94 protein-coding genes, 4 tRNA genes, 1 other RNA gene and 3 pseudogenes (2 of these 102 cut by a window edge) are annotated in these 115,343 nt (G+C 61.7%); 45 read left to right on the top strand and 57 right to left on the bottom strand.

Annotated features, from left to right (window positions below):
- The 3 genes from rplS to ACZ41G_RS01355 all read right to left on the bottom strand — a co-directional run.
- Positions 1-218: the 5' portion of a 50S ribosomal protein L19 gene (rplS, locus tag ACZ41G_RS01365; protein ID WP_015449855.1), read on the bottom strand. It extends 148 nt beyond the left edge of the window; 218 of the gene's 366 nt are visible here — the first part of the coding sequence; the start codon lies at positions 216-218; its stop codon lies off the left edge, out of view.
- A 634-nt stretch (positions 219-852) separates the two neighbouring features.
- A complete protein-coding gene (gene pgi / locus ACZ41G_RS01360; protein ID WP_015449853.1) occupies positions 853-2,550 on the bottom strand; it encodes a glucose-6-phosphate isomerase in 1,698 nt (565 codons plus the stop codon).
- A 149-nt stretch (positions 2,551-2,699) separates the two neighbouring features.
- Entirely contained in the window at positions 2,700-3,941 is a 1,242-nt protein-coding gene (locus tag ACZ41G_RS01355) for a mannose-1-phosphate guanylyltransferase (RefSeq protein ID WP_464145488.1), read from the bottom strand.
- Positions 3,942-4,323: 382 nt separating this feature from the next.
- Here ACZ41G_RS01355 and ACZ41G_RS01350 point away from each other — a divergent pair, with 382 nt between their 5' ends.
- From ACZ41G_RS01350 to ACZ41G_RS01335, 4 genes are all read left to right on the top strand, one after another.
- On the top strand, positions 4,324-4,758 hold the full coding sequence (locus ACZ41G_RS01350; RefSeq protein WP_464145487.1) for a hypothetical protein: 435 nt from the start codon (positions 4,324-4,326) through the stop codon (positions 4,756-4,758).
- An 859-nt stretch (positions 4,759-5,617) separates the two neighbouring features.
- A tRNA-Leu gene (locus ACZ41G_RS01345) sits at positions 5,618-5,698 on the top strand.
- Positions 5,699-5,859: 161 nt separating this feature from the next.
- A tRNA-Thr gene (locus ACZ41G_RS01340) sits at positions 5,860-5,932 on the top strand.
- 596 nt (positions 5,933-6,528) lie between these two features.
- The gene (locus ACZ41G_RS01335; RefSeq protein WP_464145485.1) at positions 6,529-7,530 is read left to right on the top strand and encodes an AEC family transporter; all 1,002 of its coding nucleotides are present in this window, start codon (positions 6,529-6,531) and stop codon (positions 7,528-7,530) included.
- Positions 7,531-7,560: 30 nt separating this feature from the next.
- Here the strand turns inward: ACZ41G_RS01335 and rdgB are convergent, their stop codons facing one another.
- From rdgB to ACZ41G_RS01320, 3 genes are all read right to left on the bottom strand, one after another.
- Entirely contained in the window at positions 7,561-8,244 is a 684-nt protein-coding gene (gene rdgB, locus ACZ41G_RS01330; RefSeq protein WP_464145483.1) for an RdgB/HAM1 family non-canonical purine NTP pyrophosphatase, read from the bottom strand.
- A 98-nt stretch (positions 8,245-8,342) separates the two neighbouring features.
- The gene (gene rph / locus ACZ41G_RS01325) at positions 8,343-9,077 is read right to left on the bottom strand and encodes a ribonuclease PH (RefSeq protein ID WP_464146157.1); all 735 of its coding nucleotides are present in this window, start codon (positions 9,075-9,077) and stop codon (positions 8,343-8,345) included.
- A gap of 212 nt (positions 9,078-9,289) precedes the next feature.
- Positions 9,290-9,922 (bottom strand): Pr6Pr family membrane protein, encoded by a 633-nt coding sequence (locus ACZ41G_RS01320; RefSeq protein WP_464145481.1) that lies wholly within the window; start codon positions 9,920-9,922, stop codon positions 9,290-9,292.
- 309 nt (positions 9,923-10,231) lie between these two features.
- Here ACZ41G_RS01320 and ACZ41G_RS01315 point away from each other — a divergent pair, with 309 nt between their 5' ends.
- A complete protein-coding gene (locus tag ACZ41G_RS01315; RefSeq protein ID WP_318249932.1) occupies positions 10,232-11,584 on the top strand; it encodes a nicotinate phosphoribosyltransferase in 1,353 nt (450 codons plus the stop codon).
- 232 nt (positions 11,585-11,816) lie between these two features.
- Here ACZ41G_RS01315 and ACZ41G_RS01310 read toward each other — a convergent pair whose 3' ends face one another.
- Positions 11,817-12,137 (bottom strand): DUF3039 domain-containing protein, encoded by a 321-nt coding sequence (locus ACZ41G_RS01310; protein WP_026650547.1) that lies wholly within the window; start codon positions 12,135-12,137, stop codon positions 11,817-11,819.
- A 405-nt stretch (positions 12,138-12,542) separates the two neighbouring features.
- On the opposite strand from ACZ41G_RS01310, the gene coaD reads away from it, so the two are divergent.
- The 7 genes from coaD to ilvN all read left to right on the top strand — a co-directional run bounded on the left by coaD (position 12,543) and on the right by ilvN (position 19,425).
- Positions 12,543-13,049, top strand: a complete 507-nt coding sequence (gene coaD / locus ACZ41G_RS01305; RefSeq protein ID WP_033493832.1) for a pantetheine-phosphate adenylyltransferase — start codon at positions 12,543-12,545, stop codon at positions 13,047-13,049.
- A gap of 283 nt (positions 13,050-13,332) precedes the next feature.
- Entirely contained in the window at positions 13,333-14,274 is a 942-nt protein-coding gene (locus tag ACZ41G_RS01300) for a cell division protein (RefSeq protein ID WP_464146155.1), read from the top strand.
- Between the two features lies 1 nt (position 14,275).
- Positions 14,276-14,869, top strand: a complete 594-nt coding sequence (locus tag ACZ41G_RS01295) for a YceD family protein (protein ID WP_464145479.1) — start codon at positions 14,276-14,278, stop codon at positions 14,867-14,869.
- Positions 14,870-14,965: 96 nt separating this feature from the next.
- Positions 14,966-15,160, top strand: coding sequence for a 50S ribosomal protein L32 (gene rpmF / locus ACZ41G_RS01290; RefSeq protein WP_015449839.1), 195 nt, complete (start codon positions 14,966-14,968; stop codon positions 15,158-15,160).
- A gap of 485 nt (positions 15,161-15,645) precedes the next feature.
- Positions 15,646-16,599 carry a ribonuclease III gene (rnc, locus tag ACZ41G_RS01285; protein WP_464146153.1) on the top strand — a complete coding sequence of 318 codons (954 nt, stop codon included), beginning with the start codon at positions 15,646-15,648 and terminating at the stop codon, positions 16,597-16,599.
- Positions 16,600-16,909: 310 nt separating this feature from the next.
- Positions 16,910-18,832 (top strand): acetolactate synthase large subunit, encoded by a 1,923-nt coding sequence (locus tag ACZ41G_RS01280; protein WP_033506760.1) that lies wholly within the window; start codon positions 16,910-16,912, stop codon positions 18,830-18,832.
- A gap of 38 nt (positions 18,833-18,870) precedes the next feature.
- Positions 18,871-19,425 carry an acetolactate synthase small subunit gene (ilvN, locus tag ACZ41G_RS01275; protein WP_015449836.1) on the top strand — a complete coding sequence of 185 codons (555 nt, stop codon included), beginning with the start codon at positions 18,871-18,873 and terminating at the stop codon, positions 19,423-19,425.
- A gap of 236 nt (positions 19,426-19,661) precedes the next feature.
- Here ilvN and ACZ41G_RS01270 read toward each other — a convergent pair whose 3' ends face one another.
- Both ACZ41G_RS01270 and ACZ41G_RS01265 read right to left on the bottom strand, forming a co-directional pair.
- Positions 19,662-21,779, bottom strand: a complete 2,118-nt coding sequence (locus ACZ41G_RS01270) for an ABC-F family ATP-binding cassette domain-containing protein (protein ID WP_033506758.1) — start codon at positions 21,777-21,779, stop codon at positions 19,662-19,664.
- Positions 21,780-21,854: 75 nt separating this feature from the next.
- Positions 21,855-22,580, bottom strand: coding sequence for a type 1 glutamine amidotransferase (locus ACZ41G_RS01265; RefSeq protein WP_321046972.1), 726 nt, complete (start codon positions 22,578-22,580; stop codon positions 21,855-21,857).
- Positions 22,581-22,660: 80 nt separating this feature from the next.
- On the opposite strand from ACZ41G_RS01265, the gene cysS reads away from it, so the two are divergent.
- From cysS to trmD, 7 genes are all read left to right on the top strand, one after another.
- On the top strand, positions 22,661-24,271 hold the full coding sequence (gene cysS / locus ACZ41G_RS01260; protein ID WP_464145475.1) for a cysteine--tRNA ligase: 1,611 nt from the start codon (positions 22,661-22,663) through the stop codon (positions 24,269-24,271).
- Between the two features lie 368 nt (positions 24,272-24,639).
- Positions 24,640-26,283: a signal recognition particle protein gene (ffh, locus tag ACZ41G_RS01255; RefSeq protein ID WP_464145473.1), complete on the top strand. Its 1,644-nt coding sequence runs from the start codon at positions 24,640-24,642 to the stop codon at positions 26,281-26,283.
- A gap of 186 nt (positions 26,284-26,469) precedes the next feature.
- Positions 26,470-27,501 (top strand): endonuclease/exonuclease/phosphatase family protein, encoded by a 1,032-nt coding sequence (locus tag ACZ41G_RS01250; protein ID WP_464145471.1) that lies wholly within the window; start codon positions 26,470-26,472, stop codon positions 27,499-27,501.
- 237 nt (positions 27,502-27,738) lie between these two features.
- Complete coding sequence (rpsP, locus tag ACZ41G_RS01245) at positions 27,739-28,200, top strand: 30S ribosomal protein S16 (protein WP_033493826.1); 462 nt, start codon at positions 27,739-27,741, stop codon at positions 28,198-28,200.
- Position 28,201: 1 nt separating this feature from the next.
- A complete protein-coding gene (locus ACZ41G_RS01240; protein WP_015449829.1) occupies positions 28,202-28,435 on the top strand; it encodes an RNA-binding protein in 234 nt (77 codons plus the stop codon).
- Positions 28,436-28,443: 8 nt separating this feature from the next.
- Positions 28,444-29,025, top strand: coding sequence for a ribosome maturation factor RimM (rimM, locus tag ACZ41G_RS01235; RefSeq protein ID WP_033506859.1), 582 nt, complete (start codon positions 28,444-28,446; stop codon positions 29,023-29,025).
- Between the two features lie 255 nt (positions 29,026-29,280).
- Positions 29,281-30,282, top strand: a complete 1,002-nt coding sequence (gene trmD / locus ACZ41G_RS01230; protein ID WP_464146151.1) for a tRNA (guanosine(37)-N1)-methyltransferase TrmD — start codon at positions 29,281-29,283, stop codon at positions 30,280-30,282.
- 203 nt (positions 30,283-30,485) lie between these two features.
- On the opposite strand, the gene ACZ41G_RS01225 is transcribed toward trmD, so the two are convergent.
- On the bottom strand, positions 30,486-31,088 hold the full coding sequence (locus ACZ41G_RS01225; protein WP_464145469.1) for a nitroreductase family protein: 603 nt from the start codon (positions 31,086-31,088) through the stop codon (positions 30,486-30,488).
- 255 nt (positions 31,089-31,343) lie between these two features.
- On the opposite strand from ACZ41G_RS01225, the gene rsmD reads away from it, so the two are divergent.
- Positions 31,344-31,931 carry a 16S rRNA (guanine(966)-N(2))-methyltransferase RsmD gene (gene rsmD, locus ACZ41G_RS01220; RefSeq protein ID WP_464145467.1) on the top strand — a complete coding sequence of 196 codons (588 nt, stop codon included), beginning with the start codon at positions 31,344-31,346 and terminating at the stop codon, positions 31,929-31,931.
- A gap of 100 nt (positions 31,932-32,031) precedes the next feature.
- Here the strand turns inward: rsmD and ACZ41G_RS01215 are convergent, their stop codons facing one another.
- Positions 32,032-34,542, bottom strand: coding sequence for an ATP-dependent DNA helicase RecG (locus ACZ41G_RS01215; RefSeq protein ID WP_464145465.1), 2,511 nt, complete (start codon positions 34,540-34,542; stop codon positions 32,032-32,034).
- A gap of 590 nt (positions 34,543-35,132) precedes the next feature.
- Positions 35,133-35,327 carry a 50S ribosomal protein L28 gene (gene rpmB, locus ACZ41G_RS01210; RefSeq protein WP_015449820.1) on the bottom strand — a complete coding sequence of 65 codons (195 nt, stop codon included), beginning with the start codon at positions 35,325-35,327 and terminating at the stop codon, positions 35,133-35,135.
- A 303-nt stretch (positions 35,328-35,630) separates the two neighbouring features.
- On the opposite strand from rpmB, the gene ACZ41G_RS01205 reads away from it, so the two are divergent.
- The 4 genes and pseudogenes from ACZ41G_RS01205 (at position 35,631) to ACZ41G_RS01190 (ending at position 38,214) form a co-directional block, all read left to right on the top strand.
- Positions 35,631-36,677 carry a PfkB family carbohydrate kinase gene (locus tag ACZ41G_RS01205; protein WP_464146149.1) on the top strand — a complete coding sequence of 349 codons (1,047 nt, stop codon included), beginning with the start codon at positions 35,631-35,633 and terminating at the stop codon, positions 36,675-36,677.
- A gap of 213 nt (positions 36,678-36,890) precedes the next feature.
- Positions 36,891-37,430: pseudogene (locus tag ACZ41G_RS01200) on the top strand (MFS transporter); the annotation flags it as partial.
- Positions 37,428-37,682: pseudogene (locus ACZ41G_RS01195) on the top strand (transporter associated domain-containing protein); the annotation flags it as partial. The pseudogenes ACZ41G_RS01200 and ACZ41G_RS01195, both read left to right, overlap by 3 nt.
- A 52-nt stretch (positions 37,683-37,734) precedes the next feature.
- Positions 37,735-38,214, top strand: coding sequence for a Dps family protein (locus tag ACZ41G_RS01190; RefSeq protein ID WP_029576124.1), 480 nt, complete (start codon positions 37,735-37,737; stop codon positions 38,212-38,214).
- A gap of 136 nt (positions 38,215-38,350) precedes the next feature.
- Here ACZ41G_RS01190 and ACZ41G_RS01185 read toward each other — a convergent pair whose 3' ends face one another.
- Positions 38,351-38,830 (bottom strand): SDR family NAD(P)-dependent oxidoreductase, encoded by a 480-nt coding sequence (locus tag ACZ41G_RS01185; protein ID WP_239646919.1) that lies wholly within the window; start codon positions 38,828-38,830, stop codon positions 38,351-38,353.
- A gap of 93 nt (positions 38,831-38,923) precedes the next feature.
- Between ACZ41G_RS01185 and ACZ41G_RS01180 the strand changes: the two genes are divergently transcribed.
- The 3 genes from ACZ41G_RS01180 to ACZ41G_RS01170 all read left to right on the top strand — a co-directional run bounded on the left by ACZ41G_RS01180 (position 38,924) and on the right by ACZ41G_RS01170 (position 41,932).
- On the top strand, positions 38,924-39,712 hold the full coding sequence (locus tag ACZ41G_RS01180) for a transposase (protein WP_464145462.1): 789 nt from the start codon (positions 38,924-38,926) through the stop codon (positions 39,710-39,712).
- Entirely contained in the window at positions 39,616-40,215 is a 600-nt protein-coding gene (locus ACZ41G_RS01175) for an IS30 family transposase (RefSeq protein WP_464146147.1), read from the top strand. Before ACZ41G_RS01180 ends, ACZ41G_RS01175 begins: the two co-directional genes overlap by 97 nt.
- 271 nt (positions 40,216-40,486) lie before the next feature.
- Complete coding sequence (locus tag ACZ41G_RS01170) at positions 40,487-41,932, top strand: aspartate ammonia-lyase (protein ID WP_464146145.1); 1,446 nt, start codon at positions 40,487-40,489, stop codon at positions 41,930-41,932.
- Between the two features lie 65 nt (positions 41,933-41,997).
- Here the strand turns inward: ACZ41G_RS01170 and ACZ41G_RS01165 are convergent, their stop codons facing one another.
- Positions 41,998-42,819 (bottom strand): putative ABC transporter permease, encoded by an 822-nt coding sequence (locus ACZ41G_RS01165; RefSeq protein ID WP_464146143.1) that lies wholly within the window; start codon positions 42,817-42,819, stop codon positions 41,998-42,000.
- Positions 42,820-43,301: 482 nt separating this feature from the next.
- Between ACZ41G_RS01165 and ACZ41G_RS01160 the strand changes: the two genes are divergently transcribed.
- A complete protein-coding gene (locus ACZ41G_RS01160; RefSeq protein WP_464145460.1) occupies positions 43,302-43,943 on the top strand; it encodes a TetR/AcrR family transcriptional regulator in 642 nt (213 codons plus the stop codon).
- A 108-nt stretch (positions 43,944-44,051) separates the two neighbouring features.
- Here the strand turns inward: ACZ41G_RS01160 and ACZ41G_RS01155 are convergent, their stop codons facing one another.
- Positions 44,052-45,449, bottom strand: a complete 1,398-nt coding sequence (locus ACZ41G_RS01155; RefSeq protein ID WP_464145458.1) for an Mbeg1-like protein — start codon at positions 45,447-45,449, stop codon at positions 44,052-44,054.
- A gap of 296 nt (positions 45,450-45,745) precedes the next feature.
- Between ACZ41G_RS01155 and ACZ41G_RS01150 the strand changes: the two genes are divergently transcribed.
- Positions 45,746-46,528 (top strand): mechanosensitive ion channel family protein, encoded by a 783-nt coding sequence (locus tag ACZ41G_RS01150; protein WP_033506738.1) that lies wholly within the window; start codon positions 45,746-45,748, stop codon positions 46,526-46,528.
- Positions 46,529-46,769: 241 nt separating this feature from the next.
- Here the strand turns inward: ACZ41G_RS01150 and ACZ41G_RS01145 are convergent, their stop codons facing one another.
- The 3 genes from ACZ41G_RS01145 to ACZ41G_RS01135 all read right to left on the bottom strand — a co-directional run bounded on the left by ACZ41G_RS01145 (position 46,770) and on the right by ACZ41G_RS01135 (position 51,094).
- Positions 46,770-48,548 (bottom strand): CPBP family intramembrane glutamic endopeptidase, encoded by a 1,779-nt coding sequence (locus ACZ41G_RS01145; RefSeq protein WP_441482064.1) that lies wholly within the window; start codon positions 48,546-48,548, stop codon positions 46,770-46,772.
- A 146-nt stretch (positions 48,549-48,694) separates the two neighbouring features.
- A complete protein-coding gene (locus ACZ41G_RS01140) occupies positions 48,695-49,837 on the bottom strand; it encodes a D-alanine--D-alanine ligase family protein (RefSeq protein ID WP_321046985.1) in 1,143 nt (380 codons plus the stop codon).
- 258 nt (positions 49,838-50,095) lie between these two features.
- Positions 50,096-51,094 carry an NAD(P)H-dependent glycerol-3-phosphate dehydrogenase gene (locus tag ACZ41G_RS01135; protein WP_464145455.1) on the bottom strand — a complete coding sequence of 333 codons (999 nt, stop codon included), beginning with the start codon at positions 51,092-51,094 and terminating at the stop codon, positions 50,096-50,098.
- An 18-nt stretch (positions 51,095-51,112) separates the two neighbouring features.
- Between ACZ41G_RS01135 and ACZ41G_RS01130 the strand changes: the two genes are divergently transcribed.
- Positions 51,113-51,244, top strand: coding sequence for a hypothetical protein (locus ACZ41G_RS01130; protein WP_321046987.1), 132 nt, complete (start codon positions 51,113-51,115; stop codon positions 51,242-51,244).
- Positions 51,245-51,279: 35 nt separating this feature from the next.
- Here ACZ41G_RS01130 and ACZ41G_RS01125 read toward each other — a convergent pair whose 3' ends face one another.
- Positions 51,280-52,245: a lysophospholipid acyltransferase family protein gene (locus tag ACZ41G_RS01125; protein WP_464145453.1), complete on the bottom strand. Its 966-nt coding sequence runs from the start codon at positions 52,243-52,245 to the stop codon at positions 51,280-51,282.
- 199 nt (positions 52,246-52,444) lie between these two features.
- Between ACZ41G_RS01125 and ACZ41G_RS01120 the strand changes: the two genes are divergently transcribed.
- Positions 52,445-53,464, top strand: a complete 1,020-nt coding sequence (locus ACZ41G_RS01120) for an HAD family hydrolase (protein WP_464145451.1) — start codon at positions 52,445-52,447, stop codon at positions 53,462-53,464.
- Positions 53,465-54,016: 552 nt separating this feature from the next.
- On the opposite strand, the gene ACZ41G_RS01115 is transcribed toward ACZ41G_RS01120, so the two are convergent.
- The 3 genes and pseudogenes from ACZ41G_RS01115 to murA form a co-directional block, all read right to left on the bottom strand.
- Complete coding sequence (locus tag ACZ41G_RS01115) at positions 54,017-56,137, bottom strand: PASTA domain-containing protein (protein WP_464146141.1); 2,121 nt, start codon at positions 56,135-56,137, stop codon at positions 54,017-54,019.
- Positions 56,138-56,305: 168 nt separating this feature from the next.
- Positions 56,306-56,371 (bottom strand): annotated as a pseudogene (locus ACZ41G_RS01110) (zinc-ribbon domain-containing protein); the annotation flags it as partial.
- A gap of 338 nt (positions 56,372-56,709) precedes the next feature.
- Complete coding sequence (gene murA / locus ACZ41G_RS01105; protein ID WP_015449799.1) at positions 56,710-58,035, bottom strand: UDP-N-acetylglucosamine 1-carboxyvinyltransferase; 1,326 nt, start codon at positions 58,033-58,035, stop codon at positions 56,710-56,712.
- Between the two features lie 306 nt (positions 58,036-58,341).
- On the opposite strand from murA, the gene ACZ41G_RS01100 reads away from it, so the two are divergent.
- Positions 58,342-59,490: a GmrSD restriction endonuclease domain-containing protein gene (locus ACZ41G_RS01100; RefSeq protein ID WP_464145449.1), complete on the top strand. Its 1,149-nt coding sequence runs from the start codon at positions 58,342-58,344 to the stop codon at positions 59,488-59,490.
- Between the two features lie 175 nt (positions 59,491-59,665).
- On the top strand, positions 59,666-60,874 hold the full coding sequence (locus ACZ41G_RS01095) for a diguanylate cyclase (RefSeq protein WP_464145447.1): 1,209 nt from the start codon (positions 59,666-59,668) through the stop codon (positions 60,872-60,874).
- Positions 60,875-61,129: 255 nt separating this feature from the next.
- On the opposite strand, the gene ACZ41G_RS01090 is transcribed toward ACZ41G_RS01095, so the two are convergent.
- The 3 genes from ACZ41G_RS01090 to leuC all read right to left on the bottom strand — a co-directional run bounded on the left by ACZ41G_RS01090 (position 61,130) and on the right by leuC (position 64,056).
- Complete coding sequence (locus ACZ41G_RS01090) at positions 61,130-61,525, bottom strand: iron chaperone (protein ID WP_321046992.1); 396 nt, start codon at positions 61,523-61,525, stop codon at positions 61,130-61,132.
- A gap of 315 nt (positions 61,526-61,840) precedes the next feature.
- The gene (leuD, locus tag ACZ41G_RS01085) at positions 61,841-62,527 is read right to left on the bottom strand and encodes a 3-isopropylmalate dehydratase small subunit (protein WP_464145445.1); all 687 of its coding nucleotides are present in this window, start codon (positions 62,525-62,527) and stop codon (positions 61,841-61,843) included.
- 125 nt (positions 62,528-62,652) lie between these two features.
- Entirely contained in the window at positions 62,653-64,056 is a 1,404-nt protein-coding gene (leuC, locus tag ACZ41G_RS01080) for a 3-isopropylmalate dehydratase large subunit (protein ID WP_015449793.1), read from the bottom strand.
- A 207-nt stretch (positions 64,057-64,263) separates the two neighbouring features.
- Here leuC and ACZ41G_RS01075 point away from each other — a divergent pair, with 207 nt between their 5' ends.
- Together ACZ41G_RS01075 and ACZ41G_RS01070 are read left to right on the top strand one after the other, a co-directional pair.
- Positions 64,264-65,031 (top strand): IclR family transcriptional regulator, encoded by a 768-nt coding sequence (locus ACZ41G_RS01075; protein ID WP_321047006.1) that lies wholly within the window; start codon positions 64,264-64,266, stop codon positions 65,029-65,031.
- Between the two features lie 742 nt (positions 65,032-65,773).
- Positions 65,774-67,081 carry a metallophosphoesterase gene (locus tag ACZ41G_RS01070; protein WP_033506695.1) on the top strand — a complete coding sequence of 436 codons (1,308 nt, stop codon included), beginning with the start codon at positions 65,774-65,776 and terminating at the stop codon, positions 67,079-67,081.
- A gap of 408 nt (positions 67,082-67,489) precedes the next feature.
- On the opposite strand, the gene ACZ41G_RS01065 is transcribed toward ACZ41G_RS01070, so the two are convergent.
- The 5 genes from ACZ41G_RS01065 to ACZ41G_RS01045 form a co-directional block, all read right to left on the bottom strand.
- Positions 67,490-67,564, bottom strand: a tRNA-Gln gene (locus ACZ41G_RS01065).
- A 41-nt stretch (positions 67,565-67,605) separates the two neighbouring features.
- A tRNA-Glu gene (locus ACZ41G_RS01060) sits at positions 67,606-67,678 on the bottom strand.
- 227 nt (positions 67,679-67,905) lie between these two features.
- Complete coding sequence (gene gltX, locus ACZ41G_RS01055; protein ID WP_033506693.1) at positions 67,906-69,441, bottom strand: glutamate--tRNA ligase; 1,536 nt, start codon at positions 69,439-69,441, stop codon at positions 67,906-67,908.
- 70 nt (positions 69,442-69,511) lie between these two features.
- On the bottom strand, positions 69,512-70,390 hold the full coding sequence (locus ACZ41G_RS01050; RefSeq protein WP_464145442.1) for a hypothetical protein: 879 nt from the start codon (positions 70,388-70,390) through the stop codon (positions 69,512-69,514).
- 30 nt (positions 70,391-70,420) lie between these two features.
- Positions 70,421-71,080, bottom strand: coding sequence for a histidine phosphatase family protein (locus ACZ41G_RS01045; protein WP_033506691.1), 660 nt, complete (start codon positions 71,078-71,080; stop codon positions 70,421-70,423).
- A 313-nt stretch (positions 71,081-71,393) separates the two neighbouring features.
- On the opposite strand from ACZ41G_RS01045, the gene ACZ41G_RS01040 reads away from it, so the two are divergent.
- On the top strand, positions 71,394-72,749 hold the full coding sequence (locus ACZ41G_RS01040; protein WP_464145441.1) for an MFS transporter: 1,356 nt from the start codon (positions 71,394-71,396) through the stop codon (positions 72,747-72,749).
- Positions 72,750-72,824: 75 nt separating this feature from the next.
- Here the strand turns inward: ACZ41G_RS01040 and ACZ41G_RS01035 are convergent, their stop codons facing one another.
- Positions 72,825-73,361, bottom strand: a complete 537-nt coding sequence (locus tag ACZ41G_RS01035; protein WP_321047007.1) for a GtrA family protein — start codon at positions 73,359-73,361, stop codon at positions 72,825-72,827.
- Positions 73,362-73,514: 153 nt separating this feature from the next.
- Here ACZ41G_RS01035 and ACZ41G_RS01030 point away from each other — a divergent pair, with 153 nt between their 5' ends.
- Positions 73,515-73,862, top strand: coding sequence for a phenylpyruvate tautomerase MIF-related protein (locus ACZ41G_RS01030; protein ID WP_033506687.1), 348 nt, complete (start codon positions 73,515-73,517; stop codon positions 73,860-73,862).
- Between the two features lie 101 nt (positions 73,863-73,963).
- Here the strand turns inward: ACZ41G_RS01030 and ACZ41G_RS01025 are convergent, their stop codons facing one another.
- The 4 genes from ACZ41G_RS01025 to ptsP all read right to left on the bottom strand — a co-directional run bounded on the left by ACZ41G_RS01025 (position 73,964) and on the right by ptsP (position 80,184).
- On the bottom strand, positions 73,964-75,487 hold the full coding sequence (locus ACZ41G_RS01025) for a formate--tetrahydrofolate ligase (protein WP_033506685.1): 1,524 nt from the start codon (positions 75,485-75,487) through the stop codon (positions 73,964-73,966).
- 467 nt (positions 75,488-75,954) lie between these two features.
- Complete coding sequence (locus ACZ41G_RS01020) at positions 75,955-77,568, bottom strand: C69 family dipeptidase (RefSeq protein WP_464145439.1); 1,614 nt, start codon at positions 77,566-77,568, stop codon at positions 75,955-75,957.
- Positions 77,569-77,789: 221 nt separating this feature from the next.
- On the bottom strand, positions 77,790-78,341 hold the full coding sequence (locus ACZ41G_RS01015; protein ID WP_464145437.1) for a YbhB/YbcL family Raf kinase inhibitor-like protein: 552 nt from the start codon (positions 78,339-78,341) through the stop codon (positions 77,790-77,792).
- A gap of 193 nt (positions 78,342-78,534) precedes the next feature.
- Entirely contained in the window at positions 78,535-80,184 is a 1,650-nt protein-coding gene (ptsP, locus tag ACZ41G_RS01010) for a phosphoenolpyruvate--protein phosphotransferase (protein ID WP_033506679.1), read from the bottom strand.
- A gap of 265 nt (positions 80,185-80,449) precedes the next feature.
- Between ptsP and ACZ41G_RS01005 the strand changes: the two genes are divergently transcribed.
- Positions 80,450-80,713 carry an HPr family phosphocarrier protein gene (locus ACZ41G_RS01005; RefSeq protein WP_033506677.1) on the top strand — a complete coding sequence of 88 codons (264 nt, stop codon included), beginning with the start codon at positions 80,450-80,452 and terminating at the stop codon, positions 80,711-80,713.
- A 317-nt stretch (positions 80,714-81,030) separates the two neighbouring features.
- Positions 81,031-82,089, top strand: a complete 1,059-nt coding sequence (locus tag ACZ41G_RS01000) for a LacI family DNA-binding transcriptional regulator (RefSeq protein WP_464145434.1) — start codon at positions 81,031-81,033, stop codon at positions 82,087-82,089.
- Positions 82,090-82,353: 264 nt separating this feature from the next.
- Here ACZ41G_RS01000 and ACZ41G_RS00995 read toward each other — a convergent pair whose 3' ends face one another.
- The 10 genes from ACZ41G_RS00995 to rpsF form a co-directional block, all read right to left on the bottom strand.
- Entirely contained in the window at positions 82,354-83,505 is a 1,152-nt protein-coding gene (locus ACZ41G_RS00995) for a DNA polymerase III subunit delta' (RefSeq protein ID WP_101451737.1), read from the bottom strand.
- Entirely contained in the window at positions 83,502-84,221 is a 720-nt protein-coding gene (tmk, locus tag ACZ41G_RS00990; protein ID WP_464145432.1) for a dTMP kinase, read from the bottom strand. The genes ACZ41G_RS00995 and tmk overlap by 4 nt, the downstream gene beginning before the upstream one ends.
- A complete protein-coding gene (gene topA / locus ACZ41G_RS00985; protein ID WP_464145431.1) occupies positions 84,221-87,205 on the bottom strand; it encodes a type I DNA topoisomerase in 2,985 nt (994 codons plus the stop codon). The genes tmk and topA overlap by 1 nt, the downstream gene beginning before the upstream one ends.
- Before the next feature lie 77 nt (positions 87,206-87,282).
- Entirely contained in the window at positions 87,283-88,809 is a 1,527-nt protein-coding gene (locus ACZ41G_RS00980) for a phosphatase PAP2 family protein (RefSeq protein WP_464145429.1), read from the bottom strand.
- Between the two features lie 555 nt (positions 88,810-89,364).
- An RNA gene (gene ffs, locus ACZ41G_RS00975) (signal recognition particle sRNA small type) lies at positions 89,365-89,461 on the bottom strand.
- Between the two features lie 62 nt (positions 89,462-89,523).
- Positions 89,524-90,861 (bottom strand): polysaccharide deacetylase family protein, encoded by a 1,338-nt coding sequence (locus ACZ41G_RS00970; RefSeq protein ID WP_464145427.1) that lies wholly within the window; start codon positions 90,859-90,861, stop codon positions 89,524-89,526.
- A 775-nt stretch (positions 90,862-91,636) separates the two neighbouring features.
- Positions 91,637-92,083: a 50S ribosomal protein L9 gene (gene rplI / locus ACZ41G_RS00965; RefSeq protein ID WP_026650709.1), complete on the bottom strand. Its 447-nt coding sequence runs from the start codon at positions 92,081-92,083 to the stop codon at positions 91,637-91,639.
- A 16-nt stretch (positions 92,084-92,099) separates the two neighbouring features.
- Positions 92,100-92,348 carry a 30S ribosomal protein S18 gene (gene rpsR, locus ACZ41G_RS00960; RefSeq protein WP_015449763.1) on the bottom strand — a complete coding sequence of 83 codons (249 nt, stop codon included), beginning with the start codon at positions 92,346-92,348 and terminating at the stop codon, positions 92,100-92,102.
- Between the two features lie 53 nt (positions 92,349-92,401).
- Positions 92,402-93,046: a single-stranded DNA-binding protein gene (locus ACZ41G_RS00955; protein ID WP_015449762.1), complete on the bottom strand. Its 645-nt coding sequence runs from the start codon at positions 93,044-93,046 to the stop codon at positions 92,402-92,404.
- A 106-nt stretch (positions 93,047-93,152) separates the two neighbouring features.
- Positions 93,153-93,446: a 30S ribosomal protein S6 gene (rpsF, locus tag ACZ41G_RS00950; RefSeq protein ID WP_015449761.1), complete on the bottom strand. Its 294-nt coding sequence runs from the start codon at positions 93,444-93,446 to the stop codon at positions 93,153-93,155.
- Between the two features lie 263 nt (positions 93,447-93,709).
- Here rpsF and ACZ41G_RS00945 point away from each other — a divergent pair, with 263 nt between their 5' ends.
- A complete protein-coding gene (locus ACZ41G_RS00945) occupies positions 93,710-94,723 on the top strand; it encodes a ribose-phosphate diphosphokinase (protein ID WP_033494052.1) in 1,014 nt (337 codons plus the stop codon).
- A 304-nt stretch (positions 94,724-95,027) separates the two neighbouring features.
- Positions 95,028-96,122, top strand: coding sequence for an aspartate-semialdehyde dehydrogenase (gene asd / locus ACZ41G_RS00940; RefSeq protein WP_321046628.1), 1,095 nt, complete (start codon positions 95,028-95,030; stop codon positions 96,120-96,122).
- A 652-nt stretch (positions 96,123-96,774) separates the two neighbouring features.
- Here asd and ACZ41G_RS00935 read toward each other — a convergent pair.
- The 11 genes from ACZ41G_RS00935 to ACZ41G_RS00885 form a co-directional block, all read right to left on the bottom strand.
- Positions 96,775-97,341: an ACT domain-containing protein gene (locus ACZ41G_RS00935; protein ID WP_029576046.1), complete on the bottom strand. Its 567-nt coding sequence runs from the start codon at positions 97,339-97,341 to the stop codon at positions 96,775-96,777.
- 108 nt (positions 97,342-97,449) lie between these two features.
- The gene (locus tag ACZ41G_RS00930) at positions 97,450-98,220 is read right to left on the bottom strand and encodes an aspartate kinase (protein WP_081966540.1); all 771 of its coding nucleotides are present in this window, start codon (positions 98,218-98,220) and stop codon (positions 97,450-97,452) included.
- A gap of 135 nt (positions 98,221-98,355) precedes the next feature.
- Positions 98,356-98,958, bottom strand: coding sequence for a recombination mediator RecR (recR, locus tag ACZ41G_RS00925; protein ID WP_033506663.1), 603 nt, complete (start codon positions 98,956-98,958; stop codon positions 98,356-98,358).
- A gap of 108 nt (positions 98,959-99,066) precedes the next feature.
- On the bottom strand, positions 99,067-101,982 hold the full coding sequence (gene dnaX / locus ACZ41G_RS00920) for a DNA polymerase III subunit gamma/tau (RefSeq protein WP_464145423.1): 2,916 nt from the start codon (positions 101,980-101,982) through the stop codon (positions 99,067-99,069).
- A 121-nt stretch (positions 101,983-102,103) separates the two neighbouring features.
- Positions 102,104-102,514: an Rv3654c family TadE-like protein gene (locus ACZ41G_RS00915; RefSeq protein WP_275039741.1), complete on the bottom strand. Its 411-nt coding sequence runs from the start codon at positions 102,512-102,514 to the stop codon at positions 102,104-102,106.
- Complete coding sequence (locus ACZ41G_RS00910) at positions 102,511-102,954, bottom strand: TadE family protein (RefSeq protein ID WP_412171309.1); 444 nt, start codon at positions 102,952-102,954, stop codon at positions 102,511-102,513. The genes ACZ41G_RS00915 and ACZ41G_RS00910 overlap by 4 nt, the downstream gene beginning before the upstream one ends.
- A 112-nt stretch (positions 102,955-103,066) precedes the next feature.
- A complete protein-coding gene (locus ACZ41G_RS00905) occupies positions 103,067-103,360 on the bottom strand; it encodes a DUF4244 domain-containing protein (RefSeq protein ID WP_029576051.1) in 294 nt (97 codons plus the stop codon).
- A 280-nt stretch (positions 103,361-103,640) separates the two neighbouring features.
- On the bottom strand, positions 103,641-104,117 hold the full coding sequence (locus ACZ41G_RS00900) for a type II secretion system F family protein (protein WP_464145420.1): 477 nt from the start codon (positions 104,115-104,117) through the stop codon (positions 103,641-103,643).
- 118 nt (positions 104,118-104,235) lie between these two features.
- On the bottom strand, positions 104,236-104,949 hold the full coding sequence (locus ACZ41G_RS00895; protein WP_052401014.1) for a type II secretion system F family protein: 714 nt from the start codon (positions 104,947-104,949) through the stop codon (positions 104,236-104,238).
- Positions 104,949-105,998 (bottom strand): CpaF family protein, encoded by a 1,050-nt coding sequence (locus ACZ41G_RS00890; protein ID WP_412171308.1) that lies wholly within the window; start codon positions 105,996-105,998, stop codon positions 104,949-104,951. Before ACZ41G_RS00890 ends, ACZ41G_RS00895 begins: the two co-directional genes overlap by 1 nt.
- A gap of 570 nt (positions 105,999-106,568) precedes the next feature.
- On the bottom strand, positions 106,569-107,537 hold the full coding sequence (locus ACZ41G_RS00885; protein WP_464145418.1) for an ATPase: 969 nt from the start codon (positions 107,535-107,537) through the stop codon (positions 106,569-106,571).
- Between the two features lie 1,954 nt (positions 107,538-109,491).
- Here ACZ41G_RS00885 and ACZ41G_RS00880 point away from each other — a divergent pair.
- The 4 genes from ACZ41G_RS00880 (at position 109,492) to upp (ending at position 114,855) form a co-directional block, all read left to right on the top strand.
- Positions 109,492-111,738, top strand: coding sequence for an RNA degradosome polyphosphate kinase (locus ACZ41G_RS00880; protein WP_033506620.1), 2,247 nt, complete (start codon positions 109,492-109,494; stop codon positions 111,736-111,738).
- Positions 111,739-112,060: 322 nt separating this feature from the next.
- Positions 112,061-113,149 (top strand): NUDIX hydrolase, encoded by a 1,089-nt coding sequence (locus tag ACZ41G_RS00875; protein WP_033506618.1) that lies wholly within the window; start codon positions 112,061-112,063, stop codon positions 113,147-113,149.
- 19 nt (positions 113,150-113,168) lie between these two features.
- Complete coding sequence (locus ACZ41G_RS00870; protein ID WP_193350185.1) at positions 113,169-113,891, top strand: hypothetical protein; 723 nt, start codon at positions 113,169-113,171, stop codon at positions 113,889-113,891.
- A gap of 322 nt (positions 113,892-114,213) precedes the next feature.
- Positions 114,214-114,855, top strand: coding sequence for a uracil phosphoribosyltransferase (gene upp / locus ACZ41G_RS00865; RefSeq protein ID WP_015449741.1), 642 nt, complete (start codon positions 114,214-114,216; stop codon positions 114,853-114,855).
- 170 nt (positions 114,856-115,025) lie between these two features.
- Here the strand turns inward: upp and ACZ41G_RS00860 are convergent, their stop codons facing one another.
- Positions 115,026-115,343: the end of a glycerophosphodiester phosphodiesterase family protein gene (locus ACZ41G_RS00860; protein ID WP_464145415.1), read on the bottom strand. It continues 738 nt past the right edge of the window; 318 of the gene's 1,056 nt are visible here — the last part of the coding sequence; the start codon falls outside the window, past its right edge; it ends in the stop codon at positions 115,026-115,028.

Raw genomic sequence — 115,343 nt, 5'->3', positions numbered from 1 at the left:
TCGACACCCACGCCGAAGCTGATCTTGCGCACCACGAAGGTCTCGCGCACACCAGCACCCTGACGAGCGATCACCACGCCGGTGAACGCCTGCAGACGGGAGTTGTTGCCTTCCTTGATCTTGACGTTGACCTCGACGGTGTCGCCAGGACGGAACGCAGGGATTTCCTCCGCCGGCTTAAGATGCTTGGCATCGAATGCTTCGATGGCATTAACCATGATGTTCCTCCATCGCCGCCGCATACCGACGATTGGTCGGGGCTGCACGGTCCCCTTCGGGATTCCGTTCAGCTGAAATGTCTTCGCAGGTTCGCCTGCGAAGGGTGCCAATCCGCCGGAATCATGGCGTTGCCACCACGTAAGTGTTCCGGCTGGACCCAAAGAAAGACGGGATTATGCGGCGTCCCGTTTTTCGGCATATCAGAGGTTCATTTTACTGTGACGTGCGGACTGGGGACGTGCGGATTGTGACACATGCAGACTGGGGCGTACAGACTGTGGCTGCGCGGACATGACGACGGCTCGGTCATCGGGCGTGCCTGGGACATCAGGCGTGTCAGTGGCATCAGGGGTCGACTGACTCGTCGCGGTAGCTGGTATCCGCTTGCCATGCGACCTGCCAGTCGCACCGCAGGCGGATACTCCCACCGACCAATCCGGATGCAGCCGATACCCCGCCGCCGCGCAACCCGGCAGTCACACCACGAGCAGATACGCACACAGACCCCCACCGAACAGACCCCACCAACACAAAAATCCCGCCATCCGTAACGGTAACGGATGGCGGGATCCTGTTGGCTTGATCTACCGGCAGGTCAGGCTACGTCCTGGCCGCCGTACACCGCGCAGCGAATCAGAACTCGCGGTTGGCGCGGTAGAACTTGATCAGGCCCTGGGTGGAAGCGTCCTGGGCGGCGAGCGCGTCGTCGTCCTTGGAAATCGCCGGGGTGATCTGCTTGGCCAGCTGCTTGCCGAGCTCGACGCCCCACTGATCGTAGGAGTCCAAGCCCCACACCGTGCCTTCGACGAAGGTGATGTGCTCGTACAGGGCGATCAGCTCGCCGAGCGAGAACGGGGTCAGTGCCACGCCGAAGATCGACGTGGTCGGGCGGTTGCCGGTGAACACGCGGGCCGGGACGATGTCCTCAGGCGTGCCCTCAGCGCGCACCTCGTCAGCGGTCTTGCCGAACGCGAGCGCCTTGGTCTGCGCGAGGAAGTTGCCCAGGAACAGCTCGTGCACGTCCTGGTCGCCGTCCTTGGTCGGGTTCGGGGTGTTGACGAACGCGATGAAGTCGGCAGGAATCAGCTGCGTGCCCTGGTGGATCAGCTGGTAGAAGGCGTGCTGGCCGTTGGTGCCCGGCTCGCCCCAGAAGATCTCGCCGGTGTCGGAGGTGACCGGGGTGCCATCCCAACGCACGGACTTGCCGTTGGATTCCATGGTCAGCTGCTGCAGGTACGCCGGGAAGCGGTGCAGATACTGGTCGTACGGGAGCACCGCGTGCGATGCGGCATGGAAGAAGTTGCGGTACCACACGTTGAGCATGCCGAGCAGCACGACCACGTTCTTGTCGAACGGAGTGTTGGCAAAGTACTCGTCGATCTCATGGAAGCCGTGCAGGAACTCCTCGAAGCGGGCCGGGCCGAAGACCACGGCGAGGGAGGTGCCGACAGCGGAATCCACGGAGTAACGGCCGCCGACCCAGTTCCAGAAGCCGAATGCGTTGGACGGGTCGATGCCGAACTCCTCGACCTTCTCCAGGTTGGTGGAGACGGCGACGAAGTGCTTCTTGATGGCGTCGGCGTTCTGCGCGTCGGAGCCGTCGATGGCGCCCTTGGCCTTGAGCTCTTCGAGCAGCCAGGTGCGGGCTTCACGGGCGTTGGTCAAGGTCTCAAGCGTGGTGAAGGTCTTGGAGACGATGATGAACAGGGTGGTCTCCGGGTCGAGGCCCTTGGTCTTCTCGGCCAGATCGTTCGGGTCGATGTTGGAGATGTAGCGTGCGGAGATGCCGGCGTCAGCGTACGGCTTGAGCGCTTCGTACACCATGACGGGACCCAGGTCGGAACCGCCGATGCCGATGTTGACCACGGTTTCAATCTTCTTGCCGGTGACGCCCTTCCACTCACCGGAACGGACCTTGTCAGCGAAGGCGTAGATGCGATCGAGTGTGTCGCGCACGTCCTTGACGACATCCTGGCCGTCGACGATGTACTTGCCTTCATCTTCGACCGGGCGACGCAGCGCGGTGTGCAGCACGGCGCGATCTTCGGTGTTGTTGATGTGCACGCCGGTGTACATGGCCTTGGTGCGCTCATCAAGCTTGACGGCCTTGGCGAGGTCTGCGAACAGCTTCAGGGTTTCCGGCTTGATCAGGTTCTTGGACAGATCGAAGTGCAGGTCGCCGGCATCGAAGCTCAGCTGGTCCACACGGCTCGGATCCTCGGCGAACCACTTCTTGAGGCTGATGCCTTCGTTCTGCAGCTCGTCATAGTGCTTCTGCAGGGCAGCCCACTCAGGAGTCTTGGTGGCGTCAACTGGCGGATTGATGGCCATATTGGTCCTTTCTTCATAATCGAAGCGATATCTTCCCGCATGCGTGGCAGGCACGCGACGCGGAATGACATCGTTTGCTTCCATGTGACAAGATACTCACAAAATAGGACAGAACTGGACAGTCCTCGGTGCCGTCCCGGCGAAGCCGGTCACAGCAGCTCGTCACGGCCTTCCTGTCGCAGATGCGCCACCATATTCTTGACTTCCTGGCTGCGTGCACGCGGCGCAACGAGCAAAGCATCCGGCGTGTCGACCACGACCATGTCGTTCACGCCGAGCAATGCAATCGTTCGCCCTGCGGCGGGCACCACCACATCGCCGGCGGAATCGATATAGGACACGTTTTCGCGATCTCCGAGAATCTTGATGTTCTGCTGGTTCGCGCTCGGCAGCAACGCGGCAACGGAATTGAAATCGCCGATATCATCCCAACCGAAATCACCCGGGATCATCGCCACGCCGCCCTGCACGCTCAGCGGTTCGGCGACCGCGTAATCGAATGCGATTTTCTCGATGCCCGACCAGTGAGTCGCCATTGCCTCGTCGACCGCATCGCCGCCGGCAAGGTACGCGTCCGCGATAGCTGAAATCGCGTCGTACATACGCGGCTTGTATTCACGCAAGTGGCCGAGCAACACATCCGCGCGCATCACGAACATGCCGGCGTTCCAACGGTATTCGCCGGTGGACAAGTAGGCCTGGGCGGTCGCGGCATCAGGTTTCTCGACAAACCGCTCGACCAGCCGTGCGCTCGGGGCTTCGGGCACGTCCGCGGCCAGGGAACGGCCCTGATGGATGTAGCCGAACGCCGTGGACGGGCGGGAGGCGGCGATGCCGATGGTCGTCACATAGCCGGCGCGCGCCGTGGCGACGGCCTCACGGACTGCGCGGGCGAAGGAGGCCGCGCCACGAATCACATGGTCCGCGGCGAACGACCCCACCACGACACGCTCCCCGTGACGGCGAGCCAACACGGCGGCGGCGAGGCAGATCGCGGCGGTGGAATCACGCGGCACCGGTTCGGCGAAGATGTCGTTGTCGTCAAGTTGCGGCAGCTGCTCGCGGATGGCCGCGACATGCCGCCAACCCGTACTCACCGTGACATGGCCCCGCCCCGCAACACGTTCCAGCCGGTCGTAGGTGGATTGGATCAGTGTGCGACCCTGGCCGAGCAGGTCGTAGAGGAATTTCGGTTTGGCCTCGCGGCTCAGCGGCCACAGGCGGGTTCCCGTGCCGCCGGCGGGAATCACCGCGTAGAAATCCTGGTTTTCATTCGCTTCCGCGCGCCCACTCAGCGACTGCGGCTCCTGCCGTTCCGTCGCCACGCCCGGAGTATCTTGCGGTTCACCGTGCTGTGCATTCTGTGCATTCGCGTCGATCATGCTGCTCATGGCTCCATTGTGGCACAAGCGTATGGCACAGGAATGCGGTATAGAAATACTGCGATGCTGATGACGTGTGCTTCCAATCACGAACTTCTGGCATGTTGTGAGGCCGGGGGCGCGATATCCGAAGGAGGAATGTTCGAGGGGACGAAATCCGAGAAGATGGAATGTCGCAGAACGGAATGCACACAGAACGGAGCGCGCACAGAACGGAAAAATCTCAATATCTCGGCGATTTGCACCATGTCATCGAGATTTTCAGAACAAAGTCTCAATATCTCCTCGCGAATCCAGATTTTCCCGATTTATTGAGATTCCGCACTCGGCATCACAGACGGCGAGCAGTCAAGAATCGTTGAAATTCCAGGCTTTTTCACGACTGACCATCATGCTCGACGCATCGAGAAATCTCAATATCTCGTCTAAATTGCCGTTTGCGCGACTTGTTGAGACTTTTTCGAACAATCTCTCAACATCGCGGCTCGAACGGGAGATATTGAGACTTTGGTATGCGGTCCAGGCAATCGGCGTCGGGCGCTCAAGGCGGAATGGATACGGAAACGAATGGTATGAGTCGAAGCACGTCGAGACATCGGAAGTGTATCCCGTGTCCTTGCCGGCCGCAGGGGATGCAACCGAGTTTGCCGTGTGGTCCGGGGAGTTGTCAATCGCGCGTATGCCCGTGAAAGACGAATTGATGATGCGGTTTGATGCGCGGCTTCAGACGCGGTTGACCATGCCGTTGCCGGATGCGGTTTACGGTTCCGGCGTCGGACCGACCGTTGTGTCGCCGCAGATGAGGGGTATTCGACAAAAAGCCTGAAGCAATGACTGAAACGGCTGGAAAGGCCAAAAGACGGGAAAGCTGAAAGTGCAGGGATCTGAAAGCGCAGGGATCTGAAAGCGCTGGAAAGACCAGAAAGACTGGATAAAAAATGAGGAGGCTCTCAGGCCTCCTCATGATCGTCGTCGCTGTCGCTGTCTTCCGACATAAGTCGGTCGAGCGCGGCGAGCGTCGAATCCATTCTGAGTATTTGCTCAGTCATGGTCTGTCCTTCCTTTCTTGATTGATGATGGTTGGATGCGTCGGGATTATCCGGCGATGCGCATGAATCGCGCAATCATGAATATACCCGCCCGGCGCTTTAGCTGCGTGAATGGAAGGCTGATTTCACGGTAATTTTACGAAATGATTGCGTAACCAACCGGTTGATGACAACGTTTCTATCCTTGTGAATGCCGGCATCCTGTCGGTATGCGAGGATGCGGGTAGAAGCGCAACCGCCATCGTTTGCAGTGGTGATTGGTGAGTGTGTTTCGCTGTGCGCGCAGAGGGATTCGTGGAGTGCGTCGTGTTGAGTGCGTGTGATGCGCTGCAGCAAGCGGGTTGCAAGACTGGATGGGTTGCGCGTCCACGACCCCGGAATCGGGGCGCGACTCGTGCCGTCTGACCGAAATCGTGGGCAAACTGTGGGCACAACGTGGGCAACACATTGCGTCATGGCGTGCAGTTTCCGTTATCGGCATGATTTTGATTGTGCTTTCGGAGCTTTCGGATGTTGTGCGGTTTGGGGGCTCCACCAATCGCCGTGCCGTTGTGCGTCAGCGTGTTTCGCTTGGAATTCTGCGGTTGCCTGCGGTCTGATACGGCTGGCTTGGCCCGGTGGTACATTGGACAGGTCGCGCGCGTGGCGGAATTGGTAGACGCGCAGGATTTAGGTTCCTGTGACTTTGTCGTGAGGGTTCAAGTCCCTTCGCGCGCACTGGTGTATGTGCCCCGGCATCGGCAGAATGATTGTGATGATTGTCTTGGGGCTCATACCAAGGGAAATTGGTGCGACAACGCCGTCGATTTTGCAATATCTGGAGGTTCCGGTATAGTAAAGGACTTGTGCGCGAGGAGCGTATGCTTCTCGGGCAACACGCCACTTTAGCTCAGTCGGTAGAGCGGCTCACTCGTAATGAGCAGGTCGACAGTTCGATTCTGTCAAGTGGCTCCGGTACGGCACGTCGTTGGGCGTGCCGTTCTTGTTTTATCCCGTTTTCGCATGCAATGGTATCCGCCAAGCCGTGGGAAATGGGTTGCATAACAAAATGTGTGTCTGGCGCGGCGGCACGGTAATGAGTGTGCCAATCATTGTTTTTTCACGAACTGGTTACGCTAGCACCTCTCCCAGCGTAACCAGTTTGTGGAGTGATTAGCTGAACCGAGGCATCGGGCTGAGGGACAACGGATGTGTCCGGTGACGAGCATGCGACGGCGTCGGGTGGTGCTGCACCGCCGGTATGCCGGGATGAATAAGCGCGCGATTAATCACCTCACGACACGCTTACTGTCGTCAGGACTCAGTCACATCATGAGCACCACTTTTTCCTATACGACTGAAAACGCAGCCTACAGCAACGCCTCAGTCACTTATTCCACCACGCCCGCACGCACGCCGCAGCATGCACCCCACCGCACGCCACATCCGAAACAAATCAGCGTCTCCCCACCGCACGACGGACACATCCCGCGCGCCGACGCAGCCGAATCCTATGATGAACAACGTCACCGTCCGTCAGGCATCGCAACATCGCAGGGAGGAAAGACGTGCACACACTCATCCAACCGGTCACCCTGCTGCTCATCATCATGGTGGGCTACGCATTCAAACGCTTCGGACTGTTCGGACCGCGCGATTACCGGGTGTTGCAGACCGCGGAATTCGATCTCATCCTGCCCGGCGCCATCATCTACTCGTTCGCCACGCAGCCGCATGACATCCGCCTGCTGTGGATTTCGCTCTTCGGGTTCGCCGCAGCCGCGGTACCACCCATGCTGATTTTCCTGTTCACCCGTCACCGCCCGGTTTCCCAGCGCGCTTTTATCATGCTCAACGGCGCCGGATTCAATGTCGGCTGCTTCTGTTTCCCAGTATTGCAGGCATTTTACGGGTCTGCGGCGTTGGTGCCTGGCGCGATGTTCGACGTCGGCAACTGCATCATGGTTGCCGCGGGGACGAATGTGCTCACCCAGACGCTGCTACATATCGCGCCGGGAATGACGCTCGCCGAGCAGCACGCGGGCGACGCGCCGACGCTGCCCTACCGACGCCCGTCAGACCGGGACGCCAAACGACTCGCCCGGCGCACGTTGGGGCGCCGTATCGTGCGCGGATTCGTCTCATCGGTATCGTTCGACGTGTATATGGTGATGATCGTCCTGATGATCGCGGGCGTCCGCATTCCGTCCGGTATCGCCGATATCGCGCAACCTTTCGCCAACGCGAACTCACTGTGCGCGATGCTCATGGTCGGCATGCTCATGGACGTGCCGGCCGGCCGTGCGGATGTCCGAGCCGTAGCTGAGGTGTTGTTGTGGCGGCTGCCGTGCGGCATCGCGTTCGCCGCAGCCGCTTGGTTCCTGCTGCCGTTCGGTGCCGAGGTCCGGCAGGCGGTCGCGCTGTGCTGTCTCGCCCCGATTGCGGTGTTCTCCACAATGTTCACCGACAAGGTGCTGGGCAATGCGCGGCTTGCCGGGTTCTCGCTCGCGTTGACCGCAGTGGTGTCGTTGACATTGATGACCGTTGCACGGATGGCGCTGCTCGGCTGAGTCGCTTATGAGCCCCGGAGCGTAATCCCCCTACCGTGTCACCAGTTGCGCGATGGCCGGAACCAAAGCCTTCAATGCCTTGCCGCGGTGCGATATCGCGTTCTTCTCATCCGCGCTCATCTCGGCGGATGTCAGCTCGGGGCCGCCCGACGCCCGGACGGGCTGATCATCCGGCACGAACAGCGGATCGTAGCCGAAACCATGCTCCCCGCGTGGCTCGCGGATAATGCGGCCGGGCATCTCGCCGATTTCCACGTGATCGGAGACGATCGGATGCAGTCCGTCGGCGTCCGCACCCGGCCCGGGCACCGCGAGCGCCGCCGCACAACGGAACCGGGCCGTACGCTTGTCGTCGGGGATATCAGCGATCTGCTTGAGCAACAGCTCGTTGTTCGCCGCATCATTGCCGTGTTCGCCGGCCCAGCGGGCGGACAGGATGCCGGGGGCCGCGCCCATCACGTCAACAATCAGCCCGGAATCGTCGGCAATCGCGGGCATGCCAGAACGTTGTGCGACGAACCGCGCCTTGAGCAGCGCGTTCTCTTGGAAGGTGACGCCGGTCTCAACCGGGTCGGGCAGACCAAGCGAGCCCGCGGAGACGAGTTCGATCGGCGCGCCAGCGAGGTCCTCTGCGAGAATTCGGCGGATTTCCGCGAGTTTTCCTTCGTTATGCGAGGCGACGACGATGGTGAGTGCCAACGTAATTCCTTTCATCGATTTGGGTTGGGTTGCGCGCGGCGGCGGCCGGATTGGTCGGTCCAGAACCAATCACCCAGAACCAATCGGCTCGAAACCGACCAGTCCGGAACCAATCAGTCCTGGGCGAGCGCCGCAGCCTGGGCGGCTTGCAATTCGCGGTTGCCCTTTTCGGCAAGGTCAAGCAGGATCCCGAGCTCCGCACGCGTGAACGGGCGATGCTCCGCAGTGCCTTGAATCTCAATGAACGCACCGGAACCGGTCATGGCAACGTTCATGTCGGTCATCGCCTTGCTGTCCTCCACATACGGCAGGTCCAGCATCGGCTTGCCGTCGATCACGCCGACAGACACCGCGGACACCGCATCCTTAATCACCCTGTCAGCGGATTTGATGTGCCCGTTCTTCTCTGCCCAGCGCAACGCGTCAACGAGCGCGACGTATGCACCGGTAATCGATGCGGTACGCGTGCCGCCGTCCGCCTGCAGAACATCGCAATCCAACTGGATCTGGTTCTCCCCCAGCGCTTTCATATCGATGACACCGCGCAGGCAACGCCCGATCAGACGGCTGATTTCATGGGTGCGGCCACCAATCTTGCCTTTGACGGATTCACGATCGGTGCGCTCCGAGGTGGCGCGCGGCAGCATCGCGTATTCCGCGGTCACCCAGCCCAGCCCACTGTCCTTGCGCCAACGCGGCACGGACGGCGTGAAGGTCGCCGTGCACATGACGCGCGTATGCCCGCATTCGATGAGCACCGAGCCCTCCGGCGGTTCGGTGAAATGCCGGGTGATGTGCACCGGGCGAAGTTCGTTGACTTTCCGCCCGTCCGCGCGGGTGAGGTTCATATCGATCTCCAAAGCGAGCCGCGATTGCGCGTCGTCCTTGGTATCCGTCTCGTTCTCGTTCGCCAAATCCGTCTGTGTCATGTCTGCCTCGCGTTCTTTCATCTGCAATTATCGGCAATGTGCCGGGCCTACCGGCGTATCATCCTTCGTACGCTCTCAACCTAGCACAGCGCAACGCCCGCATGTCCGAGACAGTCACCGAGCGGCACCGCTCACTGCGAGCGCAACAGCGACTTCTCAGGCAGGAGCCGGTCAATGAGGAACACGGCGAGCGCGACCAGCAGGAATCCGACGGCGAGTCCCACGATATTGACGATGAACTGGCTCCACCCCAGCTGCCCCAAATCGATGAAAGTGTACGGGTACGGGTTGCCGCCAACCGACGGGCCCGAATGCGGCCACAACTGCGCGCGAATCACCACAAAGGCGAGATAGATCGGAAAGTAGCCCATCCAGCTGAGCACATAGCTTGGTTTGAACCGCCGGTGCGGGTCGAACAACAGAAAATCAACCACGGCCATGACCGGCGCAATACGATGCAACATCGTGTTGGTCATGATGCCGAGCACTTGGGGCACGTAATGCGGGTCATCCGGCGGCATGAGCAGGAACGCAACCAGCGCGGTGATGATCGCGTACACCGTCAGGCAGCCTTTGAGCCATGCGGGCGGTTGGATGCCTTTGAGCAGGCTCGCGGCGCCGGACCACAGCATGACGATGCCGAGCATGAACCCGGTTTGGAACGTGAAATACACCCATCGATTGGGAATCGTCCACGCCTCGTATGTGCCGACGAAGCACAGCGCGGCGATTGCCAGACGCCAGACACCCGCAATGAATCTCATACCGTCAGCTTACGCCCGCCCCGCCTCACCGTCGGCACAACCCTCTGCCGACACTCACAACCCCCTCAGCGTCGGCAGAAGCAGAAGCGCAACCCACTACCGACACGGGGAATAAGGTGTGCCGCATCCGGACGCTTCTCTCTACAAACTAGCTACGCTGGCGGCCCGCTTTCCGTAACCAGTTTGTAGAGGGACGGCGTCGGGGGCAGGCACAGGCAGCATCGTCTGGGCCTGGCAGTACCCCTCCTCCCACCCGATGACGCTTGCACGGCGAGTGCCGTCGGACTACGCTAACCGGCAACGGACCCAATCACGAGAACATCACGAGAAGGACAAATCATGGTTGATTACTCACCGGCACTGATGACCGACATGTACGAATACACCATGCTGGACGCCGCGCTCAAGGACGGGACCGCAAACCGCCCATGCGTCTTCGAAATCTTCACCCGGCATCTGCCCGCAGGCCGCCGCTACGGTGTGCTCGCCGGCACCGGGCGCATCCTCGACGCGCTTGAACACTTCCATCTTGATGATGACGATCTCGCGTTCCTCGCCGACCGCAAGATCGTGAGCAAGGAGACGCTCGACTGGCTCAAGGACTTCCGCTTCACCGGCTCAATCAAGGGGTATCGCGAAGGCGAGATGTTCTTCCCGAATTCGCCGGTCCTGCAGGTCGAGGGCACATTCGGCGAGTGCACGCTGCTCGAAACCTTGCTGCTGTCCATTCTCAACTATGATTCCGCCGTCGCCTCCGCCGCCTCCCGCATGGTCAGCGCCGCCAAGGATCGCCCCTGCATGGATATGGGCGGCAGGCGCACAAACGAATGGGCCGCGGTCGCCGCAGCGCGCGCAGCGGTCGTCGGCGGCTTCCAAGGCACCGCGAATCTGCTGGCCGCCCAGCTGTACGGTCTCAAAGCCATCGGCACGGCGGCCCACTGCTTCACCCTCGTACATGACAGCGAGCGCGAGGCCTTCGAATCGCAAATCAACGCGCTCGGCAAGAGCACCACACTGCTGGTTGACACATACAACATTGAGGAAGCCGTGAAAACCGCCGTCGAAGTCGCCGGCCCCGACCTCGGCGGTGTGCGCATCGATTCGGGCGACCTGGCCGCGATGGCGCAACGCGTGCGCAACGAACTGGATGCCCTGGGCGCAACTTCCACGACCATCACCGTCACCAACGATCTCGACGAATACGCACTCGCCGCGCTGCAGACCGCACCGGTCGACTCCTATGGCGTGGGTACGATGCTCGTCACCGGGTCCGGCGCCCCGACCTGCGCGATGGTCTACAAGCTGACCGAGCGCGAGAACGCGGACGGCATCATGGAGCCGGTCGCCAAGAAATCCAAGGACAAAGCGACCGTGCCCGGGCGTAAACTCGCCTACCGCTCCTATGAGTACAATCTCGCGGATTGCGAACACGTCATTTCCGGTTCCGAAAGCAAGCTGGCCGATTTCCAGGCGCCCGAGGATTGGAAGGATCTGCTCGTGCAGTACGTGGATCATGGCGAAATCAACCATGATTACCAGGGGCATGACGCGATTGTCAACGCACACAACTACCGCGCGAAGGCGTTGGCCGAGCTGCCGATCACCGCGCAAAGCCTGATGAAGGGCGATCCGGCGATTCCAACCGAGACGACGGTGCTGTGACTGTGATTGATGGTTGACCGACGTCATCAGCGCTGCGATGGTGCTGGTAGCGCAATGATTGTCGCCGTTGCTGCGATGCGGTGAACAGGTGACGTCAATCAGCGCATGGTTTTGCATCCATATGCACGATGGGCCGGCTGCGAGGATGTTTCAACGCCCCACAGCCGGCCCATCGCATTCGTCATATTGATATCATTCGCACGCGGGAAGGCATGTCGGCAGGGAACGGGGCTCACTCGCCCCCGTTGCCGGCGCCGCCCATCATCTGCTCATAGATGCGCTTGCATTCCGGGCATACCGGATACTGCGACGGATCATGCTTCGGCACCCAGATCTTGCCGCACAACGCGACCACCGGACGACCGGTCAGGCGCGACTGCTCCATGCGGCGCTTGGAGACATAATGTGCGAAACGGTCCGCGTCGCCGTCATCAGTGCCTTTGAGCTTCTCTTCCGCCTGCGGGCGCTCCAACACCGCCGTGCCGGTCGCGGAATCCGGATTCGACAGCGGGGAGACTGCCTCATCCGCATCGCGTGCGATCAGCCCCGCCACGGAACCCGCAGCGAATCCGGCTGTGGCGCCCGCAGCTCGGCCCGTTGCTATGCCCGCCGCTGAGCCCGATGCCTTGAGCGTATCGAAGGATTCTTCCACGAGCATATTCTTGTTGTCGCTGATGCTTTCTCCGTACCTGTTCATGAGTTTCCGCCTTCCACCGGATTGTCGTCGATGCCACCATCATAGTCACGCGAGATATCCGACGGCGGCGGCACATCGCCGGAAGCGCCCACGGCCCGTCGCCCCCGCCACCTTCTACCGACATTCACGACCCACTCAGCGTCGGCAGAAACAGAAGCGCGACCTTCTACCGACGCTCACCAGCCACTCAGCGTCGGCACAACCTTCTACCGACGTTGAGACAGCTGACGCTCCCGGCGGGAAACGCGGTACGCTTGTGCTATGACTATCGCAGTATGCCCCGGCTCGTTCGACCCGGTAACCGCCGGACATCTTGACGTTATCCGACGCTGCTCGCGTTTCTTCACGCAAGTGCATGTGGTCGTAGCCGTCAATGCAGCGAAAACACCGATGTTTTCCGAACACACCCGGGTTGATATCATCCGTCAGGCCCTCGGAGGGACCTGCGACAACGTGACCGTCGCATCCACCGACGGCCTTATCACCGATTATTGCAAGAAAGTGGGCGCAACCGTCATCGTCAAAGGCCTGCGGCAGAACGGCGATTACGAGGCGGAACTCGGCATGGCGCTCGTCAACCGCAAACTCGCCGGCGTGGAAACCCTGTTCCTGCCCGCCGACCCGGTGCTTGAGCACATTTCCAGCTCCGTCGTCAAAGATGTCGCCCGCCATGGTGGCGATGTGACCGGCATGGTCCCCGATTGCGTCATTCCCCTGCTCGAACGGGCGTTGCACGAGGAAGAACAGGGTCAACAAGCCGGGAAATAACCGGTAACACACCGCAGAAAACGATCCCGACACCGCCGGCGTATCGCCTACGATAGAGGAAGACGCAACGATGTGGCAGCAGGACATTGCGGATGCGGCGAGCGCGACCGACCGCACACCGACACTGACAGCCACAGGACACCACAGGTAGCAAGGAGACAGCATGACAGGCGAGGAAGCCAACAACGCCAACGATCCTCAGCACGCGACCGATACCGGCGACGGTCAAACGGGCGCTCCGGCGAGCAATCCGGCAAGCGAACCAGTCAGCGCGTCAGCCAGCATGTCAGCAAACGCCCAGACTCCCCCACAACACCAGACCACGCCGCTTTCTGCATCAGCACCATCCGCCGACGCCAGGCAAGACGCACCCGCCGCGGGGGACGACCCGAGCGCCGTCCCCCATGACGGCAACACTCGTACCGCACAAGTCGCAGAACACCCCGAAAACACGAGACCGACGGCGAAACCGGTGTTCTCCCCGTTCGATATGTCTTCCCTGCCGGATTTGCGCGACCCGTCGAGCCGCGGCGGCGCCAACGCGGACACACCCGCGGACGACGACCGCGCAGACGCTTCCACCGGTCGCAATGATGTGCGTGCCAACTCGCGACGCGACCCGCATGCCGCCGATCCGCACGTTCTTGACCCGCACGCCGATCCGGAGGACCAGAGCCGTGCGGAATTCACCACCGTCTACGACATCATCGACTCTCTTGAACAGCAGCTTGACGAGGCAAAAAGCAGCATCTTCACCCCTTCCCAAGTCAGAATCGACCGCGACGCATTCGCAAGCCAACTCGACGAATTGAAAGCCATGCTGCCCGTCCAGCTGGAACGCGCCTCGGCGCTGATGCGCGAAGCGGAACGCCGTCTCGAAAACGCGCAAACCCAAGCGAACGTCGTCGTTTCGTCCGCCCAAAGCCGCGCCGCGGACATCGTGCGGGATGCCCAGGAGCAGGCGCAGTTCCTCGCCGGGCAGGACAACATCACCAATATCGCGAAGCAGAAAGCGCGTGCTATCCTCGACCAGGCACAAACACAAGCCGACAAACTCACCAGCGGCGCCAACCAGTACTGCACCGATGTCATGCAAGGTCTGCAAAACCAGCTCGACAAGCTCAGCCAAGATGTGCGTGGCGGCCTGACAGTACTCGACCAGCGCGAACGCGAAGCGAGCGCACGGCTTGACCACATCCAATCAGACGACTATCCGGAGGCTTGATATGGCACGTCCAGAAGATTCAGCATGGGCAGTATCCGTGGCGCAAGTCGCCTCACGACCGGGGCAAAGCTCCCCCGTGGACGCGGACTTCCCCGCCCCGAGCGGAATCGGCGACGCCATTGTCGGCGTGACCGAAGGTGAACCGATTCATGTGAACGGAGCGTTCGATTCCATCGTGGACGGCCTGGTATTCCACGCCCACATCACCGCCCCTGTCCACGCGGAATGCACCCGCTGCCTCAAATCTCTGCAACACGACTGGGGCACCGACGTCACCGCGTTCTTCCCCTACTCCTACAAGGAAGACGAAACGGACGACGACACCGACATCATCGCCGGAGAAGAGGAATCCGAAGACACCTACCCGCTTAGCCCCGACGGTTGCTTCGCCGATCTCGAGGCCCTGCTGCGCGACACCTTCGCCGAAAGCCTGCCGCTGCAACCGCTGTGCCAGCCCGACTGCAAAGGCTTGTGCCCGCAATGCGGCATCAACCTCAACGAGCACCCCGAACACAAGCACGACACCACGGACATCCGATTCGCGGCACTCGCCGGGCTCAAGGAACAGCTTGAGCGGGAGACGAAGGATCGCTGACCGGCGCCATGCCGCCCTGATGGACGTTGTACGAGCTATGCGGTACAATTCTGAACGCTTAAGCTCAATCGTTCGAACGAAATAGAGGATTACACCATGGCACTGCCTAAGTACAAGACCTCGCGCGCCAATACGCATTCGCGTCGCGCGAACTGGAAAGCGTCTGCCGCGCAGACCGTCACCTGCCCGAACTGCGGCGCCCCGACGCTGCCGCACGTGGCTTGCCCGAGCTGCGGCTCCTTCCGCGGCCGCGTCTATCGTGACGCCATCCAGTCCGCCCACACCAAGTGAGCGCTCCGGAGCAGCTGAGGTAATTCAGTAGATCAGAACCCTGCCATCGACGGGTGGCAGGGTTCTGTCGTATCTGCGACGATTCCGTCCGCAGTGCGACCGAGACGTCGCACACCGAGCAGATACCCCCACCCGTCCCCCTTGGTGTGCTGTGCCGAAAACCGGCAATATCACGGCCGCCGGTATGATAGTGGTCAGGTCTTGCACAGAAGGAATGCCCGCCAACCGACGAGCAATCCCTGAGGCGCAAGCTATCAAGACATGGACTTCAGGCATCCTGCCGGCTACCACAACGGGGACATCCCCTAATTCGGCCGTCAGCAGAACACCGGAAGCCGCCGAGCCGTCACGCACCACGCATGACGACAGAACAGGACACAGACAGGGAACCCAGCATGGCTATCAACCGCGACGGCACACCAGAACATCAGCGCCACCACAAGCGCCACCCATCCGGCGCATCGCCCGCAAACCATACCGACGAGATGTTCCAGCAACGACATCATGTCGGCGTTTCCGGACAGGAAGCGGCGAATCAGGCGCCGACCAAGGAACTACTCGACGCACTCGGCACCACTATCAGCCCCGAGCTCCTCGTCCAGGCGTTGACGCACCGCTCGTTCTCCCATGAGCATCCCGGCGCCCCCAACTATGAGCGGCTCGAGTTCCTCGGCGATGCAGTGCTGGAACTGGTCTCCACAGAGACCCTGTTCAAGGCGCATCCCGACATGACGGAAGGGCAGCTGGCGAAGATGCGGGCCAAGGCGGTGTCCGAGGAATCGTTGTCGGCCATTGCGCGCGACAAACTCCATGTCGGACGATTCATTCTGCTCGGCCACGGCGAATCCGAATCCGGCGGAGCTGATAAAAGTTCCATTCTGTGCGACATCGTTGAATCCCTGATCGGCGCCACTTTCGTCGAACACGGCATCGACGGGGCACGCGAAGTGGTTCACCGGCTGGTGGACGATACGCTCCGGGAAGTCGCCACAGAAGGCCCGGCTTTGGATTGGAAGACCTCGCTGACCGTGCTCGCCCATCACATGGATTTGACCGAGCCGGTGTACCGCATGTCGGTCAGCGGTCCGGAATACGCACAACAGTTCACCGCCCGGGCCATTCTTCCCGGCGGATATGGCAAGCGCTGGACACTGCCGATTCGTGACGAACATGGCTCAATCGCGCAGGAAGGCGAGGACCCGCTGCTGGGGACCGGTTCGGGGACCAGCAAGCGCAAGGCGCAACTTGCCGCGGCGGAACAGGCGTGGCATACGCTCAAACAACGCGAACGTGACTGCAATCGTATGCGCGCCCATGCAGGCTCCGGCGATACCGCAGATGTTAATGGCAACAACGACGGTAAGGACATCAGCGGCAACGGCAACGCTGACGACAGCACCGCAACCACAGGTACCGACCACGCAACTGACGCCGCCTGACGGCCCATACACGCCACCGTTGCAGGCAGGCGCACAGGTCTCCGCAGGCAACGTGCTGGCCAGCCCCGCAGACAGCCGCAACGCCCTCACCCAGCCGCAACGCCTCTACAGAGATAATCGCCGAACCGTTACCATCATGTGGTCGGTCCGGCGATTATCTCTCCACAGGCGATTACGATAAGACCAATACAACTATCTTGCCTGCCAGACCGCCACAAGCGGGACAGGCGGTACAGGAGCCTCACCGGGTTGCGCCTCACCAGGGGCGACGCCGCAGCGGAGCACCACCAATACACACATGAGAGGGATCATGGCTACACCAACGCCACTTCAGGCATTCAGCGGCGTGCCTAAGGCAACCGCAACGGAGAAACAGTCCATCGTCGACGGTGAGAAAATGACCGGCGCACAGGCGCTGGTCCGTGCACTGGAGGATCTGGGCGTCAAGGACGTATTCGGCATCCCCGGCGGAGCCATCCTGCCTGTTTACAACGCCATCAACCAGCACACCAAGTTCCGCTTCGTGCTGACCCGTCATGAGCAGGCTGCAGGCCATGCGGCAGAAGGATACGCCGTCGCTACCGGCAAGGTCGGCGTGTGCATCGTCACCTCCGGCCCGGGCGCCACGAACGTGGTCACCGCCATCGCGGACGCCAATATGGATTCCATCCCGATGGTCGTCATCACCGGCCAGGTGGGCGTGGGCGCCATCGGTACCGATGCCTTCCAGGAGGCCGATATCGTCGGCATCACCTACCCGGTCGCCAAGCATTCATATCTGGTCACGAATGCGCAGGATGTTCCGCGTGTGCTCGCCGAAGCCTACTACATCGCCGGTTCCGGCCGCCCCGGCCCGGTGGTCGTCGATTTGACGAAGACCGCGCAAAACGGCCAGATGTATTACTCCTGGCCGCAGCGGATGATTCTTCCCGGCTACAACCCCACCACCAAGGCGCATGGCCATGTGCTGTCGGATGCCGCGAAGCTGTTCTCGCAGTCCTACCGCCCGGTGCTGTATGTGGGTGGCGGCGCGGTCCGCTCCAACGCCGGCAAGCAGGTCAAGGAACTCGCCGATCTGACGGGCGCACCAATCGTCACCACGCTTCCCGCACGCGGCATCGTCCCGGATTCCGATCCGAAGGTGCTCGGCATGCTCGGTATGCACGGCACCATCGCCGCGACCGGCGCGGTCCAGCGTTGCGATTTGCTGGTCGCCATCGGTTCGCGATTCTCCGATCGAGTGACCGGCCGGCTCGATTCCTTCGCTCCCGCCGCCCGCGTCATCCACATCGACATCGACCCGGCAGAAATCGGCAAGAACCGTCAGCCCGACGTGCCAATCGTCGGCGACGTGGCCGAAGTGCTTGACGACCTAATCCCCGAAATCAAGCGTCAGCAGGCTATCCACAGCAAGCCGAACCTCAAGCCGTGGTGGGCACAGATCAACGAATGGCGCGAAAAGTATCCGACCACGTACGACGAACCGCAGGACGCCCCCGTGGACGGATCGCTCTCCCCGCAGTGGGTCGTCGAGCAGCTGTCCAAGAACGCCGATCCCGAGACCATCTGGGTCGCAGGCGTCGGCCAGCACCAGATGTGGGCGTCGCAGCTTATCGACTTCGAGCATCCGCATTCGTGGATCTCCTCCGGCGGCCTAGGCACAATGGGCTTCGGCCTGCCCGCCGCGATCGGCGCGAAAGTCGGCTCGCAGCGCGAATTCAACGGCCGCAAACCGGTGTGGCTTATCGACGGCGACGGCAGCTTCCAGATGACCTCAGAGGAGCTGGCGACCGCCCTGCTCGACCACACGCCGGTCAAAATCGCGATCATCAACAATTCCGTGTACGGCATGGTCCGCCAGTGGCAGACCCTGTTCTTCGACCATCATTATTCGGCGACAAGCCTGAACGACGGCGAGAACCGCGACGATATCGTCGATGTGCCTGATTTCGTGAAGCTGGCGGAGGCTTACGACTGCGTCGGCATGCGCGCATTCACCAAGGATGAGGCGCTTGAGGCGATCAAGAAAGCCAATGCGATCAACGACCGCCCGGTGCTCATCGACTTCCGCGTCTGGAAGGACGCGATGGTGTGGCCGATGGTTCCGGCCGGTGCCTCGAACGACGAGGTCGCCTACCGTCCGGGTGTCCGACCGTTGCTCAGCCCCGCCGCACAGGCGAAGGCCGCAGCCGGCAGCACTGGCAATTCCGTCGCAGCCGCGGACGCGGCGTGAGTCCAGCAAGGAAGGCATCGAGGTTTAGAGGAGTCATTATGGCAAACTATCCCGCATCACAGCCCGGTTCCGAGCGTCACACCCTGTCCGTGCTGGTCGAAAACCGTCCTGGCGTGCTCGCGCGCGTGGCCGGCCTGTTCGCCCGTCGTGCGTTCAACATCAACTCGCTGTCCGTTTCGCCTACGGAACGCCCGGATATCTCCCGCATCACGGTGACGGCCGATGTCGAGGCAGTACCGCTGGAGCAGATTATCAAGCAGCTCAACAAACTGCTGCATGTGCTGAAGATCGTCGAGCTGGATCCGAATAACACGGTCGAACGCGAACTTGTGCTCATCAAGGTCAGCGCCGACGAATCCAACCGTTCCGACGTGCTCGAGATTGTGCGTCTGTTCCGTGTGCGCGTGGTCGACGTGAACCCGGAGTCGCTGACCATCGAAGCGACCGGCGCGGAAGGTAAGATTGACGCGCTGCTCGGTCTGCTTGAGCATTACGGCGTGATTGAGCTGGTCCGTTCCGGCGCGGTCGCGGTAACCCGCGGTCCGAAGGCGCTGAGCGAGAAGGTCATCGGTTCGGAGATTACCGGCCGCTGATTATCAGCGATTTGTGCGAAGTGTACGATTCGTGCGAGCCGTACGCTTGCCCATGAAACAGCCCCGTGAAGCCTTGAGTTTCACGGGGCTGTTTCATAGGCAAGCGAGATTGGCTGCTTCAAAGGTCGCCCGTCTGGCAGATGTCCGTCTGGCAGGCGGTCGCCTGTCCACCAAACGATTGGCGTGCAGCATCTAAACTGGATGACTGTCCAGCTCAGATGTCATTTGCCCGCCGGTCAGCCTTCCAACTCTTCGGATAGTTCCAGCCATTCGGCTTCAAGCGAGTCCTTCTCGTCCGTCACTGCGTTGAGCTGCGTGTTGAGCTCGTTGAGTCCGGCGAAATCACTGGGATCATGCGCGGCCATCTTCGCCTCGATATCAGCGCGGTTTTCCTCGAGTTTCGCCAGTTTGCGCTCGATGGCGGACACCCGCTTGGACACCTGGTGGAATTCCTTGCCGCCCAGCTTATGCGTCTGGGGCTTGGCTTGGTCGGTGTCCGGCTGCTTGCCGTCATCCGAGGCGGCGGAGCCACCCTTGGTACCAGTGCCGCCCTTCCGGTCATCGCCGGTGCCGAGAATAGCCGACCAATCCCCGTCTTTCCTGGCCTGTTCGACCATATCAAGGTAGTCGCCAACGCCGCCGGGCAGATGCCTGACTTTGCCGCCAATCAACGCGAACTGCTCGTCGGTGACGCGTTCCAGCAAGTACCGATCGTGCGATACGACGATCAGCGTGCCCGGCCAGGTGTCAAGCAAATCCTCCATCACCGCGAGCATGTCGGTATCCAGGTCGTTGCCCGGCTCGTCGAGGATGAGAACATTGGGCTCGTCAAGCAGGATTAGCAACAGCTGCATCCGGCGTTTCTGGCCGCCTGACAGGTCCCTGATCGGTGTCATGAGCTGGGCTGACGAAAAGCCGAGCCGTTCCATAAGCTGGGCAGGAGTGACTTCCTTGCCGTCGACGATATAGCTTGGCTTGTATCGGCTGAGCACTTCCTTGATCTTGTATTTGCCGAGTTTCTCCAGCTCGTCGAGCCGCTGCGAAAGTACCGCGAATTTCACGGTTTTGCCGATATTCACGTGCCCGCACGTCGGGGTGAGGGTGCCGTCGATGATCCTGAGCAGCGTGGATTTGCCGGCGCCATTGGCACCGACGATGCCGAATCGGTCGCCTGGGCCGATCAGCCAGGTCACATCATCAAGGATTTTGCGCCCGGATACGGTCACCGTGCGTGCGGCGGCGGTATCAGCGGCCGGCATCCCGTCCGCATCGCTTGCCTCGGACACATGAGCGGAAGCCTCGCGCTCCCCTGTGCCGGGAATCGGCGCATCCGGGTCGACGGACAGCTGGACCGAACCGGTGACAATCGGCTCGGCATACAGCGGCGGAACCACGTCCACACGCCCGGATGCCGCGGTGACGGCGGCAGCATCGGCATCAAGTCGACGCTCGTCATCCTGCGAATAAATCTGCGTCACATCAATCAGATCGACGACCTGTTTGCCCAGCCGGGATGTCGCCATCTGTTTCAATTCCAACGTGTTGCGCATCGGCGGCACATCGGCGATCAGTTCGCGTGCCTGTTTCACGTGAAACTTCTGTTTGGTCGAACGCGCCCTCGCGCCACGGGACAACCATGCGAGCTCCTTGCGGGCGAGATTGCGTCGGCGTTCCTCACGCACATCGGCCTGACGGTCACGTTCCACGCGTTGTAGCATGTACGCGCTGTACCCGCCTTCGAAGGGGTCGATCAGCCCGTCGTGCACTTCCCACATCGATTCGCACACCTCGTCAAGGAACCACCGGTCGTGGGTGACCAGCAGCAGCGCACCCTGACCGGACGCCCAACGGTTCTTCAGGTGTTCGGCAAGCCAGTGAATCGTCACGACGTCAAGATGGTTGGTCGGCTCGTCCAACGCGAGGATATCCCAGTCCTTGAGCAGCAGACGGGCCAGATCGGCGCGACGGCGCTGGCCGCCGGACAGCGAGCCGACTTTGGCGTCAAGGCTCATGCCTCCGAGCAGCGCCTCAACGATTTCGCGCGATGACGTGTCGGACGCCCATTCGTAGTCTTCGCGCCCCTCGAGCGCCGCCTCGCGCAGCGTCGCGTTGTCGTCCAGCGGATCACGTTGCCTGAGCATGCCGAAGGTCAGCCCGTTGCGTGTGATTACACGGCCGGAATCGGGCTGCTGCTCCCCGGAAAATAGACGCAACAACGTGGATTTGCCGTCGCCGTTGCGTCCAACGATACCGATGCGGTCGCCCTCAAACACCCCTTGCGTGACATCGGTGAAGATGGTTTTCGTGGCGAACGAAAGCGAAACGTGTTCCAGTCCAAGATCATAAGTCGGCATAATGCCCCCATGGTATCGCCCGGCATAGGCACGCCCGGACAGACGAGTCCGACCGCCGAGGGCACGGCAGCGGCATCAGCGTCCGCGCAACGTGCGGATATACGTGTCGCAACGCGCCGCGAACCCGGAGAAGACCTGGTCGGCCAAAGGCTGCAGCTGCGGGTCGTATTCGGCGAAATCATCGCGGATCTTGGCGATCTGCGACTTCTTCATCCCCTCGACCATGGCCGGTTCGGCGAGCCATTCGTCAAGCAGCGTGGCCGTGACCTCCAGATGGAACTGCAAGCCCAAGGCCGAGCCCGCCCGGAACGCCTGGTTTTTCGTATTCGCCGACCGGGCGAGCAGCTGGGCGCCCTCCGGCAGACCGACCACGTCGTTGTGCCAGTGCAGAACGTTGAGTTCCTTGCTCCACATGGAGAAGTAATCATGCTTGTCAACGCGCTTGATCGGAGCGAAACCGATTTCCGGCTCCTTGCCGTGGCTGAGCTTCGCGCCCAGCGCCCCGGCGATGATCTGATGGCCTAGGCAGATGCCGAGCACCGGCTTGCCGACGCTGATCGCGGCTCGCGCGAGCTTCTCCTCCGCCTTCAGACCCGGGTATTTGTCATAGTCCTGGGCGCCCATGGGCCCACCCATGATCACCACGCCTGCGAGCTCCTTGAAATCCGGCAGGTCGGGCTTCTTTTCCTTGACGATGTTGACGATCTGCGTCGGGATTTGCAAGTCCTCAAGGCTATCCAAAATACGCCCTGGCTTCTCCCACGGGACATGCTGCACGATAAGCACTTCTGGTTGCGTCATACACACCATTGTGGCATTGCCTATGTAAACATGCGGACACCCGGCCGATTTTGTCTGGCAAATCGAATACGCTCATGGGTATGGGAAACGTCGAAGAACCGCAGAATTCCAACATTTCCGGCGCACATGAGCTCGCTGGAGCCGCCGCCGGGCTGAATCTGTACGACACCGCCTCGCATGCCGTGTCGTCGTTCAGGCCGATCCGTCCCGGCCATGTGGGGATCTACGTGTGTGGTGCGACGGTGCAAAGCTCCCCGCATATCGGGCATATCCGCGCCGCCGTCGCCTTCGACATCGTCCGCCGCTGGATGTTGCGTCTGGGCTATGACGTGACTTTCGTGCGCAACGTGACCGACATCGACGACAAGATCCTTGATAAGGCCGCCGCCGCAGGACAACAGTGGTGGGCGCGCGCGTATTACTACGAGCGTGAGTTCACCCGCGCCTACGATATGCTCGGCGTGCTGCCGCCTACAGTCGAGCCGCGTGCGACCGGGCATATCCCCGACATGGTCGAGCTCATCGAGCGGATTATCCGCAACGGGCACGCCTACGTGGTGAAGGACGCCGACGGCAACCCGACCGGCAACGTGTATTTCGATGTGGCAAGCTGGCCGCACTACGGCGAATTGACGCATCAGAAGCAGGGCGCCGTCGAGGCGGATGAGGCCGCGGAGGTCGCCGACCGCATGGGTCCGAGCGTGGATGCAGCGGGCAACGACAAATACAACCCCATTGACCCGGCCGATGCCTCCCCCGACAAGCATGATCCCCGTGATTTCGCACTGTGGAAGGCGCCGAAGGCCACCGATCCGCAGGATGCGCGCTGGGCGACCCCATTCGGCGTGGGGCGTCCCGGCTGGCATATCGAGTGCTCCGCGATGAGCCACCGGTATCTGGGCGAGGCGTTTGACATCCATGGCGGCGGACTCGATCTGCGCTTCCCACACCATGAGAACGAGATGGCACAGACCCGCGCGGCCGGCTGGAATTCCGCGGCCCGCTGGATGCATTCGGCGTGGGTGACCGCCAAGGGCGAGAAAATGTCCAAATCATTGGGCAACGGACTGTCCGTGCCGGCTGTGCTCGCCGAGCACAGCGCGTGGGTGGTGCGCTACGCGCTCGGATCCGTGCAATACCGGTCAATGCTTGAATGGTCCGACCAGACGCTCACCGAAGCGCAGGCCGCATTTGAGCGCGTGAGCAACTTCATCGAACGCGCCGGCGCCGCCATCGGCGGTCAGCCGTCCCGTGAGGGAATCACCGCGGTGGGCGCTGATCAGCTGCCTGCTGATTTTGTCAACGCGATGAACGACGACATCAATGTGTCCGGTGCCATCGCAGCTGTCTTCAACACGATTCGCTCCGGCAACACGCTGTTGTCGCAGGTTGAGGACCATGCCGATGACGTGGTGCAGGCACGGGTGCGCGAGGCGTTGGTGTCCGTACGCGCGATGCTCGATACGCTCGGGCTCGATCCGCTGGCTGAACCGTGGGCCGGTGCCGAAGACGGCGGGGATTCCAAGGCCACTGACGCGCTCGACGCTTTGGTTTCCGAGCAGCTTCAGGCCCGTCAGGCCGCGCGCGCCGCGAAGGATTTCGCGAAGGCCGACGCGATTCGCGACGAGCTTGCGGCGGTCGGTATCGCCATCGAGGACACGCCGTCCGGCTCGACCTGGTCGCTCAAGTGACGCAAATGGCGTAAGCGGCACAGTGATGCAACGATGCGAACGGCGCAGGATTCCGAACGACTCGGTTCCTGCGCCGTTTGCATTCTCGCGGCGTTAGGGTTCCTACGAGGTTTGAGGTCCTATGAGGTTAGGAATCCCAATCGCGCAAAGTCATGACTGTCCATCTCCCCAAACTGTCTACGCTAACGAGAGCCCACGCGTAACCAGTTTGTGTATGCAAGCTTCTACCAACGCTCAGCTACCCGTCAGCGTCGGTAGAAGCAGAACCACAACCCATTACCGACGCTCACACCAGTCCCAGCATCGGCAGAAACAGGAGGTGCGCGGGTGGCGGTTTTTCCCGCATCACGGCTAGACTGGAATGCATTATGGCAGCATTTAGTTCTTTGACAGACCGGCTCTCGAATGCCTTCAAGCATTTGAAGAGCAAGGGCAAGCTTTCCGAAGCGGATATCGACGGCACCATCCGCGAAATCCGCCATGCGCTTCTCGACGCCGACGTGTCGCTTGAAGTCGTGCGTTCCTTCACCGGCCGCGTGCGTGAACGCGCGCTCGGCGAGGAAGTCTCGCAGGCGCTGAATCCGGCACAGCAGGTCGTGAAAATCGTCAACGAGGAGTTGACCGCGATTCTCGGTGCCGGCGTCGACCGTCCGCTGAATTTCGCGAAGAACCCGCCAACGATCATCATGCTCGCCGGCCTTCAGGGCGCCGGTAAGACCACGCTCGCCGGCAAGCTCGGTTACTGGCTGAAAGACGCCGGCCACACCCCGCTGCTGGTCGCCGCTGATTTGCAGCGTCCGAACGCGGTCACCCAGTTGCAGGTCGTCGGCGAACGCGCCGGCGTACCGGTGTACGCTCCCGAGAAGGGTGTGCAGTCCGACGGCGGCGAGGCGGTCGCAGCCCCCGGCCAAACCACAGGCGACCCGGTGAAGGTTGCGCGCGATTCCATCGAATTCGCCAAGCACAAGCTGTACGACGTCGTCATCATCGATACCGCCGGCCGTTTGGGCGTTGACGAAGAGCTCATGAAGCAGGCGCGCGACATCCGCGACGCCGTACATCCCAATGAAATCCTGTTCGTCATCGACGCGATGATTGGCCAGGATGCGGTCAAGACCGCGAAGGCCTTCGACGAAGGCGTGGACTTCACCGGCGTGGTCCTGTCCAAGCTCGATGGCGACGCCCGCGGTGGTGCCGCCTTGTCGGTCGCAAGCGTGACCGGCAAGCCGATCCTGTTTGCCTCAACCGGCGAGGGACTCAAGGATTTCGAGGTCTTCCACCCCGATCGCATGGCATCCCGCATCCTCGATATGGGCGATATCCTCACGCTTATCGAACAGGCGCAGAAGCAGTTCGACGAGGAGCAGGCCCGCGAGGCGGCATCCAAGATGTCCGAAGGCACCTTCGGGCTTGACGACTTCTTAGAGCAGTTGCAGCAGGTGCGCAAACTCGGCCCGATGAAGAACCTGCTCGGCATGATTCCGGGCATGGCAGCCCATCGTCAGGCGCTGGAGCAGCTCGACGAGCATGAAATCGACCGCACCGAGGCGATTATCCGCTCGATGACGCCTGAGGAGCGTCGCAACCCGAAAATCATCGACGGCTCTCGCCGCGCCCGCATCGCCTATGGTTCCGGCAATACCGTGTCTGCGGTCAATGGTCTGCTGGAGCGCTTCGAGCAGGCATCCAAGATGATGCGCCGCATGACCAATCGTGCCGGTATGGGTGGTATCCCCGGATTCGGCGGCCCCGGCGGCGGCAAGAAGAACAAGAAGGGCGGCAAGAAGAAGAAGAAAGGCTCGAAGTCCGGCAATCCGATGAAGCGCGAAGCCGAAGAGAAGGCATTGCGCCAGCGGCTCGCTGGCGGCGGCAAGAGCTCCGGCGGTTCCGCATTCGCCAAGAAGCCACAGAACCCCGCACTTCCTGCCGGATTGCAGGAAATGATGGGCGAGAACGGCATGCCTGATCTGCCGCCGAATCTCGGCAATGGATTGGGCGATCTGCTCGGCTGAAGCCACGCCGATTCAGGTTCATGGCCGTCCGGCGGCGGCGTCAATGATTGAATCAGTCAGTTGAATCAGCAAATCTCATGAGGCCCGCAAGCGTTCGCGATGTTTGCGGGCCTCATCACACCATCTCCCCTATAATGCCCATCACAGGTTAGGTGGACTGTACAGACGTGAATGGAGCGAACGCGAATGGCCGTGGTATTGACGATAATCGCCGTCCTGTTGCTGATATGGTGGTTGCTGCGCTTTGTGCCTGCGGGCGTGGAAGCGCATATGCCAATGCCGTACAGCACCGCGCTTGACCGGCATCTGTGGGTGCCCGCGGTCATCGGCGCGGTCTGGTCGGCGGCGCTCGGCTGCTGGTGGGGTGCGGCGCTGTATGCGTTGCTGCTCGTTCTGGTGATTGCGGGCGAATCCCCGTATTATCGGCATCTGTTCGGCAGAACTGCCAACACGTCGCAGGCAACGGCGAACACCGCGACCGATGGAACCGACCGTCCGGGAGCCTCTGCCGACGGTGTCATCCGCGCGATGACGCTCAACTGCCGCTATGGACGTGCCGATGCCGAGAACATCGTGCGGCTGGTCCGGGAGCGGCACATCGATGTGCTTGCGCTTGAAGAACTCACTGACGAGCTCGTCGAACGACTCTCGCACGCGGGCTTGAACACGCTGCTGCCCTACTGCCAGCAGGGCGCGCAGCATGCCGGAGACAACGGCGGGTTCAACGCGATCTGGTCACGCGCCGAACCGGTCGGGCGGATTGCGACGTTCCTGAATATCCATGCGGCGGATGTTCCCGCCATCACCATCGATGCGGACGCCGGCGACACACCGGGCGCTCCAAGCAATCCGGGACGCCAAGTCACATTCGCCGCCGCACACACGAAATCGCCGATGCGCGGGTGCCGGGAATGGTCGTACGGCGTGCGGGCGCTGGATGCCATCGCGACCAGTCCGGAGCCTGTGGTCATACTCGGGGATCTGAACGCCTGCCTTGACCACCGGTGCCTGCGTGATGTACTTGCCGCCGGAGTGCATGACGCGAGCCTTGATGTTGCGCATGGCCCGACCCTGACGTTCCCCTCTTGGACGCCGTGGCCACGTATCGAACTCGACCATGCGTTGGCGAACAGCGGCGTGGTCTTCCATTCGGCGCAAGCCATCACCGTGCGCGATACCGATCATCGGGCGCTGCTCGTCACCTTGAGTGTGCGGTAACCTCCCTCCCCTCCACAAACTGTCTACGCAAACAGGAGCCTTAGCGTAGATAGTTTGTGGGAGAGGAGATGGCACTGCGCACGACACGCCGAAACATCGTGGGGTTTGCGCTATACTTGTTCAGTTATTCATGGGTGCGGAGCCCTCTCTTTCCGCAGTCATGAGGAACACGTGGGTTCGGTTTCCGTGCCCCACACAGAAGCTGTAACCCGCATTATCAATACAAGGAGAGCCATTTTGGCAACCAAGATTCGTCTGAAGCGCATGGGCAAGAAGTTCTACGCGTTCTACCGCGTAGTAATCATGGATTCGCGCAATAAGCGCGACGGCCGCTCCATCGAGGAGATCGGCATCTATGATCCGAACAAGCAGCCTTCGCTTATCCAGATTGACTCCGAGCGCGCTCAGTACTGGCTGGGTGTCGGCGCGCAGCCGTCCGAGCCTGTGCTCAAGCTGCTGAAGATCACCGGTGACTGGCAGAAGTTCAAGGGCATTGAGGGCGCCGAAGGCACCCTGAAGACCCCGGAAGCCGGTCCGGACGCCGCCGCTCGTGTCGAGGCCGCTGAAGCCCAGGCACAGAAGCTGAAGGCCGCCAAGTCCGAAGCTGAGGCCAAGGCCAAGGCTGAGGCCGAAGCCGCCGCCGAGGCTGAGAAGGCCGAGGAGACCGCTGAAGCACCGGCCGAGGAAAAGGCTGAGTGACATGCTCGCCCAAGCTGTTGAACACCTCATCAAGAACATCGTGGATTTCCCGGACGACGTTTCGGTCAAATCCCACGAGAACGCGCGCGGCGAACTGCTGCGCGTGCGCGTGAACCCTGAGGACATCGGCCGTGTCATCGGTCGCAAGGGCCGTACGGCCAATGCGATTCGCACGGTCGTGCAGGCCATCGCCGACCACAAAGTGCGTGTCGACATCATGGACGTACGCAGGTGAGCGAGAGCGTGGTGCATCAGCAACACTCCGATGACCCTCAGCAGCGCGAACTGCTGAGGGTCTGTCGTATCGGCCGCGCTCAAGGGCTCAAAGGCGAAGTCACCGTGCAGGTGTTCACCGACGAGCCTGACTACCGGTTCGAACCGGGTTCCCTGCTCTATACGCGTGACAGCGAACAGGAGTTCGAGGTCGCGCATTCGCGGACCTTCAAGAACCGTTGGATTATCCATTTCGAAGGTGTCGACGACCGTGACGCCGCCGAAGCCCTCAACGGCACCGTCCTGTACGGCGAAGCCGACGATCCGGAGGACATGCTCGAAGAGGACGCATGGTATCCGAAGGATCTCTTGGGGCTGGAAGCCCGGTTCGCCGAGGACAACATGCTCGGCGCGCCAGCCGGACAGAAGGTCGGCAAGGTCGTGGACGTCATCGAAGGCGCCCAATACCTGCTCAAAATCCGCCTCGCCAAGCCGGTGGACGGCGAAACCAGCACGCTGGTGCCGTTCGTCGACCAGCTGGTGCCGGATATCGACCTCGAGAACGGGTATTTGACGCTCGACCCGCCGGGAGGGCTGATTCCCGGCTGGTGACCGCCTTGTGACTGGCTGACGATCTGCGTCCGGCGCATGACGCCCGATGATATCGGCATCTCGTCATCATCACTGTCACGCGACATCAAGAGACCAGAACACGTGAGGGGTGTGCGTTCCAAACCGGGCGCACACCCCTCACGTCGTCTGGCCCGCCCGACGGATACCGTCCGCGAATCGTCGGCATCGGTACCGTTGAGCACGCGGCGGCGGTATTCCCGCGTCTTGGGACGGCGGGCCGGTACAGTGGTGGGCATGCAGATCGATATCGTTTCCGTATTCCCCGAATACTTCGACGTGCTGAACCTAAGCCTGTTCGGCAAAGCGCAAAGCAAGGGGCTCGTCAGTGTCCACGCCCACAATCTGCGCGATTGGACGCATGACGTGCATCATTCCGTGGACGATACCCCGGTCGGCGGCGGCGCCGGCATGGTCATGAAACCGGAGGTCTGGGCGGAATGCCTGGACGATCTGCTCGGGCTGGAACCGCGCGAAATGAACGCCGATGGCGAGAGCGACAGCAATAGTAATTCCGGCGCGGGCATCCCTGACGGCGCTGATGTCACAGCTACGACGAGCGCTGCAGCGGGCGAATCCCCGAGCAACGGCACCGGCGACGCGGAACATCAGCCTGCATCCGACAGTGCATCGGCAGATACGGTACCCGACAGCGATTCGCAGGCTCCCACCCACAATCTCGATACCGTGCTGATCTTCCCCAATCCTTCCGCCCCCCTGTTCACCCAACGCGACGCGACCGAGCTCAGCCATGCCAAACGGTTGGTGTTCGGCTGCGGGCGCTACGAAGGCTATGACGCGCGTATTCCGGCATACTATCGGGCGCAGGGCGTGGATGTGCGCGAGTATTCGATCGGTGATTATGTGCTCAACGGCGGCGAGGTCGCGGTATCGGTGATGTTGGAGGCGATTACGCGCCTGCTGCCCGGGTTCATGGGAAACCCGGAGTCCATTGTGGAGGAATCGTATACGGGTTCCGAGGCGCTGCTCGAGCATCGGCAGTACACGCGGCCGGCGGTGTGGCGCGGAATGGGCGTGCCTGACGTGCTGCTCTCCGGCGATCACGGGAAAGTCGACCGCTTCCGCCGCGATGAGGCGTTGGCGCGCACCGATGCGATTCGGCCTGATTTGATCGAACAGTTGGATTGTGCGCAGCTGAGCAAGGCCGACCGTAAAACGCTGATGGCGCTCGGCTGGGAGGTTTCGGCAGAGCATCCGCGGCGGCTGAATCGGGAGTAGACAGCCGAGCGGCTAGGCGATTGGGCATGTCGTCCGTCGCATTCTAGACGTTCCGGCGTTCCAGATGTGCTGCGTATCCCCCGCACCACACATATCCGGGATATGACGAAGGCCTGCCGGAATCACTCCCGACAGGCCGCAAGTCAGCTGTAGGTTAGCTGTAGATTCACCGCAGGCTACCAGAGCTCAGCCGCGACACCGCGTCACAGGCCACGTACCCGGACCTGCTCGTCCAGCGGCATATGCTCACGCGGGCCGGCGGGCGCGGTGACATCGCCGAACGGCATCTGCGCGACCAACTTCCAATTCTCGGGAATGCCGAAGGCCTCACGGACTGCGTCATCAATCAGCGGGTTGTAATGCTGCAGGTTCGCGCCAATACCAGCCTCGGCGAGCGCCGACCAGACGGCGAACTGGAGCATGCCGTTCGCCTGCTGCGCCCACACCGGGAAGTTCGCAGCGTAGGAGGGGAACTGCTCCTGCAAGTTCGCGGTGACAGTGGTGTCATCGAAATACAGCACCGTGCCGTGCGCAGCGTCGAAGCCGGCGATCTTCTGCTCGGTGGCGGCGAACGCGGTATCGTCCTTGACCACGGCGCGCAGGGCGTCGTGCACAATCGCCCACAGACGGTGATGTTCCGCGCCGAACAGCACGATGACGCGCTGCGGCTGGGAATTGAAGGCGCTGGGGACTTCACCTGCGACCGAGCGGACAAGATCGACGATTTCGACGTCCGGCAGCGCGGCCGCGTCAGACAGCGCATACTGCGAACGACGGGTGGAAATCGCGGAAACAAAAGCGGACATAGTGCCTCCCAAAGTGGCGGTTGCGGAGTTGCGGAATGTTCCGGTCATCCGGGTTTTCGGTGATACGAATGATATGGTTCAGCGGACTGCTGCCGAGGATGGATGACGCGCGTACCGTTGCAACGGGCCTATCATCCGTCCTGCTGGTTTTACGGTACATGTTGGACCGGTTCGACACCCGTGTTTTCTCTGACAGAGTACTGTGGGCGACGTCACACGCACGCCAGTGACCGAGGCACGGGTAGAGTGGTCGGTATGCGCGTGATTGCAGGACGATTCAAGGGCATGGCGTTGGCCACGCCGAAGCCGGGGACCCGACCGACCACCGACCGTACCAAAGAGGCGGTATTCTCCCATCTCGATTCGTGGGATTTGGTACGCGGAGCCAACGTGCTGGACTTGTTCGCCGGTACGGGAGCGCTCGGCATCGAAGCGCTATCGCGCGGGGCGCGGTCGTTGGTGGCTGTGGAGTCCGCCGGGCCCGCCGCGGCGCTCATCAACGGCACGTTCGCCCAGCTCAAGCGTTCCAAGGCGTGGCGGCCGGAATTGTCCGCACGGGTGATGCGACGGCGCGCCGAGGTGTTCGTTGACTCGTATCATGGCGTGCCTTTTGACTTGGTGTTCATCGACCCGCCGTACGCGTATGCGACCGAGGAATGTAACGCGCTGTTGGATGCGCTCGCGCAGGGAACGGCGACCGGCCCGGACACGATGATTGTGGTTGAACGCTCTGTGCGGTCTGATGCGCTCACTCCCCCGGCGGGATGGTATGAGGCTGACGCGCGTACGTACGGCGAAACCGCGGTCATCTATCTTGAGCCGTTGGCAGCAACAGAACCATAACCCACTGCCGACGCTCACCCCCACCTCACCGTCGGCAGAAGCAGGAGCACAACACTCTGCCGGCGCTCAGCCACCCGCCAGCGTCGGCAGAAACAGAGAGTCAGCTGCTGATGAGGTGGGATTCGTTGCCGCGCGTGAAATCGAGGACCGCTCCGGCGAGCTGCACCTCGTGGTCGAGCCCCGGATCATCCGCGAGCACCTGTTCGGCGCGGGAACGGGCATCCGCAATCATCTTCGCATCCTTGACCACACGCAGCAGTTTAAGGCCCGATTTTCCGCCGGATTGCGCATCGCCCAGCACATCGCCGGCCCCGCGCAACTCCAAATCCGCCTGCGCGATTTCGGCGCCATCAAGCGAGCCTTGGATTACAGCCAGCCGCTGTTCGGCGATACTGCCCGGTTCCGCCCGGGACACAAGGAAGGCCCACGAATCCGTGCCACCGCGCCCGACACGCCCGCGAAGCTGATGCAACTGTGACAAGCCGAATCGGTCCGCATCGAAAATCACGATGCAACTGGCCTGCGGAACGTCCACACCCACCTCAATTACCGTGGTCGCCACGAGGACCGGAGTGACGCCGGCGGCGAAACCAGCCATCACCTGTTGCTTGGTCGCATCATCATCGCGCCCGGTCAAGGTCGCGAACCGCACCCCTTGAAATTGCGGGAGCGCCTCAAGCCTTGCGGCGATCTCGCTGACTGCATGCAGCGGGGGCTTGGGTTGGACGGACGACGACCCGCCGGAGCCATCCCCCGAGCCGGAAGCATCGTCCGGCTCTTCGAACAGTTCGGCATCCTGACCGGCCTGGTCGTCGCTCTCATCCTCGTCGATGCGTGCACAGACGATGTACGCGCGCTCCCCCGCGTCAATCCTGCGGCGAATGTGCCGGAACATATTCGCCATCGTCGGGCCGTCGGCCTCAGGAATCACGAAGGTGCGGATCGGCTTGCGACCGCCCGGCAGCTCCGTCAGCCACGACAGATCAAGGCTGCCGAACCATGTCATCGCGGCCGTACGGGGAATCGGCGTGGCCGTCATGACCAGCAGATGCGGGATCTTCTCACCGCGTTGCAGCAAGGTTTCGCGCTGTTCGACGCCGAATCGGTGCTGCTCGTCGATGACCGCAAGGGCAAGATTCGGCGCTTGGAATGTCCTCGAGAACGCGGCGTGCGTGGCAATGATGATGCCCGGCTCGCCGCTCGCCGCCGCCGCGAGCGCTTTGCGACGTGCCGCAAGCTTCATACCGCCGGTGACCAGCGTGACCGGAATGTCAAGTCCCGCCTTGCTGACCATGCCGCCGATGGTTTCGGCATGCTGCTCGGCGAGCACCTGCGTGGGGGCGACAAGCACCGCCTGATAGCCTGATCCGACGGCTTGCAGCATCGCGGCGAGCGCGACCACGGTTTTGCCGGAGCCGACTTCGCCTTGCAGCAGGCGCTGCATCGGGTAGTCGCGGCCCATGTCTTGGACGATGTCGTCGATGACGCTGGTCTGCCCGCCGGTCAGGGTGAAGGGGAGCGAATCGATGAAAGTTTCGCGCATGTCGCCGTCAGTGCAGGGGAAGGTCTCGGCTTTGCGCGCCTGCTCGCGTTCTTGCAGGACGGCGGTCTGCGAGATGAACGCTTCCTCATATCGCAAGGTGTGAAGGGCTTGCCGGAACGAGTCCACCGAATCAGGTTCATGTATGGCAAGGAAGGCTTCGGCCCGATGCATCAGGCCGCATGCTTCACGCACGCTCTCGGGCAGGATGTCGGGAATGGCTCGACGCAAGGCGGCAGTAGGGATTTTGGGGGATGTCTCGATGCCGTCGTGGGCTGGCGAGAGGGAAGATGCGCGGGACGGTGACGGTGCGGATTCTTGGGGTTCCGCGGGTTCCGGTGATATTGCGGTTGTGCCGGTCGTTCCGTGTGTTCCGGATTGTGTGGATTGCGCGGTTTCGCCGGATTGCGCGGTTTTTTCGGATTGCGCGGTTTCGTCATCGTCTCCGGCAGCGAGCGCACGCAACACGGTGACGATGGAATCGTGGATATGCTCGCTGGAAATACGGGAATTGGCGTGGTAGACCGGGCGCGGACGGCAGACGCGCCGCAACGCGTCATCGATGCTGTCAGCGTCGAAACGCAGACCGCGGGCGGATTCCTGCGATGCGGTTGGGGTGGGCGGAACGGTGAGCACTTCTGGGTGGGTGAACTGCGGCATGCCATCGTATTCGCTGGGTGTGCCGCACACGACCACCGACGCGCCGGCGTGTAGTCGGGCGCTGAGCCAATTGACGTACTGCTGCTTGTAGGAGAAGAACACGAGTGCGGTGACGGAGCCGGGCACGTGGCGTTGGGCGGCGAATGCGGAATCGTCGACCATGGCTTGGACCCGGTAACCGCGGCGGGCGTTCATCTGCATCACGCGAACATCGCGCACAACACCGGCGAAAGCCATCGGCTCGCCGATTCGGCCTTCTCGCACCGCCCGCAGGGGCACGGGATCGGTGACCCGGAACGGGTAATACGTCAGGGCGTCCGCGCACGTGACCATGCCGAGGCCTTTCAGCGCGCTGACCCGACGACGGTTGGTCAACAGCTTGGCTAGCGGGGTGGTCAGTGAAACGGTCATACCTCTTATTGTCCCACATTCGGTTCTGTGCAGCGGGGAAGGCGATGAATCCCGCCTGTCGTGCGATGACGGGGTAGCGCAGCGGGCTGATAGCCCCGACTTCTCAGGGTGAGCCAGCGACAATCCCGGCACCGTGCGACAGCCCAATCTCACAGCGGCAGATAGGCATATAGGAATCACAGGTATTGCCGGTCACCCCCGTCGGCATTGTGCGGTAAGCGTGTCATAGTGTCATGGGCCAAGGATGCCCCTTACCGGTGAGCCACTGAATCGTCCGCAGCTGTCGGTCGGAAAGCACCCGGAGGCCGGAATGTTTCCGGGAGAAGTGCCGGATCCGCACGAAACGCGCATAAACTCCCGCACAGGACACGGAAGTTCTGCACGAATCAGGCACTCTGCGGATAATCTCCCAACAGGAACGTTGGAAATCCGCGATAAACTCCCGCGAAAATTCGGGACATCACCCCCAGCCCAGCGATTTTCCGACAAACTCCCGCGCCGGTCCGGGACATCATCTCCAATCCAGCGCCACCAGAAAAGCAAAAACCCCGGAAACTGAAGTTCCGGGGTCTTGTTTCTTCATTCGCGATTCACGCGGCCACACGCTGAACCTTGCCAGCCTTGATGCATTTCACGCACACGCGCAGGCGGACATTCTGACCGTCAATGGTAGTGCGGACGGGCTGCAGGTTCGGACGGAAGGTGCGCTTATTGCGAATATGCGAATGCGACACGGTGAAACCGGTTTGCGGTCCCTTGCCGCACACTGCGCAACGAGCTGCCATGATGGACTCCCTATACATTTCTTTGACTTGCAAGTCGTGTCTGCCCGACCGCCGCATATGCGTCCGCCGAACACACAACTACACTAGACTACAACCAAATCCGATCAAGTGCAAACCTGCGTGCCGCATTCGCGGATAGCAGCGAAATCCCGGCATTTTCAAGCAACATGTCCAACTTCGACCTCCACAATAATCCCAGAAATACCGATAGAATGTGAGAACAGTCTGTGGCAACCACGTTGCCTCGGTTGCCTCGCATACGCATCGCACAAGGATGAGTCAGGAGGTTGTATGCTTCACGATATCCTCAACTCGCGCAAGCCGGAGCAGAGCGCAGCATCGGTGATTTCGCTCGGCCAAGTATGGGTCGACATCATGATGGGCGTTGGAGAACTTCCACAGCCGGGCGGATTCGCCGTCGCCGATTCGGTGACGCCGTCGGTGGGCGGGAGCTTCCGCGTGTTGCAGGCGGCCGCGCGGTCGGGATCGCCCGCCAAGCACGCGGGCATAATCGGCACAGGGCTGTGGTCGTCGGTGATCCGTGACGAATTCGAGGCGAATGGCATCCAGCATATCGGCGGCGACCGGCTTGATAAAGACTCAGGATTCCGGCTGGTGCTGAATGATGGATCGCACAAGACCTTCATTGCGACGTATGGCGCCGAAGCACAGGGCGACGAACGGACATTCGACGCGATCGACCCCGAACCGGGCGACGTCGTCCATATCAGCGGCAACACGTTGATGGACCATTCCGCGGCAGGTATCGAGGGATTCCTGCACCGCGCCGGGGCGGAACCCGAAACGCGTCCGTATACCATCGTGCTGAACCCCACGAATTCCCTGCATCTGGTCAGCGACCACCTCATCGAAGATACGGTACTGTGTCGTCCGACATGGTCGTGTAACCGCCAGGAGGCTAACACGCTCGCTGAGCGGCTCGGCATCCCGCCCACGGATGATTCCAAACTGACCATCGGTGGCGGATTCGACGATGCGATGACCGAGCTGTGCGAAGCGCTGGGCACTACCTTGCGCGCCCCGCTCGTCCTGCGCGCGGGCGCACGGGGAGCATGGGTGCGTGTGCCCGGCAGCGAAGTAGTGCACGTGGAAGGCTTCCCTGTCAAATCAACGCATACGCGTTCCGCCGGCTCATGCCACACCGGCGTGATGTGCGCCATGCTCGCCCAGGGTTGGTCGCTGTTTGACGCGGTGCGGATCGCCAACGCGGCCGCCTCGATTGCCATCAGCAACAACAAGGCAGGCGTGCCCGACTGCCCGCCCGTCGAGGATGCGATCGCGCTGATCAAACAGCATGAAGGGGACACAGACACCTCCGCGCAAGCGTAGCGGCGGTTTCACGGCAGTACCGGTGACGACAGACGCCGCCAACCCTGGCGCCTTCCGTCACCGGTGTCCCCTCTGACCAGCCATCTCCCACCACCGGTCACCCCCATCACCGGCCCCGAGAAAATCACCCAGTGTTCATGGGCAGTTCATCTGATTCACCCCGTCTGTTGTTTTGCGCAAACATACCCTTCTGGTAGACAGACGGGAGTCCCCATGACCAATATTCTTGACACCGCGCAACGACCGGCCAAATCGGCGACCGTGCCGACCGCACCCATCGCGCCCATCACACCCCTAGCACCGACCAACGCCACCACCGACGGCACCGGTAACACCAACCACTTCAACCACCGCGAAAAGCAGTGGGTGCTCTACGATGTCGGCAATTCCGCATTCGTTCTGCTGTCCACCGCCGTCATCCCCATCTACGCGAACTCCCTGCTCAAAGCCGCCGGCGAATCCAACATCGTGTCCACTTGGGGGTACATGCAGACCATAGCATCCCTCATCATCGCGCTGCTTATGCCGATTCTGGGCTCCATCGCCGACGTGCAGGGCATGAAGATCAGATTCTTCATCGGCTTCTTCGGCACCGGCGTCCTCGCCTGCTGCGCGATGGCACTGCCGCTGGGCTGGATTGCGTTCCTCGCGGTATGCATGCTTGCCACCATCGGGCTCAACGGTTCGCTCACCTTCTACGATTCCATGCTCATCGACACCACCACCAACGACCGCATGGACCAGGTCTCCAACGGAGTCGCGACCGTCGACGGCGGCACCACACTTGAGGACTTCGCGGATCTGACCGGCATAGTGCTGGATGACGGTCCATACGAGACCGTGGCTGGATATTTCCTTGCGCATACAGGCAAAATGGGCGAAGTGGGCGATGTTCTTCACACGGATGACGGCTACGACATGGTCATCACCAAGGTGGATGGTCGACGAATCGACACCGTGGAGGTTCGCCGTCAGATTAACCTTCCGGAAAACTCACGCGAATAGGACTCAGCCGTTACAATAACGAGCACCGTTTCATATTAGGAAAGGACGGATCATGACACTCTCATTCGTGGTACCCGGTCTTGATGAAGCCGCATCGGAAAAGATCATCGCCATTCTCTCGAACCGCTTGGCCCAGGAGCAGGAGGCAGCGCTGGTCCTCAAGCACGCGCATTGGAACGTCACCGGCCCCAACTTCATCGCCGTTCATGAGATGATCGACCCCGAGGTCGATGCCGTGCTTGCGCAGGCCGACGAAACCGCCGAACGCATCTCCACTCTGGGCGGATCACCTGACGGACGCCCCGACGCGATCGTCCGTCAGCGCACATGGAAGGGCGTCGATCTGACAGGGCACAGACCCACCGCCGACTATCTCAAGGCCCTGATCGACTATTACGACGTTTTCATCGCCGACGACCGCAAGGCCATCGCCGAGCTGGACGAGCTGGACGTCATCAGCTCCAACATCATCCAGGACCACGTCCAGGAGCTCGAGAAGTTCCAGTGGTTCATGCGGAGCCATCTGGAGTAAGCCCTAGCCCTCGGACTAAGCCGCGAATCGCGCTGATGCAAGGCGCGGTCCGCTTGCGTGAATCCATCAGGCGGCACCACCCATCACGGTGGTGCTGCCTGTGTCATCTACCCGGCTGGAGTCTGGCGGCTATCGACTACCGGCGGAAAACCTTCGTATACGAGCCTTCGGCACGAGGACGGACCACGATCGAGTCCACATCCACCGTGTCCGGCTGGTCCAGAGCCCAGCGCACGCATTCGGCGATGCCCTCGGCCTCCAGCGGATCCGGAACACCGTCGTAGACGCTTGCCGCGCGCTCGGCATCACCATGGAAACGCTTCAGCGAGAACTCCTCGGTACGAATCATGCCAGGCAATATGTCAACGATGCGAACGGGCTCGCCGATCTGCTCGAGCCTGAGCACCCTGGCCATGACCCGTTCGGCGAATTTCGACGCGCAGTAGCCGCCTCCGCCCTCATACGGTTCGATCCCCGCGGTGGACGAGATGAACTGAACCGTGCCGCCTCCGGCCGCCCGTTTCAGTACCGGAAGCAGCTTCTGGGTGATCCGCAGGGTTCCCAACACGTTGAGCTCATACATCGAACGCCAGTCGTCAAGATCCGCCGTCGCCACGGGATCCTTGCCCAGCGCCCCCCGCGCAGTTGATCAGAGCCTGGCGAGTTCTAGTGAACGTCGCAACACCTTGGATTCGGAAGGAATCGAAACATGGTGTACGAGTTCGACGGGACCAAGTACGAGAAGCTGCGGGACATGCAGGCGGCGAGACGCGCGAAGTACCTGGGCCTGGTGCGCGGCGGTGTGAACTTCATCCAGGCCGCCCACGCGGTCGGTGTATCCAAACGCACCGGGAAGGCCTGGCGCAACGGCAGGACACGTTCCACCGGCCGCAACGAGCGGCCGCTCGTGGACTGGTACCGTGGCGGCATGGACAAACCCAAGCAGATCGACGCCAGATACCTGTGCATGGACGAGCGCATCACCATCGCCGACATGCACCGCGCCGGGAACAGCGTGCGCGCCATCGCCAGGACCTCCGGCGGGGCGCCCAGCACCATCAGCCGCGAACTGCGCCGCAACGTCGACCAAATCGGCGGCGTGTACGGGTCGCACCGCGCCCAGCAGATGGCCACCCACCGCCTCAGACGCCCCAAGCCACGCAAGATCATGCCCGGCACCCCGCTGCGGGACGAGATCAAGGCCGGGCCCGACAAGCACTGGAGCCCCGAACAGATCAGCGGCAGGCTCCGACGCGGCCACCCGGATAACGGAAGCATGAACGCATGCCACGAGACCATCTACCAGGCCATCCACGCGCAAGGCAAGGGCGAGCTGCGACTCCAGCTCAAACATGCCATGAGACGGGGGCGCGTCGTACGCAGGCACCGCGGCGACGGCCAATCCAGACGCCCCAGGTTCCGCGAGCCCATGGTCATGATCAGTGGCCGGCCGAGGTCGCCGACCGGGCGGTCCCCGGCCACTGGGAAGGCGACCTGATCTGCGGTGCCGGCAACCGCAGCGCGATCGGCACCCTCGTGGAACGCACCACCCGGTTCACGATCCTCCTGCACCTGCCCGACGGGCACGACGCCGAACACGTGCAGGACGCCATCATCCGCAAGATGCGGACGCTGCCCGCGCCCCTGCCCGACTCGCTGACGTGGGACCAGGGATCCGAACTCGCCCTGCATGCACGCGTGTCCGCCGCGCTCGACATGCAGGTGTACTTCTGCGACCCTCACAGCCCCTGGCAGCGCGGCACCAACGAGAACACCAACGGCTTGCTGCGCCAGTACTTCCCCAAGGGGACCGACCTGTCCGGATACACCGAGGAATACCTCGACGCAGTCGCCGCGGAACCCGACGACAGGCCCCGCAAGACCCTGGGATACATGAAACCCAGCGAGAAGATCCTCAGACTGCTCGGCGACACCGCAACGTCAACACCAACCGATACCATCAACACCAACTGTCAACAAAGATGTTGCGACGACCATTAGAATCCGCCCCCGGACACGTTTCCGCCTAGTTTCAGCTTCAGGCGTGTCGTGTTACGATGCGGCATCATAGGTAACGAAGAAAGCCTAGGGTGAAACCATGGATACAGCAGCTACCAGCAACGACACCATTGACACCGCGGATGCCGCCGCAGGCGACATCACGACCGCGAAAGGCATCGACTACGACGCCGACGCGAAAGCCGCCGCAGCGGCGGTCAGCGAGGACGCGACAGAACAACTGCGCGACCCCCGCGACGCGACAGTATCCCATATGCCGCTGCCATTCAGCGGCCCGGCGCGCATCGAACACGATTCCCTCGGCGAAATGCCGGTCCCGGCGAACGTGTACTGGGGCATCAACGTGCAACGCGCCATCCAGAACTTCCCCGTTTCCGACACGCCCATCAGCAGGCATCCGGAACTCATCGCCGGGTATGCACAAGTCAAACGCGCCTGCGTGGACGCCAACGAGGAGCTCGGACTGATCGACCCGATGCGCGCCGAACTCATCCGGCAGGCATGCCGCGACATCGAAGCCGGCGAGCTCGCCGACCAGTTCCCCGTGGACGTACGCCAGGGCGGCGCCGGCACCTCGACGAATATGAACATGAACGAGGTCATCGCCAACCGTGCGCTCGAACTCGCCGGCCACCAGCGCGGCGACTACGGGTACATCCACCCGAACGACCACGTAAACAAGTCGCAGTCCACCAACGACACCTACCCGGCCGCATGCCGTCTCGCCCTGATCACCGCACTCAAGCCGATGATCGAGGAATGCCGCCTGCTCGCCCGCGCATTCCACAAGCTCGCCGACAAACACATCAACGATGTGACCATCGGTCGCACACAGCTCCAGGATGCGGTCCCGATGACCTACGGTCAGGAATTCCACGCCTTCGCCTCGTATTTCAAGGCCGACAAGGCATCCCTTGACAAGCTGGAGCCTGAACTCGCGGTGATGAACCTGGGCGGCACTGCCATCGGCACCGGCATCTGCGCGGATATCCGCTTCCGCAAGTCCGCAATCGAGCACCTCGGTGAAATTACCGGCTATCCGGTGACCGCCGCACCTGACCCGATCGCCGCAACCAGCGATATGAGCGCGTTCGTCGACACCTCGTCCGCGCTGAAAAACCTCGCCGTGCACCTGAAGAAGGCTGCGGACGACCTGCGTCTGCTCAACTCCGGTCCACGCTGCGGATTCAACGACATCAATGTGCCCCCACGTCAGGCTGGCTCGAGCATTATGCCAGGCAAGGTGAACCCAGTAATCCCAGAGTGTGTGGACCAGTGTTGCTTCACCGTGTTCGGCATGGACACGACCGTCAACTGGGCGTGCGCCGAAGGCCAGCTGCAGCTCAACGCCTTCGAACCGGTCGCCGTGCATACGCTGCTCGAAGGCATCCGCCTGCTGGGCAATGCGATGCGCACCTTCCGCCTCAACTGCGTGGACGGCATCACCGTCAACCTCGAGCAGGGGCGCCAGTTTGCCGCCGAATCGCCGTCTATCTCGGCTTCGCTCAACAGCGAAATCGGCTATGAGCGTGCCGCGGCCATCGCCAAAGAGGCGTTGCGTACCAAGCGCACGGTCCGCGAAGTCGCCGGCGAGCGCACCGACATGCCCGACGGTCGTCTCGACCAACTGCTTGACCCGATTACCTTGTCCCGCCGTTTGGGCCAGACATGCCGTGAACAGGGTGGCGCGCAAGCCTGACGATTCTGGTCTTCGCACTGCACGGGGGTTTCGACGGGACGCCCTGCCCGCAAGCGTTACTTAGTTTACTTGTCAGCGCGCGTATCATCGCCGTCATGCCGTGTATCGCGCGTCCGATGGCCGGAACGCAACCCTTCCATGCTCTCGCGCAGCTGGTCGATGATCGCATTGTCGCGCGCTGAACGCATGGCGGGGAACGCCTGCATCAATCGTCGCTGTTGCCAATTGAGCGTATGCGACACATGCGAATCGAGCACAGCGCGCCTGCGCTCCTCGAGACGCTCACTCGCCGTGACCACCTTCTCGTCAAGATTCGCGACCTGTTCGGCATGCACCGCATTGACATCTTCGCTGATGCGTTTGAGTTTGGTGTCGAAGCTCCACGAGTATGCCGCGGTCAACGAGACGTCCACAATGAGCAGCACTGCGATGACGCCGCATACTATATGCAAGGCCAGCGGCGTCCACTGACGGACAATCCCCATGAACCATGGTTGTACGAAGAGTTTGACCAGCGTCGCACCGGCTCCGAACGCAATGAAGCCGTTGAGGTATACGCGGCCGTTGATATTGAACGGCTTGTTGCTGTAATCCCACAATCTGACGTGATGCAGCTTTTCGATGACGTATGAGGAGATGTATTCCAACGTACATGCGACAACGCCGCTGCTGAGGAACAACGCGACGGGATTGGTCACATCGTTGAGCAGGAACAGGACCAGCAGCGCCCCGAAGCCGTATATCGGGCACAGCGGTCCGATCAGGACACCCCTGTCGACGAAACGACGGCGCACGACGATTGACAGCCCGGTCTCCCAAATCCAGCCGATACAGCTGTACAACGCCCATGTCAGGAACAGCCGCTCCACGAATTCCAATACCTGCATGCCGTCTGCCTTTCTTCTCATCACATCCGCCGATGCCTTCAAACGCGAGCATCGCGGAATGCGGATTCGTGCCGGATGCCATTGTGACGCGTTGCTCGATACAACACACCTGATGACTGTACGTCAGACACATCCGGCTATCCACAATACAGGAAACGTGGCATCTCACGGTGTAACGCCAAACCAGAGCATAAGCCCGCACCGGAGTTCCTCGACCAGTTCGAGCGAATCAGCGACAAAGTACCCGTGCCGGAACCGATTTCTTGCTTGTTTTACTGGTCGTCCCGGTGAAAGCCCCACCGAGATGCATCGAGTCGTTAGTGGTGGACGGTGATTGTGACACCAGGATTCCGCAACCTTCCAATATCCGCGATATCAATACCCCCTCTCTTGTCCATCTTCGGCAACGTCAATCAATAATGCGACAATGGTGACCTGTGGTGCAGCGGACGCCACAATCCCAAGAAAAGGAGCAGGCACGTATGGCAAGGCCACGCCGAGACTCGGAAATCCTTCCCGCCAAGGAGCGCATGGAGAACGCATTCTGGGACCTCCTCGCATCACGCGAATACCGGAAGATCACCGTCACCGACATCGTGCACGAAGCCGACGTCAACCGCAACTCCTTCTACTACCATTTCAGCGGTCTGCCCGAACTCGCCGACGCCGCGATCTTGCACATGGTGGAGAACACCCCGGTTTCGCTGCCACAGTCAGGCACCGACCCGGAAACAGCTTGGCGGACAAATGTCGCCAATGTTTTGCAGTCGCCGGAGCAACGCGAACGGCTTGACCGGCTGTCCTTGGTCACCGGGCCGCACGGTTCGGCGGAACTGCTTGCATCCCTGCGGGACTTCTCGCGGCTCAACCTGATGAGTATCCTGCAAATCGACCCGCAGCAACTGGATTTGAAAACCGACCTCATGCTTGACTTCGCCATCGGCGGCATGTTCGGCATTCTGCGGCGCTGGCCGGAACTGTCGGGCCGCATCAAGCCGGAAGACCTGCTCAACGACGATGCCGCCGCACTAGCCATGAGCATGTATCTGAGCCTGTCGAAAACCGACATGCTTGGCTATTGGAAGCGGGTGTTCAACCCGTCTGCTGCGCCGCGCATCCAATAGTCGGCGGCTCACAGAGCCGGCGGGGCTTGACTGTCAGGACATGGCTACTTGGACTCGGCTGCCAAGATTCGGCTGCCGGCGCGACGAACGTTTTGTTATCGCGAACCGTCAACGCAGCGAATCAATCACCAGTTGCGGAACCTGCGGCAAGTTGCGCCAAGCCGTCGCCGGCAACGCGGCCAGTACACCGGCGACCAGCCGACGCGTCTCACGGTCCGTCTTGCGCGTGGCATCGATAATCACCGGGAGCGCTGTCGTCCAATGCTCTGCAAGCTCACCGAAACTGCGGTAGCCGGGAGTCGAGAAAATCACATACAGTTCGTCGATCACCTTCCGACGGTCAGCCGGGTCGATACCGAGCATCCATGCGTTGACCGTGCTGCCGGCGAACATCGCGGTCGCCGACAATCCGGGCGCCGCGACGAACTCGCCATCTTGCACCTGCCACGACATGCCCAGATGCTGCATGATACCGACGGCATCGGCTTCGATGACCCGGTGTGGCAGACCGTCATCCATCAGCATGCCGACGACCGATGACTGCGGAACGGTTTTATCCACACGCGACGCCACCGCATCAAACGCCGCGGATTCGAGCCGCTTGGGGAATCCCGGACCGTCATGGGAGAACACCCGGCGAATACGCGCGGCGTACCGGTTACGTTGGGTCGGTTGAACGTGTTGGACGGTGCCGTCAGTGGGGAGGTTTTGGCTGTCTTGGACGCCCCGGCTGATATTGCCGGCGTCACCGGGGTCGGCGCTACCGATGCGCAACTGCTTGTCGGATGTCCGGCGGCCCGCCATTGACGTCGCCTCAATCATCGGCAACTGCGATCCGCCGGATTCATCCGCGAGCCACTGCATGGCATCCAAATCGCGCGCAGCCATACGAACCGACGCGTACACCGCCATATTGCCGCCCTTCGAATGTCCGCCCACCATCACGGCGGAGGCATCGCCGCCGGGTACGCCCGCCGACCGGTCAAGGATTGAGGAAAGGTACTTCGCCGCCGACTCCTGCGACGGGACTGGGCAGCGGAACGCCATATTGAAGTCCTCTTTCCAGCCGAGCAGCGTGCCGTCGGTGCCGCGGAAGGCGACATACAACAGACCGCCCGGGCCAAAAGACCCACGGATTCCGGTGCAATCACCAAGGTCGAAGGTCATCGCGGCGAACTGCTGCTCACGGTCGACATCGTCGCGCTGGATGTACTCGCCCACGCGCAAGCCGCGGAATCTCGGGCTTTCAGCGACGGCAACCAACAAATCAAGACGAGCGCTGTTGACCTGCTGGGAGTCGGCGGCGAACATCATCGGAAAATCCTCCGCCCGCAACACTCTTGTCAACGCGATGGTGTCAATCGAACGCGCCGCCCCGAACACCGGGACCACCAACGGCAAACGGATATACGACAGCTCGCTGAGCACCAAGGAATCAACAGCGGAGAACGGATGCTCGGCGAAGGTACGGAAATCGGTGCGCACATAATCGACGATGTTGCCCATACCATCATCGTAATCGAGAACCGTTCGACACCGTGACAGGGCATGGCGGCGATTCTTCCAGTTCTGCGAGCCATGCCCGCAACACGATTGCCGGCAATTCGTTGATTCTGTGCGAATCGGCCGCGAACGGGCGCACAGTCGCGACGCGATGGCGCAAGATACAAGATACTGGAACGGGAACGGAACGGATCTGATTTGCCGGATTGGTTCTGCCGGATTTATGCGGTATCCAAATGCGGTATCCGAATACGGTATCGGCACTGCACCGGCGTTGGTAACCCGGGAATCGAGGAAACATGGGCATCGTCGAATATATCATCGCGTGGCTAAGCGCCAACGCGGGCAAACTCATCTGGCTGGCGGCAGTGATCATCGCCGCCGTCATCATCTCAAAACTCGTCAGCCGGGGACTGCGTACGCTGCTTGACCGCTCGCAAGTGCCGAGCGCCTCGATTTTCATCAATCTGGCGCGCGTCCTGATTTGGGTGATTGCCGTGACCATCGTGCTGCAACCGGTGTTCGGCATCAATCCGACCACGCTGATCACCGCGCTCGGCGTTGGAGGCGTCGCGATCTCCCTCGGTATGAAAGACACCATCGCGAATGTCATCGGCGGATTCGGGCTGATGCTGGGCAAAGTGATTCAGCCCGGTGATTTGGTCACCGTAGCCGGTACGACAGGCGTAGTCAAAGACATCACTTGGCGGCACACGGTGGTCAAAGCCCGCAGCGGCGATGAAATCGTCATCCCCAATTCCGTGCTGAACACCTCATCGCTCGAGCGCGTAACCGAAGCGAGCGAAGGGTGCGTCACCGTGCCGTTCACACTGAAATCAGGAACCGACCTCGATGCCGCCTCCATACGGATGATCGCCACAGTCGGCAAGGCGACGGCGGAATATGCGGCGGACGGGAACCCACCGCTTGTCAAGTTCACCGGCTTCTCCCCGTATGGGGTCGAGGGCGAAATCATGGTGTTCGCCAAGCCCGGCATCTTCGCGTCCACCGTGAGAGATGCGGCGGTCCGGTCGTTGGCCGGCGAGGAGTTCCTCGAGCAGCGCGCCGCGACCGGGGAATGAGCTGAAAGGCATCCATCCGGTTGTGTGAGCAAATCCTCACACAACCACCTGAGACCCCGCCAATCCGGCAGAGCGCGACCACCACGACCCCCATTGCGCGAGCCAATCCTCACACAACGGGTTTCAGCGGCATTGATTTCAGCGATATCAAAACTGCGGAAAACGGCGTTGCGGAGACCCAGCAGAACTCCGGCGAAGCTCCAACACACTCCGACAGGGCACAGGCGGAACGCCGGCACCCTCAGCCGATCAGTGCTCCGAGCATCTGTGGCAGGATAGTTGCCGAACCCGCATCATCGACGCCGAACGATCCCTCCGCCGGAATCTTCGACATCACCAACGCGCTGATGGTCATGAGGGTGCCGACGACGAGGAACACGATCATGCCGGGATTGCCGAGCGCCGTCTTCACGCCGGTACCCTGTTCAAGCTGCTCGGGCGCATCAAAGAAGACAAAACGCTTACGGTTGCGCACAAGAATGACGATGCCCGCGATGAACAACGCCAACATGATTAGCACATAGACACCGACGATAATCAGTCCGCCCATCTGGCGCTGCACCTCACGCATCGCAGCATCGTTGGACTGTTCCATTGCGCGCATCAGCGCTTTGTCGTCGATACGGGACGTCACCCAAATCGAAATGACTCCGCCGTTGAGATTGACCAGCGCATGCATGAGCATCGAATACCACAGTTTCGACGTACGCACATACATGTATCCGAGAATCAAGCCAAGACCGAATGCGTAGAAGAACTGCCGCACATTGCCGTGGAACAGTCCGAAGCACAGCGCGGACACCACAATCGCCGTCTTTTCCCCGTATTTGCGGGTTCTGTCGATGATTTCCTTGCGAAAGATCCACTCCTCGAAAATCGGGGCGCACACGCAGGTCAACAGAAACAGGGAGAAATAGTCCGTATTCACCAACGCCGATTCGAGCGTATCCTGGTCGTCGCCTGAAAACGGCGCGGAGACGAGATTGCCGATAATCGCGCCGATATACATGATCGGCACAATGGCGACGAACAGCTTGATGAATGTGCCGGGCGACATGTCGAACCGCTTGGTCGCCAGCCTCGGCACGTTGCGGAACACAAGCAACGACAGGGGCATCGCGATGGCATACAACGGCAGGTTGCTCAGCAGAAGAAGCAAACCGGTGGGGATGTTTTCACCATTGTGGGACAAGGCGACGCCGACGGTCACGAGGGACGCGCCGACCAGCCACACCCCGATGATGAGTATCAGCGCCCAGCCGATGATTGAGTAGTCGTGTTTCGCCGCTTGCGTGCGGCGCTTCGCCTGCCACCATGCCTGCCACTGCTGAGGAAGTATCTGCGCGAATTGGGCGGGCGGGAAGACCTGCGGAAGATACGGCGGGTACGTTGGGTATGCCGGGTACGTTGGGTACGTTGGATATCCAGAGTATGCCGGCTGATAAGGCGGTTGCGGGGACGGCGACGGCTGTTGCGGAGGCAAAGATGACTGCGGAGTCTGCTGACCCTGCGGGGATTGCTGGGATTGTGGCGTCTGCTCGAATTGCGGTGCTTGTTGTGGCTGTGACACTGACCGGGGTTGCGGCGGCAGGGTCTGGAATTGCGGTTGCGGTGCAGACTGCGGCATCTGCGGCGGCACAGCGGGGTATTGCGGGGGCATCGCCCGGTATTGTTGCCCGTATGGTTGAGCCATAGGAACCTGCTGCGGAGCGGGTTGTGGAATTGGCGGATACTCCATCGCCGGAGGATACGCCATGGCCCACGGACCGGGAGCAACTGGCGACACCGGCGATTGCGGCGGCACAGCATACGGCACAGTATACGGTAATGGCGCCGCCGAATTCACTGGCACTTGCTGCGGGGCCGATTGATATGGCTGTCCCTCCGGCGCAGACGGCATCTGCGGCTGCGCCGACTGCTGAGATTCCGTTGTCCCGTTGCCGTCCTGCCGGCAGCCGTCCAGTTGGCTGTCACCTGACTGGCTGTCATCCGGCTGATTGTTATCATTCATCCACGTCATGAGCATCCCTTGCGTTGTCCGACCACTGTCCACATGCTCAGCCCTCGCCGCAAAGCACTGGTGAGGTTCATCATAGCAAGGGATGCTTCAAGCGCGAAGCAAGCCGAGCGGCTGCAAGTTCCGCCGGCTTGCGTACGACGGCGGTTTCAGTGCTTGAGCACCCCGTCAATCAGCTGGGAAATCAGCTCGCCATACGGCAGACCGGTCGCGGCCCAGGCCTTGGGGTACATGGAAATCGGCGTGAATCCCGGCATCGTGTTGATTTCGTTGACCATCACCGAGCCGTCCTTCGTCACGAAGGTGTCCACGCGGCTCAATCCGGCGCCGTCAACAGCCTTGAACGCCTTAATCGCGGTGCTGCGCACCAGCTCGAGCGTCTCCTGTGGCAGCTTGGCCGGCACCTCGACGTGAGATGCCTGCGCGTCCATGTACTTGCTGTCGAAGTCGTAGAACTGGTCCTCGCCATCGTCGCGACGGTCGAGCACAATCTCACCCGGCCAGCTGGCGCGCGGCTGTCCGCCCGGCTTGGGCGAGAACACCGCGCATTCGATTTCACGCGCGTCGATGCCCTGCTCAATCAGCACCTTCCAGTCGTGGTGGGAAGCTTCGAACACGGCGGCAGCCAGTTCGGCGGCATCGCCCTCATGCTCGACTTTCGTCACACCGAAGCTTGAACCGGCGCGCGACGGCTTGACGAACAGCGGGTATGCGAGCCCCGCCTCCCGCACCTGGCAGATCAGCGCCTCGCCTTGGGTGGCGAACCCGTCGGCCGCATCGAAATCGCGGGTGTCAAGGGTGATGCCCGGAGCCGTGGCGATGCCGGCGGCGTTGAGCAGCACCTTCGTGAAATGCTTGTCCATGCAAGCGGCGGAAGCGAACACACCGCAACCCACATACGGCACACCCATCATCTCAAGCAGGCCCTGAACCGTGCCATCCTCGCCGTACGGGCCGTGCAGCACCGGGAACACCGCGTCGATATGGCCGAGGGAAGTCAGCGTTCCGTTCTGTTCGCGGGCGAAGAACCCATCCGCCCCACGCGCCGGGTCAAGCACCACTTCGCGCGCGTCGGCACTGGCCTGGACGACCGGGAGTTCACCGCCATCCAGCGAGAAGGTGCGCGGGTCGGTTCCGCCGACCAGCCACTTGCCGTCCTTGGTGATACCCACCGGAACCGGCTCGAAACGCTCGGTATCAAGCGCATTGAGCATACCGGCGGTCGAAATGCAGGAAATCGAATGTTCGTCGGCCTTGCCGCCGTACAGCACCATAATGCGTTGCTTCGTCATGATCATCCTTTACGTTATGGGCAGTTCCCCGCCTTTGCGCGGGCGCCCGGTTTCTCACCTTGACTTCGAATAGACCTCGTGGCGGCGGATCGCTGCGCGTTCGTCTGCCGCAACCATAGCGCGAACCATGGTTCGGCGGCCGCTGGCGGGCACGAATCGCCGGAAATCTTTACGGCGCCACTGCCCGTGCAGCGACACCGTTCGGTGATGTCGCTTTTCGGCGGCGTCACTCCTCAGTAATGTCACTCCTCGGTGGCGTTACTCCTCAGTAATGTCGCCGCCGAACAACTCGCCCAGCATGTCGGCGCAGGAGATGCCCTTGTCCAACACATCGCTCATCGCGTTGGCGAGCGGGGTCGGTACGCCGAGCTGGCGGCCAAGCGCAACCACCGCATCAGTGGTCGGCACGCCTTCAGCGACGCCATTGCTTGCCTTCGTGGCTTCCTCGACGCTCAGACCCTTGCCCAGATTTGCGCCGAAGGTGTAGTTACGGCTCAGCGGGGATCCGCAGGTGGCGACCAGATCACCCACGCCGGCGAGTCCCGCGAAGGTCTTCGGGTCAGCGCCCGCAGCCTTGCCTAACGCCGTCAATTCCGCCAGACCGCGAGTCTCAATCATCGCGGCCGTGTTCTCCCCGTACCCGGCTCCCCGAGCCATGCCGACGGCGAGCGCGACCACGTTCTTGAGTGACCCGCACATTTCCAGGCCAATGACATCAGTGGTGACGAAAGGCTTGAAATACTTGGTTTCGCAGGCTTTTGCGACAGTGCGCGCGTTGGCGATATCAGCGCAGCCGACAACCGTGGCCGCAGGCTGGCGGTCGGCGACCTGCTTGCTCAGGTTCGGTCCGGAAATCGCGACGAAGCGCTCCGCGGGAAGGTTCAGGGATTCGCGCACCACTTCGTCCATGCGTTTGCCTGTGGTGCGTTCAATGCCTTTCATCAGGGAGACGACGAGCGCTGTGGACGGAATCAGATCCTTGAATTCGGCGAGTGCGACGCGGGCGAACTGTGCCGCAATCGCAACAACGATGATATCCGCATTCGCCACCGCTTGCGCGCGATCACCGGTTGCGTCCATGGTCGCCGGGAGTTGTTCGACGCTGGGCAGACGATACGAGTTGCGGTGATGCTCATGGATGTCCGTGACGATTTCCGGCTCGATCGCCCACATGGTCACGGTGTTGCCCGCATCGGCGAGGACTTGGCCGAACGCGGTTCCCCATGCTCCTGCACCCAAGACGGTGATGTTTGTCATGTCAATCTCCTTGCAGACGTGTTGCGGCGTCTGATTGTGGTCGTGGCGGTTGTCGCTGCCGCCGCCGGAGCCCGCCTGCTGCGGGCAGACTCCGTAGTGCTGGGGTTCATGGTACTCGCCCCCGCCTATGCACGCGCGAATGCGAAGTGAGAGTACTGGAAGAAAGTCGTGCGCAAACGCCTAAATCACGCGGCTGAAGCCGGTGCGGCGCCCTGCGTGGCCGCGATGAACGGCGTCTCGCCGCCCTCGCGTCGGAAAGAAATCTGCGGACGTGGCTTGCGGCTCATCGTGCGGTAATCCCAGTATCCTTCGGCTGGCGGTTGTTCGCCGCGGATTTCGGCCATGACGGTCTCCATCCGGGCGCGCACACGGTCGGCGAGCGCTTGGGCGAGTTCGACAGGAGGCTCGTCACCCCACGAATCCTGGGTGGCGAGCAGATCAGCGTAATCAAGCCGGTCGTCATAGCACATGACGACGTTCTTGCGCGGCCACGGCCACCATTGGTTGATGCTTGCCGCACCCCATGTGACCGAGCAGTACAGCGGGATTTGGTAGCCGAGGCGACGTGAGGCTTCGAGCGCGATGTATCCGACGCCGGATTTCATGCTCATCGGCCATTTCTGCGGGTCGCGGGTGAGGGTGCCTTCCGGCCAGATGGTCAGCGGGCGCCCGGATGTGAGGATGTTGATGGATTCCGCTTCGATGGCTTTCGCTTTGCCGGAACGTCTTGGTACCGGCTGCATGCCGACGATCTGGAACCATTTGCCGATGACCGGCCAGTGTGCCATTTCTGCCTTGGCCATGAATCGCGGACGGCGGCCAAGGTGGAACAAGCTCATCATCGGGACGAAGACGTCGTACATGGTCACGTGTGTGGCGGCGGTGATGAACGGGCCGGTTTCCGGGACATGTTCCAAGCCCCACGCGTACACTTTGCTGCGCTGGCTGAGCACCACGGACACGCCTTTGAGCAGGCGGGCGGTGGCTTTCGGGTTCTGCGCGTTGATTTCCGCATCGTTCGGGGTACGCGGGCCTGTCGGGTATTCCTTGGTCGGATCGACCAGATGATGACGCTGGGCGAGTTTCGCGACCTGTTCGTCGCTCAGCGGCTTGACCGCGCTGCGCGGCGATGGTTTGCCTTTCGAAGTCATACCACCATTGTGCCGCAACCGCCAGCCAAGGCAGTGACAGAAGGGGCTGAGGGCTGCGAGCGCATGAAATCCGTCAATCCGTCGGGGTTCGACTGATTGTCAGCGGCGGATTGATGACGTCAATAGAAAACTGGCGTTGTGCGGATTCCCGGCGTTCAATCGCCAGGAATCTGACTGTGGTGGGCGGTACGGTGGCGGTATGAGCGATATCAGCGATGCGAATGGCATGAACCGCAGGGACGACATGGGCATCATGGACTGTGTGAACTGCATGTGCGGCAAGGGCGACAGAGACAGCAAAGACAGCAGAAATCGCAGCAATGTGTCACCGGACGACCGACAGGTGTCTGCCGAACCGCGCATATCCGGTCAGCATGCGCCTACCGGCAGCAAGCTCGTGTTCATCGATATCGATGGCACGCTGGCCGACGAGCACCATCACGTGCCACAATCGGCCGTCGACGCGTGCCGGCAGGCCCAGCGCAATGGGCATCTGCTGTTCATCTGCACCGGCAGGTCGCTCATGAAAATCGAGCAGAGCATCCTCGACCTCGGCTTCGATGGCGTGGTCTCGGTCGCCGGGGCGCGGGCGGACATCAACGGCCGCACACTGTTCGAACATCTAATCAGCCCCGAGGTCATCGATGTGGCGACCGCGTACTTCCGGGAGCACGACATCCGCAACTACCAGTGGCAGGGGCCGGACGGCATGTACGTGTCGCGCGGGTACATGCAGTATCTGCAGGCGAAAGGCTCCGCGTGGAAGGATCCGCAGTTCGCGTCCCGCTGGCATGTCATCGAGGATCTCGACACACACGGGCAGAGCCTCGGCGCATCCATCAGGGCGAGCAAAGGCTCGTATTTCGCTGATCGTGGCAATCCGACGTCGTTCGAGGACACGTGCAAGGCGCTCAGCCGGTGGTTTACCGCCGTGCCGGGCACGTACGGCAAGATCTCGGACAATCACGGGGAGCTGCTGATCCCCGGCGTCGACAAGGGCACCGCCGTGGCACAGGTCGCGCGCACACTCGGGTATCGCATCGAAGACACCATCGCGCTCGGCGACGGCGGCAACGACATGGCAATGATTCTCGCAGCCGGCACCAGCGTCGCGATGGGCAACGGAATCGAGGAGATCAAGCAGGCGGCGGACATGGTCACCGACAGTGTGGAGGATGACGGGTTCGCTCACGCGTTCAGCCGGCTTGGTTTGATTTGATTGCCCTGTCGCCACCGAAAGGGACGTTCCTGCGGGAGAACTCGGCGAATCATGCGATTCGCGGCTAAACTCCCGCACGGGACGTGGGAGTTTTGCGCAATCCGGTGCCCTGACAAATAATCTCCCAACAAGAACGTTGGAATTCCGCGGTTCTGAAAAACGGTCCAAAAGCCGATTTTGGGAGAACAGCACCGTATTCGCATATCTGCCGTAAACTCCCGCAAGAATCCGGGAGTTTACCCGTTCTCGACCGGACCGCGCGAGATCTCCCGGGAGCGAATCGCAATGCGCGCAGAATGGCCTACCCGGAATATCACCTGCCTTTCAGCGTATTTCCGCGGCAATCCATCCGTGAGAACGGTATACCGTTCAAATCAGACGAGAAAGTCTGACAAGCGTCGAGGCCATGCAACAGGAGGATGCTCGTATCGACAAACGCTTCACCAGTTCCGATGGGCTAACGAAAAATCTGGCCGATCCTTGAATCATTATTCTGAACCAATCAGTTCAAAAAAGATTTCAATACACTGCCAGAAGATAGCCACTCCGTCATCAGTTCTGGTCGTAGATGAAGGCGAACGTGCCGCTGTCATTGACGATGAGCGGACCGGCCAGCGTCGATGGGAGCGGATTGCCGATCACGCCATACATCCAGCTTTTCACGTCGTCACTCAGCGCGCTGGTCGCGTATCCGGTCGGATACACGGTGAATGTGTTGCACGGGGTCAGCCCATAGATGCCGTCAACTGTTTCCACCCGGACACCGTCCTTGATGGTCACGTCGCCGACGGTGCCGTTCTGGTGGAACGCCTTTTGGTCGCATGTCATGCTGAACGAGCCATCATCGTTGCGCTTGGAATAGTTGAACTTACCTGTGCCGGACGCGATCGATCTGGATCCATTCGGATATCCATCGCCGGTTACCCCAAGGTCGGAATCGTGATAATCAGCAGAGAATGTGCCATCTGCATTAACCGTCATTATCGTTGACCATGCGCCAGCACCAACGGAGAAAATATACTTCCCCTGCACCTGGCGCCAGAATCCCTGCTCTTGCGCGGCGGCTTCGGACACTGTGCCGTTGGCGTCGCAGTCGGGCAGGCTCTGCCAGTCGGGCTGGCCGGATTCGACGAGATAGTAGGCGTTCGCGTCGGTCGGGGCGGGCTTGAACTTCACGGACGCAGAGAACTCGCCGACTCCGGGGACGAAGGGGTCCTGCACCAGCGTCTGCCCGGACGGCACCGGCGCCTTGTTGTACGGGACACTGGTGGTGTCGTATTGCGAGGCGTCACGGGCGAGGATGAACGGGCGGGACGTGTCCGGCTTCGAACCTTTCTTCGCAGCCGCGAGCGCGCTGTCGTCGAAATACCCGCTCTTCTCGATGGCGTCCAGGTTCGCTCCGGAAGCGAAGAACACGTAGAAGCCGCGCATGTCGAAGGTTGCTCCGGACATGTCATGGGAGTCTTGCACGACCTGTTTGCTGGCGTTGCAGCCTTCATCGTACGGGGAGAACATGGCGGTGCCGCAGCTTGGTGAGCCGCCGAGCTCGCCGAAATCGAAGGCGCCCCACTGCTTGGCGATCAGGCGCTTCGCCATGCCGCCCTCCCCTGCCGGCAGTTGCGAGCCGCCGTACGAGCAGGTGCCGATGTCGCCGGCGTTGCCGTCCGCGAAGGGGAAGCACATGGTAAGGATGTCGTTGCTGTGCCCATCACTGCTTGTGCCGGTGTCTTTCGCCGTGACGCGGTATACCGAGCCGTTTTCATCCTGCGCGAGCGTGATGCAATCTTTTGCAACGTCGGTCACAGCGCTCTTGCAATACGTGCCAGTCACCGTGTCGTTGAGTTCCGAAGCGTAGAAATACGGGGCATTGCTTTGCCCTACGGTCGCCTCCTGCACCTTGTCGGCGCCGATGCCGTAGTACAGCGTCACGCTTTCGCCCGAGGACAGCACAGTGCCGGGCGCCGGGCTTGAAGAGACCAGTTTGCCGACGTTCTTCTTGGACGAGAAATGCGGCTTGGCGATGACGTTTACGCCCGCTTTGGCGAGTATGTCTTTCACGCTGTTGATATCCGTACCGATGGCGTCATAGGGGATGGCCGGGGTCTTGCCGTCGGTTTTCGCCGCAACGCCGACGTAGATGCCGGTGGTTGCGTCGGTGACCGCCTGACCGGCCAGCGGGTAGGTCGCAACGACCGTGCCACCGGCGAGTTTTGAGGAGGAGCTCACTGCGATCTGCTTGGTGTGAACCGGCACGCCCATGGTCTTGAGTATGGTGACTGCCGTGCTGGCTTTCGCATGTTCGACATTGCTCGGGACGCCGGGCCCTGCGGATTCACGTACGACCACACTGGAACCGGACCGCACGCGCTGCCCGGCCTTGGCGTTGCCATACCCGAGGAAGGCGCCTTTCTCAGCCCCGGAAAATTCCTGGCGCTTGGCTGAAGTGATGCCTTTGGCCTTCAACTGCGCGACCACGGAATCCGCAGTGACGGCAGCTTTCGCCTTTCCTGTTTGTTTTCCGGCGTTCGCACTGGCTGCAGCGATATCAGGCAAGGTCTTGCCGCCCCAGAGTTCAGCATGATATGTAAGGCCTGCCATTACACCCGCTGCGACGACAAGCACCGCTGCGACAATCGCCGCGATGATGGCTTTGGGCTGGTGTGTGGCAGCCACAGGGGTATTCGATGCAGTGGCATTCGGTTCGATGGATGATGGCGACGCTGTTGGACGTACAGGATCCGGAGCCGAAGCCGGAGAGTCATCAGGTGCCATCACCTGACCGGGCTGGGTTTGTACCGCGGTTTGCGCCGCTGCTTGCCCCGCACCCGATTGACGCAGGGGGTTGCCACATGACGCACAGAACTTGGCATCATCGGTGTTCTTCCATCCGCAGTGCCCACAATACATGGCGAATCCCTTCGTCTCAGCGCCCCGAATCCCACCGAACAACAACGCTCGTCTTCCGGGCTGTACTTCTCAACTGAGCGCCATCTTAACATCGCGACACGCGGCTGACGATAGGTATCGGCTCGTTGCTGTCATCCGTCATCTGCCCGCCGTGCGACTTCCCCATCACACCGCGTCCAGATACCGCCCGAAAACACATGGTGCCGCCCTCCACATCGGAGAACGGCACCATCAGTACCAATAGCCATCGGGATCAGCTAACCCGGCAACATCTCGGTCCAGACCTACCGGACCAGCCGCCGAGTACAGAGCACCTAGCGTCAAGCACCATGCCTACGTCAGTCGATATCAGCCCCAAGCGCGAGCAACTTGCCGCGGAAGTCGGCGTATCCGCGATCAATCAGCGAAATCCCATGCACGTCGGACGGCCCGGAAGCCGCGAGCGCCGCAATCAGATGGCTGAAACCGCCGCGCAAATCCGGCACGTCAATGTCGCGCCCAGTCAGCGGGGTCGGCCCGAAAATCACCGCGGAATGCTTATAGTTGCGCTGCTGGAAACGGCAGGGCAACGAGCCAAGGCACTCACGGTACAGCTGAATGGTCGCACCCATCTGTACCAGCGGCTTGGTGAAGCCGAAACGGTTCTCGTACACGGTCTCGTGCACAATCGACAGGCCTTTCGCCTGGGTCAGCGCGACCACGAGCGGCTGCTGCCAGTCGGTCATGAAGCCGGGGTGCACATCGGTCTCGATGGCCACCGGGTGCAAATCGCCGCCCGGATGCCAGAAGCGGATGCCCTCGTCGGTGATGTCGAATTTGCCGCCGACCTTGCGGAACACGTTGAGGAAGGTCATCATGTCGGCCTGCGTGGCCCCCTTGACGAACACGTCACCGCGGGTGGCGAGCGCCGCCGAAGCCCAGGAAGCGGCTTCGATGCGGTCGGTCAGTGCGGTGTGGGTGAAGCCTTGGAGTTTTTCTACGCCTTCGATGCGGAAGGTGCGGTCCACATCCACGGAGATGATTGCGCCCATCTTCTGCAAAACTGCGACCAAATCCATGATTTCCGGTTCGATGGCCGCGCCGGACAGTTCCGTCTTGCCTTCGGCGAGCACAGCCGCCAGCAGGGTCTGCTCGGTGGCCCCAACCGATGGGTACGGCAGATGGATTTTCGCGCCATGCAGGCCGTTCGGAGCGGTGATATGGATGCCGTCCTTGTGTTCCTTGTCGACATCGGCGCCGAGTTTGCGCAGGGTGTCGAGATGGAAGTTGATCGGACGCCCGCCGATATTGCAACCGCCGAGCGCCGGGATGAACGCCTCGCCCAAGCGATGCACGAGTGGGCCGGAGAACAGGATCGGAATGCGCGAGGACCCGGACAAGGTGTCCACATCGGCGACATCCGCGAGTTTGACGTGGGTGGCGTCGATGGTGACGATGCCGTTCTTGCCGTCAACATTCACGTCCACGCCGTGCAGGCGCAGCAAATCGGACACCACGTGGACATCGCGGATTTCCGGCACATTCTTCAAGACGGACTTACCGGGCGCGAGTAGCGCGGCGACCATGGCCTTGCTTACGAAATTCTTGGCTCCGCGAACCTTGATCGTGCCATGGAGCGGCTTGCCGCCTTCAACATGGAGCACATCATCTTTCTCTTCGACCACGTCGACCTCTTTCGATTCCCTTGCCCGGACACGTCTGTCGCCCCAATGGGCGGCCGACGCTGACACACTACTGGTTGGTATCACCAATGGTGCCACACCGCATGTGCATAAGCGGTGAACATGCTACCAGCCGAATCGTACGTGAAAAGCGGTTTTCCGCCAATCGCCACAGAACAACGACAACACCGTCCATGACACACTTGCGAGATGCCGCATGAACTCCGCCGCACAGACATAGAATATTCGGATGATGTGCCGCCTTCGGGCGATATCACAGGGAAGAAAGGGAATGTGAAGGAGCGTCACATGAACAATTTCGTCAATGCACACGCACGCCACGATGATAATCGCAACACCCCACGCGGTGTGTTCTCCCGGGAACGTTCGCTGACCAAGCTGATTGCCGCAATCCTCGCCGGCACAATGCTGCTGCCGTTGTCCGCTTGCGGCGGGTCCGACAGCGATACATCGGCGTTGTCAAGCGATTCCGCGTCGGAGAGCGCGACTCCGTCCGAATCCGCCCCTCCGAGCGAAACGCCCGAATCCAGCGCAAGCCCGTCAGACGACGCATCCGCGCAATCCGACGCAAATTCAGGATCGTCCAACGCGTCCGGCGCCGCCGTCGACATGCTGGCAACCCTGCCGGTTAAAGGGCGCGCACCCAAGACCGGATACGCGCGCACCCAGTTCGGTGCCGCCTGGTCGGACGTCGATCACAACGGCTGCGACACGCGCAACGACATCCTCAAACGCGATATGACGAATGTGACTTTCAAATCCGGCACGCATGATTGCGTGGTCAAGACCGGCACGCTCAACGACCCGTACACCGGAAAAACCATCAATTTCGTGCGCGGACAGCATACGTCGACCGCCGTGCAGATCGACCATGTCGTCGCGTTGTCCGACGCGTGGCAAAAGGGCGCGCAGCAGCTCAACGCTGACCAGCGGCTGCAACTGGCGAATGACCCATACAATCTGCTCGCGGTGGACGGGCCGGCAAACCAGCAGAAATCCGATTCCGACGCGGCGTCCTGGCTGCCGTCCAACAAGTCGTTCCGCTGCCAGTATGTCGCGCGGCAGATTGGCGTGAAGCACAAGTACGCGCTATGGGTGACGCAGGCTGAGAAAGACGCGATGACCAACGTATTGTCCGGCTGCCCGGGGCAGACCGTGCCCGATGGCGGCGGCGTAGTCGCCTCTGCGCAAGCGGACAGCCAGCTTGAGCAGACGCCAGAACCGGCGCAGACCACGCAGGCGGCACCGGCTCCAGCGCCCGCACCAGCACAAACACAGGCGGCACCGGCTCCAGCGCCCACGCAGCAATCCGGCGTGGATGTCTATTACCAGAACTGCTCGGCCGTCCGCGCTGCGGGCAAGGCTCCGCTGTATCAGGGGCAACCGGGGTATTCGAGGAAACTCGACCGCGACGGCGACGGCGTAGCCTGCGAGTGATTGCTGGTCGGAATCGACTGCGCGGTCGGTTTCGGGATGCCACCCGAATCGGTCATTCTGAATCAGCCGCGCGAATCGTCTCATCAGCGCCGCACATCGCCACGACCAATCGCGCCAATCCATATACTGGGAGCAAATACGGGTGCCGAAAGGCAAATGACGGGAGTTTGCAAGCATGACCAACCAGCAATTCGAGCCGTTCTATGACGTCAACCTCACCTATGACGACAATTACCGGCGCGGGCCGTTCGGCCAATTCGCACAGGCGCTGGCGGCTGAGGCTTCGGCACTGAAAGGCGAGGCTGCAGCGTCCAACAGCGGCACGATGAATTCCGCGGCGACTTCCGAATCGGCTCCGGCAACCGATGAAACCGCTGCGACACACGCAACTCCCACAGAACCCGCAACCGTGCTCGGTTTCCCGGTGAATCTGCCGTTCGGCATTCCCGCCGGCCCGCTGCTCAACTCACGGTTCACGACCGCCGCCTTCCGTATGGGATTCGATTTGGCCGTGTACAAAACCGTGCGGTCGCGCGCATGGGGCTGCAATCCTTTCCCTAACGTGCTGGCCGTGCACCCCAAGGCGGCGGACGGGTCGCTCACCCCCGGCAGCCCCGAACTCGATGAAGGCGTGCTCGCGGACACCCGGTATGATTTGCCGATTTCCATTTCCAATTCCTTCGGCGTGCCGTCGCGCGATCCTGATGTATGGCAGCCGGATATGCGTGACGCCATCGCCGCCGCCGGCCCCGGACAGCTGTTGGTGCCGAGTTTCCAAGGCTCACGCGTCGCCGGCATGAGCACCGACGAGTACGTCGCCGACCACGTGGCCACTGCACGGCTCGTATGCGAAACCGGCGCACAGCTCATGGAAATGAACACGAGCTGCCCGAACGAAGGCCATAACCGGCTGCTGTGCCACGACCCGCATCTGGTCGGCCGCATCGCCGAAGCAGTCAAGAACGAGATCGGCGACCGGCCGCTCATCGTCAAACTCGCCTATTTCCCCTCGGATATCGAGCTCGAGACCATGGTGCGCGAAACCGTCGGACATGGCACGGCACAAGGTTTCTCCACTATCAACACGATTTCCGCGAAACTCGTGGACGCTTCCGGCAATCAGGCGCTTCCCGGCGAGGGGCGCGACCGCAGCGGTGTGTGCGGGAACGCGATCCGTGGGGCGGGACTGGACATGGTCCGCCGCCTGTCGGCGATTCGCGAGCGCCTCGGGCTTGATTTTGCGATCATCGGCGTCGGCGGGGTCATCGAGCCGGAACATTACCTCGCGTACCGAGAGGCGGGGGCAGATGCGGTGATGAGCGCGACCGGCGCCATGTGGGATGCGACGCTCGCCCGGCGCATCAAAGCTGCCATCGGCGCATGAACCAAACCGCGTAGACCAATCCCATCAGAGCGGGCAAACAGGTCAGCACGAGCATACTGTTTGTGGCTCCCCCCGGCTTTCTGTTTCTACCGACGCTGACGAGGCCTTCAGCGTCGGTAGAAGCAGAAAGCTGACGTGTGCTTAGGGTTCTGCGCAGACGCTCCTTGGATAATCCGCCGCCAACCCACGCAGGCCTCGCAACCCACGCCTTGCCTCACGGTTAATCCCGCGGCTTACCTCACGAAACCGCGGATATCAACATCCGGGACGGCGCTGATCCCAGAAGGTCTGCACGTCGTGCTTGTCCGCGATGGTGAATTCGATAATCTGCTCGAGCACCTCCCACGCGTCACTACGCTCATACGGAATCTGGAAGGTTTTCTTGCCACGCTTGAGATGCTGCTGCTCTATTAGCGGCATGGCATGCTCGAATGCACGCGGTTCTGAGCCGACAGTCACATGGTTGGTCAGCGCGGTGAACCCGATGATGAATGTGCCATGGTCCATGAACATGGGTTGGTTCCATTTGACTTCGCAGACCAGCTGCGGCCATGTGGCATGCACCCAGTCGAGCAGTTCCTTGAATTCGGCGCGATGCCGCTCGTCGGCAATTGAGCCAAGATATTCCTCGACGTTCGCGTATTTCGCCATGTGTTGCTCCATTCCGGTCGGGACGTGCTCCGGTTTCGTCCGGATGCGGCTGCGCTGTCCCCGTAAGCGTACCGTATCCGGCGCGGCGAATCGCCAAATCGCCAACAGCCGACGGGTGTTGGTTTCCGCCTTGTGATTTCTGAAGTCCCGCGGGAGCGACGCCCCAGAAATAGTTGATTCACCGGATTCCCGCAACCGCTCGCCTGCACAATGCGCCCGTAGTCAAGCATCCCGCCACCCGCGTCTGCAACGCAAAAGGCCGCGGAACCCATGTGGATCCCGCGGCCAACAGCCTATGCTGCACCCCCTCGGAGACTACTCCCGGCTACCGATCGGACCGGCCCACGGCTTGGTCCCCTCGGGCTCACGCGCGGACTGGATCGGCACGTCCGGCCAATGCTTGGCCGGCAGCGTCTTCGGCTTGAACGGGAACTTCTTGGCGCGCATCTTCTCGTAGGCGGCGATATCATCCTCATGCTGGAGCGTCAAATCGATGTCGTCATAGCCGTTCATCAGACGCCAGCGCACGTAGTCGCCCACCTCGAACGGCAGGGTCACGTCGCCGCAAGTCACGGTACGCGCACCCAAATCGACGGTCATATCACGGCCGGGTTCCTCTTCAAGCAACTTCCACAGCAGCTCGATGCTTTCCTGCGGCATGATTGCGGCCAGCACACCGTTCTTCGCGGTGTTGCCGTAGAAGATGTCGGCGAAGCGGGAGGAGATGACCACGCGGAAACCGTAGTCGCGCAGCGCCCACACCGCGCGTTCACGCGACGAGCCGATGCCGAAATCCGGTCCGGCGACCAAAATCTTGCCCTGCTTATATTCGGGGCGGTTGAGCACGAAATCAGGGTCGCGGCGCCATGCGTAGAACAGCGCATCCTCGAACCCGGTTTTCTTGACCCGCTTGAGGAACACGGCGGGGATAATCTGGTCGGTATCCACATTCGAGCGGCGGAGCGGAACGCCGGTTCCGGTCACCACGGTCAGCTTTTCCATAACGATTCCTTTCATCGGCCGGCGTCTGCCTGCCGGCCTTCACCGGCCGCGGGCGTGTTGTCAGCGGCCGGATTGCGCGTTTATGCGTCTTAAGTTGTTCAGCCTGTTTGGCGTGGGATTGCGGTTTACAGGTCCTCGGGGCTGGAAATCGTGCCACGGATCGCCGTTGCGGCGGCAACGGCGGGCGACGCCAGATGCGTACGCGACCCCTTGCCTTGGCGTCCCTCGAAGTTGCGGTTCGAAGTGGAAATCGAACGCTCGCCCGGCACCAGCTTGTCCGGGTTCATGCCCAAGCACATCGAGCAACCGGCGTTGCGCCATTCCGCGCCGAAATCCTTGAAGATCTTGTCAAGCCCTTCGCGCTCGGCCTCAAGCCGCACACGGGAGGATGCAGGCACCACGAGCACGCGGTGGATGGAATCGGCCTTGTGATGGCCCTTCATAATCTTCGCCGCGGTGCGCAGGTCGTCGATGCGGCCGTTGGTGCACGAGCCGATGAACACCGTGTCCACCGGGATGCTTTTCATCGGCTGGCCGGGCTTCAAGCCCATGTAGTCGATGGCGGACTGGGCGGCTGCGCGCTGCTCAGCGTCGGCGATATTGGCCGGATCGGGGACATTGCCGGTGATCGGCACGCCCTGGCCGGGGTTGGTGCCCCAAGTGACGAACGGCGTCAAATCGGCGGCGTTGAGCGTCACTTCCTTGTCGAATACGGCGTCGTCATCGGTCTTGAGCGTCTTCCAGTAGGCAACCGCCTTGTCCCACATCTCGCCTTCAGGCGCGTGCGGACGCCCCTTCAGGTACTCGAAGGTCGTCTCATCAGGGGCGATCATGCCGGCACGGGCGCCCGCCTCGATGGACATGTTGCAAATGGTCATGCGCTCGTCCATGCTCAGCTTGCGAATCGCTTCGCCACGGTATTCGATGACGTGGCCTTGGCCGCCGCCGGTGCCGATCTTCGCGATGATGGCGAGGATGATGTCCTTGGCGCTCACGCCCTTGGGCAGTTCGCCCTCAATGTTCACGGCCATGGTCTTGAACGGCTTGAGCGACAGCGTCTGCGTGGCCATCACGTGTTCGACCTCGGAGGTGCCGATGCCGAACGCGAGGGCACCGAACGCGCCATGCGTGGAAGTGTGGGAATCGCCGCACACGATGGTCATGCCCGGCTGGGTGAGGCCCAGAATCGGGGCGAAAGCGTGCACGATGCCCTGGTCGGCATCACCGAGCGGGTGCAGACGGACGCCGAATTCCTTGCAGTTCTTCTCCAGTGTGCTCAGCTGAAGCGCGGAAGTCTTGTCGGGGTTCGGACGGTCGATGTCGACGGTCGGCGTGTTGTGGTCTTCCGTCGCAATCAGCAAATCCGTGTGACGCGGCTTGCGACCCGCGAGACGAAGCCCTTCGAACGCCTGCGGGCTGGTGACCTCATGCATCAGCATCAAGTCGATGTAAATCAGATCCGGCGCGCCGTTTTCGCCTTGCCGTACGAGATGGTCAGCCCATACCTTTTCGGCCAATGTGGTTCCCATGCTGTCTCCTTTGGCGGAATTTCAACGTTTTCGCCCTAAAATTACTTCAGCCATGCGTTTCCACATGGCCCTCTGTACTCCACTATGTCGGTTTTCGACGGGTGTCTGCTTTTGCGTTTCGATATGTGAGATGGCATAATCCGGAATATGACTTCTTCCACATTGCGCGTCCCCGTGGGACCGGAACGCTTTGACACCAAGGATTTCATGGGTCCCAACCTCGATCAGAATCAGTCGCCGCAGGCTGATGGCGATATCCATTCCGGCGTCGGAGTACTTGACAAAACGGTCAAAATATTGGATGCGCTCGAATCAGGGCCTGCCACCCTCGGCCAGCTGGTCAATGAAACGGGCCTTGCCCGACCGACCGCACATCGTCTGGCCATTGCTTTGGAACGCCATCGTTTCGTAATCCGCGACCAGCATGGACGCTTCGTTCTCGGATCACGATTCGCTGAACTCGCCGCCGCCGCTGGCGAAGACCGCCTGCTCACCGCATCCGGCCCGATTCTGCAGACTCTGCTTGACCGCACCGGCGAATCCGCACAAATCTACCGTCGTCAGGGCGACCAGCGCGTGTGCATCGCCGCTGTGGAGCGTGCCAGCGGTCTGCGCGATTCCATCCCCGTCGGGGCACTGCTGAGCATGGAAGCCGGGTCCGCCGCGCAGATCCTGCTCGCGTGGGAAGATTCAGAACGCCTGCATCAGGGCTTGCGCCACGCGAAATTCACCGCCGCCAAGCTTGCCGCCGTACGCAAGCGCGGATGGGCGGAATCCGCCAACGAACGCGAAGACGGCGTATGCTCCATCTCCGCGCCGATCCGTAACCCTTCCGGCCAAGTCATCGCCGCGATTTCCATCTCCGGGCCGACTGGCCGCATGGGCACGGCCCCTGGCCGCCGGTACGCCCCGCTCGTGATGGCCGCCGGCAAATACCTCACCGAAGCCTTGCTGCGTGCCAGCGGCGAGCGCTGAGGGAGAAGACTGAGAGCGAGCGCTGAGAGACTGCCGTCTGGTCGGACGGTCTCCAACAATCGCAATCGTCCGTCGATACCTCGGCATCACCGAAAACCTTCTACCGACGCTGAGACGCTCATCAGCGTGGGTAGAAGGTTTTCTTTGACCGACTGTCGCCGCCGGATAGCCGGCGAGGTGGTCGGACGATACCGCGATTCTTCGCAAACTGGTTATGTCCACAAGGCCGTTGGCGTAACCAGTTTGGAAAAGCTGGAAGCAACCAAGCGATATTGCAGCCGAGACATGCTCAGATATCTCGTCAGCGGGTTCTTGTCCATCATTGTGCGTCTGCCGCCCTGTCATGCGTAAAAGAGAAGCCCCGACGTTTCCGCCGGGGCCAAGGAGAGAGAAGAGAAGAAGAAGGGTTCAGTTATAATTATGGGGCTTCGGACGAAACCTCGCCGGTTTGCTTCGCTCCGAAGGGGTTCCGTTTGCCGGTAGCTCTTATATAACCAGCCGATGCTTGGGACAACGATGCAGCACACTGGGTATGCGCTACCAATTGCATGGCAGATCATTCAGCTTCATACCCGGGTTCATCCAGCCTGACGGCAATCGTCCCCGGGGCAACGGCAGGGGGCATTTCGACCAAATGCGTCCAGCTGGCACAGGGTTCCGTGACCCGCCACGGCAAAACCGGGCCTCGCCGAACAGGCCACTCGGCATGCAATCCGGGCCGGCGTGCACTAGTGTGGATGACATGAGCGACAAGCAACGTCCCGACAGCCGTCCCAATCATGGAACACGCAACGCCACACACCGTCCGACATCGGTGTCCGCACGTCTGGGACGTCTGCAATTCCATGAATCCGGCAAATTCCGAGTGTTACAGCTTTCCGACATCCAGGACGGCCCGAAGGTATCCAGCGATACGATACGTCTCATCGCTGCCGCCGCAGATGCCGCGCGACCGGATGTCGTCATCTTCACCGGCAATCAGATCGCCGGGTATGACAGCGCTTACGCCGATACGTTCCGCAAGCGCAGCTGGCGCACCCCGCTGGAACGTATCCGGCAGAACGAGGCGAGCCGCGAGCAGCTCGACCATACGCGCGACATGGTGCGACAGAGCATCGGGCAGTTTCTCCAGCCGCTGATCGACCGTGGCATCCCGTGGGTGGTCACGTACGGTAACCACGACAGTCAATGCGGACTGAGTCGCGAGGAAATGGACGCCATCTATCGCGAGTTCCCCGGGTGTCTCAACGCCGAATCAACCGCATCGCGGCCTGATTTGCCTCGCACCCGCTCCAGTTCCGGACTCCCCGACCAGCGCATCTACCCGTGTGAGGCGGGGACGCTCGCGCTGCCGGTGATGGATGTGGACCGCAAGCGCACCGTGCTGGGGCTGGCCGTGGTGGATTCCGGGGACTATGCCCGTTCCGGCGGTTACGGTTCGCCATCGGACGCGGCGTTGAAATTCCTTGGCCTCATGCCCGATGTTCTGCACACTCGCATGATGGTGTTCCAGCATTTCCCCATCCCGCAGTATTACCGGCTGCTCAAATCGGTGCCGCCGAACGCGGCGCACGCCGTGGAAGGGTATCGCGTGTTCTCTGGGCATAGCTATGTTCTGGACGAAGACAAGACCTTGCCTGGCAGTTATCTGGGCGAAGGCGTGAGCTGTCCTGATGCCGACAGCGGGGAATACGCGATTCTTACGAACGGCGACCGATATTTCGCGATTTGTGCAGGGCATGATCACCGCAATGGTTTCGCAGGTGAAGTCGATGGCATATTGATGGTCGCTTCTCCGACTTGCGGATTCGGGTCGTATGGGCCTGCGCCTGCACGCGTGGCGGCGAGGCTGTTCGAATTCGATATCCGGCACCCGTATCATCCGCGCACGCAATTACTGGAATTCGGCGACCTGGTCGGCAAGCCCAACTCGCATAAGACGTATACGTTCGCCATTTCAAGCGAAACAGACCAGATCGGCGAGTCGATGGACCTGCTGCGCAAACCCGGATTGCTCGGTCGCCTGCGTCGTGCCCTACGCAAGAAATGAACCCTGCCTGTCAAACTGCCTGCGCAAACACCCTCGTCAGCGTCACCGGTTTGCACCCCGACACAAACTGTCTACGACAACGACGCCACCATCGTCACCAGTTTGTGGTCTGGTACAAACTGTCTACGCTAACGGAGGGCTCAGCGTAGACAGTTTGGGAACGGGGACGCCAGTCGCATACGTGTTGACGACACCGTGTTGCATGCATCTGCTTCTACCGAAGCTCACCCCCCCCCCCCAGCGTCGGCAGAAGGTTGTGACCCTGCTTCCACCGACGCTTACGATGCAGTCAGCGTCGGTGGAAGGTTGTGACGATTGTGCTCGCGGTTTGCTTGCTGCGGACACGCATGTTGACGATTGATCTGGGTGGATACGAAAAAAGCCACTGCGTTTGCAGTGGCTTTCCGTTGGCTGGGGTACCTGGACTCGAACCAAGAATGGATGAACCAGAATCACCTGTGTTGCCAATTACACCATACCCCAATTGGCAGGCGCCGCAGCTCTTGGAACTGCTTCGTCGGTCGTACCCCCGACCGGATTTGAACCGGTGTTGGCGCCGTGAGAGGGCGTAGTCCTAGACCGCTAGACGACGGGGGCGTTTAGTTATCTGTTTACGTCTCTCGACGCAACAGTTGAATAATATACAGCGGATACTCGCACCACGCAAATCACCCAACCTCATCGGCGTGTCGCAATGCGAAGGCGGCCTGGAACATCACGCTCCAGACCGCCTTATCACTACTGTCACAAGGACTTAGACGCCAGGCTCAGCCATCGGCACCGCCTGCACAACACCCAAGCCCATGCACCCAGGCCCGCAACCATCACAGATGCTCGCGCAGCCCCTTGAGGCGAGCCACCGTCACTGGCTTGCCGATAATCTCCATCGACTCGAACAACGGCGGGGATACACGACGGCCAGACACGGCGACACGCACCGGGCCGAACGCCAGACGCGGCTTGTAACCGGCATCCTCGATCAGCGCCTTGTTCAGGGTCTCATGCAGCGGTTCAGCCTTCCAATCGGCCTCGTCCACGGCCTCGAGCGTGGCAATCGCCTTGTCAAGCACGTCGCCGGCGGAATCCTTGAGCGTCTTGCGCGCATCCGCGGCGGGCTCAATGTAGGGCTCCTCGCTCAGCAGGCTGCCGACCATGCCGGACACCTCGCCAAGCAGGCGCACACGCGGCTGCACCAGCGGCGCAGAAGCAGTGAGAATCGCGCGCTCACGATCAGTCAGGGCATCCCAGCTGTCGGCGGACACCACACCGTCGCGGTGCAGATACGGCACGGAACGGTTGAGGAAGTCCTGCGGCTCAAGCATGCGGATATGCTCCGCGTTAATCGAAATCGCCTTATCCAGGTCGAAGTGGGCGGGGTTCGCCTTGACGTCTCGCACATCGAACTTCTCGATCATCTCGTCCATCGAGAACACGTCACGGTCGGGCGCGATTGACCAGCCGAGCAGGGCGAGGTAGTTGAGCAGACCCTCAGGAATGAAGCCGTTCTCGCGGTGCAGGAACAGGTTGGATTCCGGGTCGCGCTTCGACAGCTTCTTCTTGCCTTCGCCCATGACGTACGGCATGTGGCCGAACAGCGGGACTTCCTTGGCGATGCCGAGCTTGATGAGATAGCGGTACAGCACAATCTGGCGCGGGGTGGAGCTCAACAGATCTTCACCGCGCAGCACGACGTTGATGCGCATCATCGCATCGTCCACCGGGTTGGTGAGCGTATACAGCGGGTCGCCGTTCGGGCGGACGATCACGTAATCCGGCACGGACCCGGCCTTGAACTCGATACGCCCGCGGATCAGATCGTCGAAAGCGATGTCCTCGTCGGGCATGCGAATGCGCAGCGCCGGCTTGCGGCCCTCGGCGCGGAAGGCGGCTTTCTGCTCTTCGGTCAGGTTTCGGTCATAACCGTCGTAGCCGAAGGCCTTCGGGCGCCCGGCGGCGACGTTGCGAGCCTCGATCTCCTCGGGGGTCGAATAGGACTCGTAGGCGTACCCCGCCTCAAGCAGCTTGGCGGCAACGTCCTTGTAAATCTGGGTACGCTCGGACTGGCGGTACGGGCCGTCCGGGCCACCGACTTCGATCCCCTCGTCCCAGTCGATATGCAGCCACTTGAGCGCATCGAGAATCTGGTTGTAGCTTTCCTCACTATCGCGCTGTGCGTCGGTGTCCTCGATACGGAACACGAAGGTTCCGTGCGTATGGCGTGCCTCCGCCCAGTTGAACAGGGCGGTACGGACCATGCCCACATGCGGCGTGCCGGTCGGCGACGGGCAGAAGCGCACGCGCACGTCCTTCGGCAGCTCAGGCTTGGTATCCTTGCTTTCTTTGTTGTCAGCTTCGGTCATACGCTCTATTGTGCCGCGCGTGAGGGACGTGGCGTACACGGCCGCGCCAAGTCGCGCCGCCACCATGCCGTCACTGCGCGGGCTTGGAGAATTTCGCGGCGAGCGCCTCGCGGTTGCGGCGTTCATCATCCGCCTTGGCTTGGCGTTTGGCTTCTTCTGGATTCCACAGGACGTCTTCGGTATGTTTCGCCCATTCGTTGCGGGCCGCCGCTGCAAGGATGCCGGCGAGCGCAGGCAGCGTCACGGCCGTGTCGCCCGCGCTCCCGCTCCCGTCGCCGGCGTATATCGTATGCGCTGACCGCAGTGCGTCTTCGGCGAGGAACAGCCGGGGGATGGAGAGGGTCTCGCACAGCTCGTCGGCGACCAGAACAACGGCGATGACATCGGCGATGTCGGGTGCCGCTATGGCGTGCAGGACGCCATCGGCGGCGACGGTTACCGCCGCCAGACTCCGGGAGATGCGACGGTCGGGTCCGGGTTCGTTGTTCTGCCCAGTCTTGATGGCGGCAAGTGACCGGCGGCACGACGCAAGCACCGTGTCGTCCCATGACAGGCCGAGTTCGGCGCCGGCTTGGGTGAGCAGCCGGGGGTCTTGGGTCTGCGAGTAGTCGGCCATCGCATCGCATGCGGCGTTCGCGGCGAGCAGGGCATCCACGATGCTCTGGGGGCGTCCGGGGATGCTTTCTGCGCCTTCGTACACGTATTCCGCGTCTGCTATGGTGACGTGCTCGCCGGTCAGTGCGGCGGCCATGGCGCGGGTCTGCCTGACTTGCAGGTTTTCCGCGTATTTCGCGTCGTTGCTAAGTTCGCTGGCTTTGGTCAACGGCCAGAGGGCGACAAGCTTCGCACCTTCCTGTGCCGCGGCGAGCACGCCGGGCATGTCCGATACCTGCCCGATTAGGGTTGCCGTAGCCGTTGTGCATCCTGGTTCATCCGCTGCGCTCATCATGCTCCTTTGCTTGTGCCTGCGCTCCATGCCCTAGCGTACATCTTTCGCCGGGTCGACATAGGTGATGGACAGCACGTCGCCGGTATCGCTGTCATAGGTGATGGAGGTGATGGAGGCGAGGGCGGTGTGTCGCAACAGCATGTTGTGTTCGGGGTGCCCGGTTTCCAGCAGGTGCCGGTAGGACCAGATCGGGGATTCGTGGCTTACCGCGATAATCTGGCGTCCCGCGTACTGGTGGACTTTTTCCTGGGCGAACTCGCCGACACGCTGGGCGATGTGCCGGTAGCTTTCCCCCCAGCTGGGCGTCCACAGGTTGCGTACGAGTTTCCAGTTGCCGTTGCGCCACAGGGCCCCTTCGCCGTGCCCGATGCGCGTGCCGCGGAATTCGTTGCCCGCCTCGATGATGCGCTCGTCGGCGATCGGCTTGAGTGGCTCTTCGCCGCGTTCGCGGCGCGTGCGGTTCAGTGCGTCGAGGATAATGCCGGCGGTTTCCCGGGTGCGGTCGAGCGGCGAGCAGTAGACGGCCGCGATGGTGGCCATCTGCGGGTTGCGTGCGATGTAGTCGGCGGTGGCCTGGACCATGCGGGCGCCGGTGTTGGACAGATGGAATCCGGGAAGACGCTCATACAGCAGATGGTCGGGGTTGTACACCTTGCCGTGACGGATGAAATGAATGGTGGTTGCCGGCATGGTTGGCCTTCCTGTGACTGGGCCACGCCTGATTCGCGTGGCAGGCGGTTCGGTGGTTCCAATGTACCGCGTGTCATGCCCGCACACGGATTAGCGTAGGGTATGACGGCAAGACAGCAGCATACGAAAGAGCCGACACGCCAACAGATGTACCGGTTCAGCAGACGGTACTATGGCGTCAGCACCATGGCTACGCAGGAATGACAGGCACCGCACAAGGCATCAGAGAGCAAGGGCATACAGAGCAGAAGCAAGCGGGCGATAGGCCCCACACCGACAAACATGGCCGCATGAGCAAAGACAGGACAGACATATGGGCAATACCTTCACCGCAGGAATCAGGGATATCGGGCAGCGGGTGTTCGGCGGGTACGCCGAACTGCTGCGCATGCCGCACACCGCGCGATTCGCCGTCGGCTCGGTCATCGCGTGCATGCCGTTCCCGATGGTCGGCATGACCATTACCATTTCGGTCCAGCATTATTACGGCAACTATGGGCTTGCCGGCGCGCTGACAGCGATTCAGGCGATCGCGACCGCCATCGTCTCGCCGATTCTGGGCAAGCTCGTCGACCAGTTCGGCCAGCGCCGGGTATCGGTGCCGACCATTGTCGTGTGGATGATCGCCTCGATGTCGCTGGTGACGGCCATCACCTCGCATGCCCCTGAATGGGTGCTGTATGCCATCGTGCCGTTCATGTCCGCCATCCCACCGTGGGGCGCGATGAGCCGCAAACGGTGGACACGTCTGCTGCAGGGCGACGCGGAGCGCACCAACCGGGCGCTGTCGTTGTCCGGCGTGCTTGACGAATGCATGTGGGTGGTGGGCAATCCGCTCGCCTCGACCCTTGCGGTGCTTTCGGGCGTGCTTGCGTTCTCATTCACCGGTGTATGCGTGGTGGTCGGGGCGCTCATGTTCCTGACCGAACGGTCGACGGAACCACCTTCGCAGACCGATCTGGCCCGGGCAGCCGGCCTGACGCGGGCGCAATACCGCGAGCGCGAAGCACGTGAGGCCGCCCGACTGCGTGCGGCGGACGCCGATACCGCCTGCACTGCCAAGACGGCAGGCTCCCAGGCATTCTGGAGTGCGGGACTGGTGGCGGTATGCGTCACCTGGTTCGGGCTCGGTGCGTTCCAGTCGGCGGCAGGCATCTCGATCATCGCGTTCGCCACCGAGCAGCATATGAAGCAGTACACGGGCTTTGTGTTCGCCTGCTTCTCGCTCAGCTCGCTGATCGGAGCACTGTTCTATGGCGCCAAAAACTGGCAAATCCCGCTGTGGAAGCGCTTCTACTTCTGCCTGGCGGTCGTCAATCTGGGTATCGGCTCGTTCATGTTCGCCCACAACCTGTGGACGATCATGATCATCTATCTGCTGATTGGCGTATGTCAGGCGCCGACATGGATCAACGGCAACCAGCTCATGCTGCATCTGGTGCCTCCGGCACGGTTCACGGAAGGCATGGCGTGGATGGGTGCGATGAACTCCATCGGTTCATCCGCCGGGTCGGCGATCGCCGGACAGGCCATCGACCGCATGGGCGCGCATGGCGGGTTCCTGGTGGTGACCGTGCTGGCGTTGGGTTCGCTGGCGGTCGCGTTCATTGGCCTGCGGCAAATCAAGCACAGTACCGAGACGCCGACCTTGACCGAAATCACCATCTGACAACGATTCGGGCGCATCCCAGGCCGAGATGCGCCCGATATGATTCGCGGCAGGCTTTAACCGTTGCTTCGGCTGTTACTTCGGCCAGCCCTCTGGGGTGTGTTCCAGCGACCAGCGGCCGAGACGGCCGGCGAAACTGTTGTAGTGCTTCTGCTTGAGCTGTTCAGCGTTCAGCCGGTCCTCGGGCTTGCGCATGCGGTTGAACGCGTCCGTATGGGTGCTGTCGAGCAGCCACTTGCGGATGACGAAATTCCATACGGAGACTACCACGGTGGCGACCAGTTTGCCGCCGTTCGTGCGCAGCAGGTATTGCGCGTGCTGGGTGATCATCGCGTCCTTGTTCATGCCGTAGGTGCTCAGCCAGATGATGGCGTCATTGATGAACAGGCCGATCGCGGACGATACGAAGAAGATCACGATCTCCATCCAGCGCGCCATGTCGTCACGGTGCTTGAACACGTATTTCATGCTCGCCAGATAGTTGAAGACCAGCGAGATCAGGAATGACAGCGTGCTAGCCAGCACATTATGCATGTGGAAGACGCCGACAAACAGGTTCAGCAGACCGAAGTCGATGACGAACGCGATGATGCCGACAATTCCGAATCCCATAAGCTGTTCGATGAGTTTTTTCACAATATTCCATTTAACACGCCGTGTCTGACTGTCCGCTGTACGGTATGCTTCCCGCACGCTACGCACACGATACGACGCCGGCGCGCACGTAGAATGAGAACGACGAGTCCAATCCACCAAGGAGGTCATATGCCCGTTATCCACACCCATGTCTCCATCCCCACCACCCCCGGCCAGCGGGAAGCTCTGAAAACCGCGTACGGCAAGGCCATCACCGCCGTTCCCGGCAAGTCCGAGAGCTGGTTGATGTGCCCGTTCGAGGACAATATGCCGATCTATTTCGGCGGTTCCGACAGCAAGCCCGCCGCATACGTGGAGGTCAACGTGTTCGGCAATGACGTGCCGCGCAGCGCGTGGGAGCAGCTGACCGAGCAGATCATGAAGGCGCTCAACAGTGAGCTCGGCATCCCGATGAACCGCACGTACATCCGCTACACCGCCACCACGGACTGGGGCTGGAACGGCGGGAACTTCTAGTATCCGCCTGTCAAGCGCCGATCGCAGGAGGCCCCGCGCACGTGATGTGCGCGGGGCCTCCTGCGATTCAACGTCGAATGCGCTGCATGTGCTGCATGCTGTCAGACGATCTTCGGCATCGGCGTGGTCAGCGAGGTGGTCAGGTTGACCTGCACCAGACCGGCGCCGGCATGCACCTCGACCTTCTTCAGAGTCACGGTACGTTCGTCAGCAGGTGCGGAATCGTTGTCGGTCATGGTGGCCGGGGACTTCACAGCGACCAGCGCAAGATCATTCAGGCTGAATCCAGCATCAGCGCACAGCTGCTCGGCCGCAGCCAGCGACTCGTCGAAACCGTCGCGCTTGACGACACGCTCGGCGGGCACACCGTACGCATTGCCGGCAACCCAACGAATGTCGTCAATCAGCGGCATGCCCTTGTGGCTGTCCGGGCTGGCCGGAGCCTTGCCGTCGCCGACACCCAGCACGTCAACGAACGCGTCCAGCTGCGGGGCAAGCGCCACACCGCCGTCGCGGAACAGATTGCCGATAATCGGGTCGCGGAACTTCAGGTCCTTCGCGGTCGCGCGCAGCGAATCGACCTGGTCATCCTCGCCGCTCCACAGGTTGATCAGCGGGAAGGTCGGGATGTTCAAGCCTTCGAGACGCTGCACGTGGAACGGGTAACGCCACTGCAAAGCTGGGTCGTCGCGCCAGGTGGTGGCACGGGTGACCACAACCGCGGCGGACGGCCATTGCGCGCCGTACTCGCGGCAGGCGATATCCAGCCACTTCTGGGCGCCCGCGTCGGCGCCATAACCGGCTTCGACGATGACGACGTCATGCAGCGCGCAGGCGAGTTCGACGGACACGAGCGTCGGGATGCCAATGGACACGTTCGCGAACGGACCGCCGTGCACATACACCGGCGAGCCGTTGACCGTCTCGGTGAGGGCCGGCTTGACGGCATCGCCCAGAATGCCGGTGATACGCCACAAATCAATGAATTCGCCGAACTTGACCGGCTTGCCGTCCTTCGTGCCGGCGATCATCGAGGCGACACGCTCGGCGATTTCGTCCAGCGAACGGGAAAGCACGACAATTTGCATGAGTTCGCAGGTCGGGGTGAGCACCACGCGCTCGGCGACGTTGTTCTTGCCGGCATCGACAACGATCTTGCGCAGCGAACGGGACGGGACCTCGGAGACGCGCGGCACAAGCACGGTGTCGAGCTTGCCTTCGTCCACGGCCTTCTCTGCGAAGGAGACGAGCAGGTTCTGAGCCGCCTCGATCGCGGCCATTTCACCGCACAGACCCCAGTCGATGAGCTCCGGGTGCGTCAGGGACGCCTTGCCGCCGCCGGACGCACCGCCCTTGGAACCGGCTGCGGTGATGCCCATGCTCGGCTGGCGCAGCACGGCGGTTGCGTCGATGCCGCGTGCACGCAGCGCGTCGATCAGCGCGATGGTGGTGGTGGTCTTGCCTTCACCGCGAGATGCCTTCAGCGGCGTGTCAGCGGTGACGAGCACGATTTTGCCGTGTTTGCGCGGCGCTTCGGGATGCGTCTTGAGATAGTCGAGGTAGCCGTACGCATCGATCTTGCGGACCAAGCCGTACTGGCGTGTGTAATCCTCGATACCGGTCATGGGGTCTCCTTACCTGTCGGTGATACTGCACCGTCGGCGGCCGCCGACGGCAAGTCTGGTCGGGCAAGTCCACACTGTAGACGCGCTGCTACAGCCACAAGCAAGAAACCATGCGCAAGCCCGCGTTGCGCACGATTTTACTATAATCGATGGCCCTGTCAGCGATGCCCGATTGTCCGGACAACTGACACCTCGATGCGGCGACAAACTGCCGGAAAACAGCAGGGCTTTCAAGACACGCAGACGCCGCAGACCACCGGAAAGACACGCCGGATACACATTTCCCCGTGTCGCTGCGGGCGCGTTGGCGTCTGTGACACGGGGAATGATGCGGAGAATACGCGGGATTGCCGGCGGTCGGCTTGGATTGCGCATGTCGCAACCCCGGCCGAAGCTATCCGGCGTCAACTGGCTCAGCAGATGCCCTGCCGATGCCGGCCAACCGACCCAGCCGGCGCCAGCCCACCTCAGTTGTCCGAGCGGTTGAACCCGTTCTTCATCTTCATGCTGGTGATGTACAGCACGGTATCGAGCAGCTTGTCGGTCTCTTCCTTGATCTGGTCGGCCATGGTCTGGTTCGCGGCGGCGAGCACGTCGCGCACCTCCTGATCGCGCACAACCTCGATGATCTGGTCGGGCTCAAGCGGCTCCACATCGCCATCGAGATTGTCCGCTTCGAACTCGTCCTCCAGCTGCTTGGCCTTCGCCTCGTTCTCACCGCCGAGACGGGACACCTGCTCGTCGGTCGCGGCGATCAGACGGTGGGCCATGCCGCCGGTCTTCTCCTGATAGCGTTCCACAGCGTTCGCGGTGTCGGAGAACGCCGCATCGCACAGCGCCGCGATAATGCGATTCTCCCAGTAGAAGTTCTCGGAAGTCACGCGGGTAGTCGTGTCCTCGAAGTACTTCGGGGTCGTGTCCACGTTCGGGAAGAACGGGACCAGCGTGTTGAACGGGTTGGAACCATAGGCAATCCACTGGATTGCGCGGTTGGACTGCGGACGGTACGGACGGATCTGCATGACCGACAGCTGGCTCTGACGGTTGATGCCAATCGTACGGTACATATGCCGGGTGTGTTCGTCGCCCAGATGTCCGTACGGATCGAACGGGGTGCCCTGATAATGCGAGCTGAGCACGTATTTCACGTCCTCGATGGTGATCTTGCGCTCCGGCTGACGTGCCCACGGGATGTCGTTGCTTTCCGGCGTATGGTCCGCGTCCTTGCCGTCCCACACCTCGTCATACGGGTTGAGGAAACGCTGCATGTACCATGCGCGCGGCGTGTTGTACACGTGGTCGGAATCCGAATGGGATCCGAACGCGTCACGCGGGTTGAACGGCGAGGTCGATTCGACGGCGAGGTCGAGATGGTTGTGCTCGATGAACTCGGCAAGATCGACGGAGCACATATGGCTCTCCTGATCTTCCAAAACGTCGTCCAGATCGAACTCGTCAATGCCCAGCTGGTTCGGCATGGTCACATACGCCTCATCAGGCACGCGCTTGGCGATCCAATGATGCCCGCCGACCGTTTCCAGCCACCAGATCTCATGCGAATCGGAGAAGGCGACGCCATTCATCTCGTACGTGCCAAACTGCTCAAGCAGCGAGCCGAGACGCTTCACACCTTCGCGAGCGGTTTTGATGTACGGCAGCACAAGGGTCAGGAAATCTTCCTCACCGATGCCGCCAGGGGTTTCAGGCTCGTAGCCGTCCTCGCCGGGCTTGCCTTTGGCCGGGGTGAGTTCGACGAACGGGTCGGCGCCGAGCACGCGTTCGTTGGTGGTCAGCGTTTCGGTGGCGCTCATCGCCACGTTCGCCTCGTTGACGCCCGCTTCGCCCCAGATACCTTCCTTGGTGTCGGCGTTCGGCACGGCAGTGTATTGCAACGGATTGTCCGGAAGATCGACTTCGACGTGGCTGAGCACACTGCGGTAATGCCGCGGCTGTTCGCTCGGACGAACGACGATGAAACGCTTCGGATTGAATTCGCCGTTAGCGGAATCCTCGTTGCGGGCGATGATGGTCGAGCCGTCATAGCTCGCGTCCTTACCTACCAAAATCGTGGTGCAGGCCATGGTGTTCCTTTCAGTTTTGCCGAATTTCCAAGCCTTCGCGCGTATTCGACGGTCTAGCCACGAATGGGTTCGCGGCATCCGACGCGGGAATCACGCGATTGAACCGAATGGAACCGGATTGAACCGGTTGCATCGATTGCATCTGTCAAGCGCATTGTGTCACGCGGGCCATACGACAGGCGATGGCGTCCGTCCGCCGGGGTACAAGACAGGTCGGTCGCTCAGGCGCGGCCAGTGAAAAAAGTGGCCCCCTGATCGACCAGGCTGTCCGCCTTGCGCAGGTCGTGCAGCATCTCGTTGAACCAGAATCCCTGATTCAGCTCAGGCAGCTCCTTGCGGGAGGCCCACACCTGCAGCAGGTAGTCATGGTCCTTGTCTGGCGGCTGCGGACCGTTGTAACGCATGGTCACCGCGGGGTTCGTCGCGCCGACAAACTTGCTGGCCGCCGACGTACGCCCTTGCACTGCCTCGGGAATCATCGAAGGCAGGGAGCGGGAGAAATCAGCCGGGATCTGCAGGGCGTGCGAATCGTTGAAATCAAACATGAGCGCGTCAACCGGCACGTTGGCGACCGCCCAGTGGATCCATTCGAAACCACACACAGGAATGGAGTCCGGATCGGACAATTCCCAATGCAGGAACATCGCGTCAGGTGCGAGGTCGTCGATATAGAAGGGGAAGGAGACAATAGGCGTGCCATCCACACGGTTCTCGGCGGGCGCACGCTTGGCGAACTCATCGGGCACAACGGTAAAATCAGCGGAAATTCTCATGTCTTCAGTATCGCGCATCGTGATGACGTGCGCGCAACCGCAACAGGCCCAAATACGACGACGGGCCGGCCCGTGTAGGAACCGACCCGAAACCGTCTAGGAACCGACTTATCGGCGATACGCCCTATTGCCCGGTGTAGCACCTGATGCGCCAAGCCTGATCTCATCGGGCTCGGCTCATCGGGCTGAAGCGTCACTCCGCCGGCTTGTAGAAATCGCCGTTGAGTGCCGCGGCAGCCTTTTCTTTGGCCTCCTCGAAGGTGACGGAGGCGAGCTGCGCGCGCACATCGTCCAGTGCGACTGGGGTCATGGACAGCGAGTTGACGCCGATGCCTGCAAGCACAACCGCCAGATCCGGGTCAGCCGCAGCCTCACCGCACACGCCCACCGGCATGCCGTTCGCGTTGCCCGCATCGGCAATCAGCTTGATGGCGCGCAACACCGCCGGATGCCATGCGGTCTGGTAGTGGGCCACAGAACCGAGCGTACGGTCGGCGGCCAGCGTGTACTGGGTCAGGTCGTTCGTACCGATTGACACGAAATCGGCGACCTGGGCGACTTTGTCAGCCATCAGGGCGATCGACGGGACTTCGGCCATGACACCGACCTTCTTCAGGCCCTTGGACTTGCCAAGCTTGACGAAGTAGTCGGCCTCCCACTGGTCGGCGACCATCGGGACCATCACCCACAAATCGGCGTTGGTCTGGGCGTCGGCACGGGCGATCGCCTCGAGCTGGTCCTCAAGAACCTTCTTGTGCACACGAAGCGTGCGCAAGCCGCGCAGGCCGAGCGCCGGGTTCGGCTCGTCCTCAGGGGTCAGGAACGGCAGCGGTTTGTCCGCGCCGGCGTCCAGCATACGGATCACAACCTTCTTGCCCGGGAAGCGGCTGAGCAGCTTGGCGTACGCCTCGGTTTGCTCCTCGACGCTCGGCGGCTCCTCGTTGCCGAGGAACAGGAATTCAGTGCGGAACAGGCCGACGCCTTCGGCGCCGTATTCGAGTGCCGGGTCGGCATCCTCCGGCTTGCCGACATTGGCGAGCAGCGGGATGAGATGGCCGTCCTTGGTCTGCCCGGGCTTGCCGCGCAGCTCCTTGGCCTTGGCGGCATTCGCCTTCGCCTCGTGCGCTTCGGCAATCTCCTCATCGTTCGGGTCGATAATCACGGTGTTCTTCGCGGCGTTGACCACGACGGTCTGCCCGTCCTTGATGTCATCGGCGCCTTGAGCGGATACCACGGCCACGATGCCGCGGGCGCGCGCCAAAATGGCGGTGTGGCTGGTCGGGCCGCCCTGACTGGTGACGATGGCAAGGGTCTTGCCCAAGTCAAGCGCAGCGGTGTCCGCCGGGGACAGGTCCTCGGCCACAAGTACGAACGGCGCGTCGCTCTGGGGCACACCCGGAGCCGGCAAACCCATAAGATCCGCGATCACACGCTGGCCGACATCATGCAGGTCGGCCGCGCGTTCCGCCTGGTAGCCGCCGATGGCCTTGAACATCTCCTCAACCTGGCCGAAGCCTTCCAATACCGCGCGTTCGGCGGTCTTACCGCCGGTGATGAGATTCTTGATTGATTCGGCCAACGACGGGTCGGAGGCGAACATGGCAATCGCTTGCAGAATCGGGGCGGCTTTCTTGGTGGCCTCATCGCCGTTCGCGGCTTCTTCGGCACGGCGGTTGAGATCGGCGTTGACGGTATTGAGCGCCTTCATCGCGCGATCGATTTCGTCTTCGGCGCTCACACTTGCGTTCCTCGGCGTGTCCGCCGGTTCGGGAAGCGGGGCTGCCATACGGATAACAGGACCGACAGCGACACCGCGACCGATTCCAACACCAGTGATGACCATGGGGACTCCTTCTGTATCGCCGGCGTCCGCCGGCGGAAATCGTATGGGAGACGCTCACACCATCGCAGGCGTCTCTTTTCTGCAATGCATAACTATATACCAGAAATCCGCGACGCAACGCCGGTAAACGTTTTCTATTTTTCAGAAAAACGTGATACGATTATCGCTAGAACGCTACAGCCAAGGTTGTGGCGTGCAGCGGGTGCGATGAGCATCCGCATGACATACCGCATGACATACCGCATGACGCAAAGGAGTGTCTCATATGGCAACCGCAACCCGTACCGCAACAGTCAACGATCCAGTCGGCATCCACGCCCGTCCGGCAGCTGAATTCGCACAGGCAGCCACCGCTTCCGGCTGCGCGGTCACCATCGCCAAGCAGGGAGGCAATGCCGTCAACGCCGGCAGCATCCTGTCCGTGATGGGACTGGGCATCAAGCAGGGCGACACCATTGAAATCACCGTGGACGGAGACAACGCGGAAGCCGTCGCCGACAACCTCGTCGCGACCCTGATTAAGGACTGACCAAGGAAAAAGCTAGGGCTGAACAGGGGCTGAAGTCAGACGAATCCGGCGATTCAGACCATGTCCCTCCCTCACACACACCCACGAACCAAGTAAGCCGTCCCGTTGATAACCGGGGCGGCTTACTGCTATCAGCGCGACGCCGGCGCACGGGTACACCGGGTATACCGCCGATACCACCGCCACCGGAGCACGGGCGGGGCGCAGCCCGGCGAACACGGTTGCACGGCCGACGCCTCGAATCGCTATAATCCACACGGCGGAAGGCATGTTTACGAAAACAAATGCTTTCCCGGAATCACTGACTGGGAGCACACATGGCATCATCACACGGCAAGCAGAACGGCGCCTCAATCACGAACGTCGCCGCCCTAGCCGACGTCTCGATTGCCACCGTCTCACGCGTCCTGTCAGGCAGAAGAACCAAAGACGACGACATTGCGCGGCGGGTGCGCAAAGCCGCCCACGAACTCAACTATTCGGTCAACAGCGCCGCCAGCGCGTTACGCAGCGATGTGAGCAACACCATCGCCCTGTCCATGCCCGCGACCTCGACGCTGATGGCCGCAAGCGTGGTCACCGCCGTGAGCGAGGCGGCCAGCGCGACGCATATGCAGCTGCTGCTTGGCATTGACGGCACCGCGGCAGCGCAACATCGGCGCATCAAAGCGTTCTGCGGGCACCCCACCGACGGCATCATCGTTCTGCCGTGCCCGCGCGCCGGTGTATCCCTCACCCGGGGCATCGCGGCGGACACGCCGATCATCCAGCTGCTGGGATCGACGAATCTGCTGCGACACGATTGGGTCAGCATCGACAATGGCGCTTCCGTCGAATTGGCGGTCACCCATGTCGTCGAACGCGGGGCGGCGTCCGTCGCGTATCTGAGCGATGAAGTCGGTTCAAGCGATGGTGCGGAAACCCTGCTCGCGTTCCAATCCTCGCTCAATTTGCTGCACGTGCGCGCCGACAGCGAGTGGATCACCATCGCCGATGGAACCGTGCAACGTGGGTTCTCCGACACCATGCGGATGTTCGCCGGCCGTGGGGCGGACCAGACCCCCGAAGCACTGATCTGCTCGTCATCGGACACGGCGATTGGCGTACTCATCGCGCTTGGTCAACTGTCCATCAACGTGCCCGGGCAGGTTCAAGTCGTTAGTTTGCAGGACAACGAGGCAGCAGCATCCAGCATGCCCGCATTGACTTCGATGCATGCGCCTTTGCAACAAATGGCAGCGGAGAGCCTGCGGCTTATCGCCAACGCTCAGACGAACGGATCCGACACCGAGATGGGGGCACGGCTCGGGCGTCATGTGATGTTCCCCCGCCGCGTCATCGCCAGACAATCCACCCGCGAGTCCAACGACGATTGACGTTGTTTGGGTTGACGTTGTTTGGGTTGACACGGCCCAAGTTGATGTTGCCCAGGTTGACACCACCTGGATTGACATGACCCTAGCGTACTTTCGCGCTCGGAAACGGCAACACCCGTCAGGAACAGCGCCTAGGCAGTAGGCAGATCGGTGGACGCAAGGGCGGAAGCATCCCGCGGGAAGGGCGCAAACGGAAGCGCGCCAGAGCGGAAAAGTGCGTCGGAACATAAGGAGCACCTGAGCAGGGCAACACGCCGAGTCGGCTCAAACGAGCAAAGCGCAGAACAACGCCTCGAACACCAGCAGCGGATTGCCGTTTCCGGCAAGTCTGCGACGAGCCGTCGCAATGTCCTCCAGTCTCCGCACGGCATCCCGGCGCGTCAATCTGACCGAAAGCTCGGTGATGGCTGTGCGATTCTCGAGATTGATCAGCCCGACGGCATCATCAGCGTTGTTCTGGATGACGGCGACATCGCGGTACACACTCGCCACAGTGGTCAGCGCACGGTCGAGCACATCGCGTGTGCGTCTGGTGGCACGGCGTTTCAGATCATCCTTCTTGCTGATCGCATGGTAGGCGGAACGCAGCTTGGGCGGAATCCGGTCCTTCTCCCCCAGTCCGTTGACCCGTCTGAACTCGCGTTCGTCCTGCTGCGCCTGACGGTCGACATCACTCTGCGCTTGCGCCTTGGCACTGTCGGTCAGCCGTCCGGCGAGCAACACCGCGTCCGACGCCCGATGCATGCCAAGCACCCCGACCACGAGCTCATCGCGGTCGGCAAGCACCTGATCATTGCCAGCGTATAGCCGGGCAATGCCGATATGCCCTTCGGCGAGCCGCGCCGCGCGGGACGCCAAGGCGGGATCGACGCCGTCGTGCTGTTCCAGGAAACGCGCCACCGCAGCATTCGAGGGCACCGCCAGATTCACAATACGCGTACGCGAGCGAATCGTCGGCAACACGTCCTGCGCGCTCGGAGCGCACAACAGCCAAATCGTATGCTCGGCGGGTTCCTCGATTTCCTTGAGCAGCACGTTGGTCGTGCGTTCGAGCATCCGGTCGACGTCTTCAATGATGATGATGCGCCACGGCGAAATGCTCGGCATCTGTTCCGACATGCCAATCAACTCGCGGACTTCGTCAATGCCGATAGTGACTTTGTCGGTTGACAGGACCGTGACATCCGGATGTGTTCCGGCCAACACCAGATGCGCGGCACGCGTCGGTTCGTCGCCGAGCCCATGGTCCGGACTCTCCAAAGCCGCGGCGAAGGCCTTAGCGACATTCGAGCGCCCCGATCCGGGAGGCCCGCAAATCAGCCATGATTGGGCGATGGCCGCAGGGTCGCCGGCCGCAATCGCACTCAGCTGACTGACCACGGGCTGCTGCCCGACAATCGAATCCCATACACTCATGAGCTGTGTTCCCCCGTCTGCCGTACGTCGCCTGATACTCCCGGAATCCCTGATATTTCTGATATTTCCGGAATTCCCGTGGATGCCGCCGCTCCCCCGAGCAGCTGTTCGGCATCGTTACGAATAGTATTCCAGACGGTCTCGATTCCCTGTGACGCATCCACCACCAGGAATCGCGCAGAATCCGCACGAGCGAGATTCAGGAATTCCTGACGGGTGCGACGCTGGAAATCATAGCCTGCAGATTCCATCCGATCCTCACCGTGGGTGAGTCGCCTATGCGAAACCTGCGGATCAATATCGAGCAGGTATGTACGTCGCGGCAGCAATCCGCCGGTCGCCCACATGCTCAAACCCCGCACATCATCGACGGTCAATTCCCGTCCCCCCGCCTGATACGCGAGCGAAGAGTCGAGATATCGGTCAGTGATGACGATATCGCCGCGTTCCAACGCCGGAACGATGATCTCCGCTACATGCTGGGCACGGTCGGCGGCGAACAGAAGCGCTTCCGTCCTGGGGGCGATATTACCCCCGTGCAGCAGCATAGTGCGCAATTGCATGCCAAGTTCGGTCCCGCCGGGTTCGCGCGTCACCACGACGTTTCTACCCAATCCCGCGAAATAGTTGCGCAGACGCTCGAGCTGCGTGGTCTTGCCCGCCCCGTCAACGCCTTCGAAGGATATGAACAGGCCTGCTGGGGCGTGTGCGGTCATTACTGCTCCTTCGTGGCGGCTGCGCTCTTCGTGCTGCGCTTCGTTCCGGATGCCGATGAGCTGGCGCCTGCGGTTTTCTTCGTGGTGGTCTTCTTGGTTGCGGTCTTCTTGGTTGCGGTTTTCGCTGTGGACTTCTTCGCCGTCGTCTTCTTGGCCGTCGTCTTGGAACCGGACTTCGAAGCACCACGCCGGGTGCGCCGCTTGGACGGGCCCGCAGCACGTTTCTCGGCGAGCAGTCGGAACGCCTCCTGCGGATCGATTGATTCGGGCGTGTACTGCTTGGGCAGCGTGCGATTCGTCTCACCGTCGGTGATATACGCCCCGTAGAAGCCGTCCTTGATGGTCACGGGCTTGCCGGTCTCCGGGTCGTTGCCGAGGGTTCGCAGCGGCGGTTTGGCGGAGCCACGGCCGCGGCCACGCCCATACTTTGGCTGGGCGAATAGCTCTTGGGCTTTCGCCAAATCCACAGTGAAGATCTCGTCCTCACTGCCCAACGACCGCGTCTCGGAACCGCCATCAGCCGTGGTCTTGGTCAGATACGGGCCGTAGCGGCCGTTGCTTGCGGAAATGGTCGCCTGCTTGATTTCGCCGGTCTTCGCATCCGTCTCCTCGACCGTACCGACGACACGCGGCAGACTCAGCAGCTGCAACGCCTGCTCCAAGGTCACGGTCTCAGGCTTCATCGACTTGAACAACGACGCCATCTTCGGTTTCGGAGCGCTGCTCCTCTTGCTGCTTTTGGCCCCTGCCGCCTTGCTCTGCGCATCCTGCGACTGCGGGATGGTCAGCGAGACATACGGGCCGAATCGGCCGTTGCGCACTTCGACAATGCCGCCTGTCGCCGGATCGGTGCCCAGTTCACGCGGACCGCCGGCGTTGCTTTCAATCAGCTCATGGCCTTTCTCGACGGTCAGCTCGTCGGGGGCGAGCGTCGGCGACAGGGATGCCCGCTTGGGGTTGCCTTCGGCATCCAGATGATTCATATCCTCGAGATACGGGCCGTAACGTCCGACGCGCACATGCAAACCGTCGCCGATGTCAATGGTGTTGATCGCACGGGCGTCAATCTCGCCCAGTTGCGCGACCTGCTGTTGCAAACCTTCATGCGCTTCATCGGCGTTCGCCGCCGCACCGTCGCCGGACCCGAAATAGAAGCGGGTCAGCCACTCCTTGCCGGTCTCCTTGCCACGGGCGATGCGGTCGAGGCCGTTTTCCATATCCGCCGTGAACTGGTAATCCACGTACTTGGGGAAATTCGTTTCCAGCAGCTTGACCACAGCGAACGCAAGCCATGAGGGAATCAGCGCCCGGCCGCGTTCATACACGTAACCGCGGTCGATAATCGTTGAGATGATGCTCGCGTAGGTGGACGGGCGGCCAATCTCCTTGGCTTCCAAAGTCTTGACCAGCGAAGCCTCCGTGTATCGGGCCGGCGGCTGCGTCTCATGACCATCCGCCTGGACATCGTCGGCGGCGAGCACGTCTCCCGGGTGCATTGGAGGCAAGGAGACGTTTTCGTTCTCTTTGCCCGACTTGCCACGCGTCGCGAGCGGCGCCCCGCTTGCCGAGGCTCCGCTCACAGAGGTGGACGCCGATTGCGCGGGGTGCTTGCTTTCGCCGGTCGCCCGCATGAATCCGGGGAACTCGATAACCGTGCCGGAGGCCTGGAACACCGCCTCGCCGCGGGACCCGGCGGCCGCGTTCAGGCGAACGGTCGCCGTCGAACCGGTGGCGTCGGCCATCTGCGACGCCAGGGTGCGCTGCCAGATCAGCCGGTAGAGTTTCGCTTGGTCCGCAGGCACCTTACGCGCCACATCGTCAGGATCGCGGAAGCTGGAACCCGCCGGACGGATGCATTCGTGCGCTTCCTGTGCCCCAGCGGTCTTGGTCGCGTACTGTTTCGGGGCGTCGGAGAGGAATTTCTTGCCGAAGTGGAATTCGACGGCGTTGCGCGCCGCAGCGATCGCCTCCTGCGACAGGGTGACGGAATCGGTACGCATATATGTGATGAAACCGTTCTCGTACAGTCCCTGCGCGGCCCGCATCGTCTGGCGGGAGCTCATGCCGAGCCGGTTGCCGGCCGTCTGCTGCAAGGTGGATGTGGTGAACGGCGGCAGCGGACGCCTGCGGTACGGGCGGGATTCCATCGATTCCACAGTGAATGGCGCTTCGCGCAACACCTGCGCGACCTCCGCGGCCCCTTCGGCGTCCAACTGGCAGACATTGTCCGCGAAGCCCGCCGGCGTGAGCTTGCCGTCCGCGCCGAAATCCTTGGATGTAGCGAGTCGTTTACCGCCGAGCTGCACCATACGCGCGTCAAAGCGCACCGGTTCGCCTTCTGTGCCCGGCGCCGACAGCGTCGCCACGACATCCCAGTAGGGAGCCTTGATGAAGGCCATACGCTCGCGTTCCCGCTCGACGATCAGGCGCGTGGCCACCGACTGCACACGGCCGGCCGACAATCCCGGGCCGACCTTGCGCCACAGCACCGGCGAAAGCTCATAGCCATAGAGACGGTCAAGCACACGCCGGGTCTCCTGCGCGTCCACCATATGGTCGTCAACATCTCGAGTGTTGGTCAACGATGCCTTGATCGCCTCAGGCGTGATTTCATGGAACACCATGCGCTTGATGGGGACCTTCGGCTTGAGGGTCTGCACGAGATGCCAAGCAATCGCTTCGCCTTCGCGATCCTCATCAGTCGCCAGATAGAGCTCGTCGGCGTTTTTCAACGCGTCCTTGAGCTGCGACACGGTTTTCTTCTTGTCAGGGCCGACGATGTAATACGGCTCGAATCCGTCATTCACATCAACGCCGAACTTGCCGAATTTGTCCTTCTTCGATGCGGGCACCTGGCTTGGCTGGGCAAGGTCGCGAATATGACCGACCGATGCGAGCACGGTATATCCATCCCCGAGGTATCCCGCGATTTTCTTCGCTTTCGTCGGAGACTCCACGATAACGAGCTTTGTGCCGGCTGTCATTGCCCCTCCTTACGTACTGCTTACGGAACGCCATAATACTCACGGCGTATGGTCAACGCCGTATCTGGTGTGCCGTGCTACTTTGACGGAGGGGCCGGCGGGGCGCCGACCAGACCGAGTTTTGTCAACGGTGAAGCGGTGAGTTGGCGCATCGCAAGCACAAGCCCGAATACCAGCATCGACACGCCGCACACCAGCATGATCGTCGCCGCGCAGGCGCCGGATTGCGTCCAGCTCGCTCCCAGCGAAAGCCCCGGTTCAATCTGCCACACGAGATACGCCCCGTACAAGCTGACCATGATGCCACCGGTGATCATCACGCTGCCGACAATTTGGATACTCGCCGAAGCCGAACGGGTGCCGATTTCATCCATGCCGGATGTGCGCGTGCAGGCGAGCACCAGCAACGCCCATCCGCCGACAATCAGCAGGCTCATCACCACATCCGTAGGGCGATGCCACCTTCCGGCGACCAGGGACAACGCAACGAGCAGCGTATAGGCCGAACCGACTGCGGCGCACGCGGCACGCCAAGCGCGAGGCACCGCGCACACCAGAACCACGACAGCCGCCGCGGCGAGCAACGTATGCCCCGATGGCGCAGTATTGCTGGCTGAAGAATTGATATTCTGCAGGTACGGGCGAGGCAGGACGCCTTTCAACAGCGAAGACCCGTAGCACAGGCCGGCGAATACGACCAGCTGGCCGAGCAGCCACCACCGCTTGCGGACCGCGGCGACAACGATTCCGACGAGTGCGAAGACGACGCTGATGGCGATCACCGTGCTCGACACCGCGAGCAGATGCACCAGCGATCGCAGCCACGACGGCAGCGAGGTGTTGAGTCGAAGCCACACTTCGTCATCGAAATTCTGCCCGTTTGCCGTGCGCACGCCAAGCCACCACACGCCAGCGGCCGCGGCGAACAGCAACAACCCGAACACCACGCACAGAATCCTGCTGGACAGACGTGGGTGGACGGTGAGCGGGTCAAGTCTGGCAAGACCCGAATCCATGCCTTCGACCGTGAGATCGCTATCCGCCGAGGCTGCAGCCTTTGCTGAAGCCGCCGGGGAACTTGCTGATATTCCGGCCAATAATCCGGAGTCTGCGTTATCGCCGGCGCCGGTGAGCGCGCCTACATTGCGTCCGCGTTTGGATGACGGAGACGCTTCAAGCGGGTCGGACGGCCAAAGATTGCGCATGCGCGCATCGGCCAGGTCGCCGGCATCGTCCGGAATCGGCGCGAACATCGGCTTTGCTGGCGTCATGGGCGTTGTCTGGCCCTGCGCGTCATCGGTCTGTGGGAACAGCATGGACGACTTGGGGTGCTGCAGCTGTTGCGGTTGCTGTGATTGTACCTGCTGCTGCGATTGCTGCGGGGCTGTCTGCGATGGGCCGGTAGGGCTGGACAGGCGTTCTGATGCCCCCGACCGAGACGGTGAGTGTTCCGCGGACTGTTCCGCGGACTGTTCCGCGGTATCCGTGTGGATGGTATCTCCGCGACCAGAGGCGGTATCGTGCGCGGTTTGCGATGAAGCGGTCCCGGAAGCGGGACGCAACTGTGCGGACTGGTCTGAAGGCGCGGTATGTATTGCTGGCATCGGAGGCATCAGAGGAACGCGGGGAGCTGCCGGCACCGGTGGCGCTGCAGGTGTCGATGGCGCTGGCGCAGGCGCTGAGTCAGCATATTCCGAAGGCACAGAGGCGGCCGGAGGCGCAGGCGCAGGTACGGCAGGAGGCATGGTCGAAGCCGGTGGTACCACGGATTGCGCAGATGCAGCAGGCGGCTCAGCCCCGCCTTGTGCGGCATTCCGTTCGGGGGCATGAACCGGTTGCGTCACGTCCTGTTCCTGCGATTGCGGGTCTTGTGCATTCTCGTCCATAGTCTCTGACTATACCTTCAGCGCTTCTGCACGCTTGCGCAATTCCCGGTGATTGTTCACAACCGCGGCACATCAAGTCAATCAGGACATGCGAAAAAGACCGCAGCAGGGATCATGCAATCCGGACGCCGAATTATCCGGAGGTCGTCGACAGCCACCGCCACCTCACCCTCCTGCTTCTACCGACGCTGAGAACCCCGTCAGCGTCGGTAGAAGGTTGAAAGACGACACATACGACACATTGTCGGGCACCCAGCTTCCGCCGACGAGGAAAAAGAAAAACCTCCGCACACCCGTCAGAGGCCACTTACCCTTGCTGCATTCCTGCCCTGGGGGAGTTGGGTGACGTAACGCCATGCGGAGGCGTATGCAAGTATACGCCATGGTCAGGGACAACACGAATCGGCATGGTGGCATCGTGGGACACGCCGGCTACCAGGGGATGATATTGTCGCGCGAATAATACACGTATCCCGGGCGCGGGTACTGGCCTGTCAGTTCCTCGATGGTGACCATCCGATAGCCTTTGGCGCGCAAGGCGTCTAGGATATGCGGCAACGCCGCAGCAGTATGTTCGTGGATGTCATGCATGAGGATAATCGAGCCCGGCCTAGCCTGCGCGGTGACCTTCCACTGGACAGACCGTGCGGATGCGCCTACCGCCCAATCGTAGGAATCGACATCATACAACGCGATGCCTGCACCAAGATGATTGGCCAGATAGCGCCGGCTCGCCTCGTCCGCGGCGCCGTGCGGCGGACGGAGCAGATTGACCGGGCGGCCCGTCGCTTCGCTGATGCGCGTTGCAGCGTCATCAAATTCCTGACGTTCGGTTCCCGCCTGCATAATCGCCGGCAGATCCGTATGCGACATGGTGTGGCTTCCCACCGGCATGCCGTAGCGCGTGTCATCACGCAGAACCGGAATCGCAGCATCGTCAATCGCCCCACCGACCGCGAAAAACGTCGCCCGGTCGCCCTTGTCCCGCAACGATTGCACAACGCGACGGCTGATATCGACTCGTGGGCCGTCGTCGAATGTCAGTGCGACACAAGCCGTACGGCCGCAGTCGATGCCACGCTTCGTATTCCTCGCACGGGTGAACTCGTCCGCCTTCGTGAACAACGTATGCTCGGCATCGGCGAGGGTACGATACGTGGAGCCGGGATTATCCGCCGCGGATGCCGCCTGGGTCAATGCGTCGCGCAATCCGCGCCCGATACCGGCATCGCGCAGGCCAGGGGTATCCCGATACAACGCACGCACACCCGGCATGACCGCGCGGATACGATTGACCGCCACCGCCCTGGCTTGCGGATCATGTTCGAACACACGCGCCGCTACCGGCTCGAAGACGCTGTGAATACGCCCGATCTCGGGCCGCAGCCGGTTCGACGCATCGCGGAGCGCTTCGACATGCTCATGCAAGGCGACCGGCGACTGTTTGGCTGCACAAGACACCCGAACATCAGTGATCGCGTGCACGGCCGCGTCGGTTTGACGCCGTTGGTTCGAGGCTTCTGCGGCAACCGTCCGCAGACGTTGTGTCTCACGTGCCTCACTGTTGGCAGTGCGCGATTCGGCGGCATCCCGTGCAGCGAGCGCATCCGCCTGATCGGCCAGCGCCGCGACATGCGCGTCAATGAGCCGATACGTGGTCCCCCACTCCACGCAATCCGCCAAAGCACGGCGATACCAAGCGTACGCGTATAAGCATCCCAACAGAACAGCGCTGCCGGCGAGCGTCATGATGACGAGTGCCGCGACCACGCGCCGGACGAGCGTTCGGGACGTGGGATGGGACCGAGAGTGAAGTATGGGCGATTGCGCCGGTTGGGGTTGAGACTGGGGCCGGGGCTGGGACTTCGATTGCACGTGACCGGCTGATACGCAACTGTGCGTCGGCAGGTCGTCATGGTCTGTCATCATGCCATGTTCCTTTCCCACGTTCCTTCCGGGATCGCCACCGACTCGATGTATCCCCTTCATGCGGCCGCACACGCCTCACGTTCGATACACCATGTCTGTTCCGTACGGCGCAGCGCACTGCGCTGTGTCAAATAGATGCGCCGTGTCAAGTAAATCCACGATGCCGTGACGGTTCGTGCAGACCTTACGATTATCCCATACTCTGATGATTGCTGCAAGGATGCCAGATTGATGATTGACGAAGGTCCGCAGGCCTAGATCCAAGATCGCAACCCGAAAACAGAATCGGGCCCGGTCACGGCCGACCCCACCCCATCACCACGACCCACAGCCCGCCGAAAACCGCAGAACACCAACAATCTCACCCACAACCCACGTACACTCCACCCCGCCGGCCCGCACCAAATCCAAGCTCACACCCCGAAAACCGAATCAGGACACCAAACCAACCACCCACGGCCCCGGCACCACGGCCTTCCGCCAACCCAGCCCAGCGACCTTCGCCGTGCAACAACACAAAAGCCCCCGGATTCGGGGGCTTTCGCATGCTTAAGCTCAGACTGTTATGACCATGTCATGAGCCGAAATCGGCGGCATGGCCGGAGTCTGGAATCGGTTACTCCGCGACGACCTTGACGGTGAAGGAAGCGGAGATCTCCGGGTGCAGGGCCACGGTGGCGGGGAATTCGCCGGTGGTCTTGATGGTCTCGACCTTGATGGACTTCGGGCTGATCGGAGCCTTGTCAGCAAGGGCGGAGGCGATTGCGTCAGCGGACACAGCGCCGAAGAGCTTGCCGGACTCGGACACCTTGGCGGCGATCTCGACGACCGTGCCCTCGATGGCGGCCTTGGCAGCGACGGCATCCTCGCGGGTGGCGAGGGCCTTGGCCTGGCGTGCGCGCTTCATCGCTTCAATCTGAGCGGCGGCACCCTTGGTCCACTTGAACGCGAGACCCTGCGGGAAGAGGTAGTTGCGGGCGTAACCCGGACGCACCTCGACAACGTCACCGGCGTGACCCAAGTTGGCCACGGTCTGGGTGAGAATGATCTTGGTTTCAGCCATGTCGATATCCTCCTGTTCAGCGACCGGTGGTGGCGTACGGCAGCAGAGCCATCTCGCGGGCGTTCTTCACGGCCTTCGCGATCTCGCGCTGTTCCTGGACGGTCACGCCGGTGATACGGCGGGAACGGATCTTGCCGCGATCGGACACGAACTTGCGCAGCAGCGCGACGTCCTTGTAATCGATCTCGGTGATCTTGGCGGCCTTGAGTGGATTCGGCTTCTTCTTGAACGGCTTGACCGGCGGTTGCGGCCTCTTGCGTGACATCTGATGTTCTCCTTAGTGCAAACTTGATTTACTGCTGGAAGCAAAGTCCGGCGTCAGAACTCGGGTTCTTCCGAATCTCCGCCGAAATCGTCGCTGGATCCGAACGATCCGAAGCTTGATCCCGACTGGCTGGAGCTCGACGTGCCCCACGGATCCGCTGCCGGAGCGGCGGGTGCCTGTTGGGCAGCCGGAGCGACGGAGGCGCCGCCGGTGTAGCCGCCCGAGTAGCCTGCGCCACCCTGGTAGCCACCGTTGCCAGCGAACCCGCCATTACCGGCGTTCCCCGAGTTTCCTGCGAATCCGCCACGATTGCCGCCAGCGAACCCGGAGCCGGAGCTCTGACGGGTCACCTGCGCGGTGGCGTATCGCAGGGATGGACCGATCTCATCGACCTGCATTTCGACGACAGTACGGTTTGACCCGTCCTGCGCCTGATAAGAACGCTGCTGCAGACGGCCTTGCGCAATGACGCGCATGCCCTTGGTCAAGGATTGGGCGACATGGTTCGCCAAATCACGCCATGCAGAGCAACGCATGAACAGCGCCTGTCCGTCTTCCCACTGACCGCTGTTGCGGTTGTAGGAGCGCGGTGTGGATGCAATGGTGAAACTTGCGACCGTCGCCCCGCTGCCAATGGTGCGCAGCTCAGGGTCGCCGGTGAGATTACCGATGATGGTGATTGTTGTCTCGCCTGCCATGACGCTACCTTCTTACCTGTTGCGGACTCGTCTGTTGCGAATCGGATGTGACCGGACTTGTGAATCGGACGGCTCGTTGAGCCTTGCTTCAGCAGTGCTGAACGACTTACTTGTCCTTGCGAAGAATCTTCGTGCGGATAACGGACTCGCTGAGGTTAAGCAGACGATCGAGCTCGTCACTCGTGGCCGGCTCAGCGGTGTAGTTGACGACAACGTAGTTGCCCTCGGTGTTGCCCTGGATCTCATAGGCGAGCTTGCGGCGACCCCAGTAATCGGTGCCGTCGACAGAACCGCCCTCCTTGGTGACGATCTCCAGATACTGCTCGGTCAGCTTCTTCAGACCGCGCTCATCCAGCTCAGGATCGGCAATGAACATCAGTTCGTACTTATGCGCAGACATCACCCACCTCCTTCGGACTAAAGGCCGTGGACCTTCCACGGCAGGAGTGTGTATGCGACTGCCCGCAGGTGCTGCGGACAACCACGCCAGCATACTCCCGATGCCTGACTTTCGACATGCGTCGCGCGGCACGCCTGATTTGTCGCGCTCCCCCGGATTTGACGCACATCCCGCCTCCGTCCGTACCGTCTTATGCCCCTGCCTTGTTATATTAGGTGATGTTTCAATCCCATCAATCGACCAAAGGGTCGGGAAGGCGCAAGATGTCGGCAATTCTCGAAGGCAAACCGGACAAGCGATTAGCAGTGGTCACGGGACGCGCCTACCCGCAGCTCGCTCAGGAAACCGCCGAATACCTGGGCACGCATCTGCTGGAGACCACCGCATATGATTTCGCGAACGGCGAGATGTACGTACGGTTCACCGAACCGGTTCGCGGCGCCGATGTATTCGTCATCCAATCGCATACCGACCCAATCAACAAGTGGCTGATGGAGCAACTCATCATGGTCGACGCGCTCAAACGTGCCTCCGCACGTTCCATCACCGTGGTCGCGCCGTTCATGGGCTATTCGCGTCAGGACAAGAAGCACCAAGGCCGCGAGCCCATCACCGCGCGCCTGATGTTCGACCTGTTCCGCACGGCGGGCGCCGACCGCATCATGACCGTGGACCTGCACGCTTCCCAAGAGCAGGGCTTCTTCAACGGTCCGGTCGATCACCTCACCGCCATGCCGGTGCTGCTTGACTACGTGCGCAGCTCCATGCCGATGGAGAACGCGACCGTCGTCTCCCCCGACGCCGGACGTATCAAGGTTTCCGAACAGTGGGCCGCGAAGCTCGGCGGCCTGCCACTGGCGTTCATCCACAAGACCCGCGACACTACGCGCCCGAACCACGCGGTCGCACACGGCATCATCGGCGAGGTCGAAGGACGCGATTGCATCGTCGTCGATGACATGATCGACACCGCCGGCACGATTTGCGAAGCCGTGCGCACGTTGCGCGACGCCGGTGCGAAGAGCGTCACGCTGGTTGCCACGCATGGTCTGCTGTCCGGCCCCGCTATCGACCGACTCAAGGACTGCGGGGCGCGCGAAATCGTGCTTATGGACACCGTCCCCGTGCCGCAGAGCAAGCGCCTGCCTAATATGACCGTCCTGTCGGTCGCGCCACTGCTGGCCGCCGGCATCCGTTCCGTGTTCGAGTCCGGGTCGGTGACCACGCTGCTCAACGGTCTGCCTGACGACATGCGTCCACGCAATATCTATGCGTGATTTACGCGTGAACGAATCCGTGCGATGCGTTTATGCGTGTCTATCCTGCGTGGACAGACACGCATAAACGGACATTTGTAAACGGATGCCTGCGGGCTGATACCTGCGGCAACCGGTTCGTGCCACCGCAACGACGCGATGGTACGAACCGTGCAAAGCCTACTGCTGGGCCGAAACCGGCCGACCACGATATGAAAACCGGACGCTTGCTGAGTATGCGTTCTGCTAGCATGGCTCGCACACGTACACGACCGAAGGTTCGGGCATTGTACTGCGCAGTTACCCTTGCAATCGAAAGGCCATAATGTCACAGAAAATCAAGGTCGGCATTCTCGGCGCAACCGGCATGGTCGGGCAACGCTTCGTCACCCTGCTCGAAAACCACCCGTGGTTCGAGCTGGTCACGCTCGCTGCATCGGCGCACAGCGCCGGCAAGACCTACGAAGAGGCTGTCGGCGGGCGTTGGAAGATGGAAACCCCGATGCCGCAGTTCGTCAAGTCCATGATTGTCAAGGATGTGGCGGATGTCGAAGACGTCTCCGCGGATGTGGATTTCCTGTTCTCCGCAGTCAACATGCCGAAGGACGAGATTCGCGCAATCGAGGAACAGTACGCGAAGACCGAAACCCCGGTGGTGTCCAATAACAGCGCGCACCGCTGGACGCCGGACGTGCCGATGGTCGTGCCGGAAATCAATCCGCAGCATTTCGACGTGATCAAGTACCAGCGCAAGCGTCTGGGCACCACGCGCGGCTTCATCGCCGTCAAGCCGAACTGCTCAATCCAAGCGTATACGCCGGCTCTCGCCGCATGGAAGGAATTCGAGCCGCACGAGGTCATCGTCAGCACGTATCAGGCGATTTCCGGCGCCGGCAAGACCTTCAAGGACTGGCCGGAAATGGTCGGCAACATCATCCCGTACATCGCGGGCGAAGAAGCAAAATCCGAGAAGGAGCCGCTCAAGGTCTTCGGCCACGTCGATGATGCGACCGGCCAGATCGTGCCGTTCGAAGGCCCGCTGCGCATCACCTCGCAGTGCATCCGCGTGCCTGTGCTCAACGGCCACACGTCCACCGTGTTCATCAACTTCGGCAAGGACCCGTCCAAGGAGGAGCTCGTCGACCGTCTCGTGAACTACACGAGCGAAGCCGCCAAACTCGGCCTGCCGCACGCGCCGAAGCAGTTCATCCAGTACCTCACCGAGGACGACCGTCCGCAGGTGAAGCTGGATGTCGATTACGAGGGCGGCATGGGTATCTCCATCGGCCGCTTGCGTCCGGATTCGATTTTCGACTGGAAGTTCGTCGGACTCGCGCACAACACACTGCGCGGTGCGGCCGGCGGCGCGCTTGAATGCGCTGAGATGCTGCACGCGCTCGGCTATATCGAAGCGAAGTAAGACCAGCGTCGGCGAGCGTTGAGTGCAGGTGAACGTCTGTCGGCTGTTGCAGTCCGGCTGCGGTGATGGTTGCCGACGGCAGCGACGATTCAACAGCGACGATTGCTGACAGCGGTAACGGCGGTATCCGCCCACCCGCGTATGCCGTGACATACGCGGGTGGGCGGATACCGCCGTTTGTTGTTGCTACAGCCTGTCCATTCGATCAGTTGCGTATGCCGAGACATGCACGGCGCAACACATACGACAACATTCCACCGTTCAGCGACCCGTACGTTTGAATCGTGCATGCCGTGACATACGCCATACGTCAAATACGGCAACGTCCGCTGCATTGGTACGTCAAACCACCCAATTACGCATGCCGCAGCATGCACGACGCGACACATACAGCAACGTCCACCGCCCAACGGCCCGTTCCGTCTGAATCACGCATGCCGGGACATACACGACGGGCAGAACACACCTGACGCGCCAGACACACCAGACAATCCCCAACACCCACCCCCAACAACACACAATCCCAAACCACAACAGGAAAGGCCCGCCGCCGGCATACAACCGACGACGGGCCTTCGCACCATCAACGCCCTGCCGCCCCTAGACAGGAGCATCACCGAGTTTGCGGCTCAGCAGCTCTCAGCCCGGCGATTCAGCGACCGGTGCCGCCGTAGACCACGGCCTCCACCTGATCGGCGTCGAGGCCGTACGCGGTGTGCAACGCACGCACCGCGTCATCGAGCTGGTCGAGCGGGACCAAAGCCGCGATGCGGATTTCGGACGTGGAAATCATCAGCACGTTGATGCCCGCGTCGCTCAGCGCGTTGAAGAACTTTGCGGCCAGACCAGCGTGTGTCTTCATGCCCACGCCGACTACAGCGACCTTGCCAACGCTCGTGTTGACGTCGAAGGACTGGTAGCCGAGCTCGTCATGCTTGTTCTGCAGCAAATCCTGCACCTGCTTGACGGCGGTTTCTGGGACGGTGAAGGAGATATCGGCGGTGCCGGTGGAGGCGCTGGCCTGCACGATCATGTCCACGTTCACGCCGACTTCAGCGAGCTTGGTGAACACCTTCGCAGCCATGCCGGGCTCGTTCGGCACGCGGCGCACGGTGACCAGCGCCTCGCTGCGGTCGTGCGCGACACCGGAGATGACCGGAGTCTCGGGACCGAGGTCGGGGAACAGGTCGCCCATGGATTTGTTATCGTTCTCGTTCATTGTTTCCTCGAATCAGTGCAACTTGCGGTTGCGTTGCGGACAGTTGTGTTGGTATGGATATGTCGTGTGTTGTGCGCCTTGCACAGGCGCCCCGGAATCCTCCGGATACTATCTGCGTGTAAGGTTCGGCACCGATGCGGGACTGACGCCCTCGGGCAGAATCAGTGTGCCGTTGCGGTGGGAGAAGGAGCTGCGCACATGCAGCGGCATGCCGAAGCGCTGCGCGTATTCGACGCAACGCAGGGCGAGCACCTTGGAACCGCAGGATGACATTTCAAGCATGGATTCGTAATCGATGACCGGGATGCGGCGGGCGGTCGGGACGATACGCGGGTCGGCGGTGAACACGCCGTCAACGTCGGTGTAAATCTCGCATACGTCAGCGCCAAGCGCAACAGCCAAGGCGACAGCAGATGTGTCGGAACCGCCGCGGCCGAGCGTGGTGGCGTCGCCGTCCTCATTGATGCCTTGGAAGCCTGCGACGATGGCAACGCTTCCTTTCTCAAGCGCATGGCGGACACGGTCGGGCTTGACGGCGCGAATATGCGCCGCACCGAACCGCGCGTCCGTCATGAAACCGGCCTGGGACCCGGTGAACGAGTACGCATGGGAACCGGCGGAGTGAATCGCCATGGACAGCAGGCTCATGGAGATACGCTCGCCTGCGGTCATGAGCATGTCCATTTCACGGGCCGGCGGGGTCGAATCGATGCTCATCGCCTGGTCGATGAGGTCATCGGTGGTGTCTCCCATAGCCGAAACCACTACAGCGACGTCGTTGCCAGCGTTTTTCGTTTCGATGATGCGCTTGGCAACACGCTTGATCGAGTCAGTATCGGCGACCGAGGAGCCGCCGTACTTCTGCACGATAAGAGCCACGATTGTCCTATCTTCTCTAAAGGAATGTCCTGCGCCCGTATTGTACGCAAGTGGGACGATTATACGAGTCGCGCAATTCGGCAGGATAGCCGGTGACCACCATACGGAACGGCATGATGGCAAGGTTTTTGCGCATTACGCCTCACGTCTGCCGGCGAGTGCCCGGCCGAGGGTGATTTCGTCCGCGTATTCGAGGTCGCTGCCGACGGGCAGGCCGCTGGCGAGCCGGGTGACTTTGATGCCGAGCGGCGACAGCAGACGGCTGAGGTAGCTGGTGGTCGCTTCCCCTTCGATATTCGGGTCGAGGGCGAGGATAATCTCCTTGATGTCCGGGTTTTGCAGGCGCTCGAGCAGTTTGGGGATGTTGAGGTCCGCCGGGCCGACGTTGGCCATCGGGTTGATGGCACCGCCGAGCACGTGGTACAGGCCGTGGTATTCGCGGGTGCGTTCGATGCTCATCACGTCCTTGGGCTCTTCGACCACGCAGATCATGGACTGGTCGCGCCTTGGGTCGGAGCAGATCGGACAGGGGCTGGTCTCGCACACGTTGCCGCATACGTCGCAGAATCGCACTTTTTCTTTGACGTCGGTGATCGCCTCGACCAAGTTGCGCACTTCGTCGTCGTTGGCGGACAGCAGATAAAAAGCGATGCGTTGCGCGCCTTTGGGGCCGATGCCGGGAAGTTTGGCGAATGCGTCGATCAGGCGTTGGATCGCGCCGTCATATGCCAATGCCATTGTTGGGCTCCTTTTACGATAAATCTGCCGATTGAGCGGGTGTCCCGCCAAACCCCGGCGATATAACGCCGGTCAGGCGATTGCGGGGTTCTGCATGCTATCCGCCTGTTATTTCTGGGACGAAGCGTCCATGTCGTTGTGACGGTTCGGCGGCTGAAGGTTCTTCGGGTTCTTCGGGTCGTCGGGGGCGAATTGCTCGACCGTTTTCACTTCGAAGAGTTCTTTGAGTTCTTCGACGCTGAGTGCCGCGGCGGTTCCAAGCGATTCGTCGTTAAGCGAGTACTCGTCTTCCTCCGGCGGAACTTGCGGGCCGCCCGACGCACCGGAGTACGGCTGCGGGTTGTGTGCACCGAGGTCGCCCGGCTGTTGGGCCCAAGGGTCGTCCTGAAGCTCCACCGGTTCCGGATAATCCTGTGGTTCCGCGGTCTGTGCTCCTGCTGCCGGCATGGAACCCCATACATCGCCTTCGCCCTGGCGCACCGGGGTCCGGGGATTGCTCCGGGTTGCCGAGCCTGATTGTGCGGCGGACGGCATCGTCGGCGTAGCTTGCCCGGCGGGCGTCGCGGATGCATTCGACGCGTCCGGTGCAGCTGAAACGGCCGGAGCGGCGGAAGCAGCTGAAGCTGTCGGTGTCGCAGGCGTGGCCGGTGTCGCCCATGGATCGATGCCATCGCTGATGTCCGGCACCGCCACGTGCTTGTCGTGATGCGGCTGCGCGGTGCTCTGGCCACCTCTGCCGCTCTGGTCGACCAGGTTTGACGGGGATCCGCCGATCGCAGACGGCATCGAACCATTGTCTCCTGTCGGCTTGTGCACCGGCAAGGGCTGCAACCACGGGTCATCCTCGGCAAATGCCGCATCGACGGACGCGATTGGCCCAGAACCCGCCGGAATCATGGAAGGGGCGGGTGCGGCGGACGTCATCGCGGGCGGAGTCATCATAGCCGTCGGCGCTGCGACCGCCGCCGCTTGGGCGCTTCCCCGTCCTCGGTGGCTGGGGTCGTCGGCGTCCTGTGTGTCGTCACCGGACTGCCCCGGAGTCTTCGCCTCCTTGCCAGTCGGACCTGCATGGATACCGACCGTCACCGCGGCAAGGGTGGCTGCGCTTTGTTTCGCCTTTGCGAGCGCAATTTCACGTTTGACCTGGCTAACCTGCTCGGGCGACATGCGTCTGATGGATTCTACGGTTTCTCCGTTCGCCGCGGTCGGAGTAGGTGAAATGCGCGCGCCATCGCCGAAGATTTCCTTGACGATGTCCTGCACCACGACAGCCGCTTTCTTGCCGTCATACGCTTCGTCGGACGACACCGCAAGCGCGAAGGCGTGCTGGTCGATGGGCTTGGCGAAAGTCATGAGGAGCTTGGATTTCCCGGCGGGACCGGCGATGAGCCGGACGGACGGCACCCGCTGTTGGTCAACGTATTCGCGGATATCCGACGGCAACTTGGTCAGAACGGTCTGCCAACGTTCCTCGACGCTGCGGGCGTCCTGCGGTTCAGGCATGGCGGGTGCGGCCGTGCCGCCAGTGTGCGGGACCTGATTGCTTCCAGCGGTCGGCGGCATTGCGGGTGCACCGGCCTGCTGTGTGGCGGGTGCAACAGATGCCTGCACGCCGTCGGCTTGCGTACCAGGTGTACCGGATGTCTGTGTTTCCGTCGTCCGCACTCCTGTTGCAGCATGGTCCGGCAATGGCGCGGCAGGGGCCTGCTGGCGTGCCACCGCCTGAGTGTCTGCATTGCTTGACGGTTGCGCGGCGGGGTTGCCTGACGCGGCAGTCTGGGCTTGCCCCTTGCGCTTGTTGCGGGTCGAATCGATGAAACCGCTGCGCATCGGAGGATTGCCGGCGCGCTGCTGAACCGGGGCACCGGATTGGGCCGTCATATTCGCCGAAGACGTGACTAACGGGCCGAATACGCTTTCCTCACGGCCTGCCAGCAGGCGGGCGACCAGCAGTTCCAGACGCATACGGGGCGACGTGGCACCGCTCATCGTGCCGAGCGTGTCGTTAATCGTGTCGGCAATGGATGTCAGCGAGCGCAATCCCAGGGCGGACGCCTGCCGGTGCAAATCGGCGATATCCTCGACTGCCGCATCGTCGCTGAGCACACTTTCGGCACGGTCTCCACCCAAAGTGAGCACCAGAAGATCGCGCACACGCGCCAGCAGATCTTCCACGAAACGTCGTGGCTCGAATCCGCCGATCACAACCTTCTGCACGACCCCATACAGCTGTTCACCGTTGCGGTCGATAATCGCGTCGATCGCCTCTCCGATCAGAGAATCCGGGGTAAATCCGAGCAGCGCAACCGCCGAATCATGGGAAATGACGCCATGCTCAGAACCCACCATCAGCTGGTCGAGCACCGACAGGGTGTCGCGTACGGAGCCGCCGCCCGCGCGCATGGCGAGCTTGAGCACGCCCGGCTCCGGCTTGATCTGTTCCTTCTCGCAGATTCCCTCGAGGTACGGGCCCATGATTTCAGGCGGAACCAAGCGGAACGGGTAATGGTGGGTGCGGGAGCGAATCGTGCCAATCACCTTGTCCGGTTCCGTCGTGGCGAAGATGAACATGACATGTTCCGGCGGTTCCTCAACGATTTTGAGCAGCGCGTTGAACCCCTGCTGGGTGACCATATGCGCTTCGTCGAGGATAAAGATCTTGTACCGGTCGCGAGCGGGCGCGAAGCCTGCGCGTTCACGCAGTTCGCGGGCATCATCGACACCGTTGTGGCTTGCGGCGTCGATTTCCACGACGTCGATGGATCCCGGTCCTCCTGTGGCGAGATCCTTGCAGCTCGGGCATTCACCGCACGGATGAGACGTGGGGCCTTTCGCGCAGTTGACGCACCGCGCGAGAATACGCGCGGAACTGGTTTTGCCACATCCGCGCGGCCCGGAGAACAGGTACGCATGGGTGAGCCTGTTCTGGTCAAGCGCCCGGCTGAGCGGTACGGTCACCTGATCCTGTCCGATGACCCCGTCGAACGTATCGGGACGATACCGTCGATACAATGCCAACGCCATGTCCAACTCCTTCATAGGCCGCAAACGTGCCCTACAAGCATACGCGGCGCAGGCTACCGCACCGCGACCACCAGTGTCCCTTTCACCAATCTAGCGTTGCGGCAGAACACGCCACACCGCCTCATCCACAGGCCACGGGTCCGGCGCGAGAGGTTTTCATAATCATCATGCCGAAACCCTGCCGGTATTCGTAGCGCACGCTCACCGTGACGTCCTCGCCATCGACTGTGCAGGCCGCGACACCAGCCCCATCGGCGCGAACGACACGCCCTGCCACCGCGCATGGGTCGCGATGGCCTTCACTCAGCGCCACTGCGGCGGACACCGCAGCATCATCAGCCCACGATCTGACACGATTCCCGGTGATTCTCGCATGGCCGACGCCGGCGGCGGCAAGCGCTGCTACGCATGCGACGGATATGATCATCACCATGAGCACCACCGCCGACCCCTGTTCGCGGGATGGAGAGGACTCGCGGGATTCATGGGGCTCACGGGACTCACAGGGCCCATGGCAGCGAACACCGGTCACGAGGACGCTCCGCTCGCAGACCCTTGCACCGATGCCGGCAAGACGCTGCTCATCCCGGACACGACCGGGCACTGCGTGTGCACAGTGACCAGTCCCCCATCCTCCGAGATCGTGGCCGTGGCGTCTTTCCCCGCGACCGCGGCAACAGCCGTCGATGCGATGTTCCGCGCCTGTTCGCCGTGCGCAGGCACCCGGGCGACCACCACTTCGCGAACAGCTGAAGACGCCGCGTCCTGACACGCCATCGACGTGGTCACCACATGCGTCAGCGAAAGCACCATCGCCATGAGCACCACCGCGACGGGAAGCACCATCGCGAATTCCGCGGTGATGGCACCCCGCTGCCCATTTTGTTCAGGGGCATGAGAACGGCCCCGCGCGGCGCCGGATTCCCCCGGCCACTGTTCCCCCGACAACCGAGTGGGCCATGCCGCCGACATGCCGAATCCCCCATCGGCATTTCTGCGAGCGCCCGATGCGCCGTCCATCCCCTGCACGGCGCCGTGGCTTCCGGCTGCCCTCATGCGGGGCCGTTCACATGCGTATCCCATTTCAGCCCTTCTTCAACTCCATAGCACCCTTGATCAGAGCGAGCACGAGATTCTTCACGATATCCGATTTGATGACCGCGAACAGCACAGCGGCGAAACCACAGGCAGCAACGAGAACCATCGCGTATTCCGCGGTCGCCGCACCTTTCTGCGGTTCGACGGCCATCAGGCGGATTTTCGCGTCAATCATGCACGCACGTTCCTTGGCTTTGCGCGCCGCCGTTATCGGAGCGCTCCGCATGGCTGTGATGAATCCTGTTTTCCCTTGCATCAAGGGTTGGTGAATGCCGGTCATGGTTGTTCCTTTCTGATATGGCCCGAGGCTCCGGGCACCGCCTGCCTTGGCGGTATCCCCAGTGTGCCCGACCGGGACCTCGCGAGGGAAGCTCGAACGGGCAATGTGGTCGAAAGACGACTGTTATCCACATCGACTTATCCACATCCCTGTCCATGTCATCCGTCCATGTCATCCGTCCATGTCATCCGCACTGATTCCGCCCTGATTCCGGTCGGTTCCAGGCGGGTTCCGTCAAGTCGCCAAGCGAAACGCGCCATCGAAACAACAAACGACCCGCTCAGCCTCCTATCAGCGACATCGCAGTCGGCACCACGCCAATCACAACGAACGCCGGCAGAAAACACAACGCCATCGGCAATAGAATCCGCACCGACAACCCCGCCGCCGCCTGCTCAATGGCATGGCGGGCGTCACGGTCGGCGCGTTGCACCGCCAATTCCAATCCGCGCACCGGGGAAGACCCATGCTCCCACGAATCACGCAAACCCTCACGAATCAGCCGACGCGCCGAGACACCGGCATCGTCCCCGACCCGCCACGCATCATCCCACGACGTACCCCGGTACAACCGTCGCGAGACCGCGCACAGCGCGTCCCCGGTCAATCCTCCGGTCAACTCGCCCACCGCGTCCAACGCGCACGGAACCGATGCGCCCTTACGCAACGCGACCGCAAGCATCTGCACCACAAGCGCATCGCTCGGACGTAGCCCATCATCCGCAAGCCGGCGAGCCGCATCAATCCGGCCAATCATGCACGGTCCCGACCTACGCAGCATCAACAACAATGACACGCAGCACGAGGCCAACACCGCAAACGTTGCAGCAGCCTGCACACCCATCAGCTCCCCTTTCCAGCCCGGCAGCCGCCGGTTACGATTCCTGCAAAGCCGAACGCACCATGGAACGCACCCACACGGCACCAGCCGCATACCCGGACAATCCCAGGCACAGACACGCCACACCGACAGGCGAACCAAGCAGAGTCTGCAACGGATGCGCGCCAAGCAGGGCGCCGAACCCCCAGGTGCCGAACGGCAAAACGAGCAGCAGCTTCACTGTCGCCTTCGGCATCGCACTCGCTTGGGCGACCAGCTGGTCACGGCCCACCGAGCGGCGGAACGAAGCGCTTACCGCTTCCAGGCAGGACCCCAGTTCGCAACCCAAGCGACCGCTCAGCTGCGCGGCGGCACACACTTCCGCCGCAATCCGCTCAAGATACGCCGACTCGCCGTCCCGAGCGTGGGCAGCGAGCGCTCGAATCACCGCAAACCGGTCCACAGCGTGCCCCGATAGGCCAGATAATCGGGTGGATTGACCTGACTGATCTGACTGGCCTGACAATTGGCTCGATTGCCCCGATTGCTGCCCGGAAAGTCTGGAAAGCGAATCCTCCAACGTGCCTCCCGCACGCACCCCGGCAGTCAACATCGCCAGCGCCGCATCCAATCCCGCGGCTGCGGGCGGCTCCACTGCCCGACCATCAGCGGCATCGCGCAACCGCCCTCGGCACGACACGCCATCCCACACCGGCAACATCAGCAACGCCGCACAGCAGATTGCGGCGATCAACGGCCACAGAATCATTACACTTCCGCCACCTTCAGCGAATGGCCCTGCCACGATGTCGCCGTCGACGCGAGCCAGCGCGCCGCGAAATCCTGCCACCCCTCAATCGCGAGCGGCCGGCCGACACCATCCCATGCCAACAACGGCACTCCGACCAAAGCGCCGTGAACCACCGCAAGGGTGCCCACCTGCGCGATATGCCGCCCGGCCGACGTACGCTCCACATGGATCACCGCATCAAACGCGTCCTGTGCGAGCATACCCAAAGCCCGAGCGTCAAGCCCCGCCAGCAACCCCAGCGATATCAACCGTGCAGGCACACGCTCCACGCCATCGGCATGCAAGGTCGTGGCTCCACCACGATGCCCGGAGTTGAACGCACGCAACAAATCAGCGATCTCCTCACCGCGGCATTCACCCAACACCACACGGTCGGGGCGCATCCGGAGTGTCGCCTTCACCAGCTCAGGCAAGCCCACCGCCCCAGCGCCCTCGACATTCGCCTCCCGAGCAACCAGCGACACATGATTGCCGCCGGAAACCGCAGCCAATTCGCCAAGCTCACGGACTTCCTCGACGCTGACGATACGCTCGCCGATTTCACAACGACCGAGCAACGCCTTGAGCAGCGTGGTTTTCCCGGCGCCTGTGCCGCCGGTGATGAGTATCGTGGCACGGCCGCGAACCAAGCCGTCCAGCAGGGCAAGCCATGCCAGCGGGAACATGCCGGAGGCACACAACGATTCCAATGTTGGCGGCAGGCTTCCCGGCAGACGGATCGAAATCGAGGCGCCTTGTGGCACAATCGGCGCGATGACCGCGTGGACGCGGATTCCGTCAGCTGTTGACGCGTCCGCAATCGGGCAGGCGTCATCAAGACGACGACCCATCTGTGCGCACAGCCGCACGGCGTAATCGCGAACGACCTGCGGCGAGCGGAACGGCACGGCGATGCGGCACGGAAGCATGCCCGCCCCGCGATCGGCCCAGACCCCGCCGTCGCAGGTCACCGCGATATCAGTGACCTGGGCGTCCTGAGCCAGCCATTGCAACGGGCCGAACGCGATGGACAATGCTCTGCGCGGCGCTGCGGGCGCGGGGATTTCCGGGTTTGCTGAGTTTGCTGAGTTTGTTCGACTGGCTGGGCTGGCCGGGCTTGCGACTTTGGCGCTTGCGTTATTCCGGGGATCATCACGATTCATGCGATGTCCTCGTTGCGGCGAATTGAGCCGGCGCGCTTGATGGCGGCAGAGTCGGTGGGGTGGCCTCTGGTGTGGCCATTGGTGTTGTTGCTGTCAGCGGGACTGATGTTGGTACTGGCACTGGCTGCGAAACTGGCGCTTGCACTGACACAAACGGCGAGACTGACTCTGGCGCTAGCGGCGCCGTTGCAGTCATCGCCGTTGTCACAGTCATTGTCAGTGTCGTAGTCACCACCGGTGTCGCCGATACGCTCAATGCCGGTGTTCTCATCGCAGTTCTTGTCGGCATTGTTCCCGCTGTCATCCCAGATACAGCCGCTGCAGGAACAGTCATCCCAAGTACAGCCATCCCAGATTCCACCATCTGAGGTGCAATCATCACAGTCGTTGCAATAATTGCAATCATTGCCGTTGCGACTGTTGCATTCATCGCAGTCATCGCCGCTCCCAACTCCCCGCCGGCCTCGCCGACCCCGTCCTCCTGGCATCAAGCCACGATGCCACAGTGCGCAATGCTTTCGCGTTCGCCCGGTTCGGCTTGAGCAAGCCGGTCCCCTCAAGTATCGCCGCGCACAACCGCGTGTCAGGCTGGATGCTGCACAGCACGTCGATGCCCAGGTATTCCGCCGCCTCATCAACGCCAATCACACCACGGGCGGATGCACGGGCGGTCGGCGGCAGAACCCCGACCAGCGCGATATCGTCCTCTGTGACCGTTCCCGAAGCGGTACGATCGGCGAGCGTGGCGCGGTGATCGGACGACCGTCGACTGCCCCGGCCGGTCAGCGCCTCGATGCACGCCTGCGCGCGGACCGTGCCGAGAACGGACAATTCAACCAGCAGAATCATCGCGGAGCCTTTGAGCGGCAACGGAATCGCTTCACCGGGCGAATACCCGGCACGCCCCGCATCGACAACCACCATGTCATACATCTCGGCCAGTGCGCAGACCGCCACGGCAATCTCCCAATCCTGCGGCATCGGGCAAATCCACGGGCGGCTGGACAGCACGTCAACGCCATCCCACGTGGTAAGCCGACGACGCAAGGCAGCGCCGTCCACCTCGCCCAACGGAGCCGTGACGGCATTGAGCAGAACGCCAAGCTCGCTTTCCATGCCAAGCAGGACATCCAGTCCGCCGCCGGACAGGTCAGCGTCCACCAAGGCGAAGTCCCTGTCGTCGTATAGACCGTGCAGCGTTTGCGCGAGCAGCGCCGCGAAGGTGCTTGTACCGAGTCCGCCGCTCGCCGACAGTACAATCGCCGCATTCGGCGCGCGGTACACCGGCGACGAACATGGGACGCCGAACGAATCGGTCCCAGCACGGTAGGGGACGTTCGTCACCACGTTAGGGTGGGTGACCTGTTCAGATTGGTGCGTATTCGCATGTGTCATATGTGTCATTGGTGATGTATGTGATGTCATACCATCCAATCGAACACGGTATGGGCGCTCGAGCGCCACTTCGAACCGGGAATGTGGTCGAAAGATGATTCCCGCGGTATGGCTGGGTTTCTGGCTGGTGTGCGGGCGATTGTTCCTCACGTGATGCCATGGTTTCGCGCGTCTCAGGGTCACTCGGTATCGCGAATCGGGACAAACCACAAGTGATGATGTCCCTCCCACACTGGCGGATGTCAGGGTTCATCACCGGTGACGCGTATGAAACGGCGCGATGATATTCCGCGTTGACGGATGGCGGAGTCAGGCTGTGGACGGGAGTGTTTGTAATCATCTGCGGTCCGCACTGGTGGTTTGACGTCGGTATCTTGCGTATTTGCGGTACTTGATGGTGCCTGGCAACGTGTATCTCGACTGACTGTAGTACCTCGCGGATTGCATCTGCGTTATCTGTGTACGGATAGGTCCGATACCGCGAGTACGACCCGCGGAATTTCAACGACGCTACTTCGGGTCTCTGGCGCCGATGAACACAGATACGCAAGATACGGTCGGGCAAGTACTACAGATATCGCAGATATCAGCACTGAGCACATGGTATCGCGGTGTATCAAGACCGCCCCGAGGGTTATAGGACAAAATGTGTATCCGGTGGCGGGTCAGTCGGGGGTGCCGTGGCATTTGGGGCATCGCGGAGTGTTCATTCCGCCAATCTGGCACATTCGAACCGCCCGTATGCCTTGCGCCGCAACGGGTCAGCACTGATTCCGGACACACATTCTGGCCGCGCTCGAAAGTGACGGCATGAGGATTCGAAACCGCGACACGCCTGGCAGGACAACCCCTCACACCCGATTCCGGCCAACCACCCCACCACCCAAACTAGTTACACTAACGACCCTCCCAGCGTAACCAGTTTGGGAAAAGGACTGCAGCAGGCACACGCACCGCCCAGCTACCGGAACACTGGACGCACACTGGCCTATTGCTTGGGGATACGATCGAACAAGTGCCCGAACAAACGAGAAGGCCCGCCGAAGCGGGCCTTCCGTACAAGGCTTAATGAGCAGAATCTCTTCACAACACCATCGTTGTAACGGTAAGTCTTTCCAATGCCCGTCCAACGTAACAACCTTTCGTGGCTATACACTACTGTGGGCTTCTGCTCTCTTAAGTTTTCCTTGTACTTGTTATTATGCCCCGATTCTCGCCGACCGCAACTCGATATCGTCGTCTGCGGCGGAATTGTTCATTTATTTGCGCAAGTGTTCGACGGCACATCCAAACGCGGCAATCTTGCGGATTCGTGTGCGCATCGAACCGGTTCGTATGTGCGATTATGTGCGCACCGAAAGACACGCCGGTCGCACCGGTCCGGCAGCCCTTCCCCCAACCAACCATTTCCGCACAAATCAGTACCAGAACACACATTCCACCACGCCATTGATGTCCTTGGAACCCAGCGGCAATCAGCGAGGCGCGGGACGGCATGCTCTGCCGACCGCCGAGTTATCCGTCACTCGACGCCTTGCCGACAGGTCAGGGATATCGGCAATCTCATGTATGCGAAGACATACATCATGCGCTGAAACCAAGCGCACCGACGCTCGAACGTACCAGAACCACCAAGTCATGCATGCCATGACATTCGCAGACCGACAGATATGATCACACAGCGCATTCAAGTCGCCGGATACCACTCAGTCCTGCAATCATCTGTTGCGCCACAGGCCGATACCGACCGCCAAGTCCCAGAACACCCCACACAACGCCCCGCCGTGCGACCTGTCAATCGCACCACAACCGGGTACCATCCAGCCAACCAACCCACCCGCAACCCATCGCACCCCAGCAACCACCGCACCCACCCCACCCGCAACACGCCGAAATGTAAACACCGGCTAAATTTTCCCGACTTTGCCGCGACAACTCCCAGCCAAGTGCCTAGAGTAGTGGTATGGCACAAATTTTTGACGCACCCTCGAAGGCGATTCTGCGCAGCCAGATAGCTGAGCACATCGCCGAGACAGACAAGAACGACAAGCGGGAGACCCAGGAAGGCGAGCAGCCGCTGCCGCCAGACCGGTTCTTCGACCGCGAACTCAGCTGGCTGAAGTTCAACAAGCGCGTCCTCGAGCTCGCCGAGAACGAAGACGTTCCGCTGCTCGAGCGCGCCAATTTCGGCGCGATCTTCGCCTCCAACCTCGACGAGTTCTTCATGGTCCGCGTGGCCGGCCTCAAGCGCCGCATCGACACCGGCATCGCCGTCACGTCGCCGAGCGGCCTGAGCCCGCGCCAGCAGTTCCGCGCCATCAGCGAACAGGCCCACCGCCTGCAAGACGAGCATGCGCACTACATCATCGACCATATCCTGCCGGCGCTCGCCGATCAGCATATCGTCCTGCTGAGCTGGGACAAGCTCACCACCGCCGAACAGGAACGCCTGTCACGCTACTACCGCCAGCAGGTGTTCCCCGTGCTCACCCCACTCGCTGTGGACCCCGCGCACCCGTTCCCCTACATTTCCGGCAACTCGCTGAATCTCGCGGTGCTCGTCGAGAATCCGACCAGCGGCAAGACTCATTTCGCCCGCGTGAAGATTCCGGGCAACCTCAACCGTCTGGTCCCGGTCGACGATCTGACCGATGAGGAGAGCCGCGAGGAACGCTACGGCTTCATCACGATGGAGAACCTAATCATCGCCCATCTGGAATCCCTGTTCCCCGGCATGATTATCAAGGAGGCGCGATCCTTCCGCGTCACCCGAAACGAGGATATCGACGTCGAGGAAGACGACGCCGAAAACCTGCTCAACGCGATGGAGAAAGAACTGCTGCGCCGCCGCTTCGGGCCTCCGATCCGCCTCGAGATCTCCGACGCGGCCAGCCCGTTCCTCTCCCAGTTGCTCGCCGACCAGCTGCGCGTCAGCGCCGACGAGGTCTACCGTCTGCCCACCCCGCTGGACATGACGGTTCTGTTCGAGCTGCAGGCCATCGACCGCCCGGATCTCAAGTACCGCCCGTTCATCCCGATCACCAACCGGCAGATTGCGGAAGTCGAATCCAGCCATGCGCAGGACATTTTCGCCGCCATCCGCGAGCGCGACATCCTGCTGCACCATCCCTACGATTCCTTCTCGACTTCCGTGCAGGCGTTCCTCGCCCAGGCGGCAGCCGACCCGAAGGTGCTCGCCATCAAGCAGACGCTGTACCGCACGTCCAGCAATTCGCCGATCATCGACGCGCTGATTGACGCGGCGCACGCCGGCAAGCAGGTCCTCGCGCTCGTCGAGATCAAAGCGCGGTTCGATGAGGACGCGAACATCATGTGGGCCCGCAAGCTCGAACGTGCGGGCGTGCACGTGGTCTATGGCATCGTCGGACTCAAGACGCACTGCAAGCTCTCGCTCGTGGTCCGTCAGGAAGCCGATGGCCTGCGCCGCTACTGCCACGTAGGCACCGGTAATTACAACCCGAAGACCGCCCGCCTGTACACCGACCTCGGCCTGCTGACCTGCGATCCGGTGGTCGGCCAGGATCTGACCCGCCTGTTCAATCAGCTGTCCGGTTACGCGCCGAAGTCCAGCTTCCACCGTCTTCTGGTCGCCCCGCGTACCGTGCGCACCGGTCTGATCCAGCGCATCCGCCGCGAGGAGGACGCTGCCCGCGCCGGCAGAGAGGCATGGATTAAGATCAAGGTCAACTCGATCGTCGATGAGAAGACTATCGACGCGCTGTACCGTGCAAGCCAGGCGGGTGTGAAGATTGATATCGTCGAGCGCGGCATTTGCGCGCTCAAGCCCGGCGTTCCCGGCCTGAGCGAGAACATCCGCGTGCGTTCGATCCTTGGCCGCTTCCTCGAGCACAGCCGCATCTACGCCTTCGCAAACTCCGACGGCCCGCAGATCGGCGAAGGCCCGATTTCCGGCCCAGAGGTGTGGATCGGTTCCGCCGACCTCATGCATCGCAACCTCGACCGTCGCGTGGAGGCGCTTGTACGCATCACCGCGCCGGAGCAGGTGGAGGAGCTCATCCATTACGTCGATTTGCAGATGGCCGATTCCACCATTTCGTGGCATATGCAGCCGGACGGCACGTATGTGCTGCATTCGCGCGATGAGGAAGGCCGGCCGCTGGTCGATTGCCAGGAATACCTGATTCACAAGCATCAGCGCAAGCCGGGGACCAACACGCTCGCTCACTGAGCCTGCTCGGCGTAAAACCGCAAGAAATCAGGAAACGGGATGCGAGAGATTCGCCGCGTACGACACCCTTGCGATTGCCACGACGATGATGGCGGCCGACTGCAACCGGTCGGCCGCCATCATTCATGTCCAGGTCCCGTTCGCGCAGGTTTCGCCGTCACGACCGCATCAGTAGCTGTATCAGCAGCCGCTTTCGCAGTCGTGTCCGCGTTCACATCCAACTCGCATCCGCAATCGCATCCGCGCCGCACGCAAACATCACCCGTGCGAATCCAAGCGCTCGCGGACGGTATCGTTGATAGTCAGGGGGAAAGGAATCAGTATGCCAAGAATCGTCGAAGCCGCTGGAGGTATCATCTACCGCCCGCAACAAGCCGCATCGGGCGTGATGAAGTTCTCCGATGACGGGAGGCTGCCCGTCGGGTCGAATCCCGCATCAGCGCTCGACGCCATCGAAGTATGCGTCGTGCATCGGCCAAAATACGATGACTGGAGCTGGCCGAAAGGCAAACTGGAGAACAACGAAACCCACCGGCACGCAGCGGTACGCGAAATGGGCGAGGAATCCGGCGTCGCCGTGGAATTGGGGGCGCTGATCGGGGACATCGAGTACCCGCTGGCGGATGAGGGACGACGCAAGCGTCGCGTGAAAAACAAAACCGTCGACCAGAAACATGTCGTGTTTTGGATGGCGACGCCAATCACCGAAGAAGCCGAAAAGCGCCGTCACACAGCGCTTGGCCCGGTTCTGCCTGCGGACAAGGACGAAATCGACACGGTGGTGTGGGTGCCGGTATCCCGCGCGCGCAAACTGCTGACCCATATCCTCGACCGCACGATTCTCGACAAGTTCGTGGCTCTAGTCAAAGCCGGCGCAGCGCAAAGCCGCACGCTGCTGATCGTCAGGCACGGCAAAGCAGAGGCGCGCAAACAGTGGAAAGGGTTGGATGGCGACCGCCCGATTACTCCGCGTGGAGCCGCGGCTGCATTCGCACTGAACCGCGAGCTGGCGTGCTACAGCCCCGACCGTCTGGTCAGCTCCCCGTGGCTGAGATGTATGCAGACCATCGAGATTTTCTCCTGGCAGACCGGCCTGACCGTTGACATGGCCAACGAGCTGACTGAGGATGCGTTCGCCGAGAACCCTGATGCGGCATGGCAGCGGTTCCGTAAGGAAATCGACCGAATGCTGGACACTGGCATGGACACAGCCATCTGTATGCACCGTCCGGTGATCGGCGGCATGTTCACTCATCTGCGCGGGATGTGCGCGTCCGAGGCTTTGGCGAAACGGCTCATCGCGAAATCGCCGTATATGCCCACCGGCAACGCGATTGCCTTGGCTATCATCGAAACGGGCGACGGCCCGAAAATCATCGATATTCAGAAAGTGAGCCCACTTGTCTACTGACTCCTCCAGTTCCGGATCAATCCAATCCAGCAGATCGGGGTTCCTCGCCTCACCGTCAGGCTCGGCGCGGCCAGCCCGTCCGGCGCAGCTCGACCCGGCGATTTTGGACCATCTGGGGGGCGGTCTCGACCCGGAGGTCATCAGCGAGATGAGCCACGCTTCGGCGGCGGCGCTGCTTGACCGCGTGCACCACACCGAAGATCCGCAGATTGTGCGGCGTGTCATCACACTTGTGGACACAGAAGGCGTGGATATCATCGCGCAGCTGTGGAGCAATGCAGAGCCAGATTCCCTGCCGGGTATTCTGTGGCGCCTGTATCTACTGCGCACATGGATGCAACGCAATCGTGAGCAGATAGCGCGATTGTGGCGGCTCGGCGAACCGGTGGCAACCACGGCTTCCGCCATTGTGGGAGTCGATGAGACGCCGGATGCCGAGGATATCGCCCGGACCGCGGATTCCATTCTGTCAGGTGCATTCACCGGTGATTTCGCTGTGGCACTGGACCGGGCGAGCGCGTTCACCGATGTCATCGCCAATGGGTTGCGTGTTCAAGCGCACCGGATCACCGCGGCGCAGAAGGATGCAGCGGCACACGGCGGGACGCAAGGGGCACAAGAGGCGTCGCACGACGCGCAGACCCGCGCCGCACGGCTCATGCACACCGCGGCGAATCTGCTGACCACGTCGCGCGACTTCCATGAGGGCGCGCACCTGTGGCGTCGAGGGCGGTTGGAGTAACACAACGATTCAGCCCGTGCGGCGGAATCTGCATCTGCACGGAATAGGCACGAATGCGCACGCCACGCCGTGACAGAAAACCTCCGGATACCGCTATACTGGGCTGTGCGTCGAGCCGTGCTTAAGCCCCGGGCTCCATTTGTTGCCGCTGCGAGCGGCGTTTGCGCCGACAGGCGCTTTCACGGTCCGGCGCATTTCTTTCGTTTTCCCTTCTTTGCGACGGCCGCCGAATCACGCATCAACACAGGTTCTGCATCGTCGTCATTCGCCACGCCGTCGGACCGGCTCGCTCAATCACGCAGATGGCGGTAATCTGGGAAGCATGGAATTGCATGTACTCAACCACCCGCTGGTGGAACACAAGCTCACTGTGCTGCGTGACAAAAACACGCCGTCCAGCACCTTCCGCGAACTCATCTCCGAACTCGTCATGCTCGAAGCCTACGAAGCGACGCGCAACCTTGACGTGGTCGACAAGCCCATCGAAACCCCGGTCGCCCCGATGATCGGCAAGCACATCGCCGAACCGCGCCCGATTATCGTGCCGGTACTGCGCGCAGGCCTCGGCATGCTCGACGGCATGACCAAGATGATTCCGTCCGCAGAAGTCGGCTTCCTCGGCATGAAGCGCGACGAAGACAATCCGACCAAGCAGATCACCTACGCAAACCGCCTGCCGGAAGATCTGACCGGACGCCAGTGCTTCCTGATCGACCCGATGCTCGCCACCGGCGGCACGCTGGTCGCCGCGACCCACTATCTGGCCGAACGCGGAGCCAAGGACATCACCGCGATCAACATCATCGCGGCGCCCGAAGGCCTGAAGTTCGTGCAGGAGCAGATCGACCCGAGCATCGCGTTCAAGGTCGTCGTCTGCGCTGTCGACGAGAAGCTCAACGACAAGGCGTATATCGTGCCAGGTCTCGGCGATGCCGGCGACCGTCTGTACGGCGTTATTGACTAGGCAGTGTAGCGGCACAACCACTCACGAAACCTAAGAAAGCCGGGAATCCTCGCTGTTGCAAGGGTTCCCGGCTTCTCGTTTCCTGCGGTCCATTCCGACTGCGGTCCATTCCGACTGCGGTCCATTCCGGCCGGGGGCCATTCAGCCCGGCAGTGATGATGAATCGGCGGTTACGCCTTGTCGGACGCGCGTTCGGGGACGAAGGCCTCAAAGATGTGACGGTCGAACCACCGGTCGCTGATTTCCAGCTCCGCGCGGCTGCGAACTGTCCACGACACGGCGGTCGCGCCCATCGCGCGGGTGGCGCGCATCTGCGGAAGGTCGCCGCCTTGCCAGTCATAGGCCACAAAATCAGGACGACTCATCCAATCGAAACCGAGCAGGCCAGCGAACCAGCCTTTCCAGTCGGACTGCCCCGGCTGCGGCGGCTCGGCGAGCTGGCCGCGGCACACCTCCGGACGGTGCTTCCGATACCATTGCACCGCCGC

The sequence above is a fragment of the Bifidobacterium porcinum genome, from assembly GCF_055378475.1.
The sequence above is the reverse complement of the archived record's forward strand: the minus strand, read 5'-3'. Positions and strand labels throughout refer to the sequence as shown.

What these genes read in the sequence shown, in the direction of transcription:
- leuC (WP_015449793.1), bottom strand. Translation starts at nt 64,056, where the DNA reads ATGGGAACCACATTGGCCGAAAAGGTATGGGCTGACCATCTCGTACGG.
- rpsR (WP_015449763.1), bottom strand. Translation starts at nt 92,348, where the DNA reads ATGTCACGCAAGAGGCCGCAACCGCCGGTCAAGCCGTTCAAGAAGAAG.
- ACZ41G_RS01015 (WP_464145437.1), bottom strand. Translation starts at nt 78,341, where the DNA reads ATGAGAATTTCCGCTGATTTTACCGTTGTGCCCGATGAGTTCGCCAAG.
- topA (WP_464145431.1), bottom strand. Translation starts at nt 87,205, where the DNA reads ATGACAGCCGGCACAAAGCTCGTTATCGTGGAGTCTCCGACGAAAGCG.
- rpmF (WP_015449839.1), top strand. Translation starts at nt 14,966, where the DNA reads ATGGCACTGCCTAAGTACAAGACCTCGCGCGCCAATACGCATTCGCGT.
- ACZ41G_RS01165 (WP_464146143.1), bottom strand. Translation starts at nt 42,819, where the DNA reads ATGCAGGTATTGGAATTCGTGGAGCGGCTGTTCCTGACATGGGCGTTG.
- ACZ41G_RS01045 (WP_033506691.1), bottom strand. Translation starts at nt 71,080, where the DNA reads ATGCCGGCAACCACCATTCATTTCATCCGTCACGGCAAGGTGTACAAC.
- gltX (WP_033506693.1), bottom strand. Translation starts at nt 69,441, where the DNA reads ATGACCGAAGCTGACAACAAAGAAAGCAAGGATACCAAGCCTGAGCTG.
- ACZ41G_RS00900 (WP_464145420.1), bottom strand. Translation starts at nt 104,117, where the DNA reads ATGATTGGCCGGATTGATGCGGCTCGCCGGCTTGCGGATGATGGGCTA.
- tmk (WP_464145432.1), bottom strand. Translation starts at nt 84,221, where the DNA reads ATGACCGCACACGCCCCAGCAGGCCTGTTCATATCCTTCGAAGGCGTT.
- rpsF (WP_015449761.1), bottom strand. Translation starts at nt 93,446, where the DNA reads ATGTCTGCGCATAAGTACGAACTGATGTTCATTGCCGATCCTGAGCTG.
- pgi (WP_015449853.1), bottom strand. Translation starts at nt 2,550, where the DNA reads ATGGCCATCAATCCGCCAGTTGACGCCACCAAGACTCCTGAGTGGGCT.
- ACZ41G_RS01030 (WP_033506687.1), top strand. Translation starts at nt 73,515, where the DNA reads ATGCCCGTTATCCACACCCATGTCTCCATCCCCACCACCCCCGGCCAG.
- ACZ41G_RS00955 (WP_015449762.1), bottom strand. Translation starts at nt 93,046, where the DNA reads ATGGCAGGCGAGACAACAATCACCATCATCGGTAATCTCACCGGCGAC.
- ACZ41G_RS01350 (WP_464145487.1), top strand. Translation starts at nt 4,324, where the DNA reads ATGCTCGACGCATCGAGAAATCTCAATATCTCGTCTAAATTGCCGTTT.
- ACZ41G_RS01150 (WP_033506738.1), top strand. Translation starts at nt 45,746, where the DNA reads ATGGGCATCGTCGAATATATCATCGCGTGGCTAAGCGCCAACGCGGGC.
- ACZ41G_RS01020 (WP_464145439.1), bottom strand. Translation starts at nt 77,568, where the DNA reads ATGGCCTGCACCACGATTTTGGTAGGTAAGGACGCGAGCTATGACGGC.
- ACZ41G_RS01145 (WP_441482064.1), bottom strand. Translation starts at nt 48,548, where the DNA reads ATGACGTGGATGAATGATAACAATCAGCCGGATGACAGCCAGTCAGGT.
- ACZ41G_RS01355 (WP_464145488.1), bottom strand. Translation starts at nt 3,941, where the DNA reads ATGAGCAGCATGATCGACGCGAATGCACAGAATGCACAGCACGGTGAA.
- ACZ41G_RS01265 (WP_321046972.1), bottom strand. Translation starts at nt 22,580, where the DNA reads ATGACGCAACCAGAAGTGCTTATCGTGCAGCATGTCCCGTGGGAGAAG.
- rpmB (WP_015449820.1), bottom strand. Translation starts at nt 35,327, where the DNA reads ATGGCAGCTCGTTGCGCAGTGTGCGGCAAGGGACCGCAAACCGGTTTC.
- ACZ41G_RS01100 (WP_464145449.1), top strand. Translation starts at nt 58,342, where the DNA reads ATGAACAATTTCGTCAATGCACACGCACGCCACGATGATAATCGCAAC.
- cysS (WP_464145475.1), top strand. Translation starts at nt 22,661, where the DNA reads ATGGGAAACGTCGAAGAACCGCAGAATTCCAACATTTCCGGCGCACAT.
- ilvN (WP_015449836.1), top strand. Translation starts at nt 18,871, where the DNA reads ATGGCAAACTATCCCGCATCACAGCCCGGTTCCGAGCGTCACACCCTG.
- ACZ41G_RS01280 (WP_033506760.1), top strand. Translation starts at nt 16,910, where the DNA reads ATGGCTACACCAACGCCACTTCAGGCATTCAGCGGCGTGCCTAAGGCA.
- ACZ41G_RS01135 (WP_464145455.1), bottom strand. Translation starts at nt 51,094, where the DNA reads ATGACAAACATCACCGTCTTGGGTGCAGGAGCATGGGGAACCGCGTTC.
- rsmD (WP_464145467.1), top strand. Translation starts at nt 31,344, where the DNA reads ATGCGCGTGATTGCAGGACGATTCAAGGGCATGGCGTTGGCCACGCCG.
- ACZ41G_RS00935 (WP_029576046.1), bottom strand. Translation starts at nt 97,341, where the DNA reads ATGAACGAGAACGATAACAAATCCATGGGCGACCTGTTCCCCGACCTC.
- ACZ41G_RS01140 (WP_321046985.1), bottom strand. Translation starts at nt 49,837, where the DNA reads ATGACGAAGCAACGCATTATGGTGCTGTACGGCGGCAAGGCCGACGAA.
- ACZ41G_RS00945 (WP_033494052.1), top strand. Translation starts at nt 93,710, where the DNA reads ATGTCGGCAATTCTCGAAGGCAAACCGGACAAGCGATTAGCAGTGGTC.
- ACZ41G_RS01095 (WP_464145447.1), top strand. Translation starts at nt 59,666, where the DNA reads ATGACCAACCAGCAATTCGAGCCGTTCTATGACGTCAACCTCACCTAT.
- rph (WP_464146157.1), bottom strand. Translation starts at nt 9,077, where the DNA reads ATGAACCTCACCCGCGCGGACGGGCGGAAAGTCAACGAACTTCGCCCG.
- ACZ41G_RS01090 (WP_321046992.1), bottom strand. Translation starts at nt 61,525, where the DNA reads ATGGCGAAATACGCGAACGTCGAGGAATATCTTGGCTCAATTGCCGAC.
- coaD (WP_033493832.1), top strand. Translation starts at nt 12,543, where the DNA reads ATGACTATCGCAGTATGCCCCGGCTCGTTCGACCCGGTAACCGCCGGA.
- ACZ41G_RS00885 (WP_464145418.1), bottom strand. Translation starts at nt 107,537, where the DNA reads ATGACACATATGACACATGCGAATACGCACCAATCTGAACAGGTCACC.
- ACZ41G_RS00995 (WP_101451737.1), bottom strand. Translation starts at nt 83,505, where the DNA reads ATGAGTGTATGGGATTCGATTGTCGGGCAGCAGCCCGTGGTCAGTCAG.
- ACZ41G_RS00910 (WP_412171309.1), bottom strand. Translation starts at nt 102,954, where the DNA reads ATGTCGGCGGCATGGCCCACTCGGTTGTCGGGGGAACAGTGGCCGGGG.
- ACZ41G_RS00905 (WP_029576051.1), bottom strand. Translation starts at nt 103,360, where the DNA reads ATGACCGGCATTCACCAACCCTTGATGCAAGGGAAAACAGGATTCATC.
- ACZ41G_RS01070 (WP_033506695.1), top strand. Translation starts at nt 65,774, where the DNA reads ATGAGCGACAAGCAACGTCCCGACAGCCGTCCCAATCATGGAACACGC.
- ACZ41G_RS01295 (WP_464145479.1), top strand. Translation starts at nt 14,276, where the DNA reads ATGGCACGTCCAGAAGATTCAGCATGGGCAGTATCCGTGGCGCAAGTC.
- ACZ41G_RS01250 (WP_464145471.1), top strand. Translation starts at nt 26,470, where the DNA reads ATGGCCGTGGTATTGACGATAATCGCCGTCCTGTTGCTGATATGGTGG.
- ACZ41G_RS01300 (WP_464146155.1), top strand. Translation starts at nt 13,333, where the DNA reads ATGTCAGCAAACGCCCAGACTCCCCCACAACACCAGACCACGCCGCTT.
- rdgB (WP_464145483.1), bottom strand. Translation starts at nt 8,244, where the DNA reads ATGAAAGGAATTACGTTGGCACTCACCATCGTCGTCGCCTCGCATAAC.
- leuD (WP_464145445.1), bottom strand. Translation starts at nt 62,527, where the DNA reads ATGGAAAAGCTGACCGTGGTGACCGGAACCGGCGTTCCGCTCCGCCGC.
- ACZ41G_RS01025 (WP_033506685.1), bottom strand. Translation starts at nt 75,487, where the DNA reads ATGACCGGTATCGAGGATTACACACGCCAGTACGGCTTGGTCCGCAAG.
- ACZ41G_RS01190 (WP_029576124.1), top strand. Translation starts at nt 37,735, where the DNA reads ATGACACTCTCATTCGTGGTACCCGGTCTTGATGAAGCCGCATCGGAA.
- ACZ41G_RS01000 (WP_464145434.1), top strand. Translation starts at nt 81,031, where the DNA reads ATGGCATCATCACACGGCAAGCAGAACGGCGCCTCAATCACGAACGTC.
- ACZ41G_RS01040 (WP_464145441.1), top strand. Translation starts at nt 71,394, where the DNA reads ATGGGCAATACCTTCACCGCAGGAATCAGGGATATCGGGCAGCGGGTG.
- asd (WP_321046628.1), top strand. Translation starts at nt 95,028, where the DNA reads ATGTCACAGAAAATCAAGGTCGGCATTCTCGGCGCAACCGGCATGGTC.
- recR (WP_033506663.1), bottom strand. Translation starts at nt 98,958, where the DNA reads ATGGCATTGGCATATGACGGCGCGATCCAACGCCTGATCGACGCATTC.
- trmD (WP_464146151.1), top strand. Translation starts at nt 29,281, where the DNA reads ATGCAGATCGATATCGTTTCCGTATTCCCCGAATACTTCGACGTGCTG.
- ACZ41G_RS01160 (WP_464145460.1), top strand. Translation starts at nt 43,302, where the DNA reads ATGGCAAGGCCACGCCGAGACTCGGAAATCCTTCCCGCCAAGGAGCGC.
- ptsP (WP_033506679.1), bottom strand. Translation starts at nt 80,184, where the DNA reads ATGGTCATCACTGGTGTTGGAATCGGTCGCGGTGTCGCTGTCGGTCCT.
- ACZ41G_RS01270 (WP_033506758.1), bottom strand. Translation starts at nt 21,779, where the DNA reads ATGCCGACTTATGATCTTGGACTGGAACACGTTTCGCTTTCGTTCGCC.
- rnc (WP_464146153.1), top strand. Translation starts at nt 15,646, where the DNA reads ATGTTCCAGCAACGACATCATGTCGGCGTTTCCGGACAGGAAGCGGCG.
- ACZ41G_RS00880 (WP_033506620.1), top strand. Translation starts at nt 109,492, where the DNA reads ATGGCACAAATTTTTGACGCACCCTCGAAGGCGATTCTGCGCAGCCAG.
- ffh (WP_464145473.1), top strand. Translation starts at nt 24,640, where the DNA reads ATGGCAGCATTTAGTTCTTTGACAGACCGGCTCTCGAATGCCTTCAAG.
- ACZ41G_RS01050 (WP_464145442.1), bottom strand. Translation starts at nt 70,390, where the DNA reads ATGATGAGCGCAGCGGATGAACCAGGATGCACAACGGCTACGGCAACC.
- ACZ41G_RS01180 (WP_464145462.1), top strand. Translation starts at nt 38,924, where the DNA reads ATGGTGTACGAGTTCGACGGGACCAAGTACGAGAAGCTGCGGGACATG.
- ACZ41G_RS01225 (WP_464145469.1), bottom strand. Translation starts at nt 31,088, where the DNA reads ATGTCCGCTTTTGTTTCCGCGATTTCCACCCGTCGTTCGCAGTATGCG.
- ACZ41G_RS01120 (WP_464145451.1), top strand. Translation starts at nt 52,445, where the DNA reads ATGAGCGATATCAGCGATGCGAATGGCATGAACCGCAGGGACGACATG.
- ACZ41G_RS01035 (WP_321047007.1), bottom strand. Translation starts at nt 73,361, where the DNA reads ATGGGATTCGGAATTGTCGGCATCATCGCGTTCGTCATCGACTTCGGT.
- ACZ41G_RS01125 (WP_464145453.1), bottom strand. Translation starts at nt 52,245, where the DNA reads ATGACTTCGAAAGGCAAACCATCGCCGCGCAGCGCGGTCAAGCCGCTG.
- rplI (WP_026650709.1), bottom strand. Translation starts at nt 92,083, where the DNA reads ATGGCTGAAACCAAGATCATTCTCACCCAGACCGTGGCCAACTTGGGT.
- dnaX (WP_464145423.1), bottom strand. Translation starts at nt 101,982, where the DNA reads ATGGCGTTGGCATTGTATCGACGGTATCGTCCCGATACGTTCGACGGG.
- ACZ41G_RS01155 (WP_464145458.1), bottom strand. Translation starts at nt 45,449, where the DNA reads ATGGGCAACATCGTCGATTATGTGCGCACCGATTTCCGTACCTTCGCC.
- ACZ41G_RS01240 (WP_015449829.1), top strand. Translation starts at nt 28,202, where the DNA reads ATGCTCGCCCAAGCTGTTGAACACCTCATCAAGAACATCGTGGATTTC.
- ACZ41G_RS00895 (WP_052401014.1), bottom strand. Translation starts at nt 104,949, where the DNA reads ATGATTCTGTGGCCGTTGATCGCCGCAATCTGCTGTGCGGCGTTGCTG.
- ACZ41G_RS01320 (WP_464145481.1), bottom strand. Translation starts at nt 9,922, where the DNA reads ATGAGATTCATTGCGGGTGTCTGGCGTCTGGCAATCGCCGCGCTGTGC.
- ACZ41G_RS01215 (WP_464145465.1), bottom strand. Translation starts at nt 34,542, where the DNA reads ATGACCGTTTCACTGACCACCCCGCTAGCCAAGCTGTTGACCAACCGT.
- ACZ41G_RS00875 (WP_033506618.1), top strand. Translation starts at nt 112,061, where the DNA reads ATGCCAAGAATCGTCGAAGCCGCTGGAGGTATCATCTACCGCCCGCAA.
- ACZ41G_RS00980 (WP_464145429.1), bottom strand. Translation starts at nt 88,809, where the DNA reads ATGCCAGCAATACATACCGCGCCTTCAGACCAGTCCGCACAGTTGCGT.
- ACZ41G_RS01005 (WP_033506677.1), top strand. Translation starts at nt 80,450, where the DNA reads ATGGCAACCGCAACCCGTACCGCAACAGTCAACGATCCAGTCGGCATC.
- ACZ41G_RS01170 (WP_464146145.1), top strand. Translation starts at nt 40,487, where the DNA reads ATGCCGCTGCCATTCAGCGGCCCGGCGCGCATCGAACACGATTCCCTC.
- ACZ41G_RS01075 (WP_321047006.1), top strand. Translation starts at nt 64,264, where the DNA reads ATGGGTCCCAACCTCGATCAGAATCAGTCGCCGCAGGCTGATGGCGAT.
- upp (WP_015449741.1), top strand. Translation starts at nt 114,214, where the DNA reads ATGGAATTGCATGTACTCAACCACCCGCTGGTGGAACACAAGCTCACT.